This is a genomic window from Motiliproteus sp. SC1-56, from assembly GCF_017309075.1.
In the GTDB taxonomy this organism is placed as follows: domain Bacteria; phylum Pseudomonadota; class Gammaproteobacteria; order Pseudomonadales; family Balneatricaceae; genus Motiliproteus.
The window spans coordinates 1-86,212 of sequence record NZ_JAEMGS010000016.1 but is presented as its reverse complement, the minus strand read 5'-3'; the positions used below and the strand labels follow the sequence as shown (position 1 = coordinate 86,212).

Annotated in this window: 84 protein-coding genes and 1 tRNA gene; 42 read left to right on the top strand and 43 right to left on the bottom strand. The window is 62.3% G+C overall.

Annotation, left to right across the window (positions count from 1 at the left end):
• The first annotated feature begins 714 nt into the window (after window positions 1–714).
• The 3 genes from JGZ97_RS15875 to JGZ97_RS15865 are packed head-to-tail and all read left to right on the top strand — an operon-like array spanning window position 715 to window position 5,403.
• Window positions 715–2,487 (top strand): FAD-dependent oxidoreductase, encoded by a 1,773-nt coding sequence (locus tag JGZ97_RS15875; protein ID WP_207063677.1) that lies wholly within the window; start codon window positions 715–717, stop codon window positions 2,485–2,487.
• 3 nt (window positions 2,488–2,490) lie between these two features.
• Entirely contained in the window at window positions 2,491–4,344 is a 1,854-nt protein-coding gene (locus JGZ97_RS15870; RefSeq protein ID WP_207063676.1) for a 2-oxoacid:acceptor oxidoreductase subunit alpha, read from the top strand.
• A gap of 3 nt (window positions 4,345–4,347) precedes the next feature.
• Window positions 4,348–5,403 (top strand): 2-oxoacid:ferredoxin oxidoreductase subunit beta, encoded by a 1,056-nt coding sequence (locus JGZ97_RS15865; RefSeq protein ID WP_207063675.1) that lies wholly within the window; start codon window positions 4,348–4,350, stop codon window positions 5,401–5,403.
• 71 nt (window positions 5,404–5,474) lie between these two features.
• On the opposite strand, the gene JGZ97_RS15860 is transcribed toward JGZ97_RS15865, so the two are convergent.
• From JGZ97_RS15860 to JGZ97_RS15830, 7 genes are all read right to left on the bottom strand, one after another.
• Window positions 5,475–6,074, bottom strand: a complete 600-nt coding sequence (locus tag JGZ97_RS15860; protein ID WP_207063674.1) for a Yip1 family protein — start codon at window positions 6,072–6,074, stop codon at window positions 5,475–5,477.
• Window positions 6,075–6,203: 129 nt separating this feature from the next.
• Entirely contained in the window at window positions 6,204–7,106 is a 903-nt protein-coding gene (gene cyoE, locus JGZ97_RS15855; protein WP_207063673.1) for a heme o synthase, read from the bottom strand.
• Complete coding sequence (locus JGZ97_RS15850; RefSeq protein ID WP_207063672.1) at window positions 7,103–8,113, bottom strand: heme A synthase; 1,011 nt, start codon at window positions 8,111–8,113, stop codon at window positions 7,103–7,105. The genes cyoE and JGZ97_RS15850 overlap by 4 nt, the downstream gene beginning before the upstream one ends.
• Window positions 8,110–8,388 carry a hypothetical protein gene (locus JGZ97_RS15845; protein ID WP_207063671.1) on the bottom strand — a complete coding sequence of 93 codons (279 nt, stop codon included), beginning with the start codon at window positions 8,386–8,388 and terminating at the stop codon, window positions 8,110–8,112. The genes JGZ97_RS15850 and JGZ97_RS15845 overlap by 4 nt, the downstream gene beginning before the upstream one ends.
• 260 nt (window positions 8,389–8,648) lie before the next feature.
• Window positions 8,649–9,428 (bottom strand): CDP-diacylglycerol--serine O-phosphatidyltransferase, encoded by a 780-nt coding sequence (pssA, locus tag JGZ97_RS15840; RefSeq protein ID WP_207063670.1) that lies wholly within the window; start codon window positions 9,426–9,428, stop codon window positions 8,649–8,651.
• Between the two features lie 216 nt (window positions 9,429–9,644).
• Window positions 9,645–10,571 carry an electron transfer flavoprotein subunit alpha/FixB family protein gene (locus JGZ97_RS15835; protein WP_207063669.1) on the bottom strand — a complete coding sequence of 309 codons (927 nt, stop codon included), beginning with the start codon at window positions 10,569–10,571 and terminating at the stop codon, window positions 9,645–9,647.
• Between the two features lies 1 nt (window position 10,572).
• Window positions 10,573–11,322: an electron transfer flavoprotein subunit beta/FixA family protein gene (locus JGZ97_RS15830; protein WP_207063668.1), complete on the bottom strand. Its 750-nt coding sequence runs from the start codon at window positions 11,320–11,322 to the stop codon at window positions 10,573–10,575.
• Between the two features lie 263 nt (window positions 11,323–11,585).
• Between JGZ97_RS15830 and JGZ97_RS15825 the strand changes: the two genes are divergently transcribed.
• From JGZ97_RS15825 to bfr (JGZ97_RS15810), 4 genes are all read left to right on the top strand, one after another.
• Complete coding sequence (locus JGZ97_RS15825; protein ID WP_207063667.1) at window positions 11,586–13,220, top strand: electron transfer flavoprotein-ubiquinone oxidoreductase; 1,635 nt, start codon at window positions 11,586–11,588, stop codon at window positions 13,218–13,220.
• 193 nt (window positions 13,221–13,413) lie between these two features.
• On the top strand, window positions 13,414–13,596 hold the full coding sequence (locus JGZ97_RS15820; protein WP_207063666.1) for a (2Fe-2S)-binding protein: 183 nt from the start codon (window positions 13,414–13,416) through the stop codon (window positions 13,594–13,596).
• Between the two features lie 86 nt (window positions 13,597–13,682).
• Entirely contained in the window at window positions 13,683–14,147 is a 465-nt protein-coding gene (gene bfr / locus JGZ97_RS15815; RefSeq protein ID WP_207063665.1) for a bacterioferritin, read from the top strand.
• Window positions 14,148–14,165: 18 nt separating this feature from the next.
• Entirely contained in the window at window positions 14,166–14,633 is a 468-nt protein-coding gene (gene bfr, locus JGZ97_RS15810) for a bacterioferritin (RefSeq protein WP_207063664.1), read from the top strand.
• A 15-nt stretch (window positions 14,634–14,648) separates the two neighbouring features.
• On the opposite strand, the gene JGZ97_RS15805 is transcribed toward bfr (JGZ97_RS15810), so the two are convergent.
• Window positions 14,649–16,190 carry a DUF3369 domain-containing protein gene (locus JGZ97_RS15805; protein WP_207063663.1) on the bottom strand — a complete coding sequence of 514 codons (1,542 nt, stop codon included), beginning with the start codon at window positions 16,188–16,190 and terminating at the stop codon, window positions 14,649–14,651.
• Between the two features lie 371 nt (window positions 16,191–16,561).
• Here JGZ97_RS15805 and JGZ97_RS15800 point away from each other — a divergent pair, with 371 nt between their 5' ends.
• The gene (locus tag JGZ97_RS15800; RefSeq protein WP_207063662.1) at window positions 16,562–18,190 is read left to right on the top strand and encodes an ATP-binding protein; all 1,629 of its coding nucleotides are present in this window, start codon (window positions 16,562–16,564) and stop codon (window positions 18,188–18,190) included.
• A 5-nt stretch (window positions 18,191–18,195) separates the two neighbouring features.
• Here JGZ97_RS15800 and recJ read toward each other — a convergent pair whose 3' ends face one another.
• From recJ to JGZ97_RS15765, 7 genes are all read right to left on the bottom strand, one after another.
• Window positions 18,196–19,926, bottom strand: coding sequence for a single-stranded-DNA-specific exonuclease RecJ (recJ, locus tag JGZ97_RS15795; protein WP_207063661.1), 1,731 nt, complete (start codon window positions 19,924–19,926; stop codon window positions 18,196–18,198).
• The gene (locus tag JGZ97_RS15790; protein WP_207063660.1) at window positions 19,919–20,725 is read right to left on the bottom strand and encodes a YdcF family protein; all 807 of its coding nucleotides are present in this window, start codon (window positions 20,723–20,725) and stop codon (window positions 19,919–19,921) included. Before JGZ97_RS15790 ends, recJ begins: the two co-directional genes overlap by 8 nt.
• A 36-nt stretch (window positions 20,726–20,761) precedes the next feature.
• On the bottom strand, window positions 20,762–22,168 hold the full coding sequence (gene thrC, locus JGZ97_RS15785; RefSeq protein ID WP_207063659.1) for a threonine synthase: 1,407 nt from the start codon (window positions 22,166–22,168) through the stop codon (window positions 20,762–20,764).
• A 10-nt stretch (window positions 22,169–22,178) separates the two neighbouring features.
• Entirely contained in the window at window positions 22,179–23,489 is a 1,311-nt protein-coding gene (locus tag JGZ97_RS15780) for a homoserine dehydrogenase (protein ID WP_207063658.1), read from the bottom strand.
• A 245-nt stretch (window positions 23,490–23,734) separates the two neighbouring features.
• Complete coding sequence (locus tag JGZ97_RS15775) at window positions 23,735–24,130, bottom strand: ACT domain-containing protein (protein WP_207063657.1); 396 nt, start codon at window positions 24,128–24,130, stop codon at window positions 23,735–23,737.
• The gene (locus tag JGZ97_RS15770) at window positions 24,123–25,256 is read right to left on the bottom strand and encodes a histidine decarboxylase (RefSeq protein ID WP_207063656.1); all 1,134 of its coding nucleotides are present in this window, start codon (window positions 25,254–25,256) and stop codon (window positions 24,123–24,125) included. Before JGZ97_RS15770 ends, JGZ97_RS15775 begins: the two co-directional genes overlap by 8 nt.
• Window positions 25,257–25,382: 126 nt before the next feature.
• A complete protein-coding gene (locus tag JGZ97_RS15765; protein WP_207063655.1) occupies window positions 25,383–26,018 on the bottom strand; it encodes a trimeric intracellular cation channel family protein in 636 nt (211 codons plus the stop codon).
• Window positions 26,019–26,128: 110 nt separating this feature from the next.
• Between JGZ97_RS15765 and JGZ97_RS15760 the strand changes: the two genes are divergently transcribed.
• Entirely contained in the window at window positions 26,129–26,455 is a 327-nt protein-coding gene (locus JGZ97_RS15760) for a PilZ domain-containing protein (RefSeq protein ID WP_207063654.1), read from the top strand.
• 77 nt (window positions 26,456–26,532) lie between these two features.
• Here JGZ97_RS15760 and JGZ97_RS15755 read toward each other — a convergent pair whose 3' ends face one another.
• From JGZ97_RS15755 to ffh, 7 genes are all read right to left on the bottom strand, one after another.
• A complete protein-coding gene (locus JGZ97_RS15755) occupies window positions 26,533–27,267 on the bottom strand; it encodes a thioredoxin fold domain-containing protein (RefSeq protein WP_242521826.1) in 735 nt (244 codons plus the stop codon).
• Between the two features lie 63 nt (window positions 27,268–27,330).
• Entirely contained in the window at window positions 27,331–28,248 is a 918-nt protein-coding gene (xerD, locus tag JGZ97_RS15750; RefSeq protein ID WP_207063653.1) for a site-specific tyrosine recombinase XerD, read from the bottom strand.
• A 76-nt stretch (window positions 28,249–28,324) separates the two neighbouring features.
• Window positions 28,325–28,687, bottom strand: coding sequence for a 50S ribosomal protein L19 (rplS, locus tag JGZ97_RS15745; RefSeq protein ID WP_207063652.1), 363 nt, complete (start codon window positions 28,685–28,687; stop codon window positions 28,325–28,327).
• Between the two features lie 25 nt (window positions 28,688–28,712).
• Window positions 28,713–29,459 (bottom strand): tRNA (guanosine(37)-N1)-methyltransferase TrmD, encoded by a 747-nt coding sequence (gene trmD / locus JGZ97_RS15740; RefSeq protein WP_207063651.1) that lies wholly within the window; start codon window positions 29,457–29,459, stop codon window positions 28,713–28,715.
• A 4-nt stretch (window positions 29,460–29,463) separates the two neighbouring features.
• Window positions 29,464–30,009 (bottom strand): ribosome maturation factor RimM, encoded by a 546-nt coding sequence (gene rimM, locus JGZ97_RS15735; RefSeq protein ID WP_207063650.1) that lies wholly within the window; start codon window positions 30,007–30,009, stop codon window positions 29,464–29,466.
• Between the two features lie 30 nt (window positions 30,010–30,039).
• Window positions 30,040–30,291, bottom strand: coding sequence for a 30S ribosomal protein S16 (rpsP, locus tag JGZ97_RS15730; protein WP_207063649.1), 252 nt, complete (start codon window positions 30,289–30,291; stop codon window positions 30,040–30,042).
• A gap of 220 nt (window positions 30,292–30,511) precedes the next feature.
• On the bottom strand, window positions 30,512–31,933 hold the full coding sequence (gene ffh, locus JGZ97_RS15725) for a signal recognition particle protein (RefSeq protein ID WP_207063648.1): 1,422 nt from the start codon (window positions 31,931–31,933) through the stop codon (window positions 30,512–30,514).
• Window positions 31,934–32,145: 212 nt separating this feature from the next.
• Here ffh and JGZ97_RS15720 point away from each other — a divergent pair, with 212 nt between their 5' ends.
• Together JGZ97_RS15720 and JGZ97_RS15715 are read left to right on the top strand one after the other, a co-directional pair.
• Entirely contained in the window at window positions 32,146–32,946 is an 801-nt protein-coding gene (locus JGZ97_RS15720; protein ID WP_207063647.1) for an inner membrane protein YpjD, read from the top strand.
• Window positions 32,947–33,028: 82 nt separating this feature from the next.
• Complete coding sequence (locus JGZ97_RS15715) at window positions 33,029–34,294, top strand: HlyC/CorC family transporter (protein ID WP_207063646.1); 1,266 nt, start codon at window positions 33,029–33,031, stop codon at window positions 34,292–34,294.
• Between the two features lies 1 nt (window position 34,295).
• Here the strand turns inward: JGZ97_RS15715 and JGZ97_RS15710 are convergent, their stop codons facing one another.
• From JGZ97_RS15710 to JGZ97_RS15700, 3 genes are read right to left on the bottom strand one after another with little or no spacing between them, the layout of a single operon-like run.
• Entirely contained in the window at window positions 34,296–34,481 is a 186-nt protein-coding gene (locus JGZ97_RS15710) for a DUF1289 domain-containing protein (protein WP_207063645.1), read from the bottom strand.
• Window positions 34,478–35,002, bottom strand: coding sequence for a gamma carbonic anhydrase family protein (locus tag JGZ97_RS15705; protein ID WP_207063644.1), 525 nt, complete (start codon window positions 35,000–35,002; stop codon window positions 34,478–34,480). The genes JGZ97_RS15710 and JGZ97_RS15705 overlap by 4 nt, the downstream gene beginning before the upstream one ends.
• Window positions 35,003–35,013: 11 nt before the next feature.
• A complete protein-coding gene (locus JGZ97_RS15700) occupies window positions 35,014–35,643 on the bottom strand; it encodes a CoA pyrophosphatase (RefSeq protein ID WP_242521825.1) in 630 nt (209 codons plus the stop codon).
• A gap of 99 nt (window positions 35,644–35,742) precedes the next feature.
• Between JGZ97_RS15700 and JGZ97_RS15695 the strand changes: the two genes are divergently transcribed.
• Window positions 35,743–36,291, top strand: coding sequence for an NUDIX hydrolase (locus JGZ97_RS15695; RefSeq protein WP_207063643.1), 549 nt, complete (start codon window positions 35,743–35,745; stop codon window positions 36,289–36,291).
• An 88-nt stretch (window positions 36,292–36,379) separates the two neighbouring features.
• On the opposite strand, the gene JGZ97_RS15690 is transcribed toward JGZ97_RS15695, so the two are convergent.
• Entirely contained in the window at window positions 36,380–36,691 is a 312-nt protein-coding gene (locus JGZ97_RS15690) for a YqfO family protein (protein ID WP_207063642.1), read from the bottom strand.
• A gap of 66 nt (window positions 36,692–36,757) precedes the next feature.
• On the bottom strand, window positions 36,758–37,165 hold the full coding sequence (locus tag JGZ97_RS15685; RefSeq protein ID WP_207063641.1) for a hypothetical protein: 408 nt from the start codon (window positions 37,163–37,165) through the stop codon (window positions 36,758–36,760).
• 151 nt (window positions 37,166–37,316) lie between these two features.
• Between JGZ97_RS15685 and JGZ97_RS15680 the strand changes: the two genes are divergently transcribed.
• On the top strand, window positions 37,317–38,516 hold the full coding sequence (locus tag JGZ97_RS15680; protein ID WP_207063640.1) for a diguanylate cyclase: 1,200 nt from the start codon (window positions 37,317–37,319) through the stop codon (window positions 38,514–38,516).
• Here the strand turns inward: JGZ97_RS15680 and JGZ97_RS15675 are convergent.
• From JGZ97_RS15675 to JGZ97_RS15655, 5 genes are all read right to left on the bottom strand, one after another.
• The gene (locus tag JGZ97_RS15675) at window positions 38,506–39,345 is read right to left on the bottom strand and encodes an ion transporter (protein ID WP_207063639.1); all 840 of its coding nucleotides are present in this window, start codon (window positions 39,343–39,345) and stop codon (window positions 38,506–38,508) included. The two genes, JGZ97_RS15680 and JGZ97_RS15675, sit on opposite strands and share 11 nt — an antisense overlap.
• 87 nt (window positions 39,346–39,432) lie before the next feature.
• Window positions 39,433–40,911: an anthranilate synthase component I gene (gene trpE / locus JGZ97_RS15670; RefSeq protein WP_207063638.1), complete on the bottom strand. Its 1,479-nt coding sequence runs from the start codon at window positions 40,909–40,911 to the stop codon at window positions 39,433–39,435.
• A gap of 124 nt (window positions 40,912–41,035) precedes the next feature.
• A complete protein-coding gene (locus JGZ97_RS15665; protein ID WP_207063637.1) occupies window positions 41,036–41,716 on the bottom strand; it encodes a phosphoglycolate phosphatase in 681 nt (226 codons plus the stop codon).
• Window positions 41,716–42,384 carry a ribulose-phosphate 3-epimerase gene (gene rpe / locus JGZ97_RS15660; RefSeq protein WP_207063636.1) on the bottom strand — a complete coding sequence of 223 codons (669 nt, stop codon included), beginning with the start codon at window positions 42,382–42,384 and terminating at the stop codon, window positions 41,716–41,718. The genes JGZ97_RS15665 and rpe overlap by 1 nt, the downstream gene beginning before the upstream one ends.
• Window positions 42,385–42,455: 71 nt before the next feature.
• A complete protein-coding gene (locus JGZ97_RS15655) occupies window positions 42,456–43,526 on the bottom strand; it encodes a lipid A deacylase LpxR family protein (RefSeq protein WP_370584081.1) in 1,071 nt (356 codons plus the stop codon).
• Between the two features lie 75 nt (window positions 43,527–43,601).
• Here JGZ97_RS15655 and JGZ97_RS15650 point away from each other — a divergent pair, with 75 nt between their 5' ends.
• The gene (locus JGZ97_RS15650; protein ID WP_207063635.1) at window positions 43,602–44,552 is read left to right on the top strand and encodes a DUF3530 family protein; all 951 of its coding nucleotides are present in this window, start codon (window positions 43,602–43,604) and stop codon (window positions 44,550–44,552) included.
• 1 nt (window position 44,553) lies between these two features.
• On the opposite strand, the gene djlA is transcribed toward JGZ97_RS15650, so the two are convergent.
• The 3 genes from djlA to JGZ97_RS15635 are packed head-to-tail and all read right to left on the bottom strand — an operon-like array spanning window position 44,554 to window position 47,104.
• A complete protein-coding gene (gene djlA / locus JGZ97_RS15645) occupies window positions 44,554–45,390 on the bottom strand; it encodes a co-chaperone DjlA (RefSeq protein ID WP_207063634.1) in 837 nt (278 codons plus the stop codon).
• Entirely contained in the window at window positions 45,387–46,067 is a 681-nt protein-coding gene (gene murU, locus JGZ97_RS15640) for an N-acetylmuramate alpha-1-phosphate uridylyltransferase MurU (RefSeq protein WP_207063633.1), read from the bottom strand. Before murU ends, djlA begins: the two co-directional genes overlap by 4 nt.
• On the bottom strand, window positions 46,064–47,104 hold the full coding sequence (locus tag JGZ97_RS15635) for an aminoglycoside phosphotransferase family protein (RefSeq protein ID WP_207063632.1): 1,041 nt from the start codon (window positions 47,102–47,104) through the stop codon (window positions 46,064–46,066). The genes murU and JGZ97_RS15635 overlap by 4 nt, the downstream gene beginning before the upstream one ends.
• A 151-nt stretch (window positions 47,105–47,255) precedes the next feature.
• Here JGZ97_RS15635 and JGZ97_RS15630 point away from each other — a divergent pair, with 151 nt between their 5' ends.
• The 9 genes from JGZ97_RS15630 to JGZ97_RS15590 are packed head-to-tail and all read left to right on the top strand — an operon-like array spanning window position 47,256 to window position 56,384.
• Window positions 47,256–49,823 carry an LPS-assembly protein LptD gene (locus JGZ97_RS15630; protein WP_207063631.1) on the top strand — a complete coding sequence of 856 codons (2,568 nt, stop codon included), beginning with the start codon at window positions 47,256–47,258 and terminating at the stop codon, window positions 49,821–49,823.
• Entirely contained in the window at window positions 49,813–51,108 is a 1,296-nt protein-coding gene (locus tag JGZ97_RS15625) for a peptidylprolyl isomerase (protein ID WP_207063630.1), read from the top strand. Before JGZ97_RS15630 ends, JGZ97_RS15625 begins: the two co-directional genes overlap by 11 nt.
• The gene (gene pdxA / locus JGZ97_RS15620) at window positions 51,105–52,109 is read left to right on the top strand and encodes a 4-hydroxythreonine-4-phosphate dehydrogenase PdxA (RefSeq protein ID WP_207063629.1); all 1,005 of its coding nucleotides are present in this window, start codon (window positions 51,105–51,107) and stop codon (window positions 52,107–52,109) included. The genes JGZ97_RS15625 and pdxA overlap by 4 nt, the downstream gene beginning before the upstream one ends.
• A gap of 7 nt (window positions 52,110–52,116) precedes the next feature.
• The gene (rsmA, locus tag JGZ97_RS15615) at window positions 52,117–52,932 is read left to right on the top strand and encodes a 16S rRNA (adenine(1518)-N(6)/adenine(1519)-N(6))-dimethyltransferase RsmA (protein WP_207063628.1); all 816 of its coding nucleotides are present in this window, start codon (window positions 52,117–52,119) and stop codon (window positions 52,930–52,932) included.
• Window positions 52,929–53,315: a Co2+/Mg2+ efflux protein ApaG gene (apaG, locus tag JGZ97_RS15610; protein WP_207063627.1), complete on the top strand. Its 387-nt coding sequence runs from the start codon at window positions 52,929–52,931 to the stop codon at window positions 53,313–53,315. Before rsmA ends, apaG begins: the two co-directional genes overlap by 4 nt.
• A 9-nt stretch (window positions 53,316–53,324) precedes the next feature.
• On the top strand, window positions 53,325–54,149 hold the full coding sequence (locus tag JGZ97_RS15605; RefSeq protein ID WP_207063626.1) for a symmetrical bis(5'-nucleosyl)-tetraphosphatase: 825 nt from the start codon (window positions 53,325–53,327) through the stop codon (window positions 54,147–54,149).
• Window positions 54,150–54,170: 21 nt separating this feature from the next.
• Window positions 54,171–54,497, top strand: a complete 327-nt coding sequence (gene glpE, locus JGZ97_RS15600) for a thiosulfate sulfurtransferase GlpE (protein ID WP_207063625.1) — start codon at window positions 54,171–54,173, stop codon at window positions 54,495–54,497.
• Window positions 54,494–55,654, top strand: coding sequence for a hypothetical protein (locus JGZ97_RS15595; protein WP_207063624.1), 1,161 nt, complete (start codon window positions 54,494–54,496; stop codon window positions 55,652–55,654). Before glpE ends, JGZ97_RS15595 begins: the two co-directional genes overlap by 4 nt.
• On the top strand, window positions 55,647–56,384 hold the full coding sequence (locus tag JGZ97_RS15590) for a pteridine reductase (RefSeq protein ID WP_207063623.1): 738 nt from the start codon (window positions 55,647–55,649) through the stop codon (window positions 56,382–56,384). Before JGZ97_RS15595 ends, JGZ97_RS15590 begins: the two co-directional genes overlap by 8 nt.
• A gap of 27 nt (window positions 56,385–56,411) precedes the next feature.
• On the opposite strand, the gene folK is transcribed toward JGZ97_RS15590, so the two are convergent.
• Both folK and folB read right to left on the bottom strand, forming a co-directional pair.
• Window positions 56,412–56,936 (bottom strand): 2-amino-4-hydroxy-6-hydroxymethyldihydropteridine diphosphokinase, encoded by a 525-nt coding sequence (folK, locus tag JGZ97_RS15585; RefSeq protein ID WP_207063622.1) that lies wholly within the window; start codon window positions 56,934–56,936, stop codon window positions 56,412–56,414.
• Window positions 56,936–57,292 carry a dihydroneopterin aldolase gene (gene folB / locus JGZ97_RS15580; RefSeq protein WP_207063621.1) on the bottom strand — a complete coding sequence of 119 codons (357 nt, stop codon included), beginning with the start codon at window positions 57,290–57,292 and terminating at the stop codon, window positions 56,936–56,938. Before folB ends, folK begins: the two co-directional genes overlap by 1 nt.
• Window positions 57,293–57,386: 94 nt before the next feature.
• Between folB and plsY the strand changes: the two genes are divergently transcribed.
• Window positions 57,387–57,977: a glycerol-3-phosphate 1-O-acyltransferase PlsY gene (plsY, locus tag JGZ97_RS15575; RefSeq protein ID WP_207063620.1), complete on the top strand. Its 591-nt coding sequence runs from the start codon at window positions 57,387–57,389 to the stop codon at window positions 57,975–57,977.
• On the opposite strand, the gene tsaD is transcribed toward plsY, so the two are convergent.
• Window positions 57,974–59,011 (bottom strand): tRNA (adenosine(37)-N6)-threonylcarbamoyltransferase complex transferase subunit TsaD, encoded by a 1,038-nt coding sequence (gene tsaD / locus JGZ97_RS15570; protein ID WP_207063679.1) that lies wholly within the window; start codon window positions 59,009–59,011, stop codon window positions 57,974–57,976. The genes plsY and tsaD overlap by 4 nt on opposite strands.
• A 183-nt stretch (window positions 59,012–59,194) precedes the next feature.
• Here tsaD and rpsU point away from each other — a divergent pair, with 183 nt between their 5' ends.
• The 4 genes from rpsU (at window position 59,195) to rpoD (ending at window position 64,019) form a co-directional block, all read left to right on the top strand.
• Entirely contained in the window at window positions 59,195–59,410 is a 216-nt protein-coding gene (gene rpsU / locus JGZ97_RS15565) for a 30S ribosomal protein S21 (protein WP_207063619.1), read from the top strand.
• 46 nt (window positions 59,411–59,456) lie between these two features.
• Window positions 59,457–59,909 (top strand): GatB/YqeY domain-containing protein, encoded by a 453-nt coding sequence (locus JGZ97_RS15560; RefSeq protein ID WP_207063618.1) that lies wholly within the window; start codon window positions 59,457–59,459, stop codon window positions 59,907–59,909.
• An 86-nt stretch (window positions 59,910–59,995) separates the two neighbouring features.
• On the top strand, window positions 59,996–61,954 hold the full coding sequence (gene dnaG / locus JGZ97_RS15555) for a DNA primase (RefSeq protein ID WP_207063617.1): 1,959 nt from the start codon (window positions 59,996–59,998) through the stop codon (window positions 61,952–61,954).
• 259 nt (window positions 61,955–62,213) lie between these two features.
• The gene (rpoD, locus tag JGZ97_RS15550; RefSeq protein WP_207063616.1) at window positions 62,214–64,019 is read left to right on the top strand and encodes an RNA polymerase sigma factor RpoD; all 1,806 of its coding nucleotides are present in this window, start codon (window positions 62,214–62,216) and stop codon (window positions 64,017–64,019) included.
• 98 nt (window positions 64,020–64,117) lie between these two features.
• Here the strand turns inward: rpoD and JGZ97_RS15545 are convergent, their stop codons facing one another.
• A complete protein-coding gene (locus tag JGZ97_RS15545; RefSeq protein WP_207063615.1) occupies window positions 64,118–65,770 on the bottom strand; it encodes a cation:proton antiporter in 1,653 nt (550 codons plus the stop codon).
• A 197-nt stretch (window positions 65,771–65,967) separates the two neighbouring features.
• Here JGZ97_RS15545 and JGZ97_RS15540 point away from each other — a divergent pair, with 197 nt between their 5' ends.
• The 14 genes from JGZ97_RS15540 to JGZ97_RS15475 all read left to right on the top strand — a co-directional run bounded on the left by JGZ97_RS15540 (window position 65,968) and on the right by JGZ97_RS15475 (window position 81,086).
• Window positions 65,968–66,222 carry a GrxA family glutaredoxin gene (locus tag JGZ97_RS15540; protein ID WP_207063614.1) on the top strand — a complete coding sequence of 85 codons (255 nt, stop codon included), beginning with the start codon at window positions 65,968–65,970 and terminating at the stop codon, window positions 66,220–66,222.
• Window positions 66,223–66,309: 87 nt separating this feature from the next.
• A complete protein-coding gene (gene nhaA / locus JGZ97_RS15535; RefSeq protein ID WP_207063613.1) occupies window positions 66,310–67,695 on the top strand; it encodes a Na+/H+ antiporter NhaA in 1,386 nt (461 codons plus the stop codon).
• Between the two features lie 31 nt (window positions 67,696–67,726).
• Window positions 67,727–68,728: an amidoligase family protein gene (locus JGZ97_RS15530; RefSeq protein WP_242521824.1), complete on the top strand. Its 1,002-nt coding sequence runs from the start codon at window positions 67,727–67,729 to the stop codon at window positions 68,726–68,728.
• On the top strand, window positions 68,701–69,366 hold the full coding sequence (locus JGZ97_RS15525) for a gamma-glutamyl-gamma-aminobutyrate hydrolase family protein (protein WP_207063612.1): 666 nt from the start codon (window positions 68,701–68,703) through the stop codon (window positions 69,364–69,366). Before JGZ97_RS15530 ends, JGZ97_RS15525 begins: the two co-directional genes overlap by 28 nt.
• Window positions 69,366–69,794: a YqaA family protein gene (locus tag JGZ97_RS15520; protein WP_370584082.1), complete on the top strand. Its 429-nt coding sequence runs from the start codon at window positions 69,366–69,368 to the stop codon at window positions 69,792–69,794. The genes JGZ97_RS15525 and JGZ97_RS15520 overlap by 1 nt, the downstream gene beginning before the upstream one ends.
• A gap of 311 nt (window positions 69,795–70,105) precedes the next feature.
• Window positions 70,106–70,432, top strand: coding sequence for a c-type cytochrome (locus tag JGZ97_RS15515; RefSeq protein WP_207063610.1), 327 nt, complete (start codon window positions 70,106–70,108; stop codon window positions 70,430–70,432).
• Window positions 70,433–70,460: 28 nt separating this feature from the next.
• A complete protein-coding gene (locus JGZ97_RS15510) occupies window positions 70,461–71,015 on the top strand; it encodes a NapC/NirT family cytochrome c (RefSeq protein WP_207063609.1) in 555 nt (184 codons plus the stop codon).
• A 96-nt stretch (window positions 71,016–71,111) separates the two neighbouring features.
• Window positions 71,112–72,050, top strand: a complete 939-nt coding sequence (locus tag JGZ97_RS15505; RefSeq protein ID WP_207063608.1) for a DmsE family decaheme c-type cytochrome — start codon at window positions 71,112–71,114, stop codon at window positions 72,048–72,050.
• A gap of 15 nt (window positions 72,051–72,065) precedes the next feature.
• Window positions 72,066–74,156, top strand: coding sequence for an MtrB/PioB family decaheme-associated outer membrane protein (locus JGZ97_RS15500; protein WP_207063607.1), 2,091 nt, complete (start codon window positions 72,066–72,068; stop codon window positions 74,154–74,156).
• 42 nt (window positions 74,157–74,198) lie between these two features.
• Window positions 74,199–76,496, top strand: coding sequence for an OmcA/MtrC family decaheme c-type cytochrome (locus JGZ97_RS15495; protein ID WP_207063606.1), 2,298 nt, complete (start codon window positions 74,199–74,201; stop codon window positions 76,494–76,496).
• Window positions 76,497–76,758: 262 nt separating this feature from the next.
• Window positions 76,759–77,694, top strand: coding sequence for a hypothetical protein (locus tag JGZ97_RS15490; protein WP_207063605.1), 936 nt, complete (start codon window positions 76,759–76,761; stop codon window positions 77,692–77,694).
• A gap of 18 nt (window positions 77,695–77,712) precedes the next feature.
• Entirely contained in the window at window positions 77,713–78,189 is a 477-nt protein-coding gene (locus tag JGZ97_RS15485; protein WP_207063604.1) for a hypothetical protein, read from the top strand.
• A gap of 67 nt (window positions 78,190–78,256) precedes the next feature.
• Window positions 78,257–80,875 carry a tetratricopeptide repeat protein gene (locus JGZ97_RS15480; RefSeq protein WP_207063603.1) on the top strand — a complete coding sequence of 873 codons (2,619 nt, stop codon included), beginning with the start codon at window positions 78,257–78,259 and terminating at the stop codon, window positions 80,873–80,875.
• A gap of 134 nt (window positions 80,876–81,009) precedes the next feature.
• Window positions 81,010–81,086 (top strand) — tRNA-Ile (locus tag JGZ97_RS15475).
• A gap of 219 nt (window positions 81,087–81,305) precedes the next feature.
• Here the strand turns inward: JGZ97_RS15475 and JGZ97_RS15470 are convergent.
• The 4 genes from JGZ97_RS15470 to JGZ97_RS15455 all read right to left on the bottom strand — a co-directional run bounded on the left by JGZ97_RS15470 (window position 81,306) and on the right by JGZ97_RS15455 (window position 85,889).
• Complete coding sequence (locus JGZ97_RS15470) at window positions 81,306–82,925, bottom strand: hypothetical protein (protein WP_207063602.1); 1,620 nt, start codon at window positions 82,923–82,925, stop codon at window positions 81,306–81,308.
• Window positions 82,912–84,294, bottom strand: a complete 1,383-nt coding sequence (locus JGZ97_RS15465) for a DNA polymerase (protein WP_207063601.1) — start codon at window positions 84,292–84,294, stop codon at window positions 82,912–82,914. Before JGZ97_RS15465 ends, JGZ97_RS15470 begins: the two co-directional genes overlap by 14 nt.
• Window positions 84,295–84,680: 386 nt before the next feature.
• Window positions 84,681–85,199, bottom strand: a complete 519-nt coding sequence (locus JGZ97_RS15460; protein ID WP_207063600.1) for a hypothetical protein — start codon at window positions 85,197–85,199, stop codon at window positions 84,681–84,683.
• A 507-nt stretch (window positions 85,200–85,706) separates the two neighbouring features.
• A complete protein-coding gene (locus tag JGZ97_RS15455; protein WP_207063599.1) occupies window positions 85,707–85,889 on the bottom strand; it encodes a hypothetical protein in 183 nt (60 codons plus the stop codon).
• Window positions 85,890–86,212: the final 323 nt, after the last annotated feature.

The window sequence follows — 86,212 nt, the reverse complement described above, 5'->3', positions numbered from 1 at the left end:
TCAAACTCTTCAGTTTAAATTTGTCGCCACTCGAAAGTGACTAAAATCTAGCTCAAAGCAAAAACTGGAATACTTAACTGTTCGTAAGTACGAATAGTTCTATGAATTCACGAGTCACTTGCTTCGATAAGTCTTTACAACCTATCCCGGCAAGCGCCCACACGAATTGCATGGTCGATTTGTTAAAGAGCGTTGCTTGTGCTGCCGCTTGGCGGCCCGTTTCGTTACAAGCGAGGCGCATATTATAGAGCACCTCTTTTCGCTGTCAACGGTGTTTTCGATTTTCTTCGTTTCACCGTTGCCCCCGCTGAGCGGGGGCTCGCCGTCAGCGGCGAGGGACGGGCATTCTACCCAGCTGGCTCATGGTGTCAATCAGGTTGAACAAATTATCTTGCTTCACGCAGGTGGCGGACGCCTTCTCGAATTTGGACCTTTGTCGATAGAAAAGCGGTGGTTGTCGCACGGCCCCGACGATACACTAAACGCTGTTGTCCCGGTTAAGTAGAAGCAGAGCGGGTCCATGCCCCAACTCCACCGCCGGTGATGACGCACAGTTTTCGCATGGAGCGAATCACAGGCACAGGCTTATAGCTGTCTGGACGCCGCCGATTAGAGTAGCGCCTGCAGCTGCGACCCGGTCACCCTTAACACGCCGGGGCTTTCCCCGTCCCTCGTGGTTCTGCTCTGAACCCAGATGACGAGCAGGTGGCAGCCTTGAAAGAAACCGATGTGCAATCGCCCGACTACTATCACAAGGTGGTCAATTGTCAGTACGCGTGTCCCGCGCACACTCCCGTTCCCGAATACATTCGACTGATCGCTCAACGGCGCTATACCGATGCTTATCTAATCAACTGGGAATCCAATGTATTCCCGGGCATCCTGGGCCGCGTTTGTGACCGCCCCTGCGAGCCTGCCTGCCGGCGGGTACGGGTGGAGGAGACGCCCGTGGCCATCTGCCGGCTGAAACGGGCCGCAGCCGATAATAAAGGCGATATATCTCCTTATCTGCCCGAGGTGCCGTCAGCCAAAAACGGCAAGCGGGTCGCCCTTATCGGCGCCGGCCCCGCTTCACTCACCGTCGCTCGGGACCTGCTCCCCCAAGGGTACGAAGTGACCCTGTTTGATCGGGAGCACAAAGCCGGCGGGATGGTGCGCAGCCAGATTCCCGGGTTTCGACTGCCTGAATCGGTACTGGACGAAGAAGTAGACCGCATTCTCGATATGGGTGTGGATACCCGCTTTGGCCAAGACATCACTAGCCTCAAAGCCGTGCTGGACGAGGCCTTTGATGCCGTGTTTGTCGGTACCGGCGCCCCCTCTGGGCGCGATCTCGACCTCCCCGGGCGCGGCGAAGCGGGAGACAAAGTCCAGGTCGGCATCAACTGGCTCGCCGGCGTCGCGTTCGACCATATCAGCTCTGCCGACAAACGCGTGATCGTGCTCGGCGGCGGCAACACGGCCATGGACTGTTGTCGCACGGCCCTGCGCCTGGGGGGCAAGGACGTCAAAGTGGTAGTGCGTTCCAGTTACCAGGATATGAAAGCCTCCCCCTGGGAAAAGGACGACGCCCAGGCCGAAGGAGTTGAGTTCATCAACCACCGCGTTCCCAAGGAGTACGTGGTGGAGAACGGCAAGCTCACCGGCATGCGTTTCGAAGTGGTCAAATCGGTGTACGACGAGAACGGCCGCCGCAGCCTGGTGCCCACCGGTGACGATCCCGTCTTTATTCCCTGCGATCAGGTACTGGTGGCGATCGGCCAGGATGCGCAGTTCCCCTGGATCGAACGGGACCTGGGTATCGATTTCGACAAGTGGGATATGCCGGTGCTGGACAAGACCAGCCTGCAGTCAACCAACCCCAAGGTCTTTTTCGGCGGCGACGCGGCCTTTGGGCCCGAGAACATCATCACCGCCGTGGCCCACGGCCATCAGGCGGCGGTCTCCATTGACCTCTTCTGCCAGGGTCAGGACGCGGTCGCTGACCGCCCCGCCGAAACCTACAACCTGGTCAGCCAGAAGATGGGGGTACATGAATGGAGCTACCACAACACCATCTCCAATGAGTTGCGCCAGGCGGTTCCCCACATGGACCTGCGCAAGGCTCTGAAAGAGCCCAAAGCGGAGGTTGAGCTGGGCTTTGACGAGGAACTGGCGTTAGCCGAAGCCGCACGCTGCCTTAACTGCGACGTGCAGACCGTATTCAGCGCCAAGCGCTGTATTGAGTGCGATGCCTGCGTTGACATCTGCCCGATGGATTGCATCAACTTCACCCACAACGGCGAAGAAGAGGACCTGCGCTCCCGGCTGCGGGTACCGGCCATCGAGAGCGAGGACCCGCTCTATGTCTCCGCCGATCTCAAAACCGGCCAGGTGATGGTGAAAGACGAAGATGTCTGCCTGCACTGCGGGCTGTGTGCCGAGCGCTGCCCCACCGGCGCCTGGGACATGCAGAAATTCATCCTGAACCAAGCGCAGGGGGTCTAAACGATGCAAAAGATTCAATCCGTCAACGAGTTCGTGGTCCGCTTCGCCAACGTCAACGGGACCGGCTCGGCCAGCGCCAACCTGATGTTTGCCAAGGCGCTGTTCCGCATGGGACTGCCCGTCGCGCCGCGCAACGAATTCCCGTCAAACATTCAAGGCATGCCCACCTGGTACGAAGTCCGGGTCAGCGAGGCCGGACACCTTGGGCGTCGCGGCGGGGGCCCCGACCTCGTGGTGGCCATGAACTCCCAGAGTCTGGCCCGGGATATGCGCAGCCTGCTACCCGGCGGCTACTTTCTTTACGACTCCACCAAGCCGCTGGAACCGGAGATAGTGCGCGAAGATGTGAACCTGATCGGCATTCCCATCTCCGAAATCTGCCTGCGCGAATACGAGGATCCGCGTCAGCGCCAGCTGTTTAAGAACGTAATCTACGTGGGCGCCCTGGCAGCCCTGCTGGATATCGAGTTCGAGGTGCTCAAAGGGCTGGTGAAGGATCAGTTCAAAGGCAAGGAAAAGCTGATCATCCCAAATATTTACGCGCTGGAGCTGGGCCACCAGTACGCCTCCGTCAATTTCGACTGTCCCCTGGACATTCGGGTCAAGCGCAGCGACAAAGCCTGTGATCAGATCATGATCGACGGCAATACCGCCACGGCGCTGGGCGCCCTTTACGGCGGCGCCACCGTCTGCGGCTGGTATCCCATCACCCCCTCCACCTCGGTGGTGGAAAGCTTCATGAAGTACGCCGAGCGGCTGCGCATCAACCCCGCCAGCGGTAAAAAGAATTACGCCGCGGTGCAGGCCGAGGATGAGCTGGCCGCCATCGGTGTCGCCATTGGCGCCGCCTGGAACGGCGCCCGCGCCTTCACCGCCACCAGCGGCCCGGGCATCTCCCTGATGACCGAATTCCTGGGGCTGGCCTATTTTGCCGAGCTGCCCATCGTGCTGATCAACGTGCAACGGGCAGGCCCCTCCACCGGTATGCCCACCCGCACCCAGCAGCCCGACGTGCTGGCCTGCGCCTACGCCTCCCACGGTGATACCAAACACGTGCTGATGTTCCCCTCCGATCCCAAGGAGTGCTTCGAGCTGGGCGCCCAGGCGTTTGACCTGGCCGAACGGCTGCAAACACCGGTGATCCTGATGAGCGACCTGGACCTGGGCATGAACGACCACATCAGCGCCCCGCTGGCGTGGGACGATCAGACCCGTTACGACAGGGGCAAAGTACTGAACGCGGAAGAGCTGGACGAAGTCGAGCGGTTCGGCCGCTACCTGGACGTGGACGGGGACGGCATCTGCTACCGGACCTACCCGGGCACCCACCCCACCAAAGGCGCTTTCTTCACCCGGGGCACCTCCCGCGATCACTACGCCGTCTACAGTGAGCTAGGCGATATCTACGTCGACAACGTCGACCGGCTCAACCGCAAGTTTGAGACCGCGGCCAAGATCCTGCCCAAGGCCGAGATCCAGACAAGCAAACACGGCAAGAAGAAAAAGGTGGGGCTGATCCATTACGGCACCACCGCCGTCGCTGCCGACGAGGCCATTGAGTTACTTGAAGCGAAGGGCCTTGCCGTCGACAGCTGCCGCATTCGCGCCTTCCCCTTTGGCGAGGAGGTGGCGCAGTTCATCGAGGACCACGACCTCGTTTTCGTGGCCGAGCAGAACCGCGACGGACAAATGCGCACGCTTTTGATCAACGAGCTGGAAGTGAACCCCAAAGAACTGGTACCCGTGCTCCATTACGACGGCCTGCCGATTACCGCCCGCTTTATCAGCGAGCAGATCGAGACGCACCAGCAAGGCGAGCCCGCCAAGACATCAACCCTCAAAGTGGCCAGCAGGTAAATCATGAGTTATCAGAAATCCTCGTTCCGTCACCCCAGGCTGCCCGTCAACGACCTGGGCCTGACCCAGCAGGCCTACGAAGGCCCCCTTTCCACCCTGTGTGCCGGCTGCGGGCACGACTCCATCGGCGCGGCCATTATCCAGGCCTGCCATGAACTTTCGCTGCCGCCACACCGGATCGCCAAACTGTCAGGGATCGGCTGCTCATCCAAGGCCCCCACTTACTTTCTCAACAAAGCCCACGGTTTCAACTCGGTGCATGGGCGTATGCCCTCCATCGTGACCGGGGCCAACATGGCCAACAAGGAGCTGACCTACATCGGCATGTCGGGCGATGGGGATACCGCCGCCATCGGCATGGGGCAGTTTGCACACGTGGTGCGCCGGCGCCTCAATATGCTTTATCTGGTCGCCAACAACGGGGTCTACGGTCTCACCAAGGGACAGACCTCCGCCACCGCCGATCGCGGCTCGAAAAGCAAGAAAGGCGAAGACAACCTGCTGGAGGGCATCGACCTGGCGACCATGGCGATACAGCTGGGAGCCACCTTCGTCGCCCGCAGCTTTTCAGGCGACAAAAACGAGCTGGTGCCCCTGCTAAAGGCCGCCCTGAGCCACCGCGGGTTCGCCTTTATCGATATCATTTCTCCCTGCGTGACCTTCAATAATCACCCGGGCTCCACCAAAAGCTATGACTACGTGCGCGACCATATCGAAACCGCTTCGGTAAGCGACTTTGTGCCGGTGAAAGAGGAGATCACCTCCGCCTGCCCGGTCGGGGTGACCTGCCGGGATATCTGCCTGCATGATGGCTCCATCATCCGCCTGCAGCAGACGGGGGATGACTACGACCCGCAGAACCGCGCCGAAGCCATTTCGGCGGTGGAGCACCACAAGGCAAAGGGTGAAATTCTGACCGGCCTACTCTACGTCGATCCGTTCGCCGAGGACCTGCATGAAGTATTGGAGACCAGCGACACACCGTTGAACCAGCTGAACGAGCAGGCGCTGTGCCCGGGCAACGACGTGCTCCAGGTGATTAACGATAGCTTCCGCTGAAGCGAAGCGCGCCATCGCAACGAAAAAGGGGCCTTCGCGGCCCCTTTTTCGTTGCTGGCTTTTCATTCGCGCTAGGTGAAGCGAGGTGTAAGGACCGTACCCCAGAGAATGGCCGTAACCGCCAACATACCCACTAGCAGAATCATCCCCACCATCAAGATGGACGAGGCGAAAAAGAACCCCCTATCCTCGGGAATTTTCATCAGCACCGGCACCCCGGTATACAGGAGATAAATGGTATAGGCGAGGCCCGCCATCCCCACCAGCACGTTGAACCACAGCACCGGATACAACGCCGCTAGACCGGCCAGAAACATCGGTGTGGCGGTAAACGCGGTCAACACCATGCACTCATCGAAGCTGGACCGGGAGCCGTAGGTTTTCTCCATCCAGTGAATCAGCCAAGCCATCAGCCCCGCCCCCGCCAGCAAGGCAAAGTAAAAGGCGATGGCAATCGGCAAGGCGCTGCCGACGGTGAGTTTTACGAACTCATTCCCCACCGGACTCCAACCAACCTGGGTCGTCCCGATGAAGGCGGCCAAGGGCGGAATCGCGGCGAGAAACACCATGTGTGACCCGTAGCACTTGATGGCCGAGTAATGCTCCTCACGAATCAACTTCCACTCATCCCTGGGGTGAGAAAGCACTCCAAACATATGCTGCAAAATCATCGGTTGCCCCTCCGTTCGCGCTCTAGGACTCCCCCTTGGCGCAGGCTTATTGCACGCTCGGTCGGCGGGCGCATATCCCAGCTGACCGCTCTGGTATTACCCTAACTATAGCAGTGCGCGCCGAGCCCATCAGATACTGCTAAATAAAATCCGATAGTGATCCAGCAGCAGGAACAGGAACAAAAGCAGTATGTATTTGATGGAGAAAACAAAAGTTGCGATGGGGGCTTTGCTGTCGCTGGGGTCCCGAATACGGGCCAGCCAATAGAGAAAGCGAGCGTTGATGATCAGCACACCTACCAGGTAAAGCCAGCCGGCGCTGCCATAAAAAAACGGCAGCAGCGTAACCAGTATCTGCAGCCAGCCAAACACCGTAATTTGTTCGCGGGTCACCCTCTCGCCGTGGGTGACCGGCAGCATGGGCACGCCGGCCTGAGCGTACTCATCGCGCTTGTGCAAGCACAAAGCCCAGAAATGCGGAGGCGTCCAGACATAGACGATGGCCACCAGTAAAAGCGCTTGCGGCTCCACCTGTCCGGTAACGGCGACCCAGCCCAACAGCGGAGGGGCCGCCCCGGCCAAGCCGCCAATGACAATATTCTGGGGAGTAGCGCGCTTTAGCCAGTAGCTGTAAACCAGCGCATAGCCCACCAGGGCACCCAAGGTAAGCCAAGCCGTCAGGGGATTGACCCAGAAGGTCAGCACCAACACCCCGACCGTAGCCAATAGACAGGCAAACAACAGCACTTGCACTGGCGCCACCCGCCCCTCAGGCAACGGCCGTCGCTGGGTGCGCCGCATGCGGCCATCAATTCTTCGGTCAACCAGGTGGTTGAGCGCGGCCGCGGCGCTGGCCAGCAGGCCAATCCCCAGCATGGCCGCAGCAACCAGCCCCAGAGGCGGTAAGCTTGGCCGTGCCAACAACAACCCCACCAGCGCCGTCACCAGGAGCACGGAGACCACGCGCAATTTGCAAAGCGCCAACAGGTCCCGCCAACCGGGCCGCACCAACAGCGCACTTTTGAGTATCATCGCGCCGGCTCCCTCACCAGTCCGTCCCACACCCCAAGCCAGGCCGCCACCAACAGGACCGCACCCGCGTGATGGGCCAGCGCCAGAACCAGCGGCAGGCCCAACAACACGTTGAGCGCACCGAGCCCCCCTTGAACCAGCAGCGCCCCGAGCAGCCAGCGGCCACGCCGCTGCAAGAGGCCTGTGCCACAACGAATCAGCCAGTAAGCCAGACCGCCCAGCACCAGGAACGTCGCCAGAGCACCCAGCCGATGCCCCAGATGAATAGCCACGCGCGCGGCGTTATCCAACTGCCCCCCGAGGTAACTGGGGCCCACCGCCTGCAACAGGTTAAAGCCGCTGCGCCAGTCGACCGTCACATCTACCCCGCGATGGCACAGCGGAAGATCCGGACATGCCAGCGCCGCATAATTGGCACTGGTCCAGCCCCCCAGGGCAAGCTGGCAGAGCAGAACCACGCCGCCCAGCAGGGCCCAGGAGCGAACATAGGATGGCGGCGAAGATGCGCCCGGTATCGCCTGCTGGCGCCTGGTCTGCAGCCAGCTCAGCAGCAATACGCTGAATATGAGCCCCCCCCCGAGCAGGTGAAGCGTCACAACCTGCGGCCAGAGTTTGAGGGTGACGGTCCAGCGCCCGAAAGCCCCCTGAACCACCACCAGTGCGACCAGCATGGAAAGCGCCGTGGTCGGCACCTGGTAACGACCGCGCAGGCGCCAAGCCCAGATCGCCAGCCCCAGTACCAGCAATCCCAGCGAGGCGGCCATGTAACGATGCCCCATCTCGATCCACGCCTTGACCGGGTCCAACGGCTGGTCGGGAAAGTGCGACTGCAGCTGGGCTGGGTCTGTGGCCGGCAACACCCAGCGCCCGTAGCAGCCGGGCCAGTCTGGACACCCCAGGCCGGCATGGGAGAGGCGGGTGAAAGCTCCGGCAGACATCACCAAAAAGCTCAGCAGCAGCGCCAGCAAGAGCAGGCGGCTAAACTCCCGGGGCGCGGGCAGTTTCAAGAAAGCGCCTCGACAGAAAACGGCGAAGCCGTCGGGACAGGTTCAGGAACCGGCTGCAAGGCCAACCGTCCGGCCTGCTTCACCGCCGCCGGCAACAGCAGCGCCAGCAAGATCAGCACGGGCACCAAGCCCCAGCCGAACTCAGCCCAAAAGCCGTGAAATGGACGCTGGACCTTCCGGCGGCCGCGCAGAAGGAAAACCCAGCCTGCAAGGGAACCCACCCCGATCATCACCAGGCATAACCAGAAGAGCCCGGCCATCCCCACGCCGGTCACGCCCCGGCTCCCAAGACTCTAACGTTAACGCGCTGCAGCACATCCTGCCGACATTGGTCCCGTCTGATAGCCTGCCCTCCGGATCCCCCTTGCACACTGTTTTGGAGTATAGCAAGGGAGTTCGGAAGGACCGTGCCGGAGCTGTTCCTGTTCCAGGCACCGCTTTTTAAACGGTTTTTGGTACGAAGTGGGGGCGGCGGGATCGACTGCTGGCCACGGGGGCTACCCGGCCCGCGCAAGCGACACCGGGTGGGTAAGAATCAGGCGGCTTTGCGACGCCAGCGATTGAGGGCCAGCAGCGGGCCTGAGAGGGTGTAGGCCAGGAAGATGAGCCACAGCAACGTGGCCGGGTCGATGGAAATAACCCCAAAGACCAAAACCACCGCCAGCAGAACTACGAAGGGCACCTTGCCCTTGAAGTCGACGTCTTTGAAGCTGTGATAGTAAACGTTGCTGACCATCAGCAGGCCGGCCGCCGCCACCAGAAAGGCGGCGGGGTAGGCGTAATCCGCGGGGTCGACCTTAAACTCCGTTCCCACCCAGACCATGCCGGCAACCACCGCCGCAGCGGAGGGGCTGGGCAGCCCGATAAAAAACCGCTTGTCGACACTCCCGATCTGAGTATTGAAACGGGCCAGACGCAGGGCCGCACCGGCTACGTAAACAAAAGCGGCAAACCACCCCAGCTTATCCACCGACCCCAGCGTCCAGGAGAACGCCACCAGGGCTGGCGCCACGCCAAAAGAGACCATGTCGGCAAGGCTGTCATACTGGGCGCCGAATTCACTCTGGGTATTGGTCATGCGCGCCACGCGCCCATCCAGCCCATCGAGCACCATTGAGACGAAAATCGCGATAGCCGCCTTCTCAAACGCCCCGTTCATTCCGGCAATAATGGCGAAGAAACCCGAAAACAGTGCCGCCGAGGTGAAGAGGTTGGGCAGTAAGTAAATCCCTCGGCTGCGCTTTTTCTTGCCAGTGCTGGGATCCCTGCTTTCATCCTCAGGGGACAACGGTTCATTTGGCGGTAATTCAACCATGAGGCTTTAGCATCCCTAGCTGGAGAAAACGGTATGATAAATCGAATCCCGGGATACAGCCAATCGGGCACCCTGTGCGCAACAAAAAAGCCCGGCGAGAGCCGGGCAAGGGTTCAAGACAACGCTTGGGACACCAATGCTCTGCGGTAAACACAGAGCGAAGGGCCCATCACGCAGGGCGTACGCGATGGGCCCCTGGATCAGAGGCGGCCAGGATTAGAGCTTCTGCTCCAGCTCCGGCACCGCTTCGAAGAGATCCGCCACCAGACCATAGTCGGCCACCTGGAAGATCGGCGCCTCCTCGTCCTTGTTGATGGCGACGATGTACTTGGAGTCTTTCATACCGGCCAGGTGCTGAATCGCGCCTGAAATGCCTACGGCAATATAAAGCTCCGGGGCGACAATCTTGCCAGTCTGTCCCACCTGCATGTCGTTGGGTACAAAGCCGGCATCCACCGCCGCACGGGAAGCCCCCACAGCCGCCCCCAGCTTGTCGGCCAGTTTCTCCAGCAGAGCAAAGTTTTCACCGTTCCCCATGCCGCGCCCGCCGGAAACAATCACTTTAGCGGCAGTCAGCTCGGGCCGGTCCGATTTTGCCAGCTCCTCCTTCACGAACGAGGAAACCCCGGCGTCCGTCACCTTATCCAAAGACTCGACGCTGGCGCTACCCTCGGTAGCGGCGGCATCGAAGGCTGTGGCGCGTACCGTAATCACCTTGGTTGCATCGCCCGACCGCACCGTCGCGATAGCATTGCCCGCGTAGATGGGGCGCTGGAAGGTATCGGCACTCTCGACAGCGACGATATCCGAGATTTGGGCCACATCCAGCAGCGCAGCAACCCGAGGCATGAAATTCTTGCCGGTGGTGGTGGCTGAAGCCAGCACATGGCTGTAACCCGCGGCCAGATCCGCTACCAGCTGTCCCAGGTTCTCGGCCAGCTGATGCCCGTAGGCCGCGTCATCCGCTACCAGCACTTTGTTGACGCCGGCAATTTTTGCCGCCTCTTCGGCCACCGCGCCGCAGTTTTCACCCGCGACCAGTACATCAATCTCTCCACCGATCTGGGCGGCGGCGGTGACCGTGTTCAGGGTCGCCCCCTTGAGGGCGCTGTTGTCGTGTTCGGCAATTACCAGAATACTCATATCAAACCACCTTCGCCTCGTTCTTCAGTTTCTCCACCAGCTCGTCCACGCTGCTCACCATCACACCTGCCTGGCGCTCGGCCGGGGGCGCAACGTTGAGGACTTTGAGGCGCGGCGCCACGTCCACACCCAGGTCGGCGGGCGTCTTGGTTTCGAGCGGCTTGCGCTTGGCCTTCATGATGTTGGGCAAAGAGGCGTAACGCGGCTCATTCAGACGCAGGTCAGTGGTAACGATCGCCGGCAGATTCAGCGACAGGGTCTGCAGACCGCCGTCGATTTCACGGGTCACCTCAACCTTGCCTTCTCCCATACTGACCTCGGAGGCGAAAGTCCCCTGCGGCATACCGGTCAGCGCCCCGAGCATCTGCCCGGTCTGGTTGTTGTCCGAATCGATGGCCTGCTTGCCGAGGATCACCAGCCCCGGCTGCTCCTCTTCGACGATCTTCGCCAGGAGTTTCGCGACTGCCAGCGACTCCAGCTCTTCGTCGGTCTCGACCAGAATACCCCGGTCAGCCCCAAGGGCCATCGCGGTGCGAATCTGCTCCTGAGCGGCCTTGGGGCCCATGGAAACCACGACGATTTCCTCGGCCACCCCTTTCTCCTTGAGCCGAACCGCTTCCTCGACTGCTATCTCACAAAAAGGGTTCATCGCCATCTTGACGTTGGCGAGGTCAACTCCGCTCTGGTCACCCTTGACCCGAACCTTGACGTTGTAGTCAACGACTCGCTTAACAGCTACTAGAACCTTCATAGAGTCCCCGTCTTCTTGTTTTGAAAAAAAGAAGCGCCGGCGCGCTTCTTTGGTTGCTCGTCCCCCTACACACAACAGGAGAGACACGAATAAGTGATTTCCCTAGTAAACTACCAACGAAGATTATCAAATGCAATCCATTATTGAAATTAATTAGGGTTTTCCCTAGTATCTAGCCTCATCAACGCCCAACCGCCACCGAGACACCGGTGCGGTCCCGAAAACGACAAGACAAGAGGAGCAGGGTTGTGGAAAGAGAAGCGATGGAATTCGATGTCGTCATCGTCGGTGCAGGCCCCGCCGGCCTTTCGACCGCCTGCCGACTGATGCAGCAGGCTCAGGAAAAAGACCAGGAGATGATGGTCTGCGTAGTGGAGAAAGGATCGGAAGTGGGCGCTCACATTCTATCCGGTGCGGTCATTGAACCCCGGGCGCTGAATGAACTCTTCCCTGACTGGAAAGAAAAAGGCGCTCCCTTGAACACCCCTCTGAGCGATGACGAAATCTACCTGTTCAAGGATTCGGAAAACGCCCGCAAGCTTCCCAACGGTTTTGTGCCCAAAACCATGCACAACGAAGGCAACTACGTGGCGAGCGTCGGCAACCTGTGCCGCTGGCTTGCCGAGCAGGCCGAGAGCCTGGGGGTCGAAATTTTCCCTGGTTTTGCCGCCGCAGAAATTCTCTACCATGAAGATGGGTCGGTAAAAGGAGTCGCCACCGGCGACATGGGTGTTGGCGCCGATGGCGAGCCCAAGGACAGTTTCATGCCGGGCATGGAGCTGCATGCCAAGTACACCGTGTTCGCTGAAGGCTGCCGTGGCCACCTGGGCAAAGAACTGATGGCCAAATTCGAGCTGGACAAAGACGCCGATCCTCAGCATTACGGGATCGGTATCAAGGAGCTCTGGGATATCGACCCGGCCAAGCATAAGCCGGGCCTCGTGATCCACGGTGGCGGCTGGCCCCTGGACAAGGAGACCAGTGGCGGCTCCTTCCTTTACCACGCCGAAAACAACCAGGTAATGCTGGGACTGATTATCGACCTGAGCTACAGCAACCCGCACCTGAGCCCGTTCGATGAATTCCAGCGGATGAAGCACCACCCCGTGTTCAAGCAATATCTGGAAGGCGGCAAACGGGTCGCGTACGGCGCCCGCGCCATTACCAAAGGGGGGCTCAACGCCCTGCCCAGAATGCACTTCCCCGGCGGACTGCTGGTCGGTTGTGACGCAGGAACCCTCAACTTTGCCAAGATCAAGGGCACCCACACCGCAATGAAGAGCGGCATGGTGGCGGCGGACACCCTGTTTGAGGCACTCCAGGACGAGAACGCCGATAGCCGCGATCTAACTGCCTTCGGCGACGCCTTCAAGGCCTCCTGGGCCTGGGATGAGCTAAACCGCGCCCGAAACTTTGGTCCGGCGATGCACAAGTTCGGTACGTTGATGGGAGGCGCGTTCAACTACTTGGACCAGAACTGGTTCAAGGGCAAGCTGCCCTTCACGCTGCACGATAAAACCGCCGACTATGCGCAGATGAAGCCCGCCGCCGAGTGCGAGCCCATCGTCTATCCCAAGCCCGACGGGGTCATCAGCTTCGACAAGCTCTCTTCGGTGTTTATCTCCAACACCAACCACGAAGAGGACCAGCCCTGTCACCTCAAGCTCAAGAACCCGGACATTCCCCTGGAGCGCAACCTGCCCCTCTACGACGAACCGGCACAGCGCTTCTGTCCCGCGGGGGTCTACGAAGTGGTCGAGGACGAGAAGGGCAAACGATTCCAGATCAACGCCCAGAACTGCGTTCACTGCAAGACCTGCGACATCAAGGATCCGTCCCAGAACATCACCTGGGTCACCCCCGAGGGCGGCGGCGGTCCGAATTACCCCAACATGTAACCACCCCACTCCGGGCGGCAACCGACCGCCCGCATCCCGGCAGAGGCCCGCGTCATGCGGGCCTTTCTTATTTCTTCGCAAGCCCGCATCACCTGTTGCGGTAGTCAATGGACACAACAAACCGAATGCGATCACTATTGACAATCATTCTCATTCGCATAGAATACGGGGTATCACACTTCCGGAGAAAGCCATGTTTGTCTGTGTTTGCCGTGCCGTCACCACCCGCCAGATCCAGCAACAGGTAGCCCAAGGGTCCGACAGCCTGCGCGACCTCAGCGACAAGCTCGGGGTGGGCAGCGAATGTGGCCGCTGCTGCTCCAGCGCCAAACAGGTGATCCGCGAAAGCCGTCAGCAAAACCCTCAAACGCGCTGAGCCAACAGCCCTTCCTGCTTAGCTCCCTGCAAAGTGGAAGGTTTTGTACCTCCCGTCTAAGGTAATTAGACGCGAGGAGGTACATGATGAAAGATCACGCCAAAAGCGGCACCCTGCTCAACCGGGTGCTCACCACCGAACTCACCGGCATCAACCAGCATTTCCTCCATGCCCGCATGTGCCGCAACTGGGGTTACGGCGCGCTCAACGACAAGGCCTACCACCGCTCGATTGAAGAGATGAAAGACGCCGACGATCTGATCGAACGCGTTCTTTTCCTGGAAGGCCTTCCCAACCTGCAAAACTTGGGCAAGCTGAATATCGGCGAAGATCCCCAGGAGACACTAACCTGCGACCTGAAGCTGGAAGAACAGAAGATCGATCAGCTGCGCAAAGCCATGGCCCAATGCGAAGAACAGCAGGACTACGTATCCCGCAATCTGCTCGCGGGCCTGCTCGAGCACGCCGAGTCGCATCTGGACTGGCTCGAAACCCAGCTCCAGCTGATCAGCGCGGTCGGACTGGAAAACTACCTGCAATCGCAGATGTAACGTCTTTGAGGAGGGCTCATGAAAGGCGACCCCAAAGTTATCGACCAGCTCAACAAATTATTGGCCAACGAGCTGACCGCCATCGACCAGTATTTCATTCACTCGCGCATGTTTGCAGACTGGGGCTATGGCAAGCTGCACGAGCACATCAGCCATGAAGCGGCTCACGAGACCGAACATGCCAGCCGCCTGATCGAGCGCATGCTCCTTCTCGAGGCGACACCGAACATGACCCAGCGTGATCCGCTCAAGGTCGGCAGCCAGGTTGAGGAGATGCTGCGCAATGATCTGGACCTTGAGTACAAGGTTGTCGATGACCTGAAGGCGGCCATCGAGGTGTGTGAACAGCAGCACGACTATCAGAGCCGCCGCATTCTGGAGCAGCTCCTGGCCGATACCGAAGAGGATCATGCCTACTGGCTTGAGCAACAGCTGGGCCTGATCAAATCACTGGGCATTCAGAACTACCTTCAGTCCCAACAGTGAAACCGGCGCCGTTAGTTAGTGCGGCGCCTCATCCCGGTAGCGGTCGCGAATGGCAAAAAACTGCGCCTGATTCTCCAGCAGCAGGCCAACCAGGTGCGGGTCAAAGTGACGCCCTGCCTGCTCGCCCAGCAGCGCCAATATTCTCTCGTCCGGCCAAGGCTCTTTGTAACAGCGCCAGCTGCCCAACGCATCAAACACATCGGCCAGAGCGGTAATCCGACCAAATATGTGAATGTCTTCTCCCCGGTGGCCCGCAGGATAGCCGCTACCGTCCCAACGTTCATGGTGAGTCAAGGCAATGATGGCAGCCGCGTCCAGCAACGGATTACCCGACCCCCGAAGAATTTCATGCCCCAGCCGGGCGTGGGTCTTCATCACCTCCCACTCATCGGGGGCCAGCTTACCGGGGTTATTCAACACCGTGTCGGGGATACCCACCTTGCCAATGTCGTGCAGCGGCGACGCCTGCTTGAGCACATCTACCTGCTCCGGCGGCAAACCGGCCAGGTTACCGATCAGCTCGGCATAGAGCGCGACCCGCTTGACGTGGTAACCGGTCTCTTCGGAGCGCGTTTCGATCACCTCCCCCAGGCGGTAGATAATCTCCTTTTTGGACTCGCGCAGAACCTCGTTGAGACGGATATTCTCCAGGGCGACCACGATATTCTCGGTGAACAGATTCAACAGGTTGCGATCCATCTCGGAGAGGTTGTGCACCCCCTCTACAAAAAACAGCGTGGTCAGCCGCTCGTTGGCACAGTAAATCACCAAGCAGCCATTACGGAATACATTACTGCGGCTCTCCACCGCCTCGCGCACGATAGACTGCATCCGGTCCGGCAGCTGCGACACTTTGAGGGTTTCAACCCCCATTTCGTTGCCGTGGGAGGCGGCCAGCACTTTAAGCTGGGCGTCCTGTAACTGCAAAGCCAGTGAGTCATAGGTATAGATCGAAGAGCCATCCAGCCGCAGCAGCAACAGAAGCTGCTCCATCGCCCCCTCCACGAAGCCCTGAAAGGCCCGTTTTTCAAAGATGCCCTTTGAGGCGCGGATCACCTTCTCCAGCCCCTGCTTACTTTTTTCCAGGGTCACGATATCCCGGTAGGAACGCAGACTCGCATGCATAAGGGTAAAGAGCTTTTGCGAGGTCAGCTCGGTTTTCGCCTTGTAGTCGTTGATGTCGTACTCACGCACCACCTCCCGCTCAGGGGCCTGCCCCGGCTGGCCGGTACGCAGCACGATCCGGCTGGTATGATTTTGAAGATCACGACGAATAAAGCGCACCAGATCGAGACCGGCGCTCTCGGTTTCCATCACCACATCAAGCAAAATGACCGCCACCTCCGGCGTACTCTTCAGCAACGCCCGGGCTTCACGGGCAGAGTAAGCACTTAAGAACGCCAGCGGCCGACCGTCAAAGGAGAAGCGCTTCAGCGCCAGTTTGGTGACCTTATGCACCTCGCTTTCATCATCAATGATCAGCACTCGCCAGGGACTGCGGTGCACCTCGGCGGGAGCCGCCACCTCGTCCGAAAAAATCAGTTCGTCTTCCATCATCTACTACTCCGGGACCTGCTCGCACAGCCGGTAACTCCTCCCTGACGAGCCGGTCAAACGTACTTCGACGCCGACGTCCCTGAGTCGGCGGGCGGTTGGCGGTTTGACTCTGGTAATAGTAATAGAGGACACCCCATCCTGCCGACGGATGCCGCTTCCTCCAGCAACAGCCGTGCAAGTGCGGCCACACCCTAAGGTACTAGACAGCCCCCGAATAGGCATAAATAGCCGCACTTTGGCATCTAACTCAACCAGCCAGCAGAAAAGCACTTGGAAAACACAGCCATACTTGCCTGAGTCCTAGCGCCTCTGCTAATTTTCATTTTCATATCAGGGATTTTTATCTGTATTTCCTGCCAACAGGCCGCTTAATGCAAAGGCTGTTCACCCGCTTCCGCCAACACACTCGGCAAAACCGGCTTTCTTATCGGCTGCTCCTTTATATCGTCTTATGCAGCACCCTGCTGGCAGTCGTCAGCACGGGCGCACAGCTGTTCTGGGATTACCGCAAGGACGTGCGCAGCATCGAAAAGGGCATCGACTCCATTGAAGCCGGTTACCTGGACTCTTTGGCCTCCAGCCTCTGGAAGCTGGACAAGGACCAGATCACCATTCAGCTCGACGGCATCGTTAAGCTTCCAGATATCGAGTACGCCTCCATCACCGAGATCGTCGCGGGAAAGGAAGAGGCGGTGTTTTTAAGGGGCGACCCTGAAACAACCTATCCGATTACCGAGGCCTTCGACCTCTATTACCGGGAAACCCTGGTGGGCCGGCTGGCGGTAGGCGCAACCCTGGAGAATGTCTACGAGCGCCTGCTGCAGAGGTTTCTGGTCATTCTCGGCAGCCAAGCGATCAAGACCTTCCTGGTCTCGATCTGCATCCTGGTAATCGTCCACCTGCTAGTGGTCCGCCACCTGAACGGCCTGTCGCGCTACACCCAACGCCTGGACCTGGACAACCTGGATGAAGCCTTGACCCTTGAAGGTCGCCCTCAGGACACCGAAGCCCCCGACGCCATCGACCAGCTGGTGGAGACCCTCAACCTTATGCGAAACAATATTCGCAGTCAGCTGGCCGCCAAAAAGCAGGCGCAACAAGCACTTGAAGACCTAAACGAAGAGCTCGAGCAGCGGGTGAAGTACCGTACCGCCACCCTCAAACACACCAATGAGCGACTCAGTTCGGTCATCGAGGAGTTGAAAAGCACCAAGGACCGGCTGGTCGAATCGGAAAAGATGGCAGCCCTGGGGGAGCTGGTCGCCGGGGTGGCCCATGAGCTCAACACCCCGGTGGGCAACGGTATCACCATGGCCAGCCACCTCAGTGACAACATCGAGGCGCTCGAAAGCGCCCTTGCCCTGCCTCGCTCCGCAGACAGCGCTCAGTTGCAAGAGATCACCGAAGAAATTCGCGAAGCGAGCGAGCTTATCCACAGCAACCTGGAGCACACTGCCGAGCTGGTCAACACCTTTAAGCAGATCACCACCGACCAGGGCGGAGAGGTATCGGAGCGCTTTAAAGTCTGTGACGCCCTTAGCCAGGCCACCGGTGCCTTTGGGCAGGAGATGTCGGAACGCGGCTGCACCCTCTCCCTTGAGTGCGAGCCGGCCTTGGCGCTGGTCAGCTACCCCAACAGTCTCCAACTGGTGCTGCGCAACCTGATCAGCAACTCATTGGTACATGGCTTTGAGCGCCGGGGAGGTCATATTCGAATTGCCGCCACCCGGGAAAGCGAGCAATTGAAGATCGTCTACGAAGACGACGGCGAGGGGATTCCCGAACCCATCCGCCATCGCATTTTCGACCCCTTTGTCACCACCAAGCGCAGCCAAGGCAGCACAGGGCTTGGGACCCACATCATTTACAACCTTGTAAACAACCAGTTGGGCGGCAGCATCGAGTGCGAAAGCGAGCGCGGTCAGGGCACCCGCTTCACCCTCCGGCTGCCGCTGGCGCTCCATGCCGAGGTGGACGACTCGGACGACGATCTCTGGTAGGTCCGCTACAGGGGTTCGAGGTGATCCACCACCAGTTGCAGACTGGTTTTACCCCGGAACTGATTGATATCCAGACGGTAGGCCAGCCTGGCCCGGTCGGCGCTGCTGGGCCAGACGTCCAAGTCCACGTTGAAGGCGATGGCATCGAGGCAGAAACCGGTTCCCGGCAGCTGCACCACCAGCTTGAGGTGGCGCTGGCCCACGATGCGCTGTTGCAGCAGCTCAAAGCAACCGTCAAAGCGGGGCTCCGGAAACTGCTGTCCCCAGGGGCCGGCGTTGCGCAAGAGCACGGCCATTTCCAGGGTCAGCTCCTCGCGCTTCAGCTCCCCGTCGGATTCCAGCCGGGCCTCCAATGCAGCCGCATCGAGGTGGCGTCGCGCTTCGGCATCAAAGGCCTGGCGAAAGGTTTCCAGCTGATCCCGGTGCAGGGTCATCCCAGCGGCCATGGCGTGACCGCCGAACTTGCTAAGCACCTCCGGGTGGCGCGCGGCGACGGCATCCAGGGCGTCGCGAATATGCAGCCCGGGGATGGAGCGGGCAGAGCCCTTGATCTGCCCCCTGCCGGCATCGGCAAAGGCGATTACCGGCCGATGGAGCCGCTCCTTGATCCGCGAGGCGAGAATGCCGATCACCCCCTCGTGCCAGCTCTCGTCAAACAGGCAAACGCCGTAAGGCAGTTCGCCTTGGTCATCCAGGGACATCGCTTCCAGCGCCGCCAGCGCCTGCTGCTGCATGTCCTGCTCGATCTCGCGGCGCTGCCGGTTCAGGGCGTCAAGTTCGGTGGCGGCCCGTCGCGCTTCGTCCGGATCGTCGGTCAAGAGGCAACGGATACCGATGGCCATGTCTTCGAGCCGCCCGGCGGCGTTGAGCCGGGGCCCCACCGCAAAGCCCAGGTCCGCGGCCACCAGTTGGGCCGGGTTGCGCCCGGCCACTTCCAGCAAGGCCAGCAGGCCTGGGCGGGCACGACGGGCCCGGATTCGGCGCAGCCCCTGCTCGACCAGGGCGCGGTTGTTCTGGTCCAGCGCCACCACGTCCGCCACCGTTCCCAAGGCCACCAGGTCCAGGAAGTCGGCCATGTTGGGCATGGGTATGCCCTGGTCGGCGAACCAGCCCCGCGCCTCCAGCCAGCGCCGCAGGGCGCTCATGACGTAGAAGATCACCCCCACACCGCAGGTGTGCTTGCTGGGAAAGTTGCAATCGGCGCGGTTGGGATTAACCAACGCCTGGGCCGCGGGCAGCTCTTCCCCGGGTAAGTGGTGGTCGGTGACCACCACCCGCATGCCGGCCTCCCGGGCAGCCGCGACGCCGTCAATACTGGAGATGCCGTTGTCGACGGTAATCAGCAAATGGGGGTGCTGCTGTGCGGCCACGGCGACGATTTCCCGGCTCAGACCGTAGCCGTACTCGAAGCGGTTAGGGACCAGAAAATCCACCCAGGCAGCCCCCATGGCGCGCAGGGCCAGCACCGCGAGCGCGCTACTGGTAGCCCCGTCGCAGTCGAAATCCCCCACCACCAGGATGCGCTCGCCACCAACCACGCTGGCGCCGATCTCCTCGACGGCCCGATCGATGTCTTGCAGGCAATGGTAGGGGTGCAAAACTTTTAACGAGCGGTCCAGCTCTTCGGGACGGCGGATGCCTCGGCTGCTGTAGATGCGTTGTAGCAACGGGGGCAGGTCGGTACCGGAAAGGGCACCGGAATCCCCGGCGGGGCGGCGGACGATACGTTTATTCATAGGGCTTGGGAAACAGGGTTGGCGTTTTTCCGCTCAGCCGGTAGGCAAACAGCCCCAGCCATTCGTGCAGGCCGCTGAGCAGATCTTCTAGGTTACCGCTCAGGTCAAAGTGCCAGCTCAACTCGTTCAGCGGCGTCGAAAGGTAACCAACGGGGTAGGGAATCACCTGCCACCCCTGCTGCCGGAAGCTCCCCACTGCCCGGGGCATATGGAAGGCGGAGGTCACCAGCAACCAGTGACCCTGGGTATCCGCCAGGGGGCGGCTGAAGCGGGCGTTTTCATAGGTATTTCGGGACTCTCGCTCGAAAGTCACCCCCTCTGTCCGCCGGATTTTGTCGAGGTAGCGTTCCACGGCGTCGGCACCGCGGGCGCCGGGCTCACGGGGGTCGCCGCTGCCGCTGGTGTAGATAAAAGGCAGCTGTGGGTAGGCCTCTTTCAACGCCAACAGGGCCAGGATGCGCTCACCATGCTGGTTGACTTGCAGCGAGCCCCAGCGTTGGCTGGCCGCCGCCCGCTCTGCCCCCCCGAGCACGATGACGCCCGCGGGGGGCTCATCCAATAGTGGCTTCGAAAAGCGGGTTTCAAGGGGATAGAGCAGCAGCTGGCCCAAGGGCATCACGGCCAGCAACCAGAGCACGGCAACCCCGCCCACCAGCAGCCCCCGCCCGCGGCGCTGAACACCGCCCCCCAGCGGCGCCCGGCTGCGCCAGAGCCCCAGGGTAAGGCAGAGCAGCAGCAGGTGGTCCGGGCGTGCCAGGCTCCAGAACAGCTTGGATAAGAAAAAGAAGAGAGTATCCATGAACGTCGGCAGCCGCCCACGGGCGGCTGCGATCGATCAGCTCAGGCGCTCGGCGATATAGGCCTGCACCTTGGCCAGGTCCTTGGGCAACACCGCGAAGCGCTCTTCACGCTCGAACAGGTCCTGCAGGTGGTGCGGCAGCTGCGGTGACTCGCAGCCGGCCTTGACCACCGGCTCCGGGAACTTGACCGGGTGAGCCGTGGCCAGGGCCACCATGGGGGTACTGGCGTCGCGACGGCAGACCTGCGCCGCTTTTACCCCGATGGCGGTGTGGGGGTCCAGCAGCTCTTCGGTCCGCTCGAACATGCCGGCGATGACCTGCACGCAACCCTCGTCATCGAGACGGTAGCTGTCAAACAACTCCCGCGCCTTGGCCAGGCGGGCGGGTTCAAGCGCGGCGTCATCGCTGCCGAGCTGCGCCATCAAGGCCGCGGTGGCATCGCCATCACGGTCGTAGAGATCGAACAGCAGGCGCTCGAAGTTACTGGAGACCATGATGTCCATGCTCGGCGACAGCGTGTGCACCAGTTCCTGCTTGGAGTAGTCGTTGGCGCTGATGCAGCGGTGCAGAATGTCGTTGACGTTGGTGGCCACCACCAGCTGCTTCACCGGCAGCCCCATCTGGCGGGCCAGGTAACCGGCGAAAATATCGCCGAAGTTGCCGGTCGGCACCGAGAAGCTCACCTCCCGGTGCGGGCCGCCCAGGGAGATGGCCGCGTGGAAGTAGTAAACGATCTGGGCCATGATCCGCGCCCAGTTGATGGAGTTGACCGCCACCAGCCGGCGCCCGTTAAGAAAGCCCTGGTCGGCAAAGCTCTGCTTAACCATCTGCTGACAGTCGTCGAAGTTGCCCTCGACCGCCAGGTTGTGAATGTTGTCACCGATGATGGTGGTCATCTGCTTGCGCTGCACGTCCGAGACCCGGTTATGGGGGTGCAGGATGAAGATGTCCACGTTGTGGCAGCGCTTGCAGCCCTCAATGGCCGCCGAGCCGGTGTCGCCGGAAGTCGCGCCCATGATGACCACCCGCTCCTGGCGCTTGTCCAGCACGTAATCGAGCAGGCGCCCCAGCAGCTGCAGGGCGAAATCCTTGAACGCTAGGGTCGGGCCCTGGAACAGCTCCAGCAGCCAGAGGTTGGGCTCCAGCTGCTTCAGGGGCGCCACCGCATCGTGGGCAAAAACGCGGTCACCGCCGCTGACCCCGTAGGTCTCGTCGATGATGGCGTCCAGGTCGGCCTGAGGAATGGTATCGGCCACGAAGGGGGCGATGATTTTCTTGGCCAGATCGGCGTAGGAGAGCCCCGCCCAGGAGGCGATCTCCTCTTTTGAAAACTGCGGCAACGTTTCGGGGACGTAGAGTCCGCCGTCGCTGGCCAGCCCGGCCAGCAGCACGTCTTCGAAATTGAGGGCCGGGGCCTGGCCGCGGGTACTGATATATTTCATCGTTAACTTCCTAGTTGGCGTCCAGCTGTTCCACGCGAATCCGGGTCACCTCTCCGGCGATCTCCGGCAGCCCCTCGATGGCGGCGATGGCCGCATTCATACGTTTCTCCTGCACCTGGTGGGTGAGGATAATGATCGGCACCTGCTGCTCGCGGGTGCCCTTCTGGATGATGGCGTCGATGCTGATGCCCTCGTCGGCCAGGATGCGGGTCACCTCGGCCAGCACGCCGGGATGATCCACCGCCAGCATGCGCAGGTAGTAGGCGGTGGTCACCTCCTCCATGGGCAGCATCGGCAGATCGGAGAGGCTGGAGGGGTGGAAGGCCAGGTGCGGCACCCGGTTGTCACGGTCGGCGGTCATGGTACGCACCACGTCCACGAGATCCGCAATCACCGCCGAGGCGGTGGGCTCGCTGCCGGCGCCCGCGCCGTAATACAGGGTCGGCCCCACGGCGTCGGCGTCCACCAGGATGGCGTTCATCACCCCATCGACGTTGGCGATCAGGCGCTTCTCCGGAATCAGGGTCGGGTGGACCCGCAGCTCGATACCCGCCTCGGTGCGCCGGCTGATACCCAGGTGCTTGATCCGGTACCCCAGCTCCTCGGCGTAGTTCACGTCCTCGGTGGTGATCCGGCTGATGCCCTCGGTGTAGGCCTTCTTGAACTGCAGCGGGACCCCGTAGGCGAGCGAAGCAAGGATGGTCAGCTTGTGGGCGGCGTCGATACCCTCTACATCGAAGGTGGGGTCGGCCTCGGCGTAGCCCAGCAGTTGCGCTTCGGCCAATACGTCCTCGAAGGTCCGCCCCTTGTCGCGCATTTCGGTGAGGATGAAGTTGCCGGTGCCGTTGATGATGCCGGCCAGCCAGTTGATGCTGTTGGCGGCGAGCCCTTCACGGATCGCCTTGACGATGGGGATGCCGCCGGCCACGGAGGCTTCGAAAGCCACCATCACGTTCTTGCGCTGGGCGGCTTCAAAAATCTCGTTGCCGTGCTCGGCGATCAGGGCCTTGTTGGCGGTGACCACGTGCTTGCCGTGCTCGATGGCAGTCAGCACCAGTTCGCGGGCAGTGTCGTAGCCACCGATCAGTTCGACAATGATGTCGATCTCGGGGTTGCGGGCCACCTCGAAGATATCCTGGGAGATCTGCACCCCCTGGGTATCGCAGTTCGGGTTGGGGCGCCGCGCGCCCACCTGCTCGACCCGAATAATGCGCCCAGCCCGGCGGGAGATCTCCTCCTGGTTGCGCTTGAGAACGTTGAAAGTACCGCTACCCACGGTGCCCAGACCGCAGATGCCCACCTTAACCGGTTTAAGACCCATTGCTACTGCCCTTTGCTGAGCGTACGCCGCCGCTGCGCTTGTCGCGAACAGCATACTGTGTCGAAAAAGGCGGCCATTGTAGCAAAAAAGCCTGGCACGGTGCAGCAGCGCGGCCCGCTAATAGCGGCTGCGCCCACGCGACTTTCGGCGGTGCCGAAGCAAACCGAAGCCGGTTGGGTCCAAGCGTAAATGCCGGAGCGGGTCTGATCGGCGCCGGTGCCTTCAGCCTGGGTGCTAAGGGTTCGCTAGTTGATCAGCGCATCGGCGAAAATTTCCCGCACCCGGCGGTCGTTGTCACTGCTGATCGCCACCAGCCCGACCCCCTCGCTCTGCTGAATCAGCGAGATACCCCGCACCGCGACCGACTCTTCGGCCAGCTGCCGGGCAACCTGGGCCAGCGCACCGGGACGGTCCTCAAGACGAATCAGCACGGTTTCCTGCGCAATCACCTGGAACCCCACCGCGGTCAGCACCGCCAAGCCCCGGTCGTAGTCCGAGCAGATCAGCTTCAGAAACTGCTGCCCACCCACTTCCTGTGAGTCGAGGTCACGGATATCGATGCCGGCTTCGGCCAGCAGGCTGGTCACTTCGACCAGCAGCCCCGGCCGGTCCTGGCTGACCACCGTCATCTGTCTATGCATGCTGAGCACTCTCCTGTGAGCTAACCAATTCGTCGATAAACCGGTCCAGGAGCGCCCGAGTGACGCCCGGGACCATGATCAGGTGGGATATTCCTTGCGCGGAGGCCAGCTGCCACTTGTCGATCAGCGCCTGACTCGGGGACGGGAACACCAGGGTGATCGCTTCGGGATTGCGCCATACCGCCACTCCGGCCGCGCTCAAACGCTGCTCGGCGTAGGCCGTCAGTTGCAATGCCTCCTCGACCCGCCGCTGCAGCCCCTCCCGGCCGAGGCTGCGAATCAGTTGCCAGAGGATCAGGGGGGTCAGGCCATTGCGCGAGCCGGTCACCGTGGTATCCAGGTTACCGATGTAGGCAATCGAGCGGGCGATACGGTCCACGTGCCGCTTGCGCGCCATCACGATACCGCAAGGGATGGGCGAGCCGAGAAACTTGTGGCCGCTGATGGAGACGCTGTCGGCGCCATCGGCAAAGTTGTAGGGCGGTGGAGACTCGAGGAAGGGCGCGATGACCCCGGTCATGGCCGCATCGGAGTGGATGTAATAATTGGGGATCGCCATCCGGTCCATCATTTCGCGAATGCGCCGAATATCGTCCCGCGCCTCGGTCATGGTCGTGCCGATATTGGCAAAGATGATGGGCGGGACATCCCGGTGGATGCGCAGGGTCGCTTCCAGGTCCTCGTAGTCGATTTCGCCATTCTCCTGGGAGCGGATCATGATATGACGCATGCCCAGAAAATGAACGTTCTTGCTCACACTGTAGTGAGTATCCTGAGAAAAATAGACCATGCCCTTGGGATAGAGCTCGCGGGCCAGGTAGAGACCGTAGAGGTTGCCCTCGGTGCCGCCATTGGTGACATAGCCCCACCAGTCATCGCTTGGTGCCCGCAACAGGTCGGCAAAAAAAGCCAGCACCTCTCGCTCGAACTCATGGCTGTCCACCTTCCAGGTACCGCTGCTGAACGGGTCCCCCACATTGTTCAGCGGCAAATCCAGGCAGCTTTTCAGGAGCCCGTAATCGAGGGTCTTGGCAGCCGGATAACCCAGGTAAGTGTTGGTGTTCTCGCGGGCCTGCTCAAGAAAGGCCTCCAGGCGGAGGCGATCGGCTTCCGGCAGGCCCGGCATGGATAGGGAGGATCGTGGCGTCGAGTTCAAAGCAACCGTCCTGGGGCAAAAGCCCTGTGGGAGTAAAGAAAGCACCCTCCCTATGTTAAACATTTTGATCGATCGATCAATATATGCACCGCGACATCAGCCGCGATCCCGCGCCTGATAACTGGGCAGCATCAATCCGAACAGAATGGCCGCACCGCGCAGCCCAAAAGCCACCGCAAATCCACCCAGCAGTGCCAGCGCCTCGGGCACGGGAGCCAGATAAAGCCCGAGGTAGGCCGAGGCGCCGGCGACCGCTGCCGTTACATATAGCTCACGCCCCTGGAGCACGAGGGAAACGCCACAGAGTACATCGCGGATGATTCCGCCGAAAGTCGCGGTCATCACCCCCATGCAGACAGCGATCAGCGGTGCCACGCCCTGACTCAGGGCGATCTGGGTGCCGGTAACGCAAAACAGCGAAAGCCCCAGCGCATCCATCCAGATCAACGCCCTAATCCGCGAGTTGATCAGCGGCACCACGAAGTAGGTGGCGACCGCCGCTCCCAGGCAGATGCCGACGTTGAGCGGGTCACGCACCCAGTATACCGGTGCCAGCCCCAACAGGAGGTCGCGCAGGGTACCCCCGCCCAGCCCGGTCACCGAGCCGATCAGAATAAAACCGAGAATATCCATCTCCTTACGGGCCGCCTCGAGCGCCCCGGAGATCGCAAAAACCGCAATACCGCCCATACCCAGGCCATACACGAGCCCGTCGAGATCGAAAACCGCCATTACATCTCCACAAACAAAAAGCGAATTATGTCATTCGGCCCGAAACGGGCCTACACTTAATGCTATGGCCCGTTCGGGCCAGCGTTTTTGGTGTCAAGAGGAAAGCCTGCATGGCCTCCAATCGCCGTCAGCATCCGCGGTATCTGAAGGAGCTGCCGGTCATGGCCGAGCTGCCGGATGGACGCCAACTGAACGGCACCACCTACGACCTGTCCTGTAACGGGGCCTGCATTCGGGTCGACTACGACCTCCCTTCGGGGGCGCGCCTCATGGTGGAGCTGAATCCGCCCAGCGCCTCCAAAGGCGAGCTTTACACCCTCTGGGCCAGCGTCCTCCACAGCCGCCCCCACCGCCTCTCAACCTGCAATCTGGGTATCTGCTACGCCCATCCACCCACCCACTACCTGCAACTGATCGAGCGCCTCGCCGCCGAGTAAAACACCGCCCTCCCCTTTCAAGGAGGCGCAACGAAAAAGCCCCGCCTGGGCGGGGCCTTCAACAAGCGCGAGGCGAGTTACTGGTTACTGGCGAGAAACGCCGCCAGACGCTCGGCCGGCACGTAACCGGGCATCAGCGAGCCGTCTTCAAACACCAGTGCCGGCGTGCCGGTCACGCCGAAAGCAACGCCCATCTGGTACTGCTCGGCAACGGGATTTTCGCACTCCGCCTGCGGCGGCACCTGACCCTGCTTGGCCAGGGTCATGGCCTGCTGCGGGTCCTCGGCGCACCAGACCGACACCATCTTGTCATAGGCACCGGAATCGACACCGGCCCGGGGGAACGCCAGGTAGCGGATTTCGATGCCGCGGGCATTGTATTCGGCCATCTCGTTATGCAGCTTACGGCAGTAACCGCAGTCGACGTCGGTAAAGGCGTAAAGGGTTGCCACCGCCTCGCCCTCGGGCGAGAAGATGATCATGTCCTCTTTCTCAAGCGCCGCCAGCGCCTCAGCCCGCATCGCCTTTTGGCGCTGTTCGGTCAGGTTTACAAAGCCGCTGTCACGAACCTCGAACAGCTTGCCTAGGATAAAGTGATTCCCGCTCTCGCTGCTGTAGAGCACCTCCCCACTGCCCAGCTCAACCTCGTAAATCCCCGGTAGGGCCGACGCCTTGACGGCAACCACCTCGATGCGGTCATTGACGGCGGTAAGCCGCTCGCGAATCTGCTCGGCTGGGTCTGCCGCCTGGGCAGCACCCAGCGTAGCGGAGAGGGCCAAAAGTGAAGAGACAACTAGAGATCGAATGCGCATGAAAACCTCAAACTGGGACAGGGCGTTGCGGGTTAGAGTGCGTCGGCGCCCTCGAGTTCAGCATCAACCACGGGGGTGATGCGCCTGATGCAGCGATTGTAGTCGCTGCTGGGCAATATGGGTATAGATCTGAGTAGTGGAAAGATCACTGTGCCCCAACAGCAACTGCACCACGCGCAGGTCAGCGCCATGGTTGAGCAGATGGGTGGCAAAGGCATGGCGCAGGGTATGGGGTGAGAGCGGTTTCGTGATCCCGGCCAGTTGGGCGTAATGCTTAATCCGATACCAAAAGGTCTGCCGGGTCATCTGCGCCCCCCGTTGACTGGGAAAAAGCACTTCGCTAGCCGGGTCACCCAGCAGCAACGCACGCCCCTGGCGCAGGTAGTGCATCAACCAGCCATGGGCCTCCTCACCCAGGGGCACCAAGCGCTCCTTGCCCCCCTTTCCCGTCACCCGCACCAGCCCCTGGCGCAGGTTCAGCTCCGGCAACTGCAACCCCACCAGCTCGCTGACCCGCAGCCCACAGGCGTAGAGCAGCTCCAGCATCACCCGGTCCCGAAATCCGATGGGGTCCTGGGGATCCGGTGCCTCAAGCAGCCGCTCCACCTCCTCTTCGGTCAGCACCTTGGGCAGTGGCCGGCCCTGCTTGGGGCTGTCGACCTGCAGCGTCGGATCCACCTCGATCCGCTCCTCGCGCAGCTGAAAGCGGTAGAACCCCCGCAGGCACGAGAGCATGCGCGCCGTGGACGCGGCGCTCAAGCGCTGGCGCAGCCGGTAATTGAGATACGCCAGCAGATCGCCCCGCTCCGCAGCGAGCAGGTCGCGCCCCCGGGGCGCCAGCCAGGCAGCGAAAGTCTTCAGGTCGCGGCGGTAGGCAGCTTGGCTGTTGGAGCTCAACCCCTTCTCGAGCCAGAGCTCCTGCAGATAGGCCTCGATCACGGCCCGCCCGGGGTACTCCACCCCAGCAGACCGGCTAGGCATGATTCCTCAGCCCACCCGAGGTACCAACAGAAAGGGCAGCCGAAGCTGCCCTTGAGAGTGCGAACATAAAAGCGGCTTACTTCTTGGCCAGCTTTTCCTTGATCCGGGCGGACTTCCCGGACAGCTCGCGCAGGTAGTACAGCTTGGCCTGGCGCACGTCACCACGACGCTTGACAGCGATGCTGTCTACGGCCTTGCTGAAGGTCTGGAAGGTACGCTCAACGCCCACGCCGTGGGAGATCTTGCGTACGGTAAAGGCGGAGTTAAGGCCGCGGTTACGCTTACCGATCACCACACCTTCAAACGCCTGCAGACGCTCGCGGCTGCCTTCAACCACCTTCACCTGGACCACGACAGTGTCGCCCGGTCCGAATTCAGGCACCTGCTTTTCCATCTGTTCAGCATCAAGCTGCTGAATAATCAAATTTTTGCTGCTCATCACTCGCTCCTAAACTATCAACCGCTTAACTCGCTTGCTCGGTTTCGCGGATAAACTCTTCCAGCAACCGCCGTTGCTCGTCGTTCAGTTCTCGACCGTCCAATAAATCCGGTCGCCGTTGCCAGGTGCGCCCCAGCTGCTGTTTCAGCCGCCAGGTGCGTATCGCCTCGTGGTTGCCGCTCAGCAACACTTCAGGTACCGCTCGTTCGTTGACCACCTCGGGGCGGGTGTAGTGAGGACAGTCCAGCAACCCCTCCTCAAAGGAGTCTTCACTGGCCGAATCCTCATGCCCCAGCACCCCGGGCACCAGTCGCGACACCGCGTCGATCAGAGTCATGGCTGGCAGCTCGCCGCCGCTCACCACGAAGTCCCCCAGGGACCACTCCTCGTCGATCTCGCTCTCCAGCAGGCGCTCGTCAATACCTTCGTAGCGCCCCGCCACCAGCACCAGTCGCTCCCGTGCCGCCAGCTCCCGAACCCCGGCCTGATCGAGGCGACGGCCCTGGGGCGAAAGGTAGATCACCTTCGCCGCGGCGCCCGCCTCGGCCCTGCCTGCCTGAATGGCATCCCTGAGGGGCTGCACCTTCATCAGCATTCCCGGGCCGCCCCCGTAGGGCCGGTCGTCGACCGTACGGTGCCGGTCGTGAGTGAAGTCCCGCGGATTCCAATACTCGAGATCGATCAGGCCGCGGCTAACAGCCCGCCCGGTGACACCGTAATCGGTAATCGCCCGGAACATCTCGGGAAACAGCGTAACAACACCGATCCACACGAACCTAAAACTCCGGGTCCCAGTCGACCCGAATGGTACCTGTTTCGAGGTTTATCTCTTTAACCACCTGCTCCGGCAGATAGGGAATCAAACGCTCCCGCCGGTCGACACTCTCGGCATTGCCCTTAACGACCAAGACGTCGTTTGAGCCCGTGGGTATCAGATGGTCCACCCGGCCCAGCTTTTCGCCGGACTCGGTCACAACATTCAGTTTTTCCAGCTGGTGCCAGTAGAACTCCCCCGGTGCCAGTCCAGGCAACCGGCTTCGCTCCACCGCGATCTCCGCACCGCAGTAGCGGCGGGCCTGCTCGCGGTCCTCGCTGCCAGCCAGTTTGGCAACCAGCCCCTTGCCGTGACGCTTACCCTGCTCCACCTCGACCGCCTGCCAGCGGCCTTCCAGCTTAATTTGCCAGGGTGAATAGCTGAGGATATTGTCCATCGGCTCGGTATGGGAGTAGATTTTCACCCACCCGCGCACCCCGTACACCGAGGTCACCTTGCCCAGGGTTACCAGCCGCTCGAAAGCGGCACCACACGACTCAGCTGCCATCACTAAAGGTTGATTACCGTCTATCTCGGCTTACTCGGCTGCCTTGGCGGCATCCTTGAGCAGCGCGGCGACGCGACCGCTGGCCTGGGCGCCTTTGCCCTGCCAGTAGGCCACACGCTCCAGATCCACGCGCAGGCGCTCTTCCTGACCGCGGGCTACCGGGTTGAAGAACCCGACGCGCTCAATAAAGCGACCGTCGCGAGCATTGCGCTGATCCGCTACTGTGATGTGATAAAAAGGACGCTTCTTAGAGCCTCCACGTGCTAAACGAATAACTACCATTCGCTCGATCCCTTTACTGAGTGGGTTTTGACATCGCCCACGGTTTGCTTTGCCCCGAGACACGCTCATCGGCCCTAGCCGATACGCGAAACGGAGCCCTCACTGCGCACCCGGCGGACGCCGGGTACAAATACACGAAGGGCGCAGATTTTACGGCAAATCCACGCCCCGGGGAAGCCTGCCGGGCTATTTTTTAGCCAGAATCACGCTGCCGCCAGGTTCAGCGCTTGCGAAACCCGGGGGGCAGGCCTCCGGGCATTCCCCCCGGCATGCCCCCCATGGTGCCGCCCATACCGGGCGGAAGCATGCCTTTCATGTTACGCATCATCTTGGTCATGCCGCCCTTACCGCCGATCTTTTTCATCATCTTCTGCATCTGCTTGTGCTGCTTGAGCAGGCGATTGACATCCTGGATCTGGGTACCGGAGCCGGCGGCGATACGCTTTTTACGCGAGCCGTTGATGACATCGGGAAAGCGCCGTTCCTGGGGCGTCATCGAGCAGATAATCGACTCCATCTGCTTGAGCCCCTTCTCGGCACCGGCGCTCTCGGCGGCCTCGGCCATTTTGCCCATGCCCGGCAACTTGGACATCATCGCCGCCATACCGCCCATCTTGGTCATCTGCTGCAACTGATCACGAAAGTCTTCAAGATCAAAGCCCTTGCCCTTCTTGAGCTTGGTGGCCAGCTTTTCCGCCTTTTGCTTGTCGACCTTGTGCTCCACCTCCTCGATCAGCGAGAGCACATCTCCCATACCGAGGATGCGTCCGGCCACCCGATCGGGGAAGAAGGGCTCCAGGGCGTCGGTTTTCTCGCCGACACCGAGGAACTTGATCGGTTTACCGGTGATATGCCGCACCGACAGGGCCGCACCGCCGCGGGCGTCACCGTCGGTCTTGGTCAGCACCACCCCGGTCAAGGGCAACTCATCGTTGAAGGCCTTGGCGGTATTGGCGGCATCCTGGCCGGTCATGGAGTCGACGGTAAACAGCGTCTCCACCGGTTTGATCGCACCATGCAGACGCTTGATCTCGGCCATCATGTCGCTGTCGACATGCAGGCGGCCGGCGGTATCCACGATCACCACGTCGATGTGTTTGATGCGGGCGTGCTGCACCGCCGCGGTGGCGATATCCACCGGATCCTGGTCGCTGCTGGAGGGGAAGAATTCCACCCCGACCTCGCCGGCCAGGGTCTCCAACTGTTTGATCGCCGCCGGCCGGTAAACGTCGGCGGAAACCACCAGCACCGACTTCTTCTTGCGTTCTTTAAGCCAGCGCGACAGCTTGGCCACCGAAGTGGTTTTACCGGCGCCCTGAAGGCCCGCCATCATCACCACGGCCGGCGGTTGAGCGGCGAGGTTCAGCTCTTCGTTGGCCGCGCCCATCACACGGATCAGCTCGTCGCGGACGATCTTGACGAACACCTGCCCGGGAGTGAGGCTCTTGCTTACTTCCTGACCCACCGCGCGGTTCTTGACGCCGTTAATGAACTCCTTGACGACTGGCAGCGCGACATCGGCCTCCAGCAACGCCATGCGCACCTCGCGCAGGGTCCCCTTGATGTTCTCTTCGGTCAGTTTCGCCTGGCCGGTTACGGACTTGAGCGCATGCGTCAGGCGATCCGTCAGATTGTCAAACATAGCGTGCCTCTGTGCTCTGGACCGGCCTCTCCCCGGCGCCGGCCGCGTGCGGGAAGCTCCCGCGATCAAAAAACGAAACCGCCGATTATACCCCAAGGCGGGACAGGGCTCTACGCCGAACCGCAGGCCCGACACCGGTTGTCATCGATTTCATTCATCCAGCGTTTTGTGACACACTTACAGCGTCGCCAACTGCCCGATATCCTTTGAACATGAGTTTGATTCCACTGAGTTTTATAAGCGCCCTTCTGTACCTGATCGGCGGCGCCGCCCAGGCCGTTTCCCTCACTGGCAAGGGCGGCGAACGGCGCACGCTGGTGCTCGGAGCCGGGGCCGCCGCAGTGCTTTTCCATACGCTGGCGGTCTACTACGTGCTTCACCCCGGCGGAGGCATTCAACTCGGTTTTTTCCCCATTGCGTCCCTGGTGGCCTGGCTGGTCGCCGGTCTGGTACTGATAAGCAGCCTGAAAAAACCCCTGAGCAACCTTTTCGTCGCAGTCTTTCCCCTCGCCGCCGTCACCGTGCTGCTGGCCGTGCTGGCCCCCCAGACGGCCTCCCCCAAGCCGCTCAGCGGCGGCATGGTGCTGCATGTGCTCAGTTCCATTCTCGCCTACAGCATATTCGCCATCGCCGCTTTTCAGGCCCTGCTGCTGGCCGCCCAGGACCGGCAGCTGAAGCACCACCATACCCGCGGTATCGTTCGCGCCCTGCCGCCGCTGCAGGTGATGGAGCGACTACTGTTCGAGATGCTCTGGACCGCGATGGCCCTGCTCAGCCTCTCCTTGGTGACCGGCGCCCTGGTGATCGAAGATCTCTTCGCCCAGCACCTGGTGCATAAGACCGTACTCTCGCTGACGGCCTGGGTGATCTATGCCATCGTCCTGTACGGGCGCCACCAGCGCGGATGGCGTGGCATCGCCGCGGTGCGCTGGACGCTCGGAGGCTTCGTGATGCTGATGCTCGCCTTCTTCGGCAGCAAATTCATGCTGGAACTGGTGTTCCAAACAACCTGAGCCGCGCCCGGGCCCGCTTGACAGTAGCGAGGCTTGGGAACCACAATCACCCTCCCGAATAAAATAGAAGGTCACCCCCGTCTTGGACGATGCATCCATCAGCGTGCTTTTGGGGATTCTCGCCACCCTGATTTTCTGTTCGGCATTTTTCTCCAGCTCGGAAACGGGAATGATGTCCCTGAACCGTTACCGGCTGCGCCATCTGGTGAAGAAGAACCACCGGGGGGCAATCCGTGCCCACAACCTGCTCAAGCGACCCGACCGACTGATCGGCGTCATCCTGATCGGCAACAACCTGGTCAATATCCTCGCCGCCTCCATCGCCACGGTGCTGGCGGTCAGGCTGTGGGGGGATGCCGGCATCGCCATTGCCACCGTGGGGCTGACCCTGGTGATCCTCATCTTCGCCGAGGTGACGCCCAAGACCCTGGCGGCGATTCACCCCGAGCGGGTGGCCTTTCCCGCCGCCGTACTCCTTAAACCCCTGCTGGTGATCCTCTACCCGGCGGTCTGGCTGGTAAACGGCATTACCAACGGCCTGCTGCGCCTGGTGGGGGTAAAGATGGATCCCAGCGACCAGCACCACCTCAGCACCGAGGAGCTGCGCACCGTGGTCAACGAAGCAGGCGCGTTGCTGCCACAACGCAACCAGTCCATGCTGCTAGCCGTCCTCGAGCTGGAAGAGGTGACCGTCCAGGACATCATGGTGCCCCGCAACGAGGTGGTGGGCATCGACCTTGAGGACGAGCTGGAGGATATCCTGGCCACCATCACCGACAGCGACCATACCCGCCTGCCGGTGTACAAGGGTGATATCAACCAGGTAGTAGGCATCCTGCACCTCAGGCGCATGACCAAAGTTCTGAAAAGCAACGAGCCCAGCAAGGCCGCCCTGCTGCAGGAGACGCGCGAACCCTACTTCATCCCCGAAAGCACGCCTCTGCAGACCCAGCTGCTCAACTTCCAGAAAGCCGGGCGACGCATCGGGCTGGTGGTGGATGAGTACGGAGATATCCAGGGCATCTGCACCCTGGAAGATATTCTGGAAGAGATTGTCGGAGAACTCTCCGAGGACCGCCGGGCCGAGAACCAGGACATTCACCCCCAGGACGACGGCACCTATTTCATCGACGGCTCAGCTACCATCCGCGATATCAACAAGGCCATGAGCTGGCAGCTGCCGATAGACGGCCCCAAGACCCTTAACGGCCTGATTACGGAGACCCTGGAGTTTATTCCCGAGCGCAATGTCTGCCTGAATATCGACGGCTATCGCATCGAAACCATCCAGATCCAGGACAACCTGATCAAGATGGCCCGCGTCAGCGATCAGGGTGTCAGCACCTGATTCAGCGCGAAGCGGTTTCTTCCCGCTTAATACGCACCAGCACAGCCTGTTTCTCTGCATTGTTCATCACGCCCCACTCGGCAATCTCCAGCCCCGTACGCCCGCAGCCGATACAACAGTCCTGCCGATTGAGGCGACAGACGCCAGTGCAGGGCGAGGGCACCCGTGCTGCCTCTTCCCCGCTCATCCCAGTTGCACCAGGGTACGCCGATAACGGTTGAGGTTCGCCACATAGTGCTCGGCGTTGGCCTTGATGCCCGCCACCTCCTCGTCGCTGAGGCTGCGCCGCACCTTCCCCGGGGAGCCCACCACCAGAGAGCCGTCCGGCACCTCCATTCCCTCTGGAATCAGCGTGTTGGCGCCGATCAGGCAGTTGCGGCCGATGCGCGCACCGTTGAGCACCACGGCATTGATGCCGATCAGGCTGTTGTCGCCCACCGTGCAGCCGTGCAGCATGGCCTTGTGACCGACGGTGACGTAGGCGCCGATGTGCAGCGGCCAACCGGGATCGGTGTGGAGCACCGCCGCATCCTGAATATTGGTGTGATCGCCGATGCGAATCAGGTCATTGTCCGCCCGCACGACGGCGTTGAACCAGATGCTGACGTTCTCCTCCAGCTCGACGGAGCCGATCACGGTGGCATTGTCGGCGATAAAGTGACGGCAGCTTTTAAACTGCACACTGCGGTTGTCCACATGGTAAATCATTCACAGGGTCCTTAAGTGTCGGCTTCCAGGGCGCGGACCTCGGGCCGGGGCCGCAGCGGTATCTTCGCGCCTAAACCCAGATTAAGCAATTCCACCAGCACATAGGCCGTCAACCCCCAGATCAGGTGCCCCTCGTAGCGATAGGCGGGTACGTAGAGGCTTTGGCGGGCGAACGTCAGGAAGTCGGTGCGCTCGCGGCAGTCCTCCAGGAAAAACCGCAGCGGCACCCTAAACACCCGTGCGATCTCTCCTGGGTTGGGGCAAAAGCGGCTGTTTTCCGGAACCAGCCCGAGAAAGGGCGCCACCAGCAACCCGTTCTTGGAGACCACCTGCCCCAGGGGCGCCAACACGCGCACCTGCGCCGGCGCAATCCCCAGCTCCTCCTGGGTTTCCCGCAGGGCGGTATCCTGCAGGGAGGCATCCCCGGGATCGCGCTTGCCGCCGGGAAAAGCGACTTCGCCGCCGTGAGCCGTCAGGTTGTGAGCCCGGAGGGTCAGCACCACCTGCGGATCGCGGCAGTTGTCGGTCAGGGCCACCAGCACGCTGGCTTCCGGCCGGTCGCCGCCGAGCCTGCGCGGACGCAGATCAGCAATTCCCTGCTGCAGCAGGGCCAGCAAATCGGTATCGGGGGTAAACACCATGGCGTGCGTATAACTTGATGCGGCTGACTGTTGTCAGCCATCATAACCGCGGCAGCCTATGTTGGAGAAGGCCGCCCGAGGAGACGGCGGAGAAAGCGAATGAATTATTGCAGTCATTGCGGCTCAGTGGTCAGCCTCAGGGTGCCGGACGGCGACAACCGGCCCCGCTACGGCTGCGACCGGTGCGGCCGGATTCACTACCAGAACCCGCGCATCATTGCCGGCTGCCTGGCAGTCCACGAGGAGCGGGTGCTCCTGTGTCGTCGCGCCATCGAGCCGCGGCTCGGTCGCTGGACCCTGCCCGCCGGGTTTATGGAAAACGGAGAGAGCCTGCGCGAAGCGGCCCTGCGCGAAACCCTGGAAGAGGCCTGCGCCCGGGTGCAGCTTGAATCCCTCTACACCATCAGCAGTATCCGCCACATCAACCAGGTGCAGATGCTGTTTCTCGCCACCTTGCCGACACCGAACTTCGCTGCCGGAGAAGAAACCCTGGAGGCCCGGCTGTTCGAGGAAGCGGACATACCCTGGGAAGCCCTGGCGTTCAGCACCATTAGCAAGGCCCTTCAGCTTTACTTCAACGATCGTCGCCGGGGCACCTTTCCCCTTCACCACCTGGACATTGACGGTGAGCTTCTGCAGCCTCGGTGAACCGTAAACGCACCGGCTAACGGCGTGACGGGGGCCACACCGCGACTTCAGTCTCTTCGAAAGCCCCCCGCTAGCACGGTACCGGCCTCTAAAACGACTCCAGCTTAAACACCTCGTAAGCCGGCTCTTCGTAGGGGTGGCTCCGTTTCAGGGCCGCTACCGCCTGCGCTATCAGCTCAGCGCTGCAGACCATTTCTACCTTGTACTCGGCCACCTTCTCGACCGCGCCCACCCGCCCCAGAAAAGGCTCGCTGCCTTCGCCCGCCCGGAACTGGCCCTCCCCGAGCGTCTGCCAGCAACAGCAGTCATAATTGCCGATTCGTCCCGCGCCACAAGCGAAAAGCGCCTCTTTCACCGCTTCGACATGGGTCTCGGGTACAAAAAAACAGAATTTATACACCCCTTCTCCTCGACGGTTCTTGCTCTAAGGTTCTTGCTCTGCGGTTCGGATCTCTACTGTCACGACTCAGACGCACTGACGCACCTGCTTGACCCCCTCCACCAGTACACGGCGCCAGATCGCCTCCAAAGCGGGGTTGTAATCGGGGTCATGTACCGCCAGCGTGTCCAGCAGCGCCTCCAGCCAGTAGTCGTAAAGCCGCGGGGGGATATTGACCCCGTCCGGGCCATGAAGGCGGGCCAGCCGTCCCAGCACCTGCTGGCGCGCCCCGTGCTCATCGCCGGGCAGTATCAGCTCCAGCGAGGCGCGGAGCATCACGGCCTGCTGATCCATGTCGGTATGCGCAAAGGCCGCCGCCACGGCCGGGGACATGCCGACAAAAAAGGCATAAAAATCATCGATAAAGGCGGGATTTTCGGCGCAGCGCTGAAAGCTGGCCTGCACCTTGGCGGCATCACTGGCGGGAAAAGACATCAACCGCGTCTCCGGCTGTTGGTTTGAGTTCAAAAAATAGCTGCCAGCCAGCAGGGGAGCAATGCTGCGGCGCGCAACAAACGGGCAGTCCAATGGCGGATCACGACCCGATGCTTTATCCTTATGGCTTGTTTTTCAAGGAAATCGAGCCATGCGTAGCAAAATCGGCAAGGAAGCCCCGCAGCCGTCGGAGCAGCGCAGCGACACCCACCTTCCCGCCGGTTCCGTCGCCGACCCGATGCTTGATCGCATCAGCGGCACACTCGGGGGCTTTCGGCTCAGCGACATCCTGACCGCCCGCAGCCACTCGCAGGACTTCTGCGAGACCCGGGCCAATTATATCGCCCAACGGCTGCGCTTCATGCTGGCGTTCTTTATCGTGGCGGTGCCGGCCTGGATACCGGTGGACTACCTCACGTTAAACCCCGAACACTTCACCCCCATGGCCGTGGCGCGCGGTGTGCTCGCCGGGGCCCTGGTGCTGATCTGGTTACTGGCGCTGCTGCGGCCAAGACCCCTGCACATCCATATCCTGTTGTTTCTGACCCTGCTCGCCCCCGGCCTTTTCTATTCCGCCGCCATGGTGATCATGCAGCAAGGCACCCCTGAACCTGCGCTGGCGGGCTACACCGGCATGCCCTACATGATGGTGGCGCTGACCGGCCTCTTCCCCCTGACCCTGCTCTACGGTGCGGGGCTGATGCTCACGGTACTGCTCTGCTACGCGGGAGTCGAACTCTGGGCCGGCACCCTGCTGACCACCGCCAGCCTCAATACCCTCTGGGTTCTGAGCCTGATTTGCGGCATTACCTTCTGGGTGCAGGGAGGTCAGCTGCTGATGCTGCTCAAGCTTTACCGCGAGTCCACCCGCGACCCCCTGACCGGGCTGATCAACCGGCGGGTCCTGATGGCACGGCTCGAGGCCGAAATTGAACTGCACCAGAGCCAGGGCCGCCCTTTTTCCGTGCTGATGTGCGACCTGGACCGCTTCAAGCGCATCAACGATAACCACGGACACCTCATGGGCGACCAGGTGCTGCGTCACTCCGCCGAGATCCTGCGCCAGCAACTGCGCAAGACCGACATCATCGCCCGTTTCGGCGGCGAGGAGTTCATGGTGGTGCTGCCCGGACTCAGCGCCGGGGAGAGCCTGGGCGCCGCCGAGCGGATCCGCGCCGCCTTTGAGAACGCCGAGATTCAGACCCCCGCCGGCGAGCCCCTGCCGGTGACCACCAGTATCGGGGTCACCGACTACCGGGACGGTGAAGCCGTGGAGCAGACGCTCCTGCGAGCCGATGAGCTCCTCTACGAGGCCAAGGAGGGTGGCCGCAACCGAGTGATCAGCCGCTAAGTGAGTCCCTGCGGGAGGCGTTTTCGGCGCCGGCCTGACGCTGCAGCTGCGCCTCCATCGCCTCAAGTTTCGCGTAGAGGTCGACAAGGGTCGGCTCATGCGCCTCTTTCGCCTTCTGCTTCAGCACCTTGGCGTGCTCATCGTTCATCACGTTGACGACGATCCCGATCACCATGTTGAGAAAGGCGAACGCGGTAAAGAAGATAAAGGTGATGTAATAGACCCAGCTCAACGGATAGACGACCATGGTCTCGTACATGACGTCGGTCCAGTCCTCAAATGTCATCACCCGGAACAGGGTCAGCAGGGCGATGCTGACATCCCCCCATAGTTCTTCATTGATATGCTCGAACAGGGTGCTGCCCATGGCGGCATAAATATAGAAGATGATGAACATCAGCAGCAGCACGTAACCCAGCTGCGGCAGGGCCTTGAGCAGGGAGTTGAGCAGCAGGCGTAGCTCGGGAATGATGGAGACCATCCGCAACACCCGGAAAACCCGCACCAGCCGGGCCACCAGCGCCATGTCGCTGTTGTCGATGGGGATCAGGCTCACCACCACGATCAGGGTGTCGAAAACGTTCCAGCCGTTGCGAAAGAAGTGCCGTTTCTGCTCTTCGCCGAGAAAACGGATGCTGATTTCAGCGAGGAAAATCAGGGTCACCAGTCGATCCAGCCAGGTGATCGCCTGCTGCGTCAAAGGGTGCAGCTCGTAGGTCTTGGCCCCGACCAGCAGCGCCGAGCCGATAATCACGGCGACCACGAAGAGTTCGAAGAGCTTGTTACTGCGCAGCTCGCCAAAGCGCTGCTGAAGGCTGGGGGTGTTCATTATCCGCTACTCACGCAAGGCAGTTCAGGAGATGCGGATTATGCGGGCGAAGGCGCCGCTTTCCAAGCCGCACCTCGCCGCCGATCGTCAGAGCTGGTCCACTCCCCGACTGGCCATGGCGACGGCGCGAAACACCGCCCGCCCCTTGTTAAGAGTCTCTTTCCACTCCAACCGGGGCACGGAGTCGGCCACCACGCCTGCACCGGCCTGAATGTGCAGGGTGCCGTCCTTGATCACCGCGGTGCGGATCGCGATCGCAGTGTCCATGTTGCCGCTCCAGGAGAGGTAGCCCACGGCGCCGCCGTAGACACCACGCTTTACCGGCTCCAGCTCGTCGATAATCTCCATGGCCCGGATCTTCGGCGCCCCGCTGAGAGTACCCGCCGGGTGAGTGGCCCGCAGCACGTCGATGGCACTCTTGCCCGGTTTCAGCCTGCCGGTGACGTTGGAGACGATGTGCATGACGTGGGAGTAACGTTCAATCACCATCTTGTCGGTCAGCTCGACGCTGCCGATCTCCGACACCCGGCCGACATCATTACGCCCCAGGTCAATCAGCATGAGGTGCTCGGCGATCTCCTTGGGGTCGGCCAGCAGCTCCGCCTCGAGGGCCTTGTCCTGCTCCGGGGTGGCGCCGCGCTTACGGGTACCGGCAATGGGGCGGACGGTCACTTCGCCGTCCTCCAGCCGGGCCAGGATCTCGGGGGAGGAGCCCACCACGTGAAAATCGCCGAGGTTGAGCGCGTACATGTAGGGCGAGGGGTTGAGCATCCGCAGCGCCCGGTAGAGATCCAGGGGCTTGGCGTCGAAGGGGATCGACATGCGCTGGGAGATCACGGTCTGCATCACGTCCCCGGCCAGAATGTACTCGCGGATGCGCTCTACCGCTGCCTCGAAATCGGCCTGCTCAAAGCCGGAGACAAAGTCCGATTCGTTGACCGCCTGCCCCGAGCCGGGCTCCACCGGGCCCGGCACCGCGAAGCGCAGCCGCGCCACCAGTTCGTCCAGGCGTAACTGGGCGTTGTCCAGCGCATCTTTTTCAGCCGGATCGGCGTGGCAGATAAGAATCAGCTTGCCACTGAGGTTGTCGAAGACCACCACCTCGTCCGAGACCATCAGCAGAATGTCGGGCGTGCCCAGGGTGTCCGGCGGCACGCGGGAAAGACGCGGTTCGATGTAGCGCACCGTGTCGTAGCCGAAGTAACCCACCAGACCACCATTAAAGCGGGGCAGCCCCTCCAGGTCCGGCACCCGGTAGCGACGCTGGAAGGCCTCGACAAAGGCCAGGGGATCGGCCTCCTCGTGACGCTCGGTGACCTTGCCGTCGGTCTCCACCGAGACCTCGTGACCATGGACCTTGAGCACCGTGCGACAAGGCAGGCCGATGATCGAGTAACGGCCCCATTTTTCACCGCCCTGCACCGATTCAAGCAGGTAGGAGTAAGGGCCATCGGCCAGCTTCAGGTAGGTGCTGAGGGGCGTGTCGAGATCGGCCAGAACCTCACGCATCACGGGAATACGGTTGTAGTTCTGGCCAGCCAGGGCGGCAAAGTGTTCAGGGGTCATGGGGTTATCCGGACAGGTGAATGGGCGCGGGCGGAAACGGTCAGTCTCGCCATCGAAATCCCGGTTCGAGCAGTTGGTCCATGCCGGAAAAACCCTTTTACAACCAATGAAAGAGAGAAAAACCTTATAGCAGCTCGGGCAGTGAATCAACTACCCAGTCGGGCGCTGCATCCCCCACGGGCTCACCGTGGTTATAGCCGTAACTGACCGCCGCCACCGGACAGCCGGCTCGGCGGGCCGCCTCGATATCATGGCGCGAGTCCCCCACCATCAGGCAGCGCCCGGGGGCAACCCCGAAATGACGAGCGGCGTGCAGCAGCGGCGCCGGGTGCGGCTTTTTCTCCGCCAGGCTGTCGCCGCCGAGAGTCAGTGCAAAAAAGACTTCCAATTCAAAGCTTTTTAGCAACGGCGGGATAAACGCGGCCGGCTTATTGGTGATCAGGCCCAGAGGCAGCCCCCGACGCCGCAGCGCATCCAGAAACCGGCGCACTCCGGGGTAAACCAGGGTGCCGGCCTCGGGCGCCTCGCCATAAGCCTGGAGAAAAAGCCCGTGCGCCCGCTCCAGGAGTGCCGGATCCACATCCGCCTCGGAGCCCTCCGTCAAGGCACGGTGCACCAGCACCCGCGCCCCATTACCCACCCAGTCCCGGACCCGGGCTTCACCGGCCGCCGGGCGCTGCAACTGCCCCAGCATCACGTCCACCGCCCGAGCCAGGCTTGGGGCACTGTCGATCAGGGTCCCGTCCAGGTCAAACAGCACCGCCTGCGGCGCCTGATCAACGGCAAAGGGTCCGCGAGCAGGCATTACAGGGTCGCCAGTTGCGCCCGCATGGCGGCGATGGTGGCAGCGTAGTCGGCGGTATTAAAGATGGCCGAGCCCGCGACAAACGTATCGGCCCCGGCGCGGGCGACCTCGGCGATGTTGTCCACCCCGATGCCGCCGTCCACTTCCAGGCGAATAGGACGGCCGCTGCGATCGATCATGGCCCGGGCCTGCTTGACCTTTTCCAGGGTATGGGGAATGAACTTCTGGCCACCAAAACCCGGGTTCACCGACATCAACAGCACCATATCGACCTTGTCCAGCACATGCTCCAGGCAGTGCAACGGGGTTGCGGGGTTGAACACCAACCCTGATTTGCAACCCCCTTCACGAATCAACTGCAGGCTGCGATCGATGTGCTCGCTGGCCTCGGGATGGAAGGTAATGTAGGTCGCGCCGGCCTCGATGAAATCACCGATGATCCGGTCCACCGGCTTGACCATCAGGTGAACGTCGATGGGCGCCGTAATCCCATGATTGCGCAGGGCCTTGCAGACCATGGGACCGATGGTCAGGTTGGGGACGTAATGGTTGTCCATGACGTCAAAATGAACGATATCGGCACCGGCATCGAGCACCTGGTTAACCTCTTCCCCGAGGCGGGCGAAGTCGGCGGAGAGAATGGACGGGGCGATCTTGAAGTCTTTCATGGCAGCTCTCAGCGCTGGAATGGCAAAGCGCCCTATTCTAGCGCGGAGCGCCGGGACTTGTCAGGGCAGTCTCAAAACACCTGGTGCCAGCTCAGGGACAGCGAGCCGTAACGGTGGAGGCTGTCCTGTTCATCGAACTCACGGGTGCGCATGACCCGGGCATAGGAGAGCTTAAGGCGCCGGTAATGAATGCTGAAGCCGGCGTAGATATCCCCCACCAGCGGGTTCTTATCCACGCTGTGACTGTCGGTAAAGGTGTTGCCGTCCAGGAAAATATCCCTGAGCACCAGGCGTACATCGCTGGAGACAAACAGGTGCCAGCCCCAGCGCTCCGGCCCCCGGGGGTCCCAGGCGCTGTCCGGGGCGCTGTTATCCGACCCCGGGCGCACCGCCGAGGTACCGAAGTCATCAGGCAGGTTCCAGCCCAGCCGCCCTTCGACTCCGGCATTCAGGTAGGTGGCCACGTTCCCCAGGCTGCCGCCGCCGTGGGCGATCAGGTCCACCCCCAGCCCGGGGCCACTGTCGGCCCACTTCTGCTTGAACTCGTACAGCAGCTGCACGCCCGGCTCGTTCTTGAGCTGGTTGTCCCACCCCTTGAAGCGCTTGAAACCACGCAGGTCGTGGATGAAGTTCTGCGCCTGCTCGCCAAAGGCCAGGGGGCCGACCACTCCGAGGTTGAACCCGAGGCTTTCCAGGTGGCCATCACTGCGCAGGTGGTAAGCGACGCCACCGTAGAGCCACCCGGCGTACGGACGCTCATCCTCCACCACCTCGGTGGCGTCGATGTCCTGGGGCGTATAGATGGTCTGCCCCAGGGTCAGCACCAGCCGCCGGCTGAGGCACGAATCGCCCTCGCGGTTGCTGTAAAGAAAGCGCAGATGATGGTTGAGGCTGCGCACCCAGGGCGCGAGCAGCGGGTCTTGACGAAAGCTGTCCAGGTTGGGGGAGATCGCCGAGACACGAATGCCGTTGGTGTAGTTCTGATCCGTTTCGGCAAACAGGTCGTTCTCGAAGTAGAGGTTGCCGGTCCAACGGTGATAGTCACCGGAGCGGGGGTCGGCCACACAGGCGGCGCCAACCGGGCCGGCCAGACACGCCAGCAGCGCCAGCAGCCGCCCCATCCAGATTCTGTTAACCGCCACCCTTCACCTCTCTGTGGACCACACCCGGCAGGAGACCATGGTATATCCTGTCGACGGATGCGTATAATCCCGGCCATGACTCAGTTTAGCCTCCGCATCTCACCCCTTACGAGGTCGCTCGGCCTCGGCCTGCTGCTGCTCGCCAGCAGCCTCGGCCTGCGTGCCCAGGAGCCGGCGCAGGCCCCGGGCGGGCGCATTCTACCGGATCTTGAGCAGCAACGCCTGCAGGCCCTCGCCCACTCCCAGGGCGAGGAGACGGAGGTGGTCTGGCTGGAAACCAACCAGGAGTCCTTTCTCGGCCTCTACCAACCGGCCCTGGCTCCACACCCCAAGGGCGGCATTCTGCTGCTGCACCATGACCGCACCAGCGCCGACTGGCCTGGGGCGATCAAGTCCATCCGCCTGGGCCTGCCTGAGGCCGGCTGGCACACCCTCTCCATCGCGGTGCCCGACCAACCCCGGTTGCCGGTGGAGCAGACTCTGGCGGCCGAGGCGCTGGGGGAGGAAGGCAAGCTGCTCGACCAGCACTACCAGCAGATCACCGATCGCATCGAGTCGGGGCTGCGCTATCTGGAAGAACAGGGGGCGACGCACTTTATGGTGCTGGGAGCGGGCAGCGGCGCCTACTGGGCCGGCCGCTACAGCGCGGAGTTTCAGAACCAGCGGGTGAACAGCCTGGTGTTGATCGACGCCCTGCGCCCGCAGCGAAGCATCGAGCCCGCATTGCACGAGCTGGTCGCCCGAATGCAGATACCGGTATTGGACATCTTTCACAGCACGATCACCGCCAGCGACCCGGCGGACCTGCTGGCCAAGCGCCGGGCCCAGGCCGCGCGCCGCCAGGGCATGGCGAACTATGTGCAATACCACATTCCGCACCACCCCAGCGACTGGAAACGAACCGACCAGCGCCTGGTCTCGGTGCTGCGCGGCCTGATCGCCAAACGGGTTGAGCCGGTGCCGCAAGCCCCCCGGGTGCAGGCCAGCGAACCGCTCACCCGCGAAGCGCCCCCCGGCACCCGCTGAGTCAGCGCTGACCGCGCCGTGCCCGGCGAATACGATCGTAAGCGCTCTGGATCTCCTGGGTTTTCTCTTTCGCCAGCTCCATCATCTCCTCGGGCAACCCGCGGGCGATCAGCTTGTCGGGGTGGTGTTGACTCATGAGCCGACGGTAGGCTTTTTTCAGCTCCGCCTCCGGGGCCGACTCATCGACCCCCAGCACGCCGTAGGCCTCGCGCAAGAGCTGCGCCTCGTTCGCTCCGCTCTGCCACGACCGCTGCCCACCCCGGGCGTGTGAGTGAAAGGCCTGTTCGGCCTGGCAGCGCCGCAGGATCTGCTCGAGGGCGGCATACTCGATCCGCAGCAGGGCGCAGATCTCCTGGATCACCTGCAGCTCCGCCTCACCCACCGGGCCGTCCGCGAAAGCGGCCTGTAGCTGGATCTCCACGAACATCTGCTTGACCGCGGCGCGGTGGTTGATCAGGCGGGCCAGCGGCCGCACCAGGGCCTCCACCTCGAAATCGGCCTGCTTGCCGCGGTTGAACAGTTCAATCGCCTCGCGTCGCTTGGCCTCGGAGAGATTCATCCGCGCCATCACCTCCCGGGCGTAGAGGATCTCCTCCTCGGTGACGCGACCGTTCGCCTTGGCCACCTTGCCCATCACGGCGAAGGTGGCTTCAAAAAACGCCTTCTGCGGATTCAAGGTACCGACATCCACCCCCTTCAGGCTGCGCTGAAAGAAAAAGCCCACCCCGGCTCCGAATAGCACCCCGAACAGGCCGCCGCTGAACAAGCCGACCAGCGCCCCCACCAGCAACCCGGTGCGGTTCTGATAGAGGCTGCGCCCCAGCTCCTGCGCGGTCACCCCCGCCCCCCCCGGCGCAAGGACGTATCAAGGGCCGCGAGGCGCTCGGGTGTCCCGACATCGGTCCAAGCGCCACGGTAGTGCTCGCCGCTCACTGCCCGTTGCGCCATGGCCTGGCGCAGTAGCGGGGCCAGCGGGAAGGCCCCCTCCGCCAGACCCTGGAACAGGGAGGGACGCAGCAGACTGATGCCGCTGAAGGTCAGCCGCGACTCGCCTTCGACCACCACCCGCTCCTGGTGCAGGGCGAAATCCCCATCGGAATGGTGGGACGGGTTATCCACCAGCACCAGGTGCGCCAGCTCTGGCGTACGGCCGTGCAGGGCGGCAAAGTCGTAGTCGCACCAGATATCCCCGTTGACCACCAAAAAAGGGGCGTCATCCCCCCCATCCAGCAGCGGCAACGCCTGCCGAATGCCGCCGCCGGTTTCCAGAGGCTCGCCTTCGCGCGAATAGCGGATCCGCACGCCCCAGCGGGCGCCGTCGCCCAGGGCCGCTTCCAGTTGCGCCCCCCGGTAGGCGGTATTGATCACCAGCTCGTCAAAGCCCGCCGCCGCGAGTCGCTCCAGGTGGTGCTCAATCAGGGGTTTGCCCCCGGCTTCGAGCAGCGGTTTGGGGCAGTGATCGGTCAGCGGGCGCATCCGGGTGCCAAGCCCTGCGGCCAGGATCATCGCTCTCATTGCAGCGCCTCGGCGGCAAAAGCGCCATGAGTCGCCATCACCGGCTCAACCCGGGTACGCAAAAAGTCGGTGAAGGCCTCGCTATCGGGGTGCCGGGCGCCAACGCTCAACAGGTAGCCCAGGGTACGGGGAATGTCCGCCAGGTACCCCCCCTTGCCGTCACGCAGCTTCAGGCGGGCAAAGATGCCGATCGCCTTGAGGTGGCGCTGCATGCCCATCAGGTCGAACCAGCGCAGGAAACGCTCCGGCGCAACCGGCTCGAAGATGCCGCTCTCCCGGGCCAGGTCCAGGTAGCTGAGCGCCCACTGCTCGACCTGGCCCTGGGGCCAGTCGATATAACAATCACGCAGCAGCGACACCAAGTCATAAGTAACGGGCCCCAACACCGCATCCTGGAAGTCGATCACCCCAGGTACCGCATCGTCGGTGACCATCAGGTTGCGCGAGTGGTAGTCGCGATGCACGCAGACCCGGGGCTGCTCCAAGGCAGAATCCACCAACCGGGTAAAAAGCCCGTCGAGCAGTTGCTGCTCGCCGGCACTGAGAAGCAACCCCAGCAGGCGCTGCAGGAACCATTCGCGGAACAGCGCCATCTCCCGCCGCAGCAGACTTTCATCGTAGGGCGGCAAAGGTCGCCCCTGAATGTGACGGCACTGTTGAATATGGGTCAGAGTCACCAGCGCCTGGCGGTACAGGTGATCGGCGCTGTCCGGGTCGAGCCGGTCCAGATAGAGGGTATCCCCCAGGTCCGACAGCAGCATGAACCCCTGCTCAAGATCTGCCCGGAACACGCGGGGGGCATGAATTTCCAGGGGCTCCCAGGCCCGAGCGATCGCCACGAAGGGAACGCTGTCCTCCTGCTCGGGCGGGGCGTCCACCGCGACCCAGCTCAAGTTATGGCTGTGGACGCGAAAATAGCGACGAAAGCTGGCATCCCCCGAGACCGGCGTCAGCGTCCAGTCATGAGCCAGATCCACCCCCATTGCCGGCAGGCTATCCCCGACCCACTTTCGCAACGCTTCTAACCGTTTATCCATACCCTTACCATGCTACAACGCCGAGGCCATCTAGGAATTGACCCGGGCTTCCATTATCATTCGCGGGCACATCTTACTCGAATTCCACCGCCCACGGACAGGCCTCGCGCCGCTCCCGCGGGCGTATTTTTTGGAGCTCTGCCCGCCACCCATGCCAGCCATCCAGCGATCGCTCAGACGGAGCCTGTTTCTCTGCCTGCTGGCCGTCAATGCACCGGCAGGGGCAGATACCGGCTCGAACTCGGCCTGGCAGTGCCAGCCGGCAGCAGGGAAAAAAGGTGGCTGGGAATGCCAGGTCGCACCCGGTGGCGGCCCAGGTGGTCAGCCCTACCACCAGACCTACCCGGACGCCTACGCCCGGCCCGCGGCGCAGACCACCGGGGACACCTTTGAGCCGCAGTGGCAGTGCGAACCCGGTCCCGGTGAAGCGCGCGCCTGGGACTGCCAGCGCCGCCCGTTGAGCGCCGGCGAGACCGCGATCCAAGCGCACGGCCCGCTGCTGCCCTTCGCCGATCTCGACTGGTACCCCAACCCCGGCGGCGTCGATCCACAAACCCATTGTGACGGCGCCTATATTCAACCGGCCTTCGACTTCGAAGACGCCACCCAGGCCCCCTCCGAGCAGGCGATTCACGTCGAAGCCGGCCAGGCCCGGACCCAGGACAGCACCCAGACCGAGCTCGCCGGCGGCATCTACCTGCGCCAGGGCAACAACCAGTTGCGCAGCCAGTCGGCGCTGCTTGAGCACGACCAGCAGCGCGCCCAGGCCAACGGCCTGGTGCAGTTCCGCGCCCCCGGCACCCTGATTCTCGGCGACAGCGCCCAGGTCGACCTGGAAGCCAAGACCACCGCGATGAAAAACGCACGCTTCGTGTTTCATCCGCAGCACCTGCGCGGAAGCGCCGCACGGGTGGTCACCCGCGCCGACGGCATCGTGGAAATCAGCGACGGCGCCTATACCCGTTGCGAACCCGGCAACGACTCCTGGATGATCCACGGCAGCAAGATCGTACTCGACAAGGAGGTGGGGTTCGGCTCGGCGCGCCATGCCACCCTGCGGATCGGCGGCGTTCCCGTACTCTACGTACCGGTCATCCACTTTCCCATCGACGACCGCCGCAAGTCGGGCTTTTTAAACCCCAGCATCGCCCACACCACCGAAAACGGCCTGGATGTGGCGGCGCCCTACTACTTCAACCTGGCGCCCAATTACGACGACACCCTGACACCGCGGGTCATCGCCCGGCGAGGCCTGATGCTCGAGAACGAGTTCCGCTACCTGGGTGCAAACGGCCGCTACGAGCTGAGCACGGCGTATCTGGCCGACGACGACCTGCGCGGCGAGGACCGCTGGGCGCTGGGGCTGGACCACAGCGGCAGGCCGGCGCCGGGCTGGTCAAGCCGCATCAACTACAACAAGGTCAGTGACAACGACTACTTTGACGAGCTGGACACCGACCTCAACATTGCCCGCGACACCCACCTGGACCAACTGGCCCAGCTCCAGTATCAAGGCCGCAGCTGGCAGGCCCTGGCCCGCCTGCAGGATTACCAGACCATCAGCAGCACCGCCGCCCTGCCCTACCGCAAGGTGCCCGAACTACGCCTGAACGGCAGCCCCGACAGCCTGCCGCTGCAGTGGCGTTATATGGCCGAGTTTACCGAGTTTGACCGCGACCCCAGCGGCTTCAGCGGCATCGCGCGCATCACCGGCCGGCGCCTGCACCTGGAGACCACCCTGGAGCGCCCCTACAGCTGGCCCTGGGCCTTCTTCAACCCCCGCCTGCGCCTGACCCACACCCGCTACCAGCTGGACAACCAGCCGGCGGGCAACAGCGAAAACCCCGACCGCACCCTGCCCCTGGCCAGTCTCGACGGGGGGCTCTTCTTCGAACGCGACCTCTCTTTCAACAACCGCTCCTATATCCAAACCCTGGAGCCGCGACTGTTCTATTTATATGTGCCGTTCCGGGATCAGAGCGAACTGCCCGACTTCGACTCCTCGGAGCTGACCTTCAGCTACAGCCAACTGTTCCGCGACAACCGCTTCAGCGGCCTGGACAGGATCGGCGACACCAACCAGGTGACGCTGGGCCTCACCAGTCGGGTCCTGCAAGCCGACGGTGCCGAGCGGATCCGAGCCAGCCTGGGGCAGATCGTTTACCTGGAGGACCGCGACGTGCGGCTGGACCCGGCAGCGGACCGCCTGATCGACGAACGCTCCCGGCTTGCCGCCGAAGCCCTGTGGAACCTGAGTGACAATTTGCGTCTGAGCGCCGACGGCGAATGGAGCCAGGACCTCAAAGAGAACCGCGAGCGAAACTTCAAGCTGCGTTACCAGTCAGATATCGATCACCAGCTGAACCTGAGCTACCGGTACGCTGAAGACACCCTGGACCAGGCCGATTTTTCCGCCATCTGGCCGCTGAACGCCCGCTGGAGCCTGCTGGCCCGCTGGCTGCAGGACCGGCAAAACGACGAAGCCCTGGACCAGATCGCCGGGCTTGAGTACGAGAACTGCTGCTGGCGCGTCCGCACCCTCTACCGACGCTGGATCGACGACGACGAGGACCGGGAGAATCGCGGCCTCTACCTGCAATTCATTCTGAAGGGGCTCGGCACCATCGGCACGCGGGCGAGCGGCGACCAGGGCCCCAAAGCCAAGTATTTCCTGGAAGAGATTTCCGGTTTCCAAGAGCGCGAGGATTATGACAACTAAGCTTTTTTCCACTGTTCGCCGGCTGCTGGCGCTGAGCCTGTGCTGGACCGCCCTGAGCGCCCAGGCCGAGGAGGTGCAGCTTGATCGCATGGTGGCCGTGGTGGACAACGACGTGATCATGGCCTCGGAGCTGGACCGGCGCACGGAAGTGGTCCGCGAGCAGTTGCGCCAGCGCGGCACCCGCCTGCCGCCGGAAGACGCTCTGCGCCGCCAGGTGCTGGACAAGCTGATCCTGGACCGGCTGCAGCTGCAACAGGCCGAGCAGAACGGCCTGGCCATCACCGAGCAGGCGCTCGATAGCACCCTGGAGCGCATCGCCGCCAGCAACGGCCTGAGCCTGCCCGCCTTCAAGGCCGAGCTCGAAGCGTCCGGCCAGAACTACCGCGAGGTGCGCGAGCAGATCCGCAGCGAGATGCTCATCACCCAGGTGCGCGAGCGGCTGGTCAACCGGCGCATCCAGATCTCCGACCAGGAGGTGGAGAGTTTCCTGGCCTCGGAGCAGGGGCGAGAGCAGGCCCTGCCTGACGTGCGCCTCTCCCACATCATGCTGCCGTTGCCCCGCGAGGCCGGCCCCGAGGCCGTCGAGGCCGTTGAGGCCCGCGCCATGCGGACCTACCGCGAGCTCGAGGCCGGGGCTGATTTCGCCGAAACCGCGGTCGCCGTCTCCAAGGCGGCCAATGCCCTGGAGGGGGGGGACCTGGGCTGGCGCAACCTCGCGGAGTTGCCCGAGACCGTCGCCGAAGCCGCCAAGGAGCTCAAGCCCGGCGAAATCACCCGCCCCGTGCGCATGGGCGGCGGCTTCCACATCCTCAAGCTGGTGGACCGCCGCGGCGGTGCCGTGCGCCTGGTAGAGCAGACGAAAGCCCGCCATATACTCATCAGCCCCAGCGAAATCCGCACCGACGCCCAGGCCCGTCAGCTAGCCCAGGACCTGCACCGGCGCCTGCAGGCCGGAGAAGAGTTTGCCGCGCTGGCCAAGGAGTTCAGCGACGACGTCGGCAGCGGCAGCATCGGCGGCGACCTGGGCTGGATTCTACCCGGACAGATGGTCCCGGCCTTTGAAGCGCAGCTGGCGCAGACCGCCGTGGGCGAGCTCAGCGAGCCCTTCAAGAGCCGCTTTGGGTGGCACATCCTCGAGGTTCAGGACAAGCGCGAAAAGGACCTGGGGGAGGACCTGCTCGCCAACGAAGCCCGCGAGGCGATTCGCAAGCGCAAGTTTGCCGAAGAGCTGAACAACTGGCTGAACGAGCTCCGCTCCCAGGCCTACCTCGAGCTCAAGCTGTGACCGCAAAGCCCCTTCCCCGCATTGCCCTGACCCCGGGCGAGCCCGCGGGCCTCGGCCCGGACCTCTGCGTGCGCCTGGCCCAGCAGCGCCAGGCCGCCCAGGTAGTGGCTCTGGCCGACCCCCAACTGCTCGAAGCCCGCGCCCGGCAGCTCGGACTGCCGCTTCGTCTGCGCCCCTTCGCACCGGGCCAGCCGGCGCAAGCCGCCCAGGCGGGCGAGCTGTGGGTGCAGGCCATCCCCGCCGCGACACCCGCAACGGCAGGCCAGCTGGACCCGCGCAACGCCCCCTACGTGCTCGAGACCCTCGCCCAGGCCGTCGACGGCTGCCTGGCGGGTACTTTTGACGCGCTGGTCACAGGCCCCGTGCACAAGGGGGTGATCAACGAAGCCGGCGTCGCCTTCAGCGGCCATACCGAATTCCTGCAGGCACGCACCCATACCGAGCAGGTGGTGATGATGCTGGCCAGTGACGCCCTGCGCGTCGCCCTGGTCACCACCCACCTGCCCCTGGCCCAGGTGGCCGAAGCCATTACGGCCGAACGTCTGGCGCGGGTATGCCGGGTGCTCAACCGCGACCTGATCCGCTACTTCGGTCTGTCACGGCCTAAGATTCGGGTGTGCGGGCTCAACCCCCACGCCGGCGAAGGTGGCCACCTGGGCCGCGAGGAGCTGGAAATCATCACCCCTACCCTTGAAGCGCTCCGCAGCGAAGGGCTGGACCTGGCCGGGCCGCTGCCCGCCGACACCCTGTTCACCCCCCGCCAGCTCGAGGGTGCCGATGCGGTACTGGCGATGTATCATGACCAGGGGCTGCCGGTGCTCAAGTACCAGGGCTTCGGTCGGGCGGTCAATATCACCCTGGGGCTGCCAATCATCCGCACCTCGGTGGACCACGGCACCGCCCTGGACCTGGCCGGCACCGGCCAGGGGGACCCCGGCAGTCTGGAAACGGCACTGCGTCACGCGGTGATGATGGCCGAAAACCGTCAATCGACAACCTAGGAGCGGCATGAAACATCCCGTTGGACACCGGGCGCGCAAGCGCTTCGGCCAGAATTTTTTGCAGGATGAGCATGTCATCCGACGCATCATCCGCAGCATCCACCCACAACCCGGCCAGCACCTGGTGGAGATCGGCCCCGGCCTGGGCGCGCTGACCGAGGAGCTGCTGGAGGCCTGCGGCGAACTGGACGTGGTGGAGCTGGACCGGGACCTGATCCCGGTACTGCGAACCCAGTTTTTTCGCTACGAAGAGCGTTTTCGCATTCACCAGGCCGACGCCCTCAAGTTCGACTTCACCCAGCTGGCCGAGGACAGCCGGCCGCTGCGGATCGTCGGTAACTTGCCCTACAACATCTCCACGCCCCTGATCTTTCACCTGCTGAGCCACAGCGGGCTGATCGAGGACATGCACTTTATGCTGCAAAAAGAGGTGGTCGACCGGCTGGCGGCCCAGCCCGGGGAGAGCGCCTACGGTCGCCTGGGGATCATGGCCCAGTACCGCTGCCGGGTGGAGCCCCTGTTTGTGGTCAGCCCCCATGCCTTCCACCCCCAGCCCAAGGTGGATTCGGCCATCGTGCGCCTGGTCCCCTATGCCGATCTTCCCCTCAAGGCACGAAATGAAGCGGACCTGGAGCAGCTGGTAAGGGCCGCCTTCAGCATGCGGCGCAAGACCCTGCGCAACAACCTCAAGCCGCTGCTGCCGGCGGCCGAAATCGAAGCGCTGAATATCGACCCCGGAATCCGCCCCGAGCGCCTGAGCCTGGAGTCGTTCGTGGCCCTGGCCGACGCATTCAGCCGCCACAAGGAGTCTGACACGCGATGAGCGCCACCGAACACCGCGAGAGCATCGACATCGAAGTCCAGACCCACTACCTGGACGAACAATCGGACCCGGACAACAAGCGGTTCGTGTTTTCCTACAACATCACCATCACCAATGGCGACAGCGAACCGGTGCAACTGCTCACCCGCCACTGGATCATCACCGATGGCGACCGCCATGTGCAGGAGGTCGAAGGCCAGGGCGTGGTCGGCGAGCAACCCGTGATCCAGCCCGGCGCCAGCTACAGCTACACCAGCGGCACCGTCATCTCCACCGAGGTCGGCAGCATGACCGGGTACTACGGCATGCGCACCGCCGGTGGCGAGCACTTCCGCGCCCAGGTGCCGGCCTTCACCCTCGCCCTGCCCCACGCACTGCACTGAGGGGCCCTCATGGCGACCTATGCCATCGGCGACCTGCAAGGCTGCTACCGCGAACTGCGCCGGCTGCTGGACCATGTACGCTTCAGTGACGCCGACCGGCTCTGGCTCTGCGGCGACCTGGTGAACCGCGGCCCCCAGTCCCTGGAGGTGCTGCGCTTTGTCCGTTCGCTGGGCGAGCGGGCCACGGTGGTCCTCGGCAACCATGACCTGCATCTGCTGGCCGTCGCCTGGCGCGGAGAAAAGAAAAACCGCAAGGACACCCTGGACGGCATCCTGACCGCGCCCGACCGGGACGAGCTGCTGCACTGGCTACGCCATCAGCCGCTGTTCCACCATGACGCCGAGTGCGGCTACGCCATGGCCCACGCCGGGGTGCCGCCGGCCTGGACCCTGGAACAGGCCGGCGACTACGCAGCGGAGGTGGAGACGGTGCTTCGCGCCCGTGATGAAGCCCTCCTACGGGACTATTTCGGCCACATGTACGGCAACGAGCCGGCCCGCTGGGACGACAGCCTGGACGGCTGGCCGCGCCTGCGCCTGATCACCAACTACCTGACGCGCATGCGCTTTTGCGATGCCGACAGCACCCTTGAGTTGACCACCAAGACCGGCCCCCAGGCGCCCCCGCCCGGCTTCGCCCCCTGGTACAGCCTTACCGGCCGCCGTGACCCCGGCACCCGGCTATTGTTCGGCCACTGGGCGTCCCTGGAAGGGCGCGCCAGCGCCGCCGGCGTCTACGCCCTGGATACCGGCTGTGTCTGGGGCGGTCCGCTCACCGCGCTGCGCCTGGAAGACCAGGCGCGTTTTTGCGTCGAAAGCCCCGGCTACGCCTGACCCTTCTGCGAGGAGACGTTTATGGAGCAGTTTCAACTGATCGACCCCGATGCAGCCAAGGCCCTGCTGGACGCCGGCGCCGCCCTGGCCGATATCCGCGATGAAGAGAGTTTCGCCCGTGGCCACATTCGCGGCGCCCAGCACCTGGGCAACCACAACCTGCAGGAATTTATCGACCGCAACGACCTCGACCTGCCGCTGATCGTCTGCTGCTACCACGGCAACAGCAGCCAGCCGGCCGCCCAGTACCTGTTTGAGCGCGGTTTCGAGGCCGTCTACAGCCTCAACGGAGGCTATGAGATCTGGCAGACGCGCTACCCCGAAACCTGCGACACCGGCACCCCGTGAAAACCTACCTCGTGGGAGGCGCGGTACGCGACCGCCTGCTTGACTACCCGGTCTACGACCGGGACTGGCTGGTGGTCGGGGCGACGGTGGAGGAGATGCAGGCCCAGGGCTTTGTGCCGGTGGGCAAGGACTTCCCGGTCTTTCTCCACCCCAAGACCAAAGAGGAGTATGCCCTGGCACGTACCGAGCGCAAGGCCGGCCGGGGCTACAAGGGCTTTGAGTTTTTTGCCAGTCCGGACGTCACCCTGGAAGAGGACCTGCTGCGCCGGGATCTGACCATCAACGCCATGGCGGAGGACCCGGACGGTCAGATCATCGATCCCTACGGCGGCCGCGAAGACCTGGCGGCGCGTCGCCTGCGCCACGTTTCCCCGGCCTTCAGCGAAGACCCCCTGCGCGTGCTCCGGGTGGCCCGCTTTGCCGCCCGCTTTGCCCACCTAGGCTTCACCATCGCCGCCGAAACTCAGGCCCTGATGAGCCGGATTGCCCACAGTGGGGAGCTGCAGGAGCTGACCCGCGAGCGGGTGTGGCAGGAGCTGGAACGCGCCCTCTGCGAACCCTCGCCGGGGGTGTTCTTTGACTGCCTTCACCGCTGCGGCGCGCTGGCCGAGTTAATGCCCGAACTGGACGCCATCCTCGCCGGCGACCTTGGAGACAGCGCCCTGGCCGCACTGGAGCGGGCCTGCGCCCTGCACGCACCGGCCCCCACGCGCCTGGCGGTGTTCTGCTTCTTCGCCGAAGAGGCGTCGCAACGCCTGCCGGCCATGCTGGAGCGGCTGCGCGCGCCCCGTGTCTTTCAGGACGCGGTGCTGCTCCTGGCCGAGCTGGGGGCCACCCTGCTACAGCGCCCCCCCCTCGACGCAGAAGCGCTGCTCATACTCTACGAACGGCTCGACCTTTCCCGCCGCCCGGAGCGATTAGCGCCCTTTTTGCTTGCCTGCCGCGCCCTGGCGGGCCTCGATGAAGCGCTGCCGTTTGCCGCCGGCGAGCGCTTTCAGAGAGCCGTCGCCGCCATTGAAGCCGTCGAGCCGCGAGCGCTGGTCGCCGAAGGCTTCAAGGGCAAAAATCTGGGCAGCGAACTGCGCCGGCGACGCCTGCTGACTCTGGAAGAACAGACTCTGGAAGAAGCGCCCCTGAAGGAGCCGGCCCGTGACTGAGCCCCGCGTGGTGCTGATTACCGGCGCCGCCCGCCGTATCGGCGCGGCTATCGCCGAACGCCTTCACCGCCGAGGCTACCGGGTTTTGATCCACTACCGCGGCAGCCGACAGGCGGCGGAGTCGTTGAGCGAACGCCTCAACAGCAAACGGGCCAACAGCGCCCGGACCCTGCAGGCCGATCTGGTGGACACGACCCAGGTGCTTCAACTGGCCGAGGCGGCCACAGACTGCTGGGGGCGCCTCGACGGACTGGTCAACAACGCATCCGATTTCTACCCCACTCCCCTGGGCTCGGCCTCCGAAGAGGCCTGGGAGCAGCTGCTGGGGTCCAACCTCAAAGCGCCCTTCTTCCTCAGCCAGGCGCTGGCGCCGGCCCTGAGTGAACAACAGGGAGCCATCGTCAACATCGCCGACGTAAACAGCGAACGAGGGCTGCCCGGGTTTCCCATCTACAGCAGCGCCAAGGCGGGGCTCGGCGGACTGACCCGGGCCCTGGCCACGGAGCTCGCCCCAAGGGTGCGGGTCAACGCCGTCGCCCCCGGACCGATCCTGCCGCCGGAGGGCGCCGCCGCCCGCGATGCAGAAGCCGAACAGGCAACGCTGGGGCGCACCCTGCTCGGCCGGTACGGGAATCCCCGGGACATCGCAGAAGCAGTCGCCTACCTGCTCGAAGCCGGTTACGTAACGGGGCAGATCCTGGCGGTTGACGGCGGCAAGTCGATCACCTGAGGTTGCACGGTCCCTCGACGCGAGGCCCTAACGGCTGTCTTCCAGCCTGGACAGTTCCCGCCCGCGCCAGGCAAAGGAGACCGGTCGCAGTTTTTGCTTTCCGCGCTCAAAATCGGCCCATAGATCGGCATAGCTGCGGCCCAGCTCCGGGTGGTGCTCAGCCGGCGCGATCTCGGCCAGAGGCCAGAGCACAAAGGCGTTGTAGGTGATCTCCGCGCGCGGCAGGTGACCGCCTTCGAAGGCGCCGATATAGTCGCCGTAGCTCAGGATATCGATATCCAGGGTACGGGAGCTGAATTTGACGGCCTGGCGGCAGCGGTCGTTGTCGTGCTCGATCTCCCGCAGACGACGGTACAGGGCGTCGACCGGGAGATCGGTTGAGAGCCCGACGGCAAGATTGTAGAAAGGATCCCCCTCGAACCCCACCGCCTCGCTCTCGAACACGCTGGAGATCTGTAACGGGCCGAAGTCGTCGGCGAGGCGATCCAGGGCGCGGGTGATATAGTGACAGCGGTCGATATTGCTGCCCAAGCTCAGGTACACCGTGACCATCAGGGACGGGCGCCCCGCTCGATAATCACCCCCACATCCTCGGCCCCGGTCACCGCCCCGGGCTTGCCCAGGCGCAGTCGCAGCCAGGGCACCGGAAATTCCCGCAATACCAGTTCGGCAATCGACTCGGCCATGGTTTCCACCAGCTGGAACTCGCTCTCGCCGATAAACGCGGCCAGGCGCTTGGAAACGGTCTTGTAGTTGAGGGTCTGTTCGATATCCTCGCTGGCGGCGGCGGCGCGGATATCGGTGCCCATCTCCAGGTCCAGCACCACGCGCTGGCGAATGCGCCGCTCCCAGTCGTAGATGCCGATAACTGTCTCCACCTCCAGCCCTTTTACGTAAACGATATCCATTCTGTTGTCCCTTTACTGGGCGGTGGTTTACTTCCCCCCGCCGCTTCTGCTAAAACCCTAGTTACCCTACTCCCCAAAGGCTCGGAAGCCTCCCATGACCGGCACATTTCAGTCAACTGCGCCGCTTCTGGCATGCGGAGCCTATCTTCTGGGATCGGTCTCCAGCGCCGTCCTCGTCTGCCGCCTGCTGGGACTGCAGGACCCCAGGCGGCAGGGCTCGCTCAACCCCGGCGCCACCAATGTCCTGCGGATCGGCGGCTACCGCGCCGCCATCCTCACCCTGGCCGGGGATATGGCCAAGGGCTTTGTGCCGGTGGCCCTGGCACTGGCCTGGAACCTGCCACCCCACTGGGTGGGACTGATCGGCCTTGCCGCCCTCTGCGGCCACCTGATGCCGCTGTTCTTCGGCTTTCGAGGGGGAAAAGGCGTGGCGACCATGCTCGGCGTTTGCCTGGCGCTGAATCCGCTCATGGGGTTACTGCAGATCACCGGCTGGCTGCTGCTGGCGCTGCGCTTTCGGATCTCCTCCCTGGCGGCGCTGACCATGGCGTTGATCACGCCGGTGCTTGGTTACTGGCTGGCGCCGGATTACCTGCCCTACCTGGGGGTGGCCTGCTTGGCCCTGCTGTGGCGCCACCGGCGCAATATCCTGGACCTGCGGCGGGGGCGGGAAAACCGTCTCTAGCCCGCCGCCACCGGCTGCAACTCGTTCAACGGCCAGCGCGGACGCGCCCGAATCCTCAGGTCGTCCTGCTCACCGGCCAGCAGCCGCTGACAACCGGCATAGGCGATCATCGCGCCGTTATCGGTGCAAAACCGCGGCCGGGCGTAAAACAGTTTCGCCCCTTCCCGCGCCACCGCTGCCTCAAGGCGCTCACGCAGCATCTGATTAGCGCTGACCCCGCCCGCGATCACCAGTTGCTTGAACCCGGTCTGCTGCAGCGCGCGACGGCATTTGATTGCCAGGGTATCCACCACCGCTTCCTGGAATGCCAGGGCAATATCAGCACGGTCCTGCTCCGCCAGCTCGCCCTGCGCATCGCGCAGGCCATCAGCCGTGTTGAGGGTAAAGGTCTTGAGGCCACTGAAGCTGAAATCGAGCCCCGGGCGATCGGTCATCGGGCGCGGGAAGCGGAACCGCCCCGCGGTGCCCCGCTCGGCCAGCTTGGCGATCAGGGGGCCGCCGGGGTAATCCAGCCCCAGCATCTTGGCGGCCTTATCAAAGGCTTCGCCGGCGGCATCATCCAGGGATTCCCCCAACAGGCGATAGGCGCCGAGCCCTGTCACCTCCACCAGCTGGGTGTGACCGCCGGAGACCAGCAACGCCACGAAGGGAAACGCCGGCGGCGTCTCCTCCAGCATGGGCGCCAGCAGGTGCCCCTCCATGTGATGCACCCCCAGTACCGGCACACCCCAGGCGTACCCCAGGCCCCGGGCCAGGGACGCGCCCACCATCAAGGCCCCGATCAGGCCGGGCCCTGCTGTGTAGGCAATGGCGTCCACCTCCTTTTCAGTCACCCCTGCCTCCTGCAGGACCTCGCGGATCAAAGGCAGCAGCTTACGAATATGGTCCCGGGATGCCAGTTCCGGCACCACGCCGCCGTACTCGGCATGCATCGCCACCTGGCTGTACAGGGCGTCGGCCAGCAACCCCCGATCACTGTCGTACAGGGCCACACCGGTTTCGTCACAGGAGGTCTCTATCCCCAGAACACGCATCGCCAACTACACTCCCACTGGAAACTGGAAAAAGCCGCATCATACCAGAGTCCCTCCCGAGGGTTTACAGTTGATGGGCGCTGCGAGTAGAATACGCCGCCTGTTTTGTTTTTTGGCTAAAAAACAGGCAGCAAACGTTTATCTAAGTAAACGCACCAACCAAAGGTAACCAAGGTAACTTCAATGCCACATGTAAAAGTACGTGACAGCGAGCCTTTTGACATTGCTCTGCGTCGCTTCAAGCGTTCCTGCGAAAAAGCCGGCGTTCTCGCCGAAGTCCGTCGTCGTGAGTTCTACGAGAAGCCCACGTCCGTTCGCAAGCGCAAGGCAGCCGCAGCGGTCAAGCGTCACGCCAAGAAGGTCCAGCGCGAGCAGCGCCGCCACGTGCGCCTGTACTAAGCAGACCTTTTACTGAATTCACGGTTACCGGACTCCGCGCTTAGCCATGGCAGACTGCCCGCTCAAGATCCAGATCAAGGACGCCCAGAAAGCAGCCATGCGCGCCAAAGACAAGGCGCGCCTGCAGACGGTGCGTTCGATCATGGCTGAGCTCAAGCGCGTTGAAGTCGACGAGCGAATCGAACTGGACGATGCCAGAGTGCTGGCCATCCTCGACAAGATGCAAAAGCAGCGTCGGGATTCCATCGCCCAGTTCGAGAGCGCCGGCCGTGAGGACCTCATTGAGGTGGAGAAGAACGAACTGGAGGTGATTAAAACCTTTCTTCCCGCCCAATTAACCGACGACGAAATTGATCAACTGATCGCGGAAGCCATCAACCAGACCGGCGCCAGTTCAATGAAAGAGATGGGCCAGGTAATGGGAGCGCTCAAGCCCAAGCTTCAGGGCCGCGCCGACATGGGTTCCGTCAGCAAACGCATCAAAGCCCGCCTGGGCTGATACTCCCGATCGCCCCCGGCGGTCACTGTTCTAACGCCAAGCAGACTGCTAAGCTGGCGCCTGGCGCCCAACCGGCTGGACCCTTGATGGCGGGACGAATTCCCCAGGATTTTATCGACGACCTGCTCAACCGCACCGACATTGTCGACGTGGTGGAAGAGCGCCTGAATCTCAAGCGCGCCGGGCGCAACTATTCCGGCCTCTGCCCCTTCCACCAGGAAAAGACCCCCTCCTTCAGCGTCAATCCTGAAAAACAGTTTTATTACTGCTTCGGCTGTGGTGCCGGCGGCAACGCGCTGGGCTTTGTCATGGAGCATGACCGCCTGGATTTTCCGCAGGCGGTGGAAACCCTGGCACGCCGACTCGGGCTCGAGGTCCCCGAGGAGGACGGCAAACCGCGCCAAGCCGACAAGTCCCGCAACGAGGCCTACGACCTGCTGCAGCAGGCCGCCGACTACTACTGCCAGCAACTGCGGCAGCACCGCCAGCGAGAACGGGCCGTGACGTACCTGAAAAACCGGGGACTGAGCGGCCGCATCGCCCAGGAATACCGCATCGGTTACGCCCCCCCGGGCTGGGACAACCTGCTCAAGCACCTCAAGGCCGACCAGGAACCGGCGCAACGGGCGCTGGACAAAGCCGGCCTGGTGGTTCTCAAGCCCGAGGAAGCCAAGTGTTACGACCGCTTCCGCGACCGCATCATGTTCCCCATCATCGACATGCGCGGCCGGGTCATCGCCTTTGGCGGGCGGGTACTCAACGACGACAAACCCAAGTACCTCAACTCCCCGGAGACCGACACCTTCCACAAGAACCGGGAGCTGTACGGGCTCTACCAGGCACGCCAGGCCAACCGCCAACTGGAGCGCATCCTGATCGTCGAAGGCTACATGGACGTAGTAGCCCTGGCCCAGTTCGGCATTCGCAACGCCGTGGCCACCCTGGGCACCGCCACCAGCGCCCACCATCTGACGCGCCTCTACAAACTGGTTAAAGATCTGGTGTTCTGCTTTGACGGCGATGCCGCAGGACGCCGGGCAGCGCGGCGGGCACTGGAAACCGCCCTGCCGCTGATGGAAGACGGACGCCAGGCGCGGTTTCTCTTCCTCCCCGACGGCGAGGATCCGGACAGCCTCGTGCGCCGCGAAGGTAAGGAAGCGCTGGAGGAACGGATTCAACAGGCTCAACCGCTGTCGACCTTTTTCTTTGCCGCTCTCAGCGAGGGGCTGACCCTGGAGAGCGGCGAAGACCGCGCCCAACTGAGCGCGCTGGCGCGCCCCCTGATCGACAAGATTCCCGGGGACGCCTTTCGCCAGCTGATGAAGCAACAACTGGCGGAGATAACAGGACTGGACAGCGCTTTTTTTGAAAGCCCGCCTTCCGAGCCGGCAGAGCCCCCTCCCGAGTGGGAGCCGGGCTATTTCGACGAAGAGCCCGCCTATGCGTTCAGCGACGCGCCCCCGGCACCCGCCCCGTACCAAGGCCATGGCCATGGTCATGGTCATGGTCATGGTCATGGTCATGGTCAAAGTCAGGACCATCACTACACTCAAGGCGCCAGCCACGGTCAAGGCAGGCCACGGAAATGGAAGGGCGAGCGCCAGCGCTTCACCGAGCCCGCTCCCCGCCCCCGCGTCTCATCCACCGCCACCAAGGCCCTGCGCTGGCTGCTGCACTTTCCCCAGCTGGCATTGAAAGTGGATTTTGAAACCACCGAGGCCCTGGGCGAGATTCAGCAACAGGAGCTCAGCCTGCTCAAGGCGCTGATCGATGAGTTGCGCGGGAACCCCGGGATCAAGCCCGCGGTCTTACTGGTGGAGTGGCAGGACTCTCCCTATTACCCCCTGCTCAAGGAGTTACTGGAAGAAGAACTGCTGGTCAGCGTCGGCGAAGGGCGCGAATTTATCGACGCCCTCCACCAACTGGTCCGGGAACGGCTGCTCGCGGAACTGGAACAACTGAAACAGAAGCACAAGACCAGCCCCCTCAAAGCCGAAGAGCGGGACCAGCTCAACAAGTTGCTGCTCAAGTTTCACCGCCGCTAGCCGCTACCTTTGTAGCCAAGCAAAAGCGGCGGCGTCGGCTATGCTAGTTGAAACGCCAACAAACGCCCCCATTAAGGACTGGTGAGCAGTTATTGTCGAAAACACTCCTCACAAACAGTCAGGCGCTCCTCCCCTCAATGCAGCGCCGCCTCCCGCGCAGGGTTCGCAGCGGGTGACACCCTCTTCTATGGATATCCGGCCGCTACGCGTCTATAATATGCGGCTATTTTTTTGAACCTCAGACTAGGCTATAGGGCACATGTCGAACACGTCACAGCAGCAATCCCGTTTGAAAGAGCTTATCGCAAAAGGGAAGGAGCAGGGCTACCTGACTTTCGCCGAGGTCAACGACCATCTGCCCGAAGATATCTCAGACCCCGATCAGGTGGAAGACATTATCCGCATGATCAACGACATGGGGATTTCCGTTGGTGAGGAAGCCCCCGACACCGAGGATCTGCTGGTCACCGAGGGTGACACCACCGACGACAGCGCCGCCGAAGAGGCTGCCGCAGCCCTGGCTGCGGTGGAAAGCGATGCCGGCCGCACCACCGACCCGGTGCGCATGTACATGCGCGAGATGGGTACCGTGGAACTGCTGACCCGGGAAGGCGAAATTCTGCTCGCCAAGCGCATCGAAGAGGGCCTGCGTGACGTCATGTCCGCCCTGGCCTATTTCCCCAGCGCCGTGCCCGAGGTGCTCGCCGCCTACGAAGCTTCCCAGGAGGAAGAGGGGCGCCTGAGCGATGTCCTCAACGGCTTTATCGACCCCGACGACGATGAAAACGAAAAACCGGCGGCGGCCTCCCAGAGCAATGATGACGACGCCGAGGGTGATGACGACGGCGACCGCGGCCCCGATCCCGAGGAAGTGAAGCGCCGCTTTGACGAGATCATCGCGCAACACAAAAAGGTCGCGCAGGCCGTCGAGAAGCACGGCCGCGACAGCAAGCAAGCAGGAAAAGAGCTTGCCGCACTGGCAGCACTCTTTGCACCGCTCAAGCTCGTGCCGCGCATGTTCGACAGCTTGGTCAATGATGTCCGCAGCGCCGTCGAAAATATCCGTGCCCAAGAGCGGGCCATCATGCAGATCTGCACTCAGCGCGGCAAAATGGATCGTCGGGAGTTCATCAAGAGCTTCCCCGGCAATGAGACCAACACCGCGTGGGTGGAGTCCCTGTGCAGCAAGGAAAGCCCCTACGGCGTGCGCCTGACCGCCAGCAAGGTTGAGCTGCTGCGCGCCCAGCGCAAACTGAACACCCTGCAGGAAACCGTGGGACTGACCCTGGCGGAGATCAAAGAGGTCAACCGCCGCATGTCCATCGGCGAGGCCCGGGCCCGCCGCGCCAAGAAGGAGATGGTGGAGGCCAACCTGCGTCTGGTTATCTCCATCGCCAAGAAGTACACCAACCGCGGCCTGCAGTTCCTGGACCTGATCCAGGAGGGCAATATCGGCCTGATGAAGGCGGTCGACAAGTTCGAATACCGCCGCGGCTACAAGTTCTCCACCTACGCCACCTGGTGGATTCGCCAGGCGATCACCCGCTCCATCGCCGACCAGGCGCGCACCATCCGGATTCCGGTGCACATGATCGAGACCATCAACAAGCTCAACCGGATTTCCCGCCAGATGCTGCAGGAGATGGGACGCGAAGCCACCCCCGAGGAGCTGGCCGAGCGGATGGAGATGCCCGAGGACAAGGTGCGCAAGGTACTGAAGATCGCCAAGGAGCCGATCTCCATGGAGACCCCCATCGGCGACGACGAGGATTCGAGCCTGGGCGATTTTATCGAGGATACCTCCATCCACTCACCGGTGGACAACGCCACCGGCGAGGGGCTGCGTGAAGCCACCAAGGACGTACTGGCCGGTCTCACCGCCCGCGAAGCCAAGGTACTGCGGATGCGCTTCGGCATCGACATGAACACCGACCACACCCTTGAGGAAGTCGGCAAACAGTTCGACGTGACCCGGGAGCGGATCCGTCAGATCGAGGCCAAGGCGCTACGCAAGCTGCGCCACCCCACCCGCTCTGACCACCTGCGCGGTTTTATCGACGACTAAGGCTTAGCGCCCAGCCCCCTAGACAAAAACGCCCGCTCCGCGGGCGTTTTTGTTTCTGCTCAGACCGGGGCCCCCCGGCCTCAACGCCGGATGGCGCCTCAGCCCCGCACCGGCGCCGGCGCCTGCAGCGCCTCCAGCGCAACCACCGCGTCGGCCAGCGCCACGGAGGTCTGCTCCAGGCTATCGATCGGCACCTCAACACCGAGCTCCGCAAGCTCTTCGCGCAACGCCGGGCTGGAGACGCAGACCACCACCGGCACCCGCGGCGCCACGGACCGCAGCGCCTGGGCTACCTGCAAAATACGCGGCTCGTTGCTCATGGCGATCACCACCGCCCGCGCCTGCTCCACGTGAAGCTGTTGCAGAAACTGCTGCTGGCCGGCGTTACCGTAAACCACCGGCAGCCCGCGCTCACGGCACTCCCTGAACGCCGCCCCATCATGCTCCACCCCCAGGTAAGGCAGATCCGCCGCATCCAGGTGGGCTGCCACCCGCTGGCCCAGCCGGCCGAAGCCGAAGACCACCACGCGCTCGGCATCGCCGGCATCAAGCGTTTCATCTTCCTCTTCCTCATGCCGCGGTTGACGCCTGCTCGGCCCCTTCACCAGCGCCGAGGTAATCCGGTCCAGGTAACGGAACAGGAATGGGGTCAGCATCATGGTCAGGACAATGGCCATGATCAGCACCTGCCCCAGCTTCGGGTCCATGAAGAGTCCGTTGACCTGGGCGGTCTCGAAGATAACAAACGAGAATTCACCACACTGGGAGAGCAGCAGCGCCGTTTTCACGGAGGTGCGGGTACCGTTGAATAGCCGCATGATGGCAAACAGAATCAACGCTTTGATCAATAGCAGGCCGGCCATCACCGCCAGGATCACCGGCAGGTTGGAGATGACGAACACCGGGTTGACCTGCATCCCCACGGTAATGAAAAACACCCCCAGCAGCAGGTCGCGAAAGGGGGTCAGGTCCGCCTCGACCTGGTGCTTGTACTGGGTTTCTGCGATCACCATGCCGGCGAGAAAAGCCCCCAGGGAATAAGAAAAGCCCAGCCCGTGGGCCAGTTGCGCGGCACCGACCACAAACACCAGGATGCCGCCGACAAAAAGCTCGTTGGAGCGGGTTCCGATCACCTGCTCCATGACATGAGGCGTCAGGATCCGCCCCCCGAGAAACAGCAGCAGAAACACGACGACGCCGTCGATCAGGACTTCCAGCAAGAGCGCGGGCACGCTTTCCTGGGTGCTGGCGAAGATCGAGACCATCAGCAGCAGCGGGATAACGGCGATGTCCTGGAATAGCAGAACGCCCACCGCGTTGCGGCCGTAACGCCCGCTGATTTTCCGGCTCTTGGTCAGCAGGTTAAGGACAATCGCCGTGGAGGACAGCGCCAGCGCCAGACTGACAATAAGGTTCACCTGCACCGACAGCCCCAGCAGCCAGTGGCCGATCATGAAAAAGGGAAGCGCTGTGCCGACCAACTGCAGCGGGCCGAACACAAAGACCTCCTTTTTCATCAGCCGCAGCTTGGCGGGAGAAAACTCCAGACCGATGGTAAACATCAGAAACACAATGCCGAACTCGGCGATTACCTCCAGGCTGTGACTGTGCTGCAGATCGAAGGCGAACCCCACCGCCATGCCGGTCAGGATGTAGCCGATAACCGACTCCACTTCGAACTTTTTCAGAATAACGTTCACCGCGAGGGAAGCGGCCGCGCAGATCAGGATCAGGGTAATAATGTTATCCATGGTCACCTTGTTGACTCAAAGAGGGTGCGGCCAAGTATCCGCTGGCAGGCTATCTTAACCAAAGCCGCAGGCGGTATGAACGGGTATCGCCAGCCCGGGGCACGGCGTTTGGACAAATCCCCCACCCCGGGTCTATGCTGGTTCGCCGGACGAGCCACACGGCAAGGCCACATTCATGCACCCCAGAGGAGCTATTCATGGAACGCATCACCATTTTCGGTCGTGAAGGCTGCGGCTTTTGCCGCCGTGCCAAGGAGCTCTGTGAACAGCAGTCCCTGCCCTTTGCCTACTTTGACATCCACCAGGAGGGGATCAGCCAGGCGGACCTGGAAAAAACGGTCGGCAAGGCGGTGCAGACGGTGCCCCAGATCTTCTGCGGCAAGGACTACATCGGCGGTTACGAAGACCTAGTCAAGTTCCTGAACGAACAGGGGATTTTGGCGCAGCAGTAAGGGCGCGTTCTTGCGCCCCCTGGGGCAACTGCTAGGGTTAAAAGGGTACGGGGCGATCAGATCGCCCTCGATCCACAGGAGCCCACCGTGTCACCGGCATCCCCTGAGCGCCCTCAACCGGATGAAACCACGAACCCGCTGGAGCATGCCCTGGAACGCATCCGGGTTCCCTTTGAAGCCTTTCTTCGCGACCAGACCACCTCCAGCCTGCTGCTTTTCACCTGCATGGTGGCGGCCCTGGCCCTGGCCAACTCTCCCTACGCCGAGGCGTTCTCCGCGCTCCTGCATACGCCAATTGGCGTCTACCTGGGCGATTACCGACTCGAAAAGTCCCTGAGCCACTGGATCAATGACGGCCTGATGCCCCTGTTCTTCTTTATCCTGGGGCTGGAAATGAAGCGGGAAATTCTGGCCGGTGAGTTCCAGGATCCACGCCGCGGCCTGCTGGTGATCTGCTGCGCCATCGGCGGCATGGCCGCACCGGCCCTGGTCTACCTGGCACTGAACAGCAACGCTCCCGCGCTTCAGGGCTGGGGAATTCCCATGGCCACCGACACTGCGTTCGCCCTGGGGGTGCTGGTGCTGTTGGGCAAGCGCGTTCCGCCCGGCCTGGTCACCCTGCTGGTGGCGATCGCCATCGTGGATGACATGGGCGCGGTGCTGGTGATCGCCCTGTTTTACACCGACACCGTCGACTGGTCGCTGCTCGGCAGCGGCAGCCTGGCTCTGGTGCTGATGCTGCTGCTCAACGTCGCCGGGATCCGCCGGGCCTGGCCCTATGCCTTGATGAGCGCTGCCCTGTGGGCCGCCTTTCTCTTTTCCGGTGTGCACACCACGGTTGCCGGCATACTGGCGGCACTGACGGTGCCCGCCAGCCCCAGCCACGGCCATCGGCAGTTCATGAAACGGATCAAAAAACTGCTCTCGCGCGTCGATGACAAACGCGAGCCACGCTCGCCGATCCTGGGCGATGCCGAAGCCCACGAGCTGATCGAAGAGATCGAGAACACCGCCTATCAGGCCACCACCCCCCTGCAACGCTGGGAGCGCACCCTGGAAACCCCGGTCGGGCTATTCGTGCTGCCCCTCTTCGCCCTGGCGAACGCGGGGCTGAGCCTGACCAGCGAAGAGCTGCTCAGCGCCCTGGCCGCACCAGCGACCCTTGGCGTCGGCCTGGGCCTGGTGCTGGGTAAGTTTGTCGGGATCCTGGGCGGCTGCCTGCTGGCAATCTGGACCGGCCTCGGCCGGCTGCCCGAGGGCGTTCTGCCGGGCCACGTGGGGGGCATGGCCCTGGTCGGCGGCATGGGGTTCACCATGTCCATGTTTATCGCCACCCTGGCATTCGGTCAAAACCCTGAGTTGCTGGCGCAAGCCAAGGTTGGCATCCTAGGCGGCACGTTTGCAGCCGGCGCACTCGGGGCTCTTTGGCTGGTTTGGTTTGCCCGTCACCGAGACAGCCCATCCACCCCCTAGGCCTGGCTGCCTCACGCACCCAGGCGAGGAGATGACATTGACACAGGAGCAGCATCCCGCCCCCTTTCGCATGCCGCCCATCACCCACACGGCCGACGGGAAAATGCGCCGGGTGGGCTTTGAACTGGAATTTACCGGTCTTAGCCTGGAGGAGACGGCCAGCATTCTGCAGCGGGCCCTGGGGGGGAAACTCCACACCCGCTCCTCCGCCGAGCGGCACCTGGAAGTAGAGGGACTGGGCACCTTCAATATCGAGCTGGACTGGGACTACCTGAAGCGCACCGCGGCCGAAGCCGAAAACGGTGAGCGCGACCGGGAGTGGACCGACCTGCTCAGCCAGGCCGCTCACCTCGTGGTCCCCCTCGAGGTGGTCTGCCCGCCCCTTCCACTGGACCAGCTTCCCGCTTTACATGCCCTGGTCGAAGGGCTACGCCAGGCCGGCGCCCAGGGGACCGATGACTCCCCCATTGCCGCCTACGGTGTTCATATCAACCCGGAAATCGGGACCCTCGACGTCAACGCGCTGCACGACTACCTGCGCAGCTTCGCCCTGCTGCAATGGTGGCTGGCCGAGGCCCACGCCCTGGACCTGGCCCGCCGTATCAGCCCCTACATCGATCTCTACCCTGACAGCTACCTCAAGGCCCTGCTGAGCGAGCGTCCCCCAAGCATGGTGCGCTTGATCAGCGACTACCTGACCCACAACCCAACCCGCAACCGCGGCCTGGACCTGCTGCCCCTGCTGACCCAGATAGACGCTCAACAAGTGCGCCTGGAGGTTGACGATCCCAAGGTCAAGGCCCGACCGGCGTTTCACTACCGCCTTCCCAACAGTCACGTGGAGCGCCCGGGGTGGTCGCTGGCGGATGAATGGAACCGTTGGTGGGTAGTGGAGTCATTGGCCCAGCGTCCCGCTGAGCTCGACCGCCTGAGCCGGTCTTTTATAAGTCAGTGGCGCCCGGTACTGGGCGTCAACCGTCGAACCTGGCAGGAGTATATGGCCTCATGGCTGAACGACCACGGGTTGGTGTAACCGGCAATGCCCGGCGCTGGTCACCGTCCTGGTGGTGCACCCGGGTTGCCCTCAGCCTAGCCGGCGCCAACCCGGTGCGAATCAGCGTTCGCCACCAGCCCGACGAGCAGCCCCTGGCCGCACTGGTAATCGGCGGCGGCGACGACATCAGCCCCGAGCACTACGATGGCGACATCAACGCCCAGGTGCGCACCGATCCAAGCCGCGACCTGCTGGAAATCGAGTGGATCCGTTACGCGCTTGAACAGAATATCCCGCTCCTGGGCATCTGCCGCGGCGCGCAGTTGATCAACGTGGTGCTGGGTGGGGATCTGCACCAGGACATCCGCGACATGCGCCAGCTCACCTACAACCGGCCGGGCCTGCTCCCCACCAAACAGGTCTATCTCGCCGCCGACTCCGACCTGGCGGCGCTGTGCCGCCGGCGCAAACTGCGGGTCAACAGCCTGCACCACCAGGCGATCGACAGCCCCGGCGAGGGCTTACGGGTGGTCGGTCGCGACCTGGATGACATCACCCAGGCCGTTGAGTGCGGCCGGGGTCGTGCCATCCTGGGCGTGCAATGGCACCCGGAGTACCTGTTCTATCTTCCCTCCCAATACGCCCTGTTTCGCTGGTTGTTGCACAAAGTCAGATGATCACTTCCTACCTGCTGCTGTTCGGATCCGCCTTTCTGGCCGCCACCCTGCTTCCCTTCTACTCGGAGGTGCTGCTGTTCGCCCTGTTACGCGAAGGCGGCGACCCCGCTGCACTGGTGGCGGTGGCCACCCTCGGAAACACCCTTGGTTCAGTGGTCAACTGGTGGCTGGGGCGTTACCTGCTGCACTTTCAAAACCGCCGCTGGTTTTACTTCAAGCCGGAGCAGATCGAAAAAGCCCAGCGCAGCTTTCAACGCTACGGCTTCTGGAGCCTGCTGTTCGCCTGGCTGCCGGTGGGCGGCGACGCCCTGACCCTGATCGCCGGCATCATGCGGGTGCGGCTTTCACTGTTTCTGCTGCTCGTGGGGCTTGGCAAAGGGCTGCGTTATATCTCGGTGGTCTACGTGGAGCAGTGGTCGCCTTTTTAAAACAGGCGCCAAAGACTCCATTAAAACCATACCCTGCTCAAATGGAGCACGAGCGGTCTTGACATTAATTCTCATTACGCGAAAAGCTTCGCGCCCGCACCGACACGAAAGATGCAAATCTATTGATCTGAATCGCTTTTTTTACAAACCCCTTAGCCAAACGAGGGATAAGTATCTACCCTATAAGGGAATTTTTTAATCTGTGGAATTCGAGAAAGCAAAAATCCACAGATACGAATTTGCTTAACTCCAAAAAGTTGGCTTTCCTGTACTGAGCCATACCATTTTCAGATTTACCAAGGAGCATTGCCATGCGCTCATCCAAACTCATCGCCGCCACCCTGGCGCTCGTGGTCTCTGGCGTTTCCGTTGAAGCCTTCGCCCTCAATGTCCGCAAAGAGATGAAAAAGCAGGACTGCTTCAAGTGCCACGCCATTTCCCGGGAAAAGGACGGCCCCTCCATCAAGGACATCGCCGCCAAGTACAAGGATGAAGAGAACCCCTTTGAGGCCCTGCGCACCCACCTCACCAGTTCGCCGGAGATCGAGGTCGACGGCAAAAAAGAGAAACACAAGCAGTTTGAGGCCGACTCCGAAGAGGATCTCAAAGAAGTGATCGACTGGATCCTGTCCAATTAAGCCCTAGGGGCAGATCGGGGAAGCGAAGATGGCAATACGATTCAACCGTAAATTTGGCCTGTTCGGGCTCGTCGTGGCGGCGCTGGTGGGCGCCGGCCTCGTAGTGGTAGCTAACGCGACGCTGGAGTTCACCAACACCGAGTCCTTCTGTATCTCCTGTCACGAGATGCGGGATAACGCCTACGCCGAGTACACCGAAACCATTCACGACCTGAACCGCACCGGCAATCGCACCACCTGTCCCGATTGCCATGTCCCCAAGGAGTTCTTTCCGAAAATCTGGCGCAAGACCCTGGCCACCAAGGAGCTGGTCTATCACATGATGGGCAAGCTCGACACGCCGGAGAAATACGAGGAACACCGTTACGAGATGGCGGTGCGGGAGTGGAAGCGGATGAAGGCGAACGACTCCCAGGCGTGCCGCAACTGTCACAACGTGGACGCCATGGACCCGGAACAGCAGGAAGAAGGCACCCCCGACAAGCACGAGAAGGGCTTTGCCGAGGGCAAGACCTGTATCGACTGTCACTTCGCCATTGCCCACTACGAGCCCGAAGGGGAACTAGCCCCCGAGGACCTCTGAGGCCAGCGCAAGACTAAAAAATAATAATGAAGGAGCCGCTTGCGCCCCGGTCGGGCGCAAGCTTACTGAAAAGAAAAACCGATGTGGAGACGCCCCATGAGTCGATGGGAATGGAGGGGAGGGCTGTCGAAAGTGGCGGCCTTGATGCTGTTTTTGGGAGGCCTTGCGCTACCGCCGACGGTGATCGCCGATGAACACGGCCGCGGTGACCTGGTGCTGAACGGGGATGAAATCTGCACCCGTTGTCACGACGAGTACGAGTACTACCCCGTGCTCTCCATCGGCAAGACCGCCCACGGGGTCCGGGCCGATGACCGAACGCCCAACTGCACCAGCTGCCACGGCGAGAGCCAGGCCCACCTGGACGGTTCCGAGACCTCCGATACCCGCCCGCTGACCGACATTCGGTTCGGCGACAGCTCCACCACCCCGGTCAGCGCCCGCAACGAGGCCTGCCTCAGCTGTCACCAGGGCGGCCAGCAGATCCACTGGCAGATCGGCGCCCACAGCGCCAATGACGTCGCCTGCAGCTCCTGCCACCAGTTGCATACCGCCCACGACAAGGTGCGGGACCGGGAGACACAACCCGAGGTCTGCTTCGAATGCCACAAGGAGCAGCGCATGGAGATGCAGAAGTTCAGCAGCCATCCGGTCGAGATCGGCAAGGTGGTGTGCGCTGACTGCCACAACGCCCACGGCTCCCTCAGCGAGAACAGCCTGGTGCGCACCTCGGTGGTGGACACCTGCTACCAGTGCCACGCCGAAAAGCGCGGTCCTTTCATCTGGAATCACGAACCGGTGAGCGAAGACTGCGGCTACTGTCACGAGCCCCACGGCTCCAACATCGACGGCATGCTCAAGCTGCGCATGCCCATGCTCTGCCAGAACTGTCACGAGGGCGACGCCCACCGCGGTCTGCCGCCCAGCGACGACGGCAGGCTCACCACCGGGCGCGCCTGCGCCAATTGCCATACCAACATCCATGGCTCAAACAGCCCGACCGGCAATGTCGGTTCGCGGTCGTTGCGTAACTAGCGGGGGGGAAGGATGATGACAGCGTTCAAACAAGGCATCGTGCCGCTTTCAGCCTGCTTGTTCGGCCTGGTTGCCGGCGCCGCCACCGCTCAGGATGACGAACTGGAAGAGGTGCGCCTGCTCAGCACCCCCAGTAGCAGCGTATCTGCCGGGCTGGGCTACAGCAGCGACGACCTTAAACAGCTGGGCCGCTACAACGGCCATGAGGAGAGTGGCTTCCACCTGCTGCTCGATTTCGATATCAACCAACGGGACGACGAAACCGGCACCTGGACCCGGGTCGACGGACGCCGCGTTGGGCTGAGTAGCCGCTCCCTGCGTTACGAGCGTAACCGCCAGGGGCAGTGGAACTACTTTATCGAATTTGACCAGCTGGACGCCCGCGACCCTTACGATTACCGCACTGGATTGCGCGGAACCGGCAGCGACCAACAGCGCCTCACGGGCAATCTGCGCTCTATCGAGCTCTCCCAGGAACGGCGTAACTTCAAGCTGGGTATGGGACGCAAACTGACATCAGAGCTCGACTTCAACCTGACCTATCGCCATGAGCGCAAGGAGGGCGAGCGTAACTGGGGCACGGCCGCCTCCGTCGGCAGCGACATTCAGTCCTTCTTCCTGGTAGAACCCATTGACTACCGCACCCAGGAGCTGATCGCCAGCCTCGATTACGTCACCGACCGCCTGCAGCTGCAGGGCGGTTACCTGCTGTCGCTGTTCGACAACCCCACCGAGGTGGTCACCCTCGACTTCTCATCGGTCGATCCTTCGGCCTCTCCGCGGGAGACCGCCACCGCGCCTGACAACAGTTCTCACCGTTTCTACCTGGACGGCGGCTACGCGTTCACCGACAAGACCCGGGGTTCGCTCCATATCGCCTACCAGGAAGACCACCAGGACGAGGACTTCTACCAGAGCAACCCATTCAACTTCCGCGACGACCTCGGCGGCGAGGTGGCCACCACCCGCATCAACCTGGGACTGGTCTCCCGTGTTTTGCCGGAGCTGACCCTGCGCGGCAAGCTGCGCTACATGGACCGTGACGACAAGACCCCTCAGGTCCAGTACATCATCACCTCCGGACGGGTCAACCAGCTCACCTCCCGCTCCAGCCTCAACGGATCCCTGGACGCCACCTACCGCCTCAAGCCTGGCACCACCCTTAGCGGCGGTCTGGAGTACGAGGATCGTGAGCACTCGGAGGTGGATGATCCCAATATGGCGCGGCGAGACGACAACCAGGAGTTCACCCTGCACGTCGGTGCCCGCCAGACCCTCTCTGACACCCTGCAGGGGTCCGTCAAACTGCTCCACGCCGACCGGGACGGCTCCGGCTGGAAGCCTGGCAGCGGCATCGCCGAAGGCACCCTGCTGACCACGCCGGTAGCCAAGGATTTCGTCAACTCCATCCAGTTTGCCGACCGCGAGCGCGACCAGATTCGCCTGATGCTCGACTGGTTCGCCAGCGAACAGCTCTCTTTGCAGTGGCTGACGGAGTTCTCCCAGGACGAGTACGACGGCCAGCCCCTGGGCCCTCGGGACGGCGACAAGCTGCTGCTCTCGCTGGACGGCGCCTACCAGCTCAACGACGAGTGGCGGATCAACGGCTGGGTCTCCTGGCGTGACTACACCCTCGATACCTCAACCCACGGCTGGCAGGATTTGACCAGTGGCGATTTCGCCGCTTCCTACACCGGCTCCGAGCAGACGTGGTCCGGCGAGCAGCGCGACCTCGGCCGGGCCATTGGTCTTGGCATCGAAGGGCTGACAGGTGATGAAATCAAGGTCGGGGCCAAGCTGCAGTACAGCAACGATGACAGCAGTTTCGACATGTCGGTCATCGATGCCCCCAGCGATGCCCAGTTCGCCCCCGCCGGCAGCCTGCCCACCATCGAGTACAAGACGCTCCAGTTCAGGGCGTTTGCCGAATACCCGCTGGATGACTGGGGCAACCAGGGTTTGCGTCTGGACTACCAGTACGAGCGCATCGAGAACGACGACTGGACCTGGAACAACCATACGGGCTACGACCAGACCCGCGTCAGCCAGGATTCCCGCGAGTCCAACCACTTTATCGGGCTCACCTATTACTACCGCGGCTGGTAAATGCGTTACCGCCCGCCCATAAAAGCAGAGAAGGAAAAGACCATGGACAGAAAACATAGACCTGCTTGGCGGGGCTGGCTTACCAGCCTGGCCATTGCGACCACCGTCGCGCTCAGTGGTTGTAGCGACGACGGCGACGACGGCGCCGTTGGCCCCGTAGGCCCTCCGGGGCCGGCAGCCAATTCCGAAATTCCGGAGACGGTGGATGCCTCCATTAACCGCGCCACCGTCGCCGCGGATGGTACCCTCACCGTGGAGTTTGAGATTCTTGACGGCCTGGGCAACGGCTTTGTCGGCCTCGACCCCAACGACATTCGCTTCACCGTCGCCCAGCTGCAAGAGGCAACCGCTGACGGCGAATCCACCAAGTGGCAAAGCTATATCAATGTGGTTGAGGAAGCCCCGGACCCCGCCGACGATGTCGGCCCCGGCACCGTGGATCAGGTTCAGGCCACCTTCGAGCGCGCCAGCGCCGGCGGCACCTTTACCGACAACCGGGACGGCACCTACAGCTACACGCTGGTGACCAACCTCAGGGAAGTCACCGCCCCCGTGGCGGTCACCTTCGACCCCAGCCTCACCCACCGCGTAGGCTTCCAGTTAGGCGGCGGGCTGCCGGCCACCAACGAGGTTCATGACTGGCGCCCCTCCGACGGCGCCACCACCAACCTGACCCAGCGTAATATCGTCACCCAGGACGTCTGTAACGCCTGTCACGGCAAGCTGGAACTTCACGGTACCGCACGGATCGCCACCGCGTACTGCGTCACCTGCCACAACCCCGGCTCCACCGACGCCAACAGCGGCAATACCGTCGACTTCAAAGTGATGGTCCACAAGATCCACCGCGGCCGTGACCTGCCCTCCTTGGACCAGGACGGCGATGGTGAAATTGATCGCGATCCGGTGACCGACGAAATCCTCAACCCCTATACCATCTGGGGTTTCCGCGACAACGAGCACGACTACAGCGAAATCGGCTTCCCGCAGGATATTCGCAACTGTAACGCCTGCCACGCCGAGAGCAACGCCGACACGCCCCAGGCCTCCAACTGGCGCACGGCCCCCAGTGCAGAAGCCTGTGGTGCCTGTCACGACGATGTCAACTTTGCCGACGGCACCAACCACCCGGCTGGCGCTCAGCCCAACAGCGAGTGTACCCGCTGTCACGGCGATGGCACCTCCGGTTCCGTTGCCCCTGTGCCCATCAACCACACCGGCGTGCTCGCCTTCAAGGAAGCGGCCCGCGACGAGTTCGTGGTCACCCCCGACACCGCTAGCCTGGCGATTGACGGCGCCGGAGACGTTACCATCGATGTCATCCTCACCCTGGAAGGCGTGCCGGTGGATGAGCTGATTTCCGGCGGTCTCGACACCGATGCAGGGGCCAAGCTCGGAAAGTACACCCACGGCCCGGATAACGGCGCCCTCGCCATCAACTGGGACGACGGCACCGGCTTCCAGCTCAACCACTTCGAAGTGGATCTGAATGACTGTACCCCGGCCAACGACGGCAGCGGCCGCTTCACCTGCGTCACGACCGGCGGCCCGCTGGCCGGCATTCAGGCCACTGACACCATCACCGTCACCACCGTCGACTCCATCGTCTGTTTCAACGAAGCAGACGGCACCGTCGTACGCTGTGACAGCAGCGGTATCGACGTGGGCGAGGCAGACGTCACCCCGGTCTTCACCACCTTCAACGGCGATGGCACCGTGGCAGATCCTGCCAACGCCTACGACCGCGTCGGCGCCAGCCTGGACGAGTGTCAGGACTGCCACGGCGACAAGCACTTCCACCACGCCGCCACCGACCTGCGGCAGTGCAAGACCTGTCACAACGCCACCCGGGTGGGCTTCCGCGGCCTGGGCGACCTCAAGCGTCACGTGCACCGGTTGCACTCCTCGCTGGATCGAGACGCCCTCGACCCGGTTGACGTCGAGGTGGACGCCTTCCCCAACAACGTGGACAACTGTATCGCCTGTCACGGCGCAACCCAGTTCGACCTGCCCCCGCAGGAGAACTTCCGGGCGTCCACCGCCAGCGATGGCCAGGGAGGTACGGTCTTTATCAGCCCGACCACCGTGGTCTGCGGCAGCTGTCACTTGAGCGCGCCGCTGGGACACATTGACCCTGGCTTCCCCGGCTATATCGACACGGACAATACCGGCACCGAAGCGCTGGATGCGACTGAGCAGGCACTGGTGGATCATATGATCCAGAACGGCGCCGTGTTCCATGCCGCCACCTTCGATGAAGCGAACAAGTTCGAGTCCTGTGCGGTCTGTCACGCTATCGGCAGTGAGTTCGGCGTCGATACGGTGCACACCCTGAGGTAAGCGTTCGCAACCTCTAACCAAAAGGCCAGGTGTTTCCCACCTGGCCTTTTTGTTTGTCTTCTCACCCCGCTCTCAGCGCGGGCTTGTCGCCGAGCCCTTTCCGTTTCTCAACACACCAGCCCCGACTTCGCCTTCCCCCCACGGAGAATGCCGTGACGCAGCCTGAATATTGATTCGTTGCGGAATCTCAGCTTTTTAGCGTCTATGGTTAATGCTACTGGATATTAGTGGTCGATTATCTAACGATAAGGAGCGGAGTTTCATGGACCGAATGACGATCGCTTGTGTGGCAGTGGCTATCGCAGGGTGCGGCGGCGGTGGCGGCGGCGGTGGCGGCGGCGGAGGCGGAAGTAACTTTCCGACTGCCCCGACGCTACTCGATGCAGACCAACGCCAAGTTGCCTGTCCGGACGTCGCGGTGGAGAAAGGAGGGCAGCTCAACCAGGCCGGACAGAGCTTCTTTGAGCAGTTGGTGGTACCCGCCGATGCGGAGATCATCCTCTATTCTAAAAATGCCGGTTTCGACGGCTACTGTTACCTGCTAGACAGCCAGGGGCTGCCCCTGGCCAGCGCCGATACCGGGGGCGAGGGCAGCAACTGCCGCCTCCAGGCCTCCGTGCGCGCCGGGACCTACTATGCCCGCATTCGCGATTACCAGAATACGCAAACCGGCTCTTTTTTACTCGGCAGCCAGTGCCTCGGCCCCTTTCGCGATGCAACCGACCCCACCCTGGGGCTCGGCGATCCTGACCCGGACCCCACCACGGGCGACTTGGCGGTGGTGCTCACCTGGGTTTACAACAGCGAGGGCTCTCCAGAACGAGAAGGCCCCGACATCGATATCTGGGTAACCAACCCCGCCGGCGAAACCATCACCACCTCGGAGCGCTCCATTACCGGCGATCTGGCGCTGGGGCCGGACAGTTTCGGTGGTTTTATCAATGCCGATGACCGCGGCGGCTGGGGCGAAGGAGACGGCCGCGGGCCTGAAATAGCCATCTGGCCGGATGGCAGCTTGGCCAACCTTGCCACCAGCAGCAGGTTCTCCTTCGGGGTCACCTATTTCGAGGGGGCGGCCAATGCCGACTTCGTGATTCAGGTCTACAAGGAGGGAACCGTTGTCAGCACTTTCCAGGGCTCACTGATCCAAGAGGCCCCGGACACGCGGGCCATCGTTGGCGACGTCACCTACCCCTGATACGCAAGGAGCACTCCGATGAAAAAGCACCTTCAACTATTCTCGACGCTAATCGCACTCCTGTGCCTTTGCATCCAAGGCGCTCACGCTGACGACCAGCAAGCCCTCTATGACCTTGAAATCGCCTACTACAACGGCGGCGAAGAAGGGCTCTTCCAGGCACTGAAAGCCGATCCGGCCGACAGTGGCGTCAAGGCCAACCAACTGGGAGCCCTTGTCGACAGCCAGCTTATCGAATGGAACACGGGGCTAATGCTGATGCACCGTCTGAACGCCTGCCGGGCGTGTGGAGCCCAGGCACCTGCACTCAACCGCACCCTGACGGAGCCAGAGACCGGTGAAACGGCGAAGGTCATGGCGGCAAAAGGCTTGCTAGCGATTAAAAACGCCAAAGCGAACGAAATGCTGCGAAAATATTTCCGCGTCTATCAGGGCCATACCACCCCGGTCATGAACTACCTGGCGGAAAACAGCGCCCGCTTTTCCCCCCGTTAAGCGGGGGTGACCTACCCCAAAACCAGCGATGATGGCCTTCACCTCAAGCAAAGCGGCAGCTGCACTCTTGATTACCCTGCTTCTCGCGGGGGTGGAGGTTCATGCCGAAACCGCTTTCGAGACGGCCCAACGCTATAACCAACAGGGCGAGCTTGCAGCGGCGGCGGCCGAGTTGAAGCGCCTGCTCAGCCGCGAGCCGGCCCACGCGGCCGGGCGGCAGCTGCTCGGGGAAATCCACCTGGCCCAGGGCGATTATCCCGCCGCCGAAAAAGAGCTTTCACGGGCCCAGAGTCTCGGGTTAAACGGACCTCGCCTGACCCTGGCACTGGCTAAAAGCCAGGTGGGGCTGGGGCACGCCGAGGCGGCCCGGCAGATATTGGGCAGGACACCCCCTCCCGATCCGGAACTGGCCAGCCAGCACTGGCTGATTCTCGCCGACATCCACTACGCCGCGGACGAGCTCAAGCAATCCGAGCAGGCCTACCAACAGGCCTGGACGCTGACCCAGGAGCCCCAGGCGCTGGCGGGCCTTGCAACCGTGGCCATCAGGCAACACCAGGGCGCCAAGGCGCTGGGGATTGTGAAAGCGATGCCCGCCGATCAACACAGCTACCGCCTCAAGTACCTGTCCGGTGAAGCCTACCTGCTCAAGCGCCAGCCGGAAAAGGCCCTCGAGGCCTTCAGCGCTGCGTTGGAAATGCAGCCCGAAGCCCCTCTGGCGCTCCTCGGTAACGTACGAGCACACTTGCTGCAAGGCCAGCAGGCTCAGGCACGAGAGGCCGTGGACCACCTCCTTCGGGTTGTCCCAAACTGGCCGCGGGCACTGGCGCTCTCCTCCCTGCTGCATCTACAGGAAGGCAACCCCCAGGAAGCCAAAACCATCCTCGACCCATTGCTGGCTCAACTACGCTCCCCCGAGGAACTGTTGCTGCTTTCAGCGTTAGCCAACTTGGCGCTGGACAACACGGCCCTGGCGGAACAGCAGCTCACCCGTCACCTGGCGACCGCCGCCGAGGACCGCCGGGCGCGCCTGATTCTGGCCGAGCTGCACCGACAGCAGGGAAGACTTGAGATCGCGGAACAGACCCTGGCACCCCTGCTCACTGAAGAGGCCGCCGATGCCGACGCCCGGGCACTGTTGGGCGCCATCCGCTTGAAACAGGGCACCCCCTCCGCAGCCGTGGACGCCTTTCGCCAATCACTGGCGCTCGATGCCAAGCCGGCCGTGGCCCGCCCGCTCGCCCTGGCAGAGTATCTCAGTGGCGAGCACCAAGCCGCGATTCAACGCCTTGAGGCACTGGCAGAAGCAGGCGCAGACCCCAGCACGGACATGCTGTTAGTCCGGGCTTATCTGGTAGGAGGGGACGCCGAAAAAGCGCGGCAACTGCTCGCCAAGCGGCTGAACGCCGAGGCAGCGCCGCTGCTCTACCACCTGCTCGCGGGCAGCCTCGAAACGCGACTGGAAAACGGGGAGCGAGCGATACACCACTTCGACCAGGCGCTAGTGCTCGAGCCGCACTCGGTTCCCGCGCTGCTGGGAAAGGCCCAGCTCGCCCTCGGTGAAAACGACCTCGTCGCCGCGGAAGACTTTTACCAAGCCGCCATCCAGGCGGCGCCAGACGATATCCACCCGTTAAGCGGCTATACCAACCTGCTGTTTCAACAAAATAAGTCGGAGCAGGCGCTCAGTATTGCCAAAAGCTTCCAGCAGCAACGCGTTAACGACTTAGCGGCCACCCGTTTCTATCTCAGCGTGCTGGAGCGCGCCCACCAGTGGGTGGCGCTGAGCGAGGCTCTGGAGCAGGCAGCAGCCCGATTTCCCGACCGGGCCGAGTTTCAGCTTGCCGCGGCCAAACTGGCGTTGAGCCAGCAGGACCAACGCGCCGCCGATCGTTACGTCAACGCCCTGCTGCTGCAACACCCCGACTTCGTCCCCGGCCACCTGACCAAGGCAACCATCTTTCTCTCGGAAGGCAGCCCGCAACAGGCGCTCTCCGTCTTGGACACCCTCCCCGCCAAGGCACAAAGCCAGCCCGAAGTAACCCTGATCCGAGGCGACGCGCTCGCAGCTTCCGGGCAGTTTAACTCCGCAGAACAGGCCTATCTGGACAGCTATGCAGCCAAACCGAACGCACGGGTGCTGGGCAAAATCACCCGGTTGTGGCTCTCCCGTGGGCAGCCACAAGAAGCGCTCGAGCTCCTTGAGCAGCATACCCAGCAATTCCCCCAGGATGCTGCCGCCTTGATCGCCAAAGCCCACCTTCACCATCAGACCGGCCAGCTTTCCGCCGCGGTCACGGCCTATGAACAGGCGACCGAGAAGCAACCCACGAACCCTATCGCCTGGAATAACCTCGCATGGCTCTACCTGCAGCAGTCTGACCCGCGGGCAACAACAGCGGCCGAACGTGCCATCGCCCTGGGCCCCGACACCCCCTCCATTCAGGACACCGCAGGCTGGATATTTCTCCACGCCGAGCGCCACCACGAGGCCCTCGAGCTGCTCAACCAAGCCGCCGAACGCCTGCCGAGCGACCCGTCGGTCCAGTTCCACTATGCCGTCGCCCTCGCCCGCAACGGTCAGGAAAAAGCCGCGCACGCCATACTCAGCCCCTGGCTAGCCAGTAATTTCCCTGAAAAAGAGGCCGCAGCCAGCCTGTTTCAGGAGCTTACCCTCAAACAGTGAAAGCCCAAGAGGGCCTGCCGCAACGCAGCTCCCTAGCGTCACAGGCACAACAAAACAGCGCCTCCGCCCGTCAACTGGCGATGGCACTCTCTTGGCTTGTTCCCTGGCACTAGCTATAATCCGCCCTCCTCTTAGGGCCTATAGCTCAGTTGGTTAGAGCAGGGGACTCATAATCCCTTGGTCGCAGGTTCGAGTCCTGCTGGGCCCACCACTCCTTTCCCTTGAAGCGTAAGGGAAAACGCAAGCTCAACATTCCCGTTTTCCGCCGTGAAAAAGCCCCCGTCCAAGGGTCTCCGGTCCATGGCCGGCACCTGCGAATGATCCCCATAGATCAAGGATCAGTGGTTACCCACGCCACAGCCTAAGGTTTTCCTTGCCGTCGCGACTGCAGCCAGAGAACTCCCCACCAAGAGGCGGGGAACCATAGGGGTCAGCTCACCTTGGAAGCATCTGATAAACGGAAGTCAAGGATGTTGCCATCCCCCGTCCCGCGCTGTACCAGCTGTTCACTATCCGCCTCAGCGGTGCCGGCCTCCGCGTCATTGGGACGGTTTACCGTCAGCCTCAAACGTCTACCACCGGAGCTGAAGTTTTCGAACTCCACTCCGTGTATCGCCAACACGGGACGTAGCGAGCGCAACTTGATTCCGAACGAACGGGCGTTGGCTGGCCATAGTTTTCTTTGCCGTGTAACAGCGGGCTGCACGCGTGATACCAAGAGGTCCAACAACTGCTGCGCTGTCCCAACCCATTCACCATTCAAGTGCTCCGTAAAGTCGAGCAGCGCTGATAGCAACGGATCTGTCTCGCTCATGCCACTGGTAGCCTGACGCTGACTATTCCCGTACAGCGCCATGAACGCACCTTCGGCCAGCCCAAGGTGCTGTTCTGCTGCCAGCCCGAAGCGGCCGAAGTCAGCCATTCTAGGCAGGCGGTCGGGCTTCAGCGTAGGCATGAAAGCCCAGGCACCCGCGATCAGGTCCAAAAGCCCACCCAATATATAGGGCGCGTCCTCCTTGAACTGACGGCTGAGCTCCTCTTGAGTCCTGCGATCAGCATCCCCAATCCGTTTGAAGGGGATCACCACGGCTCTGTCCGCTAAGTCAGGCTGGGTAGACAGGTCCTCGATACCCGTAACCAGCACGGGGGCCATAACATCGAACAACTGCTCCTGTGCATCACTGCGGAGACGCCTTGTGCGCAACCCACCACCCGTTGAAAGACGGGCTAACAGGTCCGACTCCTTCGCACTGAAGGGGCGGGCGTTATCGATAAGTAACATCAACATGTTGCTACAGGCGATCATGGCATCCCGATCAGTGCGCGGAGCCGTCTGCAAGGGTACTCGGCTTGGGTCAACCAGTGCACGAACCATACGTGCAGCCTCGCTCTTACCACTACCCGCCTCACCGATGAAAAGCAGGATCGGGAAGGGCCCACGCCCCGTCAGGATGAAGGCTACCGCTATCACCAGCAGCCAGAACTGCTTCTGATCTTCTAGATTGAGATACGGGCGAAGCCTCTCAATATCGCCCTTTGGGTTGGGGATCGGTAGCGGCGCCATCCCCTGCGCTCGATAGAACAGGTGTCGGCTCTGATCAGCCCCGACAACAGACCAACTGCCTGGGGTTAGCTGGACGACCTGGCTGCGCTCGTCCTGGAGGTCGATGGTCAGCAGTTCACCAGCATCCTGTTTAACACGCAGTGAGATCTCTATGCGCTGCCCCTCCGCCATGGTGGTGCCACGCAAGACGCTACAGGCCTCTTTCAAGGCGTTCTGAGAAAGGATGCGTCCATGATGCCGGTAGAACGCGTAGTTGAGCCAGTCCTGGAACTCCGAGGAGTCCAACGGCAGCGCGTCGCGCTTACCGTCAGTATCGATCACCGCCCAGCAGCGACGATTGGGGTCCTGCCCGAACTGCGCTTGTTCAGATGCTAGGTCGACGGCCATCTGTGCCGGGGATGGCTTTTGGTCGGTCGTGTCCCCTGAGCTGGATGATACTGTTGCGGCCTCCTGATCGACCGCGCTGGATGATTCAGTTGCTGTCATGGTTAGTGTCCTGCTGCTGTTCCAGATAACGGATCATCAGAGCCCAAAGCTCTCCATCACCGTCAGTGGGGAAATGGTTTGGCGATTCGATTTGTTCTGCGTCTGTGCGGAGAGGGAAGCCAGGCAGCACGTCGCAGCTGGCCTCCTTCATGAGCTGCTGGGTTAGCCTGACTGTGTCGGACAGACGGTCCAGTCGGGCCTCAACGACAAGGGCGTCATGGACGGGAGCGATGACCTTGATGCCAGCCTCCACGCAGAGGATCGTGGCGATCCTAAGCATTTCTGCTCCATGGGCCTGCATCGGCCAGTTCATTATGGTTCGAGGCTTGGTCTTCGCCGACACCCGCATCCGCCATCCGTAGACCGTCTGGAGTTGACCGGTTTCCAGGGCGTGATGTTCGACGTTTTCGAGCCACCCCCAGAAGCGGTGGTAAACATGCCTGTGTTGTTCAAGCAAGGCTTCTGCTTCGATCAGCGTGCAACCAATCTGACGCGCAAGACTCTCTACCCCCATCCCGTACTGGACCCCCAGTACGGTCGCCTTGAAGAGTGATCGCTGATTGGAGTGGCTATGTTTAGTGGCTTCTTCAGGAACCGCACCAGCCTGTTTGGCGAAGGCCAAGTACGGGTCTCCACTTCGGTAGGCTTCCTGCATTGCCAGATCGCCCGAAAGGCTGGCGGCAATGCCGAACTCCTGTTGTTGGTAGTCGACGTAACCCAACCCATGTCCGTCTTCAGGTCTAATCAGCGCCCTGAAGGGCTTGGCTAGGCCGAAGGGGAAGCGGTTCGTACTTGGCGCGTTGCGTGACGTCACTGTCATCAACGGCCGGAGAGAAGTACGGCAGCGTCCATCTGGTCCTACATGCAGCTTCTCTAAACGAAGCTTGCCAAGCACCTTCAGCAGCTCCTTTAGTGGTCGAAGCTGGGGGTATGCTTTAGCCATGTCGGAGAAAGTGTCACCATCAACCTTTAAACACCCTGTCGGTGTTCGAGGCCAATCGATGCCTTGATCTTTCAGATAACAAGAGAAACGACCACTATCGAAACGACCGTTCTGAAACACCTCATACTGAGGGTTAACTTTGTCGATCAGGTACGGACGCAGCCCTTCCCAGTGGTCACGCAGGAGCTGTAAGAGATCAGTGTTGATGGGGACTCCTGCCATCTCTACTTGCGTAAGAGCCGACATATACCGTCCCCTAAGTAGCGCGCGGGGGATATCGATCTCAGCCACCATGCGCTGCAGTAGGCGACTGATCGCATCCGCCTGCGAGGCACAATGGTCAAGGAGAGTACTTTTCTCCACGTCACCGTATGGCCCGCCACGTTTCGCGAGTGCGCGTACCTCTTCCTTGTCCACTGCGCTCATCATCGACTCGCCATACACAGCCATGACTGATGCCAACGGAGTGGCACAGTCATCGACTTTGCCGTTTGAACCATGTGTACGAGTGTCCGAGTGCCCATTTGTTAGAACACGATATTCAGCGTACAGGTCAAGGACATGGGGGGGCTTTGGCAGCCCCATGGCGTGAAGGCAGCTCAGTGTAGCGGTGGCGCTGTAGGTCACCACTACTGAGCCTTCTCCCAGCACTAGGGAGCGCTGGGGTTGGTGGGGATCATTCAGCCAGATCCGGATCTCACGATCACCCCGTAGCTCTTTCGCAACAAGGCACAGGGGGCGAGGGACGCCCCCACCCTGCCGCTGGCGTGTGGCCGCGAGCACCCAGATCTCAGTAAAGCCGTCGAAGTTCATTAGGCTTCGCCGCGCAGCTGCCGAATGATCGGATGGTCCATTGAGTCGATCAGGCGGCCTGCAAAGGCCTTAGCGACGATCTCCTCAACAGCCATATCAGTCCAGTTCGGCTCTGGGAGGTTGCCAATAGCTGATCGAGCAGTATATCGCTCCTCCTCACGGCAGGACTTTACACGAATCCATTCTCGGGTTGCCCGTTCAGCATGCTCCAGCGCAGACCGGGTCCAGCTACAGTCGAAGGTTGAGATAGGCCACAACCCCTTCTTACCTTCCTTGGTCTGGTACGGGACCAATTGCACCTCTTTCCCCTCTTCCTCCAGCTCTCTGCGCAGTTCGGGGTTTATGAGGTAGGTTTGACCTGTCGACTCATGTCGAAGGGTCAAGGCGGGAAAGAACTCATCAGTGGTGCGGAAGAATTCCTGATTGTTAGGCCTCCCCACGTAGTAGTCGGTCACACCCGCCGTATCGTTATTGGCTGTGGATGTTCTTTCCAGTCGGTATGCAGATACATCAGACATATTCATCTTTCCTTTTTCATAAGACAGAGTAAGAGCTTGGCAACCTTAGACGAAGCACGTGCAGTCATGCCGAGGGCTACCCTTTACCTGTCTTGCTGATTGATAGTGTTGGTTGCAGCAGAACGGCCTGCAACGATGAATATGCTATACCCACCTCAGACTCCCGCAAAACGGGAATTTCTAATCATTATTCGCTAGTATACAACAACTTATCTAGCACAGCGTCAATGGTTGGCGACACCGTTTAAGGCCCGTCCTGAGCGCTTAAACCGTGCCGAAAGAAAAAACCAAGGAGAAGGTTGGTAAAACAGTTCAGCACTGTTTTACCAAGGAGAAGGGCTCCCCCCCATTCCCAGATCTCAGCCAGGAGTTAGTAATGGATCACCCGGAAATAGATTAGATATTCTCATCAAACACTCCGAACAGACCACTCGGACAAACGATCCATTCGGTCAGACGGCTGCAGCACCGCCCCATACCGGTAGCGGAGGGTCAACTACCCCCATTTCAACACCACACCCCGGCCATGAACCGGAGGCTGCTGACAACCGCGCCAACCGAACCGACGACCTGCTGGATCAGCACACCATGCTCAAGGTTCAATTGATTGCCGACACCAATGCGCTGCTCCGAGCCCAAGAGATAACGCATCTCGTGGTCGAGAAGCGGACCCGGCAGGTTCACCTTCACCCTTTTCAGCGTTGATCTTACTAACTTGCATACGCTGGCTTTGTCTGTGTTGAAGAACACCACTCACCACCGACGCCCACTGTATGACCACCCAAACCTCCCTCCCGCAACAACACTCCTTACAAACAGATATGAAGACTTAGCAGAAGGCCGAAGCCCATCAGAGGCTTCGGCTTTTCCTATGTTCCCCAACTAACCCGCATTTTTCATGAAGGGGTAAACAGAAACGGCTGAAAGCCTTATGGTTGTTGGTGTCGAGCCTACTTCCACGCAGCTACAGCCGTGAGCAAAATGTTACCACAGTCGTTTCAGTTTTCACCCCT

What these genes read in the sequence shown, in the direction of transcription:
- folB (WP_207063621.1), bottom strand. Translation starts at nt 57,292, where the DNA reads ATGGATATCGTTTACGTAAAAGGGCTGGAGGTGGAGACAGTTATCGGC.
- JGZ97_RS15530 (WP_242521824.1), top strand. Translation starts at nt 67,727, where the DNA reads ATGACATTGACACAGGAGCAGCATCCCGCCCCCTTTCGCATGCCGCCC.
- JGZ97_RS15780 (WP_207063658.1), bottom strand. Translation starts at nt 23,489, where the DNA reads ATGGGTCTTAAACCGGTTAAGGTGGGCATCTGCGGTCTGGGCACCGTG.
- JGZ97_RS15835 (WP_207063669.1), bottom strand. Translation starts at nt 10,571, where the DNA reads ATGAGTATTCTGGTAATTGCCGAACACGACAACAGCGCCCTCAAGGGG.
- JGZ97_RS15695 (WP_207063643.1), top strand. Translation starts at nt 35,743, where the DNA reads ATGAATTATTGCAGTCATTGCGGCTCAGTGGTCAGCCTCAGGGTGCCG.
- bfr (WP_207063664.1), top strand. Translation starts at nt 14,166, where the DNA reads ATGAAAGGCGACCCCAAAGTTATCGACCAGCTCAACAAATTATTGGCC.
- JGZ97_RS15700 (WP_242521825.1), bottom strand. Translation starts at nt 35,643, where the DNA reads ATGGTGTTTACCCCCGATACCGATTTGCTGGCCCTGCTGCAGCAGGGA.
- JGZ97_RS15710 (WP_207063645.1), bottom strand. Translation starts at nt 34,481, where the DNA reads ATGAGCGGGGAAGAGGCAGCACGGGTGCCCTCGCCCTGCACTGGCGTC.
- JGZ97_RS15540 (WP_207063614.1), top strand. Translation starts at nt 65,968, where the DNA reads ATGGAACGCATCACCATTTTCGGTCGTGAAGGCTGCGGCTTTTGCCGC.
- JGZ97_RS15770 (WP_207063656.1), bottom strand. Translation starts at nt 25,256, where the DNA reads ATGCCGGGCCTGCCGGAAGCCGATCGCCTCCGCCTGGAGGCCTTTCTT.
- ffh (WP_207063648.1), bottom strand. Translation starts at nt 31,933, where the DNA reads ATGTTTGACAATCTGACGGATCGCCTGACGCATGCGCTCAAGTCCGTA.
- recJ (WP_207063661.1), bottom strand. Translation starts at nt 19,926, where the DNA reads ATGAATAAACGTATCGTCCGCCGCCCCGCCGGGGATTCCGGTGCCCTT.
- rplS (WP_207063652.1), bottom strand. Translation starts at nt 28,687, where the DNA reads ATGAGCAGCAAAAATTTGATTATTCAGCAGCTTGATGCTGAACAGATG.
- thrC (WP_207063659.1), bottom strand. Translation starts at nt 22,168, where the DNA reads ATGAAATATATCAGTACCCGCGGCCAGGCCCCGGCCCTCAATTTCGAA.
- folK (WP_207063622.1), bottom strand. Translation starts at nt 56,936, where the DNA reads ATGGTCACGGTGTACCTGAGCTTGGGCAGCAATATCGACCGCTGTCAC.
- JGZ97_RS15870 (WP_207063676.1), top strand. Translation starts at nt 2,491, where the DNA reads ATGCAAAAGATTCAATCCGTCAACGAGTTCGTGGTCCGCTTCGCCAAC.
- JGZ97_RS15650 (WP_207063635.1), top strand. Translation starts at nt 43,602, where the DNA reads ATGACTCAGTTTAGCCTCCGCATCTCACCCCTTACGAGGTCGCTCGGC.
- rsmA (WP_207063628.1), top strand. Translation starts at nt 52,117, where the DNA reads ATGAAACATCCCGTTGGACACCGGGCGCGCAAGCGCTTCGGCCAGAAT.
- JGZ97_RS15720 (WP_207063647.1), top strand. Translation starts at nt 32,146, where the DNA reads ATGAGTTTGATTCCACTGAGTTTTATAAGCGCCCTTCTGTACCTGATC.
- JGZ97_RS15865 (WP_207063675.1), top strand. Translation starts at nt 4,348, where the DNA reads ATGAGTTATCAGAAATCCTCGTTCCGTCACCCCAGGCTGCCCGTCAAC.
- JGZ97_RS15505 (WP_207063608.1), top strand. Translation starts at nt 71,112, where the DNA reads ATGAGTCGATGGGAATGGAGGGGAGGGCTGTCGAAAGTGGCGGCCTTG.
- JGZ97_RS15665 (WP_207063637.1), bottom strand. Translation starts at nt 41,716, where the DNA reads ATGCCTGCTCGCGGACCCTTTGCCGTTGATCAGGCGCCGCAGGCGGTG.
- rpoD (WP_207063616.1), top strand. Translation starts at nt 62,214, where the DNA reads ATGTCGAACACGTCACAGCAGCAATCCCGTTTGAAAGAGCTTATCGCA.
- glpE (WP_207063625.1), top strand. Translation starts at nt 54,171, where the DNA reads ATGGAGCAGTTTCAACTGATCGACCCCGATGCAGCCAAGGCCCTGCTG.
- bfr (WP_207063665.1), top strand. Translation starts at nt 13,683, where the DNA reads ATGAAAGATCACGCCAAAAGCGGCACCCTGCTCAACCGGGTGCTCACC.
- tsaD (WP_207063679.1), bottom strand. Translation starts at nt 59,011, where the DNA reads ATGCGTGTTCTGGGGATAGAGACCTCCTGTGACGAAACCGGTGTGGCC.
- JGZ97_RS15510 (WP_207063609.1), top strand. Translation starts at nt 70,461, where the DNA reads ATGGCAATACGATTCAACCGTAAATTTGGCCTGTTCGGGCTCGTCGTG.
- JGZ97_RS15625 (WP_207063630.1), top strand. Translation starts at nt 49,813, where the DNA reads ATGACAACTAAGCTTTTTTCCACTGTTCGCCGGCTGCTGGCGCTGAGC.
- JGZ97_RS15685 (WP_207063641.1), bottom strand. Translation starts at nt 37,165, where the DNA reads ATGTCTTTTCCCGCCAGTGATGCCGCCAAGGTGCAGGCCAGCTTTCAG.
- rimM (WP_207063650.1), bottom strand. Translation starts at nt 30,009, where the DNA reads ATGGCAGCTGAGTCGTGTGGTGCCGCTTTCGAGCGGCTGGTAACCCTG.
- JGZ97_RS15675 (WP_207063639.1), bottom strand. Translation starts at nt 39,345, where the DNA reads ATGAACACCCCCAGCCTTCAGCAGCGCTTTGGCGAGCTGCGCAGTAAC.
- pssA (WP_207063670.1), bottom strand. Translation starts at nt 9,428, where the DNA reads ATGGTTGAATTACCGCCAAATGAACCGTTGTCCCCTGAGGATGAAAGC.
- JGZ97_RS15805 (WP_207063663.1), bottom strand. Translation starts at nt 16,190, where the DNA reads ATGATGGAAGACGAACTGATTTTTTCGGACGAGGTGGCGGCTCCCGCC.
- JGZ97_RS15760 (WP_207063654.1), top strand. Translation starts at nt 26,129, where the DNA reads ATGGCCTCCAATCGCCGTCAGCATCCGCGGTATCTGAAGGAGCTGCCG.
- JGZ97_RS15755 (WP_242521826.1), bottom strand. Translation starts at nt 27,267, where the DNA reads ATGCGCATTCGATCTCTAGTTGTCTCTTCACTTTTGGCCCTCTCCGCT.
- JGZ97_RS15705 (WP_207063644.1), bottom strand. Translation starts at nt 35,002, where the DNA reads ATGATTTACCATGTGGACAACCGCAGTGTGCAGTTTAAAAGCTGCCGT.
- xerD (WP_207063653.1), bottom strand. Translation starts at nt 28,248, where the DNA reads ATGCCTAGCCGGTCTGCTGGGGTGGAGTACCCCGGGCGGGCCGTGATC.
- JGZ97_RS15515 (WP_207063610.1), top strand. Translation starts at nt 70,106, where the DNA reads ATGCGCTCATCCAAACTCATCGCCGCCACCCTGGCGCTCGTGGTCTCT.
- apaG (WP_207063627.1), top strand. Translation starts at nt 52,929, where the DNA reads ATGAGCGCCACCGAACACCGCGAGAGCATCGACATCGAAGTCCAGACC.
- JGZ97_RS15460 (WP_207063600.1), bottom strand. Translation starts at nt 85,199, where the DNA reads ATGTCTGATGTATCTGCATACCGACTGGAAAGAACATCCACAGCCAAT.
- JGZ97_RS15495 (WP_207063606.1), top strand. Translation starts at nt 74,199, where the DNA reads ATGGACAGAAAACATAGACCTGCTTGGCGGGGCTGGCTTACCAGCCTG.
- JGZ97_RS15525 (WP_207063612.1), top strand. Translation starts at nt 68,701, where the DNA reads ATGGCTGAACGACCACGGGTTGGTGTAACCGGCAATGCCCGGCGCTGG.
- JGZ97_RS15635 (WP_207063632.1), bottom strand. Translation starts at nt 47,104, where the DNA reads ATGGATAAACGGTTAGAAGCGTTGCGAAAGTGGGTCGGGGATAGCCTG.
- rpe (WP_207063636.1), bottom strand. Translation starts at nt 42,384, where the DNA reads ATGAAAGACTTCAAGATCGCCCCGTCCATTCTCTCCGCCGACTTCGCC.
- plsY (WP_207063620.1), top strand. Translation starts at nt 57,387, where the DNA reads ATGACCGGCACATTTCAGTCAACTGCGCCGCTTCTGGCATGCGGAGCC.
- JGZ97_RS15790 (WP_207063660.1), bottom strand. Translation starts at nt 20,725, where the DNA reads ATGGATACTCTCTTCTTTTTCTTATCCAAGCTGTTCTGGAGCCTGGCA.
- JGZ97_RS15860 (WP_207063674.1), bottom strand. Translation starts at nt 6,074, where the DNA reads ATGATTTTGCAGCATATGTTTGGAGTGCTTTCTCACCCCAGGGATGAG.
- JGZ97_RS15630 (WP_207063631.1), top strand. Translation starts at nt 47,256, where the DNA reads ATGCCAGCCATCCAGCGATCGCTCAGACGGAGCCTGTTTCTCTGCCTG.
- JGZ97_RS15560 (WP_207063618.1), top strand. Translation starts at nt 59,457, where the DNA reads ATGGCAGACTGCCCGCTCAAGATCCAGATCAAGGACGCCCAGAAAGCA.
- JGZ97_RS15680 (WP_207063640.1), top strand. Translation starts at nt 37,317, where the DNA reads ATGCGTAGCAAAATCGGCAAGGAAGCCCCGCAGCCGTCGGAGCAGCGC.
- murU (WP_207063633.1), bottom strand. Translation starts at nt 46,067, where the DNA reads ATGAGAGCGATGATCCTGGCCGCAGGGCTTGGCACCCGGATGCGCCCG.
- JGZ97_RS15765 (WP_207063655.1), bottom strand. Translation starts at nt 26,018, where the DNA reads ATGGCGGTTTTCGATCTCGACGGGCTCGTGTATGGCCTGGGTATGGGC.
- JGZ97_RS15605 (WP_207063626.1), top strand. Translation starts at nt 53,325, where the DNA reads ATGGCGACCTATGCCATCGGCGACCTGCAAGGCTGCTACCGCGAACTG.
- rpsU (WP_207063619.1), top strand. Translation starts at nt 59,195, where the DNA reads ATGCCACATGTAAAAGTACGTGACAGCGAGCCTTTTGACATTGCTCTG.
- JGZ97_RS15490 (WP_207063605.1), top strand. Translation starts at nt 76,759, where the DNA reads ATGGACCGAATGACGATCGCTTGTGTGGCAGTGGCTATCGCAGGGTGC.
- JGZ97_RS15545 (WP_207063615.1), bottom strand. Translation starts at nt 65,770, where the DNA reads ATGGATAACATTATTACCCTGATCCTGATCTGCGCGGCCGCTTCCCTC.
- trpE (WP_207063638.1), bottom strand. Translation starts at nt 40,911, where the DNA reads ATGACCCCTGAACACTTTGCCGCCCTGGCTGGCCAGAACTACAACCGT.
- JGZ97_RS15500 (WP_207063607.1), top strand. Translation starts at nt 72,066, where the DNA reads ATGACAGCGTTCAAACAAGGCATCGTGCCGCTTTCAGCCTGCTTGTTC.
- JGZ97_RS15485 (WP_207063604.1), top strand. Translation starts at nt 77,713, where the DNA reads ATGAAAAAGCACCTTCAACTATTCTCGACGCTAATCGCACTCCTGTGC.
- JGZ97_RS15800 (WP_207063662.1), top strand. Translation starts at nt 16,562, where the DNA reads ATGCAAAGGCTGTTCACCCGCTTCCGCCAACACACTCGGCAAAACCGG.
- JGZ97_RS15825 (WP_207063667.1), top strand. Translation starts at nt 11,586, where the DNA reads ATGGAATTCGATGTCGTCATCGTCGGTGCAGGCCCCGCCGGCCTTTCG.
- JGZ97_RS15470 (WP_207063602.1), bottom strand. Translation starts at nt 82,925, where the DNA reads ATGACAGCAACTGAATCATCCAGCGCGGTCGATCAGGAGGCCGCAACA.
- cyoE (WP_207063673.1), bottom strand. Translation starts at nt 7,106, where the DNA reads ATGATACTCAAAAGTGCGCTGTTGGTGCGGCCCGGTTGGCGGGACCTG.
- JGZ97_RS15830 (WP_207063668.1), bottom strand. Translation starts at nt 11,322, where the DNA reads ATGAAGGTTCTAGTAGCTGTTAAGCGAGTCGTTGACTACAACGTCAAG.
- JGZ97_RS15465 (WP_207063601.1), bottom strand. Translation starts at nt 84,294, where the DNA reads ATGAGCGCAGTGGACAAGGAAGAGGTACGCGCACTCGCGAAACGTGGC.
- rpsP (WP_207063649.1), bottom strand. Translation starts at nt 30,291, where the DNA reads ATGGTAGTTATTCGTTTAGCACGTGGAGGCTCTAAGAAGCGTCCTTTT.
- dnaG (WP_207063617.1), top strand. Translation starts at nt 59,996, where the DNA reads ATGGCGGGACGAATTCCCCAGGATTTTATCGACGACCTGCTCAACCGC.
- JGZ97_RS15820 (WP_207063666.1), top strand. Translation starts at nt 13,414, where the DNA reads ATGTTTGTCTGTGTTTGCCGTGCCGTCACCACCCGCCAGATCCAGCAA.
- JGZ97_RS15775 (WP_207063657.1), bottom strand. Translation starts at nt 24,130, where the DNA reads ATGCATAGACAGATGACGGTGGTCAGCCAGGACCGGCCGGGGCTGCTG.